Source organism: Frondihabitans sp. Leaf304, assembly GCF_001423105.1.
Classification (GTDB): domain Bacteria; phylum Actinomycetota; class Actinomycetes; order Actinomycetales; family Microbacteriaceae; genus Frondihabitans.
In genome coordinates this window covers 332,415-447,757 of sequence record NZ_LMNV01000002.1, presented here as the reverse complement: position 1 = coordinate 447,757, position 115,343 = coordinate 332,415, and the positions used below count along the sequence as shown (strand labels likewise).

Sequence of the window (115,343 nt, the reverse complement as noted above, 5' to 3'; positions counted from 1 at the left end):
ATGCCCCAGAAAGCCAGCCCCGCCGACCAGGCGCTCCTGCTCGACCTGCAGCGCCTCGACACGACAGCGCAGCAGCTTGCCCACCGCGCTCGCCAGCTGCCCGAGAACGCCCAGCTCGCCGAATACGAGAAGCAGACAGCCGCCCTCCGCGTGCGCCTGACTTCCGAAGAAGCCGTCTTCGAGGCGGCTCGCCGCGAACTGACCCGCGTCGAATCCGACGTGACCGTCGTCGAGGCGCGAATCGCGAGAGATCGGGAACGACTCCAGTCGTCGTCAGCGCCCAAAGACATCCAGGCTCTCGAACAGGAGCTCACGGCACTCGCCTCGAGGCAGAGCAACCTCGAAGACATCGAGCTGGAGGTGATGGATCGGGTCGAACAGACCAGCGCCGTCGTCGCCGGCACGCAGTCCGAACTCGACGCGATCGCCGCTTCGAAGACCGAGCTCGCCACCTCGCGCGAAGCGTCGCTCGCCCAGATCGAATCCGAGCGAGGCCACGCCATCGCCGACCGTGAGACGATCGCCGGCCGCATCCCCGCCGACCTCCTCGCCCTGTACGAGCGCCAGCGCGAGCGCTACGGAGTCGGAGCCTCCCACCTGCGTGCTCGGGTCTCGAGCGCCAGCGGCGTCGAACTCACCGGCAGCGACCTGGCGGCGGTCCGTTCCGCCGCCCCCGACGACGTGCTGCTCTGCCCCGACAGCCAGGCCGTCCTGGTGCGGACGGACGAGTCGGGCATCTGACCCGAGCCCACCCCGCTAGGCTTGTCTCGCGAATGGGTCGGCAAGACGGTCGCGTCGCGGAGCTCGCAAGGGCATCGCGCCGAGGAACGTCCGGGCTCCACAGAGCAGGGCGGTGGGTAACACCCACCCGGGGCAACCCGCGAGACAGTGCAACAGAAAGTAGACCGCCACGGCGCCCTCTTCGGAGGCGCGACGGGGTAAGGGTGAAACGGTGGTGTAAGAGACCACCAGCGGTTCGGGTGACCGACCGGCTAGGTAAACCTCGCCCGGAGCAAGGTCAGACAGAGGGCGCATGAGACTGCTCGTCCAGCCCTCGGGTAGACCGCTAGAGCGCTGCGGCAACGTAGAGCCGAGATAGATGGCCGTCCATGCCTCACCGGTTGCGCAAGCGGCTGCGAGGCAAGACAGAACCCGGCGTACTAGCCGGCCCATTCGCCCACGACCGAAACAGGCGAAGGATCCAGCAGCCCGTTGCCGGGGTGCCGGATCCTTCGCCTGTTATCGTTCTGCCGCTCCTGCGAGCGACGGCCCGAAACGACTGCCCTAGAAGGACGGCTTCGACTCGGCTGCCAGGGCCGCGGCCCCGAGGATGCCCGCGTTGTTGCGCAGCTTCGCCGGCACGATCTCGGCGCGCAGGTCGAGGAGCGGCAAGAATTCGTCGTAGTGCTTCGACACGCCGCCGCCGACGATGATCAACCGAGGGTAGAGCAGCGCCTCGAGGCGGGAGTAGTACTTCTGCAGGCGCTTGGCCCAGTGCTTCCAGCTGAGGTCATCGCGCTCCTTGGCGGCGAACGAGGCCTTCGTCTCGTAGTCTTTGCCCTCGATCTCGAGGTGGCCAAGCTCGGCGTTGACGATGAGGACACCGTCGTGGATGAGTGCGGTGCCGATACCGGTGCCGAGGGTGGTCATGATGACGAGACCTGCGACACCCTTCGCGGCACCGAACTGCGACTCGGCGTACCCGGCGGCGTCGGCGTCGTTGACGAAGTGGATCGGCTTTCCGAGGGTCGACTCGAAGAGCTTCTCGGCCTCGAAGTCGATCCACTTCTTCGAGACGTTGGCGGCCGAGAGGGTCTTGCCATCCATGATGGCGGCGGGAAAGCACACGCCGACGTGCAGTTCAGTTGCGTCGTCGCCGAGCTCTTCGATGATCTCTTTGACGACGGCGACGATGGCATCCGGTTCGCCGCCCGCCGGGGTCGGCTTCTTGATGCGATCGGTGACGAGCTCGCCCGACTCGACGTCGACGATGGCGCCTTTGATGCCGGTACCGCCGATGTCGATGCCCACTGCCTTGGTGGTCATGGGGAACTGCCTTTCTAAAGGGGAGGGGTGGAGTGTCTAGTAGGTGGTGAGGACTTCGGCGCCGCGCTCGGTGACGACCATGGTGTGCTCGAACTGGGCGGTGAGAGAGAAGTCGCGGGTGGTGACCGTCCAGTCGTCGGCCCAGATATCGGCGTCGACACCGCCGAGCGTGAGCATGGGTTCGATCGTGAACACCATCCCGACCTCCATGACGTCGTCGAACTGCGGCGCGTCGTAGTGGGGAATGATGAGGCCGGAGTGGAACGCGCGGCCGACGCCGTGGCCGGTGTAGTCGCGGACGACCCCGTAGCCGAAGCGCTTGGCGTACATCTCGATCGCTCGGCCGATCACGTTGACCTGGCGCCCCGGGGCGACGGCTTTGATGCCGCGGTTCAGAGCTTCGCGGGTGCGCTCGACGAGGTCGACGGTCGTCTGGGGCGCGTCGCCGACGACGAACGTGCGGTTGGTATCGCCGTGAACGTCGTTCTTGTACGCGGTGATGTCGATGTTGACGATGTCGCCGTCGAGCAGCACGGTGTCGTCGGGGATTCCGTGGCAAATGACCTCGTTCACCGACGTGCACACCGATTTCGGAAACCCCCGGTAGCCGAGGGTGGACGGGTAGGCGCCGTGGCTGGTGACGTAGTCGTGCGCGATCACGTCGAGCTGCTCGGTCGTCACGCCCGGTCGTATCGCCTCGCCTACGGCGGTGATGGCATCGGCGGCGATCCGGCTCGACTCGCGGATCAACTCGATGGTGGCCGCGTCGTAGACGTCACCGCCCATGTAATCCGCGGGAGCCGCCTTGCCGACGTACTCGGGACGAACGATCGACGAGGGGACCGGTCGCAGCGGCGAGATCCGGCCGGGGGTCAGATGACCGTGTGAGTCCCGGGGCATGCGTTCCAGCTTAGGGGTCAGCCGGCCTTGCCGGCGTACGGGCGACCGCGGTACCCGAGCGGCTGGAAGCGGCCCCGGTAGTTATCCCCAGGGGCAGACCGGTCTGGTTGCGCATACCAATATCAGATGCCAATATGGCCGAATTATCCCCGCGTGAAAGGCCCCCATGCACCCCACAAGACCCCGTCGCACCGTCGCGGCCGTTGCCGTCGCCGCCGTTGTCACAGCGCTCGCTCTCCCCGCCGCGACGGCAGAGGCGAGCGCAGCGCCCCGAGACTTCCCCCTGCCCTTCGAGCAGAACTTCACCGCCGGTGCCGCGGGCGGCACGCTGCTCGACGACGCGGCCGTCGACACCGGCTGGCTCCGGCTCACGACCGACACTGCGCATCACAAGGGGTCATGGATCACCGACGAGCCGTTCGACACCACCCTCGGCCTCGACATCACCTTCGACTACGGCATGTACGCCGACGCACTGGGCGGCGACGGTATTTCGTTCTTTCTCGCCGACGGTGACGCCCAGCCCGCCACCGGTGCTCACGGCGCAGGGCTCGGCTATTCCTGCATGTCGACGACCGCGAGCGTCGGCGACTGCACCATCCCCGGCGTGCCGGGCGGCTATCTCGGCATCGGCTTCGACGAGTTCGGCAACTTCAGTCTGCCCCTCAACAACTCGGGCCCGGGCAGGGCACCGAGCTCGATCGCAGTCCGCGGATCGGGCGACGGTCTCGTCGGCTACCCCTATCAACTCGGCGCCCCGGCACCCGGCGGTTCGCTGATGACGGGAGACCGGGCCGGCGCACGCTCGGCACGCATCCGCATCCAGCCCGCGGGCAAGGCGGTCAGGTTCACCGTCCAGACCAACCGTGGCGGCGACACTCCCCTCGAGACCGTCTTCGACGACGTCGACGTCAACACCTGGTCGGGCCAGGCGAGCCTGCCGCCCACGCTCCGTCTCGGTTTCGCGGCCTCCACCGGCACGGCGAAAAACCTTCACGAGATCGACAACCTGCGGGTGACCGTCCCCGCCGACCTGGCCATCTCCAAGACCGGGCCCGCCGAGGTGGTTCCCGGCCGGGCGATCTCCTGGGAGGTCACGGCGACAAACCCGGGCGAGAATCCCGTGGCGAATGCCCTCGTACGCGATTCCGTCCCGTCGTCCGTGTCGGGGGTGACCTGGTCGTGCGCCGCCTCGGCTGGCTCCGCCTGTCATGAGGCGTCAGGATCCGGCAACACGCTTGCCACCCACACCGATCTCAATCCCGGAGGCAGCGCCACCTACCGCCTGACCGGCACGGTCGATCCCGCAGCCACGGGCGTCCTCGACAACACCGCCACCGTCGAGGTGCCTGCCGACCGGAACGACGGCGATCTGTCGAACAACACCGCCACCGCGTCCACAGCCCTCACACCGCAGGCCGAGATCAGCACGACGAAGACGTACGCACTCCTCGACCAGACCGACGAGCTCGTCGCGCCCGGCGAAGACTTCACCTACACGATCACCGCTCAGAACGCGGGGCCCTCCAGCGCTCGCGCGATCGGTGCCACCGACGCGCTGCCCGCCGGTATCCACTTCGTGGCATCCGACGATGGCTGCACGGCCACGGGCCAGAACGTGACCTGCTCGTCGACCGAGACCCTCGCCGTCTCGGGCTCGAAGGCGTTCACCTTCACCGCCCGGCTCGACGCCGACTACGTCGGCGACGGCTCCGACCTCGCAAACATCGGAGTGGCCACCTCACCCGACGATGCCGACGGAGGCACCCCCTCCGAGCCTGTCACCATCCCGGTGACCGATCCGCCGAAGGCCGAACTCACGACCGACAAGCGCGCCGTACTCGGCGGGGGAAAAGACACCGTCGCGCCGGGCGATTCGCTCGACTACGTGATGACGGCGACGAACAACGGCACGGCCCCGGCGACCGACGTCGGCATGGTCGACGACCTTCCGCGCGGCCTCACCTTCACCGCGGGCGACGACTGCACCGCCACGGGGCAGCGGGTCACCTGCGCGTCCGACCGCACGCTCCGCCCGGGGGAGTCGACGAGCTTCCGCATCACGACCACGCTCGACCCGGCCTACGCCGGAGACGGAGCCGACCTCGGCAACATCGCGATCGCAACCTCTTCGAGTGATGCCGATGGGGCGGATCCTTCTCCCCGGGTGTTCATCCCCGTCGCTCAGGGCGAGGAGCCGTCCGGGCCCCCGTCATCGCCGAACCCTGTGGCGGCCGCCGGTTCCGGGTCGGTGTCCGGGCCGAGCACACCACTGCGGCTCGCCTTCACCGGATCGCAGGGGATCGCCGGTGTCGTCGCACTCGCCCTCGCTCTAGGGGCCGCGGGCGTGGGCCTGGTCGGCGCGTCTCGCCGTCGGCGTCGTTCGTGACCGTGCTGCCGTGAGGGGGCTCGGTTGAGCGAGCTGGCGTGGGCGCGCCTGCAGTAGCGCCCTGGCCGCCAACCGAAACGGGTCGGCGGCCAGGGGTAGGGTCAATCCATGGCTGACAGCGATCACGAATTCTGGTTCAACACGAAGACGCATCAGGTCGAGGAGGGCATGGTGTCGCCCGCCGTCGACCGGGCAGGGCCCTACGCCACCCGCGAAGAGGCCCAGCACGCGCTCGAGCGCATCAAGGCAAACAGCGAGAAGTGGGCCGCCGAAGAGGCTGCGGGCGACCGCTGAGCTAAACAGAGCGGTGGCCGAGCCCCTCACAACGGGTCGAGGCCACCTGAAACGGACTAGGCGACGTGCCGCGGCACGTCGCTTAGTCCGTTTGGCGTCTGCTAAGGCCCGGGCGCCGCCTACAGCGACGTCGGGCGGTACGTGATCGGCAGTCGGCGGTCGCGCCCGAAGGCCATGCCCGAGATCTTCGGCCCGATCGCACCCTGGCGGCGCTTCCACTCCGATCGATCGACGAGCTTCGTCACCTCCGCAACGATGTCGGCGTCGTACCCGAGCGCGACGACGTCGGCCGCACCGAGAGCCTTCGTGATGTAGGCGTCGAGAATCCCGTCGAGGATCTCGTACGGCGGCAGCGTGTCTTCGTCGACCTGGCCCGGGCGGAGTTCGGCCGACGGCGGCTTTGTGATGGAGTTCTCGGGGATCGGGCCGCGCAAGCCCTGCGCCTCGGCATGCCGGTTGCGCCACTTCGCCAGCTCCCAGACCATCGTCTTCGGCACGTCTTTGATCGGGGCGAAGCCGCCGACCGAGTCTCCGTAGATGGTCGAGTAGCCGACCGAGAGTTCGGTCTTGTTGCCGGTCGTGAGAACGAGGTGCCCGTGGAGGTTCGAAAGACCCATCAGGATCAGCGCCCTCGCCCGGGCCTGCACGTTTTCGGCGGCGAGCCCGGTCAGTTTCAGCTGCCGCTCGAACGGGGCGACGAGATCGGCGATGGGTTCGGTGGAGTACTGCACCCCGATGCGCTCGGCGACGTCGTCGGCATCGCTGCGGGAGTGGTCGGACGACCACTGCGACGGCATCGACACTCCGTAGACGCGATCGCCACCGATGGCGTCGGCCGCGATGGCCGCGCAGACGGCCGAGTCGATTCCGCCGGACAGGCCGAGGATCACCGACCTGAAGCCGTTCTTCTCGATGTAGTCGCGGGTGCCGACGACGAGGCCCTCCCACAGCTGCTGGAGGTCGTCGGGGAGCTCGGCGATGTCGGGCGCGACGGCGTCGAGCTGGCCGACGGGTCGCGTGTCGACGTCGACGCGGCGGATGCCGGCCGGCATGGTGCGGCCGGTCGACTGCTCGGGGTCGAGATCGACGACGAGCAGGTGTTCTTTCCACTGCGGCGCCCGGGCGAGGATCGCGCCCGAGCCGTCGACCACGACGCTGTCGCCGTCGAAGAGCAGGTCGTCTTGACCGCCGACGATGTTCACGTAGGCGACGACGGTGTCGTTCTCGGTGGCGCGGTGGGTCACGAGGGGGAGGCGCACCTCGTCTTTGTCGGCGATCCAGGGGCTCGCGTTGATCACGAGCAGGAGGCCGGCACCGGCCTCCATGACGCGCCCGACCGGGCCGCCGTCACGCCAGAGGTCTTCGCAGATGATGACGGCGACGTCGACGCCTTTGAGACGGACGACGAGCAGTTCGTCGCCGGGAATGAAGACGCGGTATTCGTCGAAGACGGAGTAGTTCGGCAGGTGGTACTTGGCGGTGGTCGTCACGACACGCCCGCCCTGCAACACACTGGCGCAGTTCTTGGCGATCGCCGTGGGGGCGTTCGACGTGTCGAGTAGTCGCGGTTCGAAGGGACCGTCAGGATGCCCGACGATGACGGCGAGGTCGCCGAGCCCCTCGGCCTGCAGCCGCTCGGCGAGCTGCTCGACCGCGTGCCTCGACGCTTTCAAGAAGCTGGGGCGCGACGCGAGGTCTTCGATCGGATAGCCGGTGAGACTCATCTCACCGCTGGCGACGAGGTCGGCTCCCGCTGCTCGGGCCGCGCGAGCGGCTTCGACGATCTGGTCTGCGTTGCCCGCGAGATCCCCGACGACGGGGTTGGTCTGAGCGAGCGCCAAGCGGAGTCGGGGCATAGCCACTAGCCTACTAATGGCTTCGAGCCGGCATCAGAAAGGGCCTGAATGGACAAGCAAACAGACTTCGTTCTTCGCACCATCGAAGAGCGGGGCATCAAGTTCATCCGACTCTGGTTCACCGACGTGATCGGCACCCTCAAATCGGTGGCTATTGCTCCCGCCGAGGTCGAGGGCGCCTTCGCCGAGGGCGTCGGCATCGACGGCTCGGCGATCGAGGGCCTCACCCGGTCGTTCGAGGCGGACGTGCTGGTGCACCCCGATCCCACCACCTTCCAGATCCTTCCCTGGCGCGGCACCGAAGACCCCACCGCCCGGATGTTCTGCGATATCGCGACGCCCGATGGCGCGCCGGGTGTGTCGGATCCTCGGAACGTGCTCAAGCGGACCCTGGCGCGCGCGGGCGACCGCGGCTTCACCTTCTACACGCACCCCGAGGTCGAGTTCTACCTGCTCAAGTCGTCGAAGATCGGCCCGGAGGGCCCCGTGCCCGTCGACACGGCCGGCTACTTCGACAACGTTCCGGGTGGCACCGCTCACGACTTCCGCCGACGCTCGGTGCGCATGCTCGAAGACCTCGGCATCTCGGTCGAGTTCAGCCACCACGAGGCCGGCCCCGGCCAGAACGAGATCGACCTTCGCTACGCCGATGCGCTGACGATGGCCGACAACATCATGACCTTCCGCACCGTGGTCAAAGAGGTCGCCATCGAGCAGGGCGTGTACGCCACGTTCATGCCGAAGCCGCTTCAGGGTCACCCGGGGTCGGGCATGCACACGCACCTCTCGCTGTTTGAGGGCGACGCGAACGCCTTCTACGAGGCGGGCGCCGAATACCAGCTCTCGAAGATCGGCCGCCAGTTCATCGCCGGCCTGCTGAAGCACGCCCCCGAGATCACCGCCGTCACCAACCAGTTCGTCAACTCGTACAAACGCCTCTGGGGTGGCGACGAGGCGCCGAGCTTCGTCACGTGGGGCCACAACAACCGCTCCGCCCTGGTACGCGTGCCGCTCTACAAGCCCAACAAGGGTCAGTCGAGCCGGGTCGAATACCGCGCCATCGACTCCGCGGCCAATCCCTACCTCGCGTTCTCACTTCTGCTCGCCGCTGGCCTGAAGGGCATCGAGGAGGGCTATGAGCTCCCCGCCGAGGCCGAAGACAACGTCTGGAGCCTCACCGACGCCGAACGCCGTGCTCTCGGCTACAACCAGCTGCCGGCAAGCCTCGACCACGCTCTCTCGCTCATGGAAGACAGCGAGCTCGTGGCCGAGACTCTCGGCGAGCACGTCTTCAATTACGTGCTGAAGAACAAGCGCCAGGAGTGGAAAGACTACCGAGCACAGGTCACGCCGTTCGAGCTGCGTTCGAACCTCGAGATGCTCTAGCCGAGCCGTCTTCGCGGACGACGACACCGACAACGACGACGAGCCCCACCGTGCCCCGATCAGCCACCGCGCTCTCCGATCTGGCACGGCTGGGGTTCGCCGATCTTCGGGCGAGTCGCGATCGCCTCGACGAGTTGATCGACCGGGAGCCCCTGGTCGAGAGCTACGTCGCTGCGATCTCTCGGAGTGCAGACCCGGATCAGGCTCTCGTCCGCCTCGGTCGACTGATCGAGCGCGCCCCCGACGAGACACGGGTGTTTCTCGGAGCGGAGACCCTCCCGAGCCCCACGCGCGCCGACGAGCGTCCGGGCGATCGCCTCATGCTCGTGCTGGGTGCCTCCGAGGGTCTCGCCGACTTCCTGGTCCGGCGTCCGGCATCGCTCCGCGCGCTGCTCAGCAAGGTCTGGACCGTCCCGCATCAAGACGATTACGAGCGCGACTTGCTGTCCGCCGTCGGCGACCTCACCGGCGATGCCGCCCGCACGGCGGTGCGGGTCGCGTACCGCGAGTGCCTGGTCTCGCTCACGGCCTTCGACCTCACGCTCTACGACCCCGTGGCCGGGCTCGACGTGGTCGCGTCGGCTTTGGCCGACCTCGCGGGTGCCGCGCTCGAGGCAGCCCTCGACGTGGCCCGCCGCGAAGTCGCGTTCCCCGCCGACGAGGTCGCCCAAACGAGGCTCGCCATCCTCGCCATGGGCAAGACGGGGGCGCGCGAGCTGAACTACATCAGCGACGTCGACGTCGTCTTCGTCGCAGAAGGGACGGATGGCCTCGAGTCCGCTCGCGCCGTCGAGATCGCGACCCGCCTCGCGATTCACACGACCCGGACGCTCTCCGACCTCGCCCCCGAGGAGCCCCTCTGGGAGGTCGACGCGAACCTGAGACCGGAAGGAAAGAACGGCGCCCTCGTTCGCACCCTGTCGTCGCATCTCGCCTACTACGAGCGCTGGGCGAAGGGATGGGAGTTCCAGGCACTCCTGAAGGCCCGGCCCATCGCTGGCGACCGCGAACTCGGCTCGGAGTACGTCGAGAAGCTCGCGCCCCTCGTGTGGTCGATCGCGTCGACCGAGAACTTCGTCGAGTCCACTCAGCGCATGCGAGAGCGTGTCACAGCGCACATCCCGTCCGCGGAGGTGGATCAGCAGCTGAAGCTCGGCCCCGGGGGCTTGCGCGACATCGAGTTCACCATCCAGCTGCTGCAACTCGTGCACGGTCAGAACGACCCGTCGATCCGGCAGCGCTCGACCCTGGGAGCGCTGGGTGCCCTTGCGGCAGAGGGCTACGTCGGACGCGCCGAAGCGGCTGAATTCAACCGCGACTACCGCGAGCTCCGCCTGCTCGAGCACCGCATCCAGCTCTCGCGAATGCGACGTACGCACCTGATGCCGACCGACGAAGAAGCCCTCCGCGTTCTCGCCCGGGCCACGGGGTTGGCGACCAGCGCGGCAGGGCTCGTCGAGCACTGGCACGCCATAAAGAGGAGGGTCCGCAGCCTGCACGAGCGGCTGTTCTATCGCCCTCTTCTCTCGGCCGTGGCTCGCCGCCCCGATGCCGATCTGGCGCTCACGACCACGTCGGCCATCGCTCGACTCCAGGCGATCGGCTTCCGCGACCCCAAGGGTGCGCTGGGTCACATCGCGGCGATGAGTGCGGGGGTCTCTCGCCGCGCCAGCATCCAGCGGCACCTGCTGCCGGCCATGATGCAGTGGTTCGCCGAGGGCACCGATCCCGATCTGGGCCTGCTGGCGTTCCGCCGCCTGAGCGACGGACTGGGCGAGAGCTACTGGTTCCTCCGCATGCTCCGCGACTCGTCGGGCGCCGCAAAGAGACTCACCACGGTCTTGTCGTCGTCGCGCTTTGCGGGCGATCTGCTCGAGCGCATCCCCGAGGCCGCGTCCTGGCTCGAAGACGACGCCGATCTGCATCCCCGGGCCCTGCCGACGTTGCTCGACGAGGCGATGGCGACGGTGGCGCGACACGACACCTCGCTCCAGGCAGCCACCGTCCTGCGGACCGCCCGTCGCCGCGAGATCCTCCGTCTCGCGCTCGGTGCGATCGTGGGTGTCATCACGGTCGAACAGCTCGGCAAGGGCCTGTCCGACATCATGTCGGCGGCCATCTCGGGTGCACTTGCCCTCGCCCGACGCGACGATCGACTCCGACACGGGGGAGACGACCTGGAGTTCGCTGTCATCGCGCTCGGCAGGTACGGCGGAGAAGAGCTGGGGTTCGGCTCCGACGCCGACGTGCTCTACGTCTTCCGATCCGATCCCGGCACCCCCTCGGCGCAGCAGCGGGCGGCGCAGATCGTCGCCGATCTCAAGAGGTTCACCGACGACCCTCTCGTGCCCCTCGACCTCGACGCCGATCTCCGCCCCGAGGGCAAGAACGGCCCCGTCGCCCGATCGCTCGACAGCTATGCCGCCTACTACGCCCGCTGGGCTCTGACCTGGGAGGCCCAGGCCCTTCTGCGCGCCCGATCGGTCGCGGGCGACGACGACCTGCGCGTCGCCTTCGAGGCCCTCGCCGACACGGTCCGGTACCCCCAATCGCTCTCTGAGCAGGATGTCCGCGAGGTCAAACGGTTGAAGGCCCGGGTCGAATCGGAGCGCCTGCCGAAGGGCGCCGACCCGACCAGGCACCTGAAACTCGGTCGTGGGTCTCTCAGCGACGTGGAGTGGTTCGTGCAGCTGATCCAGTTGCAGCACGCGGGCTCCGTCGAGGCGCTGCGTACGACCTCGACGCTCCGCGCTCTGCAGGCTGCTGTCGACACCGGGTTTGTCGCGGAGACCGACGCGGAGCGCCTCCGGGAGGCCTGGCTGATCGCCTCCCGGGCCCGATCCGCCGTCATGCTCTGGACTTCCCGCACCAGCGACCTGCTGCCCTCCGACCGTCGGCAGCTCGAGGCCGTCGCCCGACTGCTCGAGTATCCCGCGGGCTCGGCATCCGACCTCGAAGAAGACTATTTGGCGGTCACGCGTCGGTCGCGTCAGGTGTTCGAGGCGGGTTTCTACGGCATCGAGAAGTCGCCTCGACCGACGAGCTGACGCGTTCCTCCGAGCTCGACACGCCCGAGATGCACTCTGCGTGAGGATTACTCTCACCGGGTTAACCCGTACCCCGAAATCACCCCCTGTACCCCGAATAAGATGACGGGGAGGTTACGCACGCAAGTCGCCCGATCACCCGGTGGTGAGAGGCCCGAAATGCAACCGTAATAGTGGGCCACTCAGAAAGACCCCTCGGAACACACCCGGATCCTTGGCTCTGATCAGCACTTTTAACGCACCCAAGGATCCGCCCTTCCGCGATCCGCTCGACCCCGCGGTAGAAACCCCTCGCACCTCGATACCGACCAATCACCTGTCGGCACTTTGGGCGACACGTTTCGGGGGACTTCGACGTACCCCGATCCGGCCGATGCCACCCCACTGTGAGGGACAGCTTGAAACGCCCCCGGCCATGGGTTAGAAATTCACTACCCGAACGACCGATTCCCCGATGACGTGGAAGCCACCCCCTTTCCACCACAGCAGGCGGCATCGTGCTCACGTTCATCCTTCAAATTCGTCATGAGATCCAGGGTCACCCCGAGGTCTACCTCTTCACCGTCTACTCGATCATGATCTGGGTCCTCTGGATCATCAAGGTCGTGATCTCGCGGAACTACCGCCCCTTCACCGGGCACTACACCGGCACGACCAGCGTCGTGGTTCCCGTCGTGGACGAACCGGAGGACCTCTTCCGCGACGTCATCGGCCGCATGGTCGAGCAGAAACCCGACGAGATCATCGTCGTCATCAACGGCAAGCCGAACCCGGTGCTGCAGGGCATCTGCGAGGAATTCGCCCCGCTGGTGCAGTGGACTCACACCCCGATCCCTGGCAAGCGCAACGCCGTCATGATCGGCACGGAGCTCTCGACCGGCGACATCACCGTGCTGGTCGACTCCGACACCGTGTGGACGGAGGGCACGCTCGAGGAGCTGCTCAAGCCGTTCGCGCAGGCCAACGTCGGTGGAGTGACCACGCGCCAGCGGATCCTCGAGCCCGAGCGCTCCTGGATCACCCGCTGGGCCGACTGGCTCGAGAACAGCCGCGCGCTCTACTCGATGCCCGCTCAGAGCGTGCTCGGCCAGATCGGGTGCCTTCCCGGTCGCACCATCGCGTTCCGCCGCGAGATCCTCGTCCGCGTCATGGACAAGTTCATGACCGAGAAGTTCATGGGCGTCTTCCTCGAAGTGAGTGACGACCGCACCCTCACGAACCTCACGCTCAAAGAGGGCTACCGCACCGTGTACCAGTACACGAGCCTCGTCTACACGGACGCACCGCTCCAGATCAAGAAGCTGTTCAAGCAGCAGCTCCGCTGGGCTCGCGGCAGCCAGTACAACACCCTCCGGATGATGCCGTGGATGCTGGGGCACGCCCCGATGCTCGCGTTCTTCTTCGCGATGGACATCGTCCTGCCGTTCGTCCTCCTCGGCGTCGTCGGCGGCTGGATCTACAACGCAGCCACGCACCAGGGCACGAACCTCTACACGGGCATCCTCCACGAATACGGATTCCGATCGGGGGTCGTCGCGATCGTCGTGCTGATGGTCGCCTCGTCGGTGCTCAGCATGGCCATACGGCAGATGCGCCACCTCTCTGAAAAGCCCGGCGATTTCATCCGCCTCCCCGTCTTCATCATCGTGTCGACGTTCTTCCTGATGCCCATCCGCATCATCGGCTTCTTCCGCATGGGCCACTCGGCCGGCTGGGGGACCCGAGCCGGGGCCTACTCCGGCGGAGTCGTCACCGAGGAGGTCCAGCACGAGGTGGATCGCCGCGAAGACGCGATGGAGACGCCCCTCGACGCCCTTGAGGCGCAGTTCACCGATACTCCCGGCCAGCCCACCGTCGACACACTGTTCGACTTCGGCACGTCCGACGCCCCCGAATCCGGCACCGTGCTCGTCAAGAGCCGCCGCCGGGCCAAGACGGCCGTCTCGGCCGCTCCCACCGCTAAGGTGCCCGCCCGACGCAAGCTCAACCCGAAAGCCGCATGGCCGTACCTGATCGGTGCCGTCATCATCATCCTGGAGGCTCTCTTCATTGTCTGACTACTCATCCGGCGGAGTCACGCCGCTCAGCACGGGTGGAGCCTTCTGGTCGACCGGCAAGAAGAATTCCCGCCGTTCCGCCCTCGGTGCCACCGCCATCGTCGTCCTCCTCGGGCTCATCTCCTGGATGGTTTGGATGTCGCCCACCGACAATGTGGTGCGCAAGGTCGTCGGCGACGTCGTCCAACCGATCTCGACCAACATGGCTCTCAAAAACGATCGTGCCGACCTGCTCACGCAGCTCGTGTCGTCGAAGTCGCAGCTCACCGATCAGTCGGTAGAGATCGCCGAGCTCAAGAAGCAGCTGGCGGCGGCCGACGGTAAGTCGGAGTCGCTGTCGTCGAAGCTGTCGAACGCCATGGCCGCCCAAGCTCAGACGTCGGGCAAAGCCGACTCGCTCGCCAGCCAGCTCGCCGCAGACGGAGGGAAGACCGCTGACAGCGGTGCTTCCACGCTCGGCGGCGGCAGCATCAACGGTGGAGCGTCGACGGGCACCGATTCCGGAACGGGAACGGGAACAGGACCCGGCGCCGGAACCGACGCCGGGTCGGGAGACGGAACCGGTGCAGGAAACGGTGGCGGAACAGGCTCGGGTGGCGGTTCTGGCGGGGGAGACACACCCATCGGACCCATCGTGCCGCCGACCCCGAGCCTCGCCTCGATCAAGAACCCGACGAACCGCTACTTCGGCCTCTACACCGCGCAGTCGCCGTTCAGCTGGTCGGAGTTCGACGACGTCAGCTCGAAGGTCGGTGTTCAGCCGAACTCGGCCGGCTACTTCCAGGGATGGGACAAGGACTTCCGCGCCGACGCCGTCCAGCGCTCCTGGGCCAAGGGCGATCTGCCCATCATCACCTGGGAATCCCAGTCGTCGACGGCCGGCAACAACCAGGCCGATCAGCCGGAGTACTCCCTCGGCAACATCATCCGAGGCGACTTCGACACCTACCTGAAGAAGTACGCCGACGACATCGTCGCAAACGGCCAGCCCGTCGGCATCCGCCTCGACCAGGAGATGAACGCGACCTGGTATCCCTGGTCGGAAGACGACGGCCACGGGAACTCCGTCAACGGCAATTCGGCCGGGCAGTACGTCGCCATGTGGCAGCACGTCCACGACATCTTCTCCGCCCAGGGCGCCAATGCCTACGTCAACTGGATCTGGGCTCCGAACCGCGTCAACAACCTCACCAAGACGCACAAGACGCTCGAGTACACAAAGTCGCTTTATCCGGGAGACGCCTACGTCGACTGGATCGGGATGTCCGGGTACGAACGTCCGTCGGGCGACGGGCCCCAGGACGGCTCGTTCGAAGACACCTTCGCCGACACGCTCGCTCTTCTCCGGAATGTGCCCGACACCTCGAAGCCGATCTTCCTGGCGGAGATCGGAGCCACCGAGGGCGGGGGCCTCAAGGCGGGCTGGATCGACAAGTTGTTCACCGCGCTCTCGCTGCCGGAGAACAAAGACATCATCGGATTCTCCTGGTTCAGCCTGACGGTCACCACGACTCTGAACAACCAGCTCGTTACCAACGATTGGCGCCTGAACTCGACCTCGACGGCTCTGCAGGCGTTCTCTGCCGGCATTGCTCGTTCAGACATCAATTACTCGCTGAGACCGGTGAAGTCCACTCCCTAGAGTCACTCGCTCGGCAACACCCTCGGGGCTGGCGCCCAGTTGGTCCGCCAGCCCCACCCCTCGACAGAAACAGCCCCACCTAGGAGATCACCATGAGCACTCCCAAGAAGACCAGCGACGTCTCTCCGTCGACCGACGCAGCGGCTGCGGGCAAGGGCCTCAAGCCCGTCATCTCGGTGATCGGCACCGGCTACCTCGGGGCGACCCACGCGGCCGCCATGGCCGAGATGGGCTTCGACGTCATCGGCGTCGACACCGACCCCTCGAAGGTCGAGGCGCTCAGCGCCGGCCGCGTGCCGTTCTTCGAGCCCGGCCTGCCCGAGCTGATCGTGAAGCACGTCGGCACCGGTCGACTCCGCTTCACGAGCGACCTGCCCGACGCCGTCTCGATGGCCGACGTGCACTTCATCTGCGTTGGAACGCCGCAGCGCCGGGGGAGTCACGCCGCGAACCTGAGCTACGTCGAAGCCGCGACGAAGGCTGTCGCCGAGTCGCTGAGCCACGACGGCATCATCGTCGGAAAGTCGACGGTGCCGGTCGGAACCGCAGCCAAGCTCCGCAAGCTCGTCGCCGACGCGAAGCCGGCCGGCGTGGAGACGCAGGTCGTCTGGAACCCCGAGTTCCTCCGTGAGGCCCACGCCGTCGAAGACACATTGCGCCCCGACCGCATCGTGTTCGGCGGCACTGACGCGAAGAGCGAGGCGATCCTGCGCGAGGTGTACGCCGAGCCAATCGCGACCGGCACCCCCGTCATCTCGTGCGACCTCGCCACGGCCGAGCTGGTCAAGGTCAGCGCCAACGCGTTCCTCGCCACGAAGATCTCGTTCATCAACGCGATCTCCGAGCTGTGCGAGGTCGCCGGGGCCGACGTCCGCGTTCTCGCCGACGCGCTCGGTTACGACGATCGCATCGGCCGCAAGTTCTTGAACGCCGGCCTCGGCTTCGGTGGCGGTTGCCTGCCGAAAGACATCCGTGCGCTCATGTCTCGGGCGAACGAGCTCGGCGCCCACCGTGTCGTCGGCCTCATGCAAGAGGTCGACGAGATCAACATGCAGCAACGCCAGCGGGTCATCGACCAGGCGATCGATGCGTGCGGCGGCTCCGTCCTCAACCGCAAGCTCGCCATCCTCGGGGCCGCCTTCAAGCCCGATACCGATGACGTACGCGACTCGCCGGCCCTCAACGTCGCTGCGGCCCTGCACCTGCGGGGTGCCCAGGTGCTCGTGGTGGATCCTGAGGCCTCCGCGACAGCGCAGCGCAGCTTCCCGACGCTCTCGTTCGCCGACAGCCTCGACGAGGCCGTGACCGACGCCGACGCCGTGCTCCTGCTGACGGAGTGGCCCGTGTTCATCAACGCTGACCCGGGGCACCTGGCCGAGCTCGCCGCCAACCCCATCGTGCTCGACGCCCGCAACGCGCTCGACACCGAGGTGTGGTCGGCCGCCGGCTGGGAGGTCCGGCCCCTCGGCGGACGCACGGTGCCGCGTCAGCGCCAGGCGTTCGAGAGTGCCGCGCTCGCCCTCTAGAGGTTCCCGAGCCCGGGCGGCTGCTGCACGGTGATGCGTGCGAACCCGCTCGATCTGGCGCAACCCGATACGCCAGTGAGACCCCGTTCCGACTCGCGTCGGGCGGGGTCTTCGTCGTTGCCCTCTGCGGTGGCCCCTCGTCCCGGCCGGCGTACGTTTCTCACTTGCAAATTTGAAGGAGAAACTCGCCGCGACGGCCCGGGATCGGCGAGATCTGGCCCGGGCGGGGCTGTTTCTCCTTCAAATTTGCAGCAGGCCCACGAAATGCGCCGGCCCCGCGCGCGAAAGGGCCCGCACCCTCGAAAGAGTGCGGGCCCCGAAGGCACGACGACTTAGACGCCGAAGTACATCTCGAATTCGAACGGGTGAGGACGCTGCGCCATCGGCAGGATCTCTTTCTCACGCTTGTACGCGATCCAGGTCTCGATGAGGTCTTCGGTGAAGACGTTGCCCTTGGTGAGGAACTCGTGGTCCTCTTCGAGGGCGATCAAGGCGGCGTCGAGCGAAGCCGGAACCTGGGGGATGTTCTTCGCCTCTTCCGGGGGAAGCTCGTACAGGTCTTTGTCGACGGGCTCGTGAGGCTCGATGCGGTTCTGGATACCGTCGAGGCCGGCCATGAGCTGCGCGGCGAAGGCGAGGTACGGGTTCGACGCCGCGTCGGGGACGCGGAACTCGATGCGCTTGGCCTTCGGGTTGGTACCCGTGATCGGGATGCGGATGGCAGCCGAACGGTTACCGGCCGAGTAGACCAGGTTGACGGGAGCCTCGAAGCCCGGGATCAGGCGGTGGTACGAGTTGATCGCGGGGTTCGTGAATGCCAGCACGGCGGGGGCGTGCTTCAGCAGACCACCGATGTACCAGCGCGCGATGTCGGAGAGTCCGCCGTAGCCGTTCTCGTCGTAGAACAGGGGCTTGCCATCGCTCCAGAGCGACTGGTGGGTGTGCATTCCCGAGCCGTTGTCGCCGAAGAGCGGCTTGGGCATGAAGGTCGCGACCTTGCCCCAGAGCTCGGCGGTGTTCTTGACGATGTACTTGAACTTCAGGATGTCGTCGGCCGCGTGGACCATCGTGTCGAACTTGTAGTTGATCTCCTGCTGGCCGCCGGTGCCCACCTCGTGGTGCGCACGCTCGAGCTCGAGGCCGGAGTCGATCAGCTTGAGGCTGATGTCGTCGCGGAGGTCGGCCGTCTTGTCGACGGGCGAGACCGGGAAGTAGCCACCCTTGTAGGCGGTCTTGTTGGCGAGGTTTCCGCCCTCTTCGGCGCGGCCGGTGTTCCAGGCGCCCTCTTCGGAGTCGACCGAGTAGAAGGAGGCGTTCTGCTTGACCTCGTAGCGGACGTCGTCGAAGACGTAGAACTCGGCCTCGGGGGCGAAGAACGCGGTGTCGGCGATGCCGGTGGAGGCGAGGTAGCGCTCGGCCTTCTTGGCGACCTGACGCGGGTCACGCGAGTAGAGCTCGCCGTTGCGCGGGTTGAAGATGTCGAAGACGAGGATCAGCGTGCGCTCGGCGCGGAACGGATCGACGTAGCCCGTGGTGACGTCGGGGATGAGCTGCATGTCGGACTCGTGGATCGACGCGAAGCCGCGGATCGAGGAGCCGTCGAAGAGCTGACCGACGGAGAAGAACTCCTCGTCGACCGTGGATGCGGGGATGTTGAAGTGCTGCTGCACACCGGGAAGGTCGGTGAAGCGGATATCAAGGAACTTGACGTCAGTGTCCTTGATGAAGCTCAGCACCTCGGAAGAATCTTTGAACATACGCGAAGGTCTCCAATGGGCGTGGAACGTGGGCGAAAGCGGGACGCCTCCAGTCATGAGGCTATTGACGGGCCGTTTCGCCGCGGTGACCAGAATGTTTCCGGCATGTTACGCGTCGCTTCCGAGAGGGCGTCAGGATCCGGCCCGACCGCTCCCGGCACCCCCGCATCCGCGCCTCGATAGGCTCGTCTCCATGTCGAGCTCCGCCCCTCCGCCCCTGCCGCCCGAACCGAAGAAGTCGACGCCCTGGCCGGGTTTCGATCTCGGGTTGCCGCAGACGGGCCCGCGCTCGGTCGGCCGCCTCGGTCGGCGCGTCGTGGCGTTGATCATCGATTGGCTCCTCGCGGTGATCGTCTCGGTGGCGTTCTTCCACTACAACGAGTTCGCGACGCTCGCGGTCTTCGCGGTCATGCAGATCGGGTTCACCCTCACCGTCGGAGGCAGCATCGGCCACCTCGCGACACGGATGCGCGTGGTGCCCGAGACGGGTGGTGCCGTGCGCTGGTGGCGTCCGGTCGTGCGGACGGTGTTGCTGTGCCTCGTGATCCCGGCTGTCATCTACGACCAGGATCAGCGCGGCCTGCACGATCGAGCCGCCGGCACGCTGCTCGTACGTATCTAGATTCGCGCCAGTGAAAAGGGCACCCGACCGAGACGAACTCGGTCGGGTGCCCTTTCGCAGTCGCGACGTGAAGGTCAGCGTGGTCGGCCGGAGCGCACGCGCATCGGGTCGACGCCCTTGGGGATCGGCAGCTTGTTCTGGCCGAGCGAGTCGAGCCGGTTCGACACGGCGAGCACCTCGTTGCGGTCGATCGCTTTCTTGACCTTGTTCATCCGGGCCGCGAGGCGGTGCAGCGGGATCGAGTCACCATCGGGGCCGACGCTCAAGACCGTGATTGGCACTCCTGGCGTGATGCGCGCAACCTTGCGACGTTCTTCGTCGACGATGCGCTGGGTCTGGCCCTTGGTGCCCTCGGTGACGAGCACGACGCCCGGGCGACCCACGGCACGGTAGACGGCGGCCTGGCTGCGACCGTTCACGGCGACGGGCATCTCGCTGGCACGCCACTGACGACGGAGACCGCTCTTGAACACGGCGCCGACCGCACCCGGCTGGCCCTCGATCTGCGAGTAGGCGGCCCTCTCGGCGAGACGGCCGAGCACGATCATGAACAGCAGCACACCGAGCAGAACGCCGACGATGATGTAGAGGATCAGCCCGAGGATGTTGCCGCCCGCCACGAGCGCGAGCACGACACCGGCGACGACGGGGACGACGAAGGCGGCCAGCATCAGCCAGATCGACTTCGGGTCGTGCTTTCGGGTCATGGTGAAGACCTGGTACATCTGCTTGATGCGACCGGGCTCTTTTGCGGGGGTCGGAGATGCGTTCTCCGCGGACTTGCTACGTGCCATGCTGTCTAGGATACGGTCTCCGGGCCTCGCCGCACCTCCTGAGGCCTCGTCTCCCCAGGCCGGACAGCCGAGCGTCCTCTCCCCAGACTGACAATGATCGGTCACCGAAGGATCCGAAGCGGTCACGATCGAGGGATGACCTCACCCCGTTCCCGCGACAGTCGCCTCGGCGAGCTCGTCGCCGCGGGCGTGAATGCCGATGTGTACGAGTGGCTCGGTGGGCTCGGATCCTCGTCGCTCGTCGTCAAGATCCATCGTGGCGATGGTGCCGCCTCGCGCGCGCTGGCCGAGGCCGTCGCGCTCTCGGGGGCGACCCACCGGCACGTCGTTCCTCTGATCGACGTCGCGCTCGTGGCGGGCGCCGATTCTCTTGGATTGATCCTGCCTCGGCTCGGCAGCCGGTCGGCCTCGACCTTCGTGGCCGATCGTGGGGTGCTTGCGGCGGGGGAGGCCGTGACGCTCCTCGCTCCGGTGCTCATGGCGCTCCAGCATCTCGAGCGGTCACCCCTGGCACGCCACGTCGACCTCGTGAGTGGCGTCGGCCTGGGCAACGTGCTGCTCGATCGACACGGCGCACCCGTCGTCGTGGGCGTGCGCGCCGCCCCGGCACGGGGTCCGCAGCGGCTCGCCCGCCCACCCGGCGGGGCGACGGCAGCCGGGCGTCGCGCGATCGACCAGGTGCTGCCCGTCTGCTCGGGCATCGGGGCCGACCAGCGGCGGCGCTTCACGGAGCTCTGCGACGAGTCGACAACGCTCGACGAACTCGTCGAGGCACTGTTCGATCTCGCCGCCCCCGTCGCACTCGACGACGAGGCTCCCTTCGAGATGATGCCGGTGCACGACGAGGTGGAGACCATGTACCCGCTCGATGATCTCGTTCCGGGGCTGGCGACGCTTCGCACCTGGGCCCACCGCTTATCTGCCGGAGGGCGCGCGTTCGAGCTCGCTGCCCAGGCCGGAGCAGCGGCGCGACAGGTGCGGAAGCGCGTGTGGGTTCTGGCGGGCGCCGTTGTCGGCTGCGCGGCGATCGGGCTCGCGGTCGGTGGTGGCGGTGCCGGTGGTGGAGGTGCCGGGAGTGCCAACGACGATCGGGGCGTGGCCGCGACGTCCGCGGAAGGTTCGGGCCCGCCGGGTCGGGCCACAGGAACGACTCCTGGGGGGAGGGCGACGGCGACCCCAACGCCTACGCCTTCGACGTCGACTGGCCCCCGAGCCGATCGCCACGACCAGGTGGAAGCTGTCCTAGCCGGCGATGACGCCGACAGAGCCGTTCGTCTCCTACTCCGGCTCCGCGCGGACTGCTTCCGAGCCCTCGACGCCGAGTGCCTGGCGGGTGTCGACGAACCCGGGTCAGCCGCGCTGGCGGAGGATGAGCGGGTCGTGGCGGATCCTGCGCTTCTCGAATCCGTGCCAGAGATCGTCGTCGGCACGGCCATCAACCGGCTGGGTGGAGTTGTGCTCTTCGACGCCACGTCGAGCAACGACGAACCGGCCTCCGTCTTCGTGGTGAAGACGGAGGCCGGTTGGCGAGTGCGGTCGATCGACTCGGGCTGATTCCGACGACACCGCTTTCCGAGCACAACACCGCCGAACGGTGGTGGTTGGCCCGAAAGTCGGTGTCGGGGCTGATGCCGTTAGATACCGAGCTTGCCCTGGAAGTCGCCGCCCTCGAGGCGGATCTTGACCGCGACGAGGAAGCGGGCCGCGTCGGCACCGTCGACGATGCGGTGGTCGTACGAGAGGGCCAGGTACACCATCGAGCGAATCGCGATCGACTCCGAGCCGTCGGCCGTGACGACGACGGGCTTCTTCACGACGATGCCGGTGCCGAGGATCGCAACCTGGGGAAGGAACACGACCGGGGTGTCGAACAGGGCGCCGCGCGAACCGGTGTTGGTCACCGTGAAGGTGCCACCGGAGAGCTCGTCGGGGGTCAGCTTGTTGTCGCGGGTACGACCGGCGAGGTCAGCGATCGAGGCGGCGAGACCGGCCAGATCGAGCGACGCGGCATTCTTGATGACCGGGGTCAGAAGGCCGCGCTCGGTGTCGACGGCCATGCTGACGTTCTCGGTGTCGGGGTAGACGATCGAGTCGCCGTCGACGGTCGCGTTGAGCTTCGGGTAGGCCTGGAGAGCCTCCGCCGCTGCGAGGGTGAAGAAGGGCAGGAACGACAGCTTGTTACCGGTCTTGGCGAGGAAGTCGCCCTTGACGGCGTCGCGGAATTTCGCGACCTTCGTCACATCGACCTCGACGACGCTGGTGAGCTGTGCGGTCGACTGCATCGACTCGACGGCGCGCTGCGCGACGACCTTGCGGAGGCGGGTCATCGGCACGGTCGTGCCGCGGAGGTCGGAGACCGGGAGGGGCTCGTACTTCGACGAAGCAGCAGGAGCCGACGGTGCCGCGGAGGCCGACGGTGCAGAAGCGGCCTTGGCGGCCTCTTCGGCCGCAGCGGCAGCTGACAGCACGTCTTCTTTGCGAATGCGTCCGCCGACACCGGTGCCGGAGACGGTCGACAGGTCGACACCCTTCTCGCCGGCGAGCTTGCGAACGAGCGGAGTCACGTATCCGACCGGCGCGCCGGTGCTGGGGGCGGAAGCGGGAGCAGCGGCTGCGGGAGCAGACGCGGCGGGAGCGGCCGGAGCCGGCGCAGCCGGCGCGGCAGCGGCAGGCGCCGGAGCAGCGGCCGCGGGGGCGGGGTCGACCGACTCCGCCGGAGCGGGCGCCTCGGCGGGCGCACCCTCACCCGGAGCGGGAGCGGAGTCGGAGGGGACCTCCGCCTCGAGCCCCTCAGAGGAGTCGTCGCCAGCCGCGGATTCGGCCGAAGCGGACTCCACGTCGTCAGCGGGGCCCTCGTAGCCCTCGGACGACTCGGAGGAGCCGCCGGCCGCAGCGGTCGCGGGGGTGTCGTCGGTCGACGCGGGGCCCGTTCCGGGCGCTTCGGCCTCGGGTGCATCTTCGGCAGGAGCGCCGGAACCACTACCATCGCCGATCTTGACGAGGGCGGTACCCACCTCGACCGTCTCGTCTTCGGCAACGAGGATCTCTTCGATCACACCGGCGACGGGGGACGGGATCTCGGTGTCGACCTTGTCGGTCGATACTTCGAGCAGCGGCTCGTCGACCTCGACGCGGTCGCCGACGTTCTTCAGCCAGCGGGTGACCGTGCCCTCGGTGACACTCTCGCCGAGTGCCGGGAGGTTGACGGATTCGCTCATCAGGGGGGCTCCTTCTGCGGTTCTGTTATAAAAACTGTGGTGGTGCGGGGATGGTGCTGACGACTGCCGGTGCGGGGTGCACCGCCGCGCTACATCGCGTGGAGGGGCTTGCCCGCGAGGGCCAGCATGGCCTCGCCGAGTGCCTCGTTCTGAGTCGGGTGAGCGTGGATGAGGCCAGCGACGTCTTCGGGGTAGGCCTCCCAGTTGACGGTGAGCTGCGCTTCTCCGATGAGCTCGCCGACGCGGGCGCCGATCATGTGGATGCCGACCACCGGACCGTCGACGACGCGGATGACCTTGACCGACCCGGCCGAACCGAGGATCGACGTCTTGCCGTTGCCTGCGAGGTTGTAGTCGTAGGCGGCGATCTTGTCGGCGCCGTACTTCTCGGTGGCCTTCGCCGTGCTGAGACCCACCGAGGCGACCTCCGGATCGGAGTACGTGACCTTGGGGATGTTGACGTCGTCGATCACGACGGGCTTCAGCCCGGCGATCTCTTCGGCGACGAAGATGCCGTGCTGGAAGCTGCGGTGGGCGAGCTGGAGGCCGGGAACAATGTCGCCGATCGCATAGACGCCGGGAACGTTGGTCGCGAGGCGCTCGTCGGTGAGGACGAAGCCGCGATCCATGTTCACGCCGACCTCGTCGTAGCCGAGGCCCTGAGTGACCGGGCCGCGACCGACAGCGACGAGGAGGATGTCGGCGTCGAAGGTCTTGCCGTCTTCGAGGGTGACGACGACCCCGTCGTCGTTCTGCGACACGCTCTGGAAGCGGATGCCGAGAGAGAAGTTGATGCCGCGCTTGCGGAACGCCCGCTCGAACGACTTGGAGACGGACTCCTCCTCGTTGGGCACGAGGTGGGGGAGAGCCTCGATGATCTGCACATCGGAGCCGAACGACTTCCAGACGCTGGCGAACTCGACGCCGATCACGCCGCCGCCGAGGATCGCGACCTTCTTCGGGATGTAATCGAGCTCGAGGGCGTGCTCACTGGTGATCACGCGGCCGCCGATTTCGAGACCGGGGAGGCTGCGCGAATAGGAGCCGGTCGCCAGGACAATGTTCTTGCCGGTGATCGTGTCGTCGCCGACCTGAACGGTCGACGGCGAGGTCAGTCGCCCCTCACCCGCGATCGTCGTGACGCCACGGGCCTTGACCAGGCTCTGGAGACCCTTGTATTTGTGCTCGACGATGTCGCGGCGGTAGGTCGTGACCCGGGCGATGTCGACGCCCTGGAAGTCGACGTCGACGCCGTACTTCAGCGACTCACGCGAGACGTCGGCGACCTCGGCCGAGTGGAGCAGGGCCTTGGTCGGAATGCAGCCGCGGTGCAGGCAGGTGCCACCGACCTTGTCTTTCTCGATGATCGCGACCGACTGGCCGAGCTCGCTCGCTCGCAGCGCAGCGGCATACCCGCCGCTACCGCCGCCGAGAACTACAAGGTCAAAATTCTGTTCCGACACCCAGCAACTCCTTCGTGCATTCGATCAGTGCCCGAGACCGCGTCGTTCGATGGCGACACCGGTCTGGCCCTGCAAGAAGGCGGGTTTCTCCCGCCTCCGTCAGCCTAGTACGCCACCTAGAACGAGGCGGCCAGGTCGATCAGGGTTCGCACGGTAATGCCAGTCGCGCCCTTGGTCGTGAAGCCGTACCCGCCCGCTTTGTTCTCGCTCGGCCCGGCGATGTCGAGGTGCGCCCACGGGATGAGCTCGTCGGTGCCCTCCTTCTTGCCTACGAACTCTTTCAGGAACACGCCTGCGAGCAGCATGCCGGCGGCCGTGTTGCCCGGCGTCGCGTTCACCAGGTCGGCCACGTCGGAGTTGAGCCGGGTGCGAAGCTCGGGCGCCAGCGGCACCCGCCAGAACGGCTCGGAGGCGGCGTCGGCGACCTCGACCACTCGGGGCGCGAAGTCGTCGGTTCCCATGACGCCGACGTAGCGCATGCCGAGTGCGACGACCTGTGCCCCGGTCAGCGTGGCGACGTCGACGATGGCATCGGGCTGCTCTTCGCTGGCGGCAACGAGGCCGTCGGCCAACACGAGGCGACCCTCGGCGTCGGTGTTGGTCACCTCGACGGTGGTGCCGCCCTTGATGGTCAGGACGTCGTCGGGGCGAATGGGGTCGGCGCCGAGCATGTTCTCGGAGATGCAGAGCCACGCGGTGAGGCGGACCGGCAGGGCGAGTTCGGCAGCTGCCAGCGTCACGGCCAGGACGGTGGCCGCCCCGGTCATGTCGTACTTCATTCCGACCATCGCGCCGGCGGGCTTGAGCGACAGCCCACCCGTGTCGTATGTGATGCCCTTGCCGACGAGGGCGAGGTGCTTCGCGGCCCCGGCGGGCGCGTACTGCACCTTGACCAAGCGGGGCGGGCGCGCGGATCCTTGCCCCACTCCGACGATGCCCCCGAAGCCGGCCTCGCGGAGTTCGTCGCCCTCGAGCACGGTGACGGTGACGTCTTTGGTGGCCGACAGGCGGACGGCCTCGTCGGCGAGGGCGGCCGGCGAGAGGTCGATCGGGGGAGTGGTGACGAGGTCGCGAACGGTGTGGACGGCCTGCGCCACGGCTGCCGCCTTAGCGATCACCGCGGCATCGATGGTGGTGGCCGTGACGAGATCGACCTCGGCGACGGCCTTTTTGGCATCGCTCGCGGAGGAGTGGCGGTACGAGTCGAAGGCATACGCGCCGATGGCGGCACCCTCGAGCACGGCCAGGGCCTCGGCGTCGTCGGCGACGGGGAGACCGAAGGCGACGCGGGTGCGGCCGGTGAGCTGGCGCGCAGCAGAACCTGCGGCGTACCGGAGCGTCTCGATCGAGACGGAGGCGCCGAGCCCGACGAGCGCGATGGTCGCGACAGGCGAGACCGACGACGACGAGGATCCGAGAGACGAGGCCGGCAACCTCGTCACCTCGTCGCGTCCGCCTGAAACGCCGAGACCCTTGAGCGCATCGGCCAGCTCGGGTGCATCCCACAGCAGGGTGGGAGCGTCGTCGCCCGTGCCGGGAACGACGCCGATGACGAAGACGTCGGCTGCGGTGAGTTCGGATGAGACGGAGAGCTTCGGAACGGTCATACCAGCCACTTTATGGGAGTCCGGGCGGCACGTTCGCTGTCAGCATTCCCTCGAAGGGCGTGGCGTCGACCGCCCGTGCCTAGCATTGAAGGATGTCCGAACCCGCAGACCTGTACGAGCTTTCTCCCGGTGCCACGGGTATCCCGACCGGCCTGCCGCTGGTCGCCGGCCTGACCGGCTTCGCCGACGCCGGATCGACGGTCGCGCAGCTGACCCAGTACCTCACCGAGTCGCTCGAGGGCGAGATCGTGGCGACCTTCGACGCCGACGTCCTCCTCGACTACCGGGCCCGGCGCCCCATCATCACGTTTGACCAGGATCACATTTCCGATTACCAGGCGGCGACGTTGACGCTCCGCCTCATGAAAGACGAGATCGGGCAGCCCTTCCTGCTTCTCTCCGGCTTCGAACCCGACTTCCGCTGGAACCAGTTCACGAGTGCCGTCATCCAGCTGATCCAGCGCTACGAGATGGCGACGACCACCTGGGTGCAGGCGATCCCGATGCCGGTGCCGCACACGCGCGAACTCGGTGTCACCGTCTCCGGCAATCGCACCGATCTCATCGAGTCGCTGTCGGTCTGGCGCCCGACGACGCAGGCACCGGCCAACGCCCTTCATCTCGTCGAGCACCGGCTCACCTCGGGCGGTCACCCCACCGCCGGGTTCGTGCTGCTCGTGCCGCACTACCTCGCCGACACGGAGTTTCCCGACGCTGCGGTGACGGCGCTTTCGAGCATCAGCGCAGCGACCGGCCTCATCTTCCCGACCGACGACCTGCGTGAGCAGGGCCGCGACTTCCTGGTCAAGGTCGACGAGCAGGTCGCCGGCAACACCGAGCTGAGCCGTCTCGTCGAGACGCTCGAAGAGCGCCACGACACGTACATGGAGGGCAACCCGCTGCCGTCGCCGCTCGTCGGCCTCGACGGGCAGGTGCCGAGCGCCGATTCGATCGCCGCCGAGCTCGAGAAGTTCTTGGCCTCGCGCCCCCGCGACGACGAGGCGTGACCTGACGGGTCGGTAACCTGGTCGGGTGAATTCCAAGCGCGCCTGGCTCGTCTGGGGCGCAGCCGTCTTCGCCTACGTGGTGGCCGTGCTCCAGCGCTCGTCCCTCGGAGTCGCCGGCGTCGACGCCCAGCACGTCTTCGACATCTCGGCGTCGACCCTCTCGACTCTCGCCGTCGCCCAGATCGTGGTTTACGCGGCTCTGCAGATTCCCGTGGGCGTGATGCTCGATCGTGTCGGGCCGCGCGCGCTGCTGGTTGTCGGCGCCGCGGTGCTGGCTCTCGGCCAGACCGTCGTCGGCGTCTCGCCGCCCCATCTCGGTCTCGCCATCGTGGGACGCATGCTCGTCGGTGCCGGTGATGCGCTCACCTTCATCTCGGTGATCCGGCTGCTCCCGTCGTGGTTCCGCGGCCCGATTCTGCCGCAGGTCTCGCAGTGGACCGGCAACATCGGCCAGGTGGGGCAGATCCTCTCCGCCGTCCCCTTCGCGGTCGTGCTGCACTCGCGCGGCTGGTCTCCCGCGTTCCTCAGCGCCGCGGCCGTCGCCGTGCTCTCGGTGATCGTTCTGCTCGGCGTGGTGCGCAACGCACCGGCGGGGCAGGTCGGGCAGCCGGTCGTCTCGTCGTGGGCCACCGCGGGCAGGCAACTCGTCGAGAGCGTGAAGAGGCCGGGCACCCGTCTCGGATTCTGGTCGCACTACGTCACTCAGTCGTCGGGCACGACCTTCAGTCTGCTGTGGGGTGTTCCCGCGCTGGTCGGCGGTCTCGGATTCTCGAGGGGCGAGGCGTCCGGGCTTCTTGCGCTGCTCGTTATCACCGGCGTCGTGGCCGGGCCGATCCTCGGTCTCCTGAGCGCGCGGTTCCCCCTTCGCCGCTCGAATCTCGTTCTCGGCATCGTCTCGATCATCGGCCTGGTGTGGACGGCCGTGCTGGCCTGGCCGGGGGTTCCTCCGCACTGGCTGGTCATCGTGCTGGTGGTCGTCCTCGGGGCCGGTGGGCCGGGATCCTTGATCGGGTTCGACTTCGCGCGCACCTTCAATCCGCTTCGAAGCCTCGGTGTCGCGAACGGCATCGTCAATGTCGGAGGATTCCTCGCCAGCTTCGTGATGATGTTCCTCATCGGGGTCGTACTCGACGCGGTTCACTCTCACGGTGTCGCGGTGGGCGACCCGTCACCGCTCTTCTCGTGGTCGGGCTTTCGCATCGCCTTCCTGGTGCAGTACGTCGTCATCGGGCTCGGCGTCGCCGGTCTCATCGTCGATCGGCGTCGCACGAGGCGCCGCATGCACCTCGAAGAAGGAATAGAAGTGGGACCGGTCTGGGTTGCACTGTCACGAAGGATGCGCGCTCGCGCGGGGCGCTGACGACTTGTTCCACTACCAGGATCCCGCGGCCCTGTAAACGGTTCGGCCTGCGGCGTGCAATAATTACTCACGGACCCTTTCCTGTCTTCGGCGAAATGTCGAGGGCTTGACATGGGTCCTAGTTCTGCCGAAAAGCGGAGTTCTGCCTGTAAGCGGAGTTCGGCCTGAAAGCAGAGTTCTGCCTGAAAAGACAGACAGTGCCCAATTGATGGCGCCAGGGGGCGTCTTCGACCCGGATCAGTGACATTGGGCACCTCCCCAGCTTTACGAAGCCCGAGTGAAAGGTGCACCAATGGCTACTCGCACCAAGGCCACCGTCGCCGACGAAACCGTCGAGACCTCCACTACTACCGAGACCGACGCCGCTACGGCCCCGGTCAAGAAGGCACCCGCCAAGCGGGCGCCCGCCAAGAAGGCACCGGCCAAGGCGGCGACCGCGAAGGCGGCCCCCGCCAAGGCGACCAAGAAGACGGCCAAGAGCGACGACGACGAGTCCGACGTCGAACCTGCCGCCGAAGCCGTCGAGGCGGTCGACGGCGACGACACCGAGTCGACCGACGACAGCGCCGACACCGCGGTCAAGGCCGCCGAAGAGGTTCTGCCGACCGGGGCGCTCGTCATCTCGCAAGACGACGACGACGAGATCCCCGTCTACTCGTCGACCATCACCGGCGCCACCGCCGACCCGGTCAAAGACTATTTGAAGCAGATCGGTAAAGTCGCGCTGCTGAACGCGGCCGAAGAGGTCGAGCTCGCCATGCGCATCGAGGCGGGTCTGTTCGCCGACGACAAGCTGGCCAACTCGACCGGGCTCTCGAAAGAGCTCGAGCGCGAGCTGCGCTGGGTGTCGCGAGACGGCCAGCGTGCCAAGAGCCACCTGCTCGGCGCCAACCTCCGCCTCGTCGTCAGCCTCGCCAAGCGCTACACCGGTCGTGGAATGCAGTTCCTCGACCTGATCCAGGAGGGCAACCTCGGTCTCATCCGTGCGGTCGAGAAGTTCGACTACACCAAGGGCTTCAAGTTCTCGACCTACGCCACCTGGTGGATCCGTCAGGCGATCACGCGCGCCATGGCCGATCAGGCGCGCACCATCCGCATCCCCGTACACATGGTCGAGGTCATCAACAAGCTGGCCCGCGTTCAGCGTCAGATGCTTCAAGATCTCGGCCGCGAGCCCACTCCCGAAGAGCTCTCGCGCGAACTCGACATGACGCCCGAGAAGGTCGTCGAGGTGCAGAAGTACGGCCGCGAGCCGATCTCTCTGCACACCCCGCTCGGTGAAGACGGCGACAGCGAGTTCGGTGACCTCATCGAAGACACCGAAGCGGTCGTTCCGGCCGACGCCGTGGGCTTCACGATGCTGCAGAAGCAGCTCGAGTCGCTCCTCGACAGCCTCTCCGAGCGCGAAGCCGGCGTGATTCGCATGCGCTTCGGCCTCGGCGACGGCATGCCGAAGACTCTCGACCAGATCGGCGACACCTTCGGCGTGACGCGCGAGCGCATCCGTCAGATCGAGTCGAAGACGATGGCGAAGCTTCGTCACCCGTCGCGCTCGCAGTCTCTCCGCGACTATTTGGAATAGGCCGAAAGCGTCCGCGGCACCGGACCTCCGACAAGCTCCGGCCGTCCGGCGCTGCTCCCGCTTTGGACCGCCTCGAGTAAATCGAAAGCGTTCGACCGCCTCGAGTAAACCGGCATCGCGTTCACCGAAGCCGACGACCCTAGGAATCCGATGAAGTACGTTCTCCCCATCCTCCTCGGGCGTCTCGTCCGCATCATCGCGAGAGCCCGAGGGGGCGGGTCGGCGTATCCAGGCTACCTGGTGCTCAAACTGCTTCCCTCGTTCCTCACCGACGTGACGAAGCAGTTCGACCGCGGCGTGCTCTTCGTGCTGGGCTCGAACGGCAAGTCGACGACCACGCACATGCTCTCCGACGTCTTGCGGGCGCACGGGCTCCGGGTCTTCACCAACCCGACCGGTGCCAACCTGCCCCAGGGCATCGCGTCGGCGCTGCTCTCCGAGGTAAGCATCTTCGGCAAGCTGCAGGCCGACGTCGGCGTGCTCGAGGTCGACGAGGCGTTCGCCGTCGAGCTCTCCGGGCACCTCCACCCGTCGACAGTGCTCATGCTCAACGTGCAGGTCGACCAGCTCTACCGCTTCTACGAGACCTCTCGCGTCGCCGACATGATGACCGACACGGCCGCCACAGCGGGCACCCACGTCGTCACCAACCGCGATGACGAGTACCTCGGCCCGTTCACGAGCAGCACCCTCGACGTCACCCGCTTCGGCGCGTCCACCGAGCTCGTGGCCGGGGCGCCGCACGGCCTGCAGAACGCCTCCGCCTTCGGCGGCAAGACCGAAGGATCCGCGCCACTCCACGCCGAAGCCGAGGTCAGGGCGCTGTCGGCGCAGGGTGCCACCATCGCGCTGAGCCGAGCGACGGGTGGCGGATCCTCGTCCCTCGAAATCCGCCTCCCCGCCAAGGGCCTGCACTACGCGGTCGACGCGGCCGCGGCCATCCAGACGGCGCGTGTCGCGCTCGGCTCCGAGTTCGACGAGTCGAAAGCCGTGGCGGCATTCGCCGCGATGAAGCCTGCCTATGGGCGTGGCGAGCGACTCAAGATCGGCACCGACGAAGCCGAGTTCGTCATGTTCAAGAACGCGGCGAGCCTACAGCTCAACCTCGATGCCCTCACGGACGCCCCCGAGCAGGTGCTGCTCGCGATCGACGAGGGCACGCCCGACATCTCGTGGATCTACGACGTCGACTTCTCGTCTCTCGACCACGTCGACGTGGTGTCGGGGGAGAAGGCCTGGCAGATCGCGCTCCGCCTCGAGCACGCCGGCATTCCGATCGGCACCGTCGAGCCTCGCATCGAGAAGGCCATCGAGCTGATGAAGGCGCTCCCGGCCCCCGCCAGCAAAACCAAGAACTTCATCGTCAACTACGAGCAGATGATGATCGCCCGCAAGATGCTCGGCTACCCCGATCTGGAGAAGCGCGCATGACCACCCTCTCCCTTCTGCAGCTCTACCCGGAACAGCTCGGCGTCTCGGGTGACGGCGGCAACGTCGTGGCTCTGGCCGAGCGCGCGCGTCGGGCGGGCCTCGACGTCGAGCTCGTCGAGCACCGGCCGGGCGATTCCCTCCCCGTGGGGGCCGACCTCGTCGTGATCGGTTCCGGGCCGCTATCGACGCTGCGTTCGATCCACTCGGATGCCCTCCGGTTCCGTGAGGCGCTGAGCGATTGGGCGGACTCCGGTGTGCCGGTCGTCGCCATCGGAGGCGGCATGGAACTCCTCTCGCAGGGGATCTCCGGCGAAGGTGCCGACCTCGAAGGCCTCGGGTTCTTCGATGCCTCGGCCCACCGCGGAGCAAAGCGTCGAGCCAACTACTTCCGAGTCGAGACGGCGTACTCGGGGCCCTCGCTCACGCTCTTCGGGTTCGAAGACCACGCGACCCGGTTCGAGCTCGCGGCCGGCGCCTCAGCGTTCGGCACGGTCATCACCGGAGGCGGCAACGGCGACGGTGCGGAGGGGGTGTCGCGCGGATCCTCGTTCGGAACCCAGCTCAAGGGCCCGGTCCTCCCGCTCAACCCGCAGTTGACGGATCGCGTTCTCGCCTCGGCCGTCTCGCGGATCGGCGGTGTCTATGACGCAGGGCCCGCGCACGCGACCCTCGACGAGTACGCCCGTCAATCACGTCTCGTGATCGAGAAGAACTTGGAGCGCGCCTTCAAGGCGATGTAGCCGAACGGCAAGCTCGCGTCGAGTCGATCACGGCAGAAGGCCCGCACTCCGAGGAGGAGAGCGGGCCTTCTTGGTGAAACGAAGACTAGTGGGCGGTGAGCTTGGCGGTTTCGTCGAGCCACTCCAGCGCGTTCGGCTGCAGCTTCTCTTTGAACTTGGCGCCATGGTGAGCGCAGAACAGAAGCTCACCCGTCGCCATCGTCGCGCGAATGTACGCCTGGGCTCCGCAGCTGTCGCAACGGTCGGCGCCGGACAGCTGGTACTGGGGGCCGAGCTCATCGACGGCGTTGTGGTCGGTGGCCATCTGAGACATGTGATGCTCCTCCAGAACGGTGGTGCGTGGGTAAGTAGATGCCATCAAAACACGCGAACGTTTCGTTTGTGCGACATTTGGGCCGATTTCGCTCGCCGCGAAGCGAATCTCGTCTCCCCAATCCGGGGGCGGCTCCCAGACCGCGTCGGAGGGGGTGTCGGAGGGTGAGAGAACACTGAGCCCCGTATTCTTGAATCGGTGCGTGTCCGGGTCTTTTCTTTTCGGGCCGCGTGCCGTTGTCGCCAGAAGGAGTCCCGTGGCCGCCGCTGCATCCGATTATTCCGCCCGTCACCTCTCAGTGCTCGAGGGCCTCGACGCCGTTCGCAAGCGGCCGGGCATGTACATCGGCTCCACCGACTCGCGCGGCCTCATGCACTGCCTTTGGGAAATCATTGACAACGCCGTCGACGAAGCGCTCGGTGGGCACGGCTCGTCGATCGACGTGATCCTCCATGCCGACGACAGCGTCGAAGTCCGCGACACGGCGCGAGGCATCCCCGTCGACATCGAGCCGAAGACCGGGTTGACGGGCGTCGAGGTCGTCTTCACGAAGCTTCATGCCGGCGGTAAGTTCGGAGGCGGATCCTACGCAGCGTCCGGTGGTCTGCACGGGGTCGGCGCGTCCGTCGTCAACGCGCTCTCGGAGCGGCTTGACGTCGAGGTCGACCGTGGCGGCAAGACGCACGCGATGTCGTTCCATCGGGGCGAGCCCGGCACCTTCGACGACGGTACGAACGCCCCCGCGCCCGACGCCCCCTTCGCGCCATTCGAGAAGGGGAGTGTGCTCCGGGTGGCCGGTAAGGCCGCCAAGGGGGCGACCGGCACTCGGGTGCGCTACTGGGCCGACCGTCAGATCTTCACCAAGGGCGCGGCGTTCCGACTCGAAGACCTCGTCAGCCGGGCCCAGCAGACGGCGTTCCTCGTGCCGGGCCTCGCGATTCGCATTCGCGACGAACGCCCGATCACGACGGCCACCACCGAAGACGGCGAGCCCGTCGAGCAGCTGTTCTCGTACGAGGGCGGCATCTCGGAGTTCGCCGACTTCCTCGCCACCGACAAGGCGATCACCGACACCTGGCGACTGCAGGGCACCGGCAAATACACCGAGACGGTGCCGGTGCTCGATGACAAAGGCCACATGGTGTCGACCGAGGTCGCACGGGAGTGCGAGGTCGACATCGCTCTCCGCTGGGGCGACGGCTACGAAACGGTCACCCGCAGCTTCGTCAACATCATCGCGACGCCCAAGGGCGGCTCGCACCAGGCCGGGTTCGACGCGGGGTTGCTGAAGTTCCTCAAGCAGCAGGTCGACGCCAACGCCCGTCGCCTCAAGGTCGGCACCGACAAGCTCGAGAAAGACGACATCATGGCGGGGCTCACCGCCGTGCTGACCGTCCGGCTGCCCGAACCGCAGTTCGAGGGCCAGACGAAAGAGGTGCTCGGCACCCCGGCCGTGCGCGCCATCGTGTCGAACGTCGTCGCCAAGGCGATGGCCGACCTGTTCGCCTCGACCAAGCGCGACGACAAAACGCAGACGGCAGCCGTGCTCGACAAGATCGTCGTCGAGATGAAGTCACGCATCGCCGCGCGCGCCCACAAAGAGACCCAGCGCCGCAAGAACGCGCTCGAATCATCGTCGCTGCCGGCCAAACTGGTCGACTGCCGCTCGAACGACGTCGGCACCAGCGAGCTCTTCATCGTCGAGGGCGACTCGGCGCTCGGAACGGCCCGTGCTGCCCGCAACAGCGAATACCAGGCCCTCCTGCCGATCCGAGGCAAGATCCTCAACGTGCAGAAGGCCTCTGTCAGCGACATGCTGTCGAACCTCGAGTGCGCGTCGATCATCCAGGTGATCGGCGCCGGCTCCGGTCTCTCGTTCGACCTCGACCAGGCACGCTACGGCAAGGTCATCATCATGAGCGATGCCGACGTCGACGGCGCCCACATTCGCACCCTGCTGCTCACCCTCTTCTTCCGCTACATGCGCCCGATGATCGAGGCCGGCCGGGTCTTCGCCGCCGTGCCCCCGCTGCACCGCGTCGTCGTCATCAACCCCGGGTCGAAGCCGAACGAGACGATCTACACGTACTCCGAGCAAGAGCTGCAGGGCGTTCTCGCCGGCCTGAAGAGAACGAACAAGAAATACCAGGATCCCATCCAGCGCTACAAGGGCCTCGGTGAGATGGATGCCGAGCAGCTTGCCACCACCACGATGGACCGCGCCGGCCGCATGCTCCGCCGCGTCAAGGTCGAAGACGCCGAGAACGCCGGCCGGGTGTTCGAGCTGCTGATGGGCAACGACGTCGCGCCCCGCAAGGAGTTCATCATCGAGGGTGCCGGGCTGGCGCGGGAGCGGATCGACACGTAGGGGGTTGGTGCGGCTGCTGCTGCTGCTGGCTAAGCGACGCGCATCGGCCAACCCGACGCGGCGCGCCACGTCGAAAAGGCCGAACCGCGTCACTTCACCCGCACCAACCTCGGCCGCACGGCTAAGTGACGCGAATCGGCCAACCTCGCGCGCCGCGGCGGTGTAACACCGGCCGATTCACGTCACCTCGCCCGGCACCAACCCCGCCACACGGCAAACCGACGCGCATCGGCCAACCCGACGCGGCGCGCCACGTCGCAAAGGCCGAACCGCGTCACTTCACCCGGCGCCGACCTCCGCCGCACGCTAAACCGACGCGAATCGGCCGACCTCGCGTGCCGCGGCGGTGTGACATCGGCCGATTCACGTCACCTCGCCCGGCGCCAACCCCGCCACACGCCAACCCGACGCGCATCGGCCAACCTGACGCGGCGCGCCACGTCGCAAAGGCCGAACCGCGTCACTTCACGCGGCACCAACCTCGGCCAGACGCCAAACTGCCGCGAAGCCGAAGCTACGAGACGGCGCCGCCGATCGATCCGACGACCGTGTCGAGCGGTGTGCCCGAGGCATCGCGCCGCACGAGCGTCTCGGGCAGCTTACGGACACCGCCGTCGGCGGCCACTGCAATGGCGGGAGCCACCCCGACCCACGCCACCGACAGACCGTCTTCGCCCTTGAGTAGAGCGTGGGCCCGAACGCCACCCGTGGCACGACCCTTCGCGGGGTAGTCGGCGAAGTCGCTGATCTTGGCCCGGCCCGGGTCGGCCCCGGCGATGGTGGCAGCGGACGTCGAGATGGTCGCGACGACGGCGGATGCCGTGGCAGGGACGGCGCCGAAGAACAGCACGGTCGCCCGGGCCGCCAGCGAGATACCGGCGACACCGCCACCGGCCGTGCCCTGGGGGCGAACGAGGGCAGCAGGGTAGCGGAGCAGCTGCGTCGAGGTCGTGACGAACACGAGCTCGTCGGAGTCGGGGCCCTGTGCCACGCCGACCACGGAGTCGCCGGGCTTGAGCGCTATCACGGGGAACTCCGGTTTCGACGGCCAGGCCCCCGGCGTGACTCGCTTCACGACGCCCTGAGCCGTGCCGAGAGCGACCGGGTCGGCGGAGTCGAGCGAGACGAGGGCGAGCACCTTCTCGGAGGAGGGAGAGCTCGCCGATGAGAGGCCCAGATAATCTTTGACCGGCACGCCCGCGCCCAGCTGCACCGACGTCGGGGGAGCGGCCGGCAGGTCGACGGGCGAGAAGCGAATGAGACGACCGGTCGAGGTGACCGCGCCGATCTCGGCCCGCGTCGTCGTGGTGACGCTGGACCGGATCGCGTCGTGCTTGGTGCGGCGCGACGGGGGGACGGGCCCGGCGCCGGACTCTGTGTCGGCGGCCGCGGGATCCTGGAGGTCGACTCGGAGAAGACGACCGGTCGTCGAGAGATAGACGCGCGTCGGGACATCGGCGACCTCGACGACGGGGGCGTTCTTGCGAGTCGAGGCGACCGACGGCGCTGCCTCGGTGAGGAGTGTGCGGCGCGGGGTGCCGTATTCGTCGGCGATGTCGGCGAGTTCGCTCGACACCAGCGCGCGCAGCTTGGCGGGATCGGACAGCAGCTCGCGAAGCGACGCGATCGCGGCCAGCAACTCGTCGCGCTCCGCCTCGAGCTCCATCCGGCTGAACTTCGTGAGGCGACGCAGCCGGAGCTCGAGGATGTACTCGGCCTGCAGGTCGGAGAGATCGAAGACCTCGCGGAGCCGCGTCTTCGCGGCCTCGGAATCGTCGCTCGTGCGGATGACCTGGATGACCTCGTCGATGTCGAGGATCGCGATGAGCAGGCCCTCAACGAGGTGGAGGCGGTCTTCGCGCTTCTGCAGGCGGTAGCGGCTACGTCGGGTGACGACCTCGAGTCGATGCGCGACGTAGACCTCGAGGAGCTCTTTCAGACCTAGTGTGCGGGGCTGCCCCTCGACAAGCGCCACGTTGTTGATGCTGAAGCCGTCTTCGAGGGGCGTGTGCCGGTAGAGCTGCTCAAGCACGGCCTCGGGGCTGAACCCGGTCTTGATGTCGATGATCAAGCGCATGCCGTGGTGGCGGTCGCTGAAGTCGTTGATGTCGGAGATGCCCGTGAGCTTCTTCGCGTTGACGCCGTCTTTGACCTTCTCGATGATCTTCTCGGGCCCGATCATGTAGGGCAGCTCGGTGAAGACGAGCCCCTTCTTGCGGGCCGTGAGGTTTTCGATCGAGACCTTGGCGCGGACCTTGAAGCTGCCGCGCCCGGTCGCATACGCGTCGCGGACTCCGGCCAGCCCGGCGATGGTGCCTCCGGTCGGCAGGTCGGGCCCGGGCACGAAGGCCATCAGGTCGTCGAGGGTCGCCTCCGGGTGCTCGATGAGGTGCCGGGCGGCTCCGATCACTTCGACAAGGTTGTGCGGCGCCATGTTGGTGGCCATGCCCACCGCGATACCCGAGCCGCCGTTCACGAGGAGGTTCGGGAATGCGGCGGGCAGCACCTCGGGCTGCATCAGCTGGTTGTCGTAGTTGGGAACGAAGCCGACGACGTCTTCGCCGAGCCCCTCGTTCATCGCCATCGCAGCGGGGGCGAGTCGAACCTCGGTGTAGCGGGCGGCGGCGGGCGGGTCGTCGAGCGAACCGAAGTTGCCGTGCCCGTCGATGGTCGGCAGGCGCATCGTGAAGTCTTGCGCGAGTCGCACGAGGGCGTCGTAGATCGCCGAGTCGCCGTGCGGGTGGAGCTTGCCCATGACCTCGCCGGTGACGCGAGCGCTCTTGACGTGACCGCGCTCGGGGCGGAGGCCCATCTCGCTCATCATGTAGAGGATGCGGCGCTGCACCGGCTTGAGCCCGTCACGGGCGTCAGGCAGGGCGCGGGAGTAGATGACCGAGTACGCGTACTCGAGGAACGACCCCTGCATCTCACTCGAGACATCGATCTCTTCGATGCGCTCGCCCGTGGGGGAGGAGCCGGTGCTGTCGGTCGTCGTCATGAACTCTCACTGCAGGGGGATCGGGGGCGAAACCGGCGGCCGAGCGCTGTGCCAGACTGGGGCCGATGAGCACCATGGTACCGGCGAGAGACCCCTCGGCCTGGAGCCTGGCCGACGTTCTCCCCAGCTGCGTAGCGGCACTCAGGGGTGTGGAGAACAGGTTGGGGTTCGCGCCGGCGCGCCAGGTGATCGTGCTGATCGTGGACGGGCTCGGATCCTCGGCTCTGAAGCAGCGCGCCGGCTACGCGCGCACTCTGGCAGCGGCCGCGACGCCTCTCTTCTCTGGTTTTCCGACGACGACGGCCTCGTCGATCGCCACGATCACCACCGGTGTGCTGCCCGGCGAGCACGGCCTGGTCGGCTACAGCGTGCTCGACCCCGAGCACGATCGGGTGGTCAAGCAGCTGTCGGGCTGGGATTCGCGGATGGATCCGGCGACCTGGCAACGCGTGCCGACCATCTTCGAGCGGGTGACCGCTGAGAAGAGCACAGAGACGAGCGCAGGATCCGACGGCTCGCCCGGCCAGAACATCCGCGCGTTCGCAATCGGCCCCTCCCGCTACGCCCACTCCGGTCTCACGAAGGCGATCCTGCGCGGCGCGGAATACCGCTCGGCCGAATCGGTCGAAGCACGGTTCGAGGCGGCGGGCGCGGTGCTCCGCGAGGCTGCGCCCTCGCTGTCGTACCTCTACGTTCCCGAGCTCGATGTCGCCGGTCACAAGTACGGGTGGGAGTCGCCGCAGTGGTCGGCCGCCCTCGAGCTCGTCGACTCGCAGCTACGCACCCTCGTGTCGGGCCTCAAGCGCGATCAGGCTGTCGTGGTCACGGCCGACCACGGCATGGTCGACATCAACCCGGCGAAGCACGTTCTTTACGGCCACCGCCCCGAGCTGGTCGAGGGCGTGCGGCACTTCGCGGGAGAGCCGCGCTGCCTTCAGCTGCACTTCGAGCCAGGCCTCGACGACGCCGCTCGCTCGAGGCTCGTTGCCGCCTGGCACGAGTCGGAGGACGCCCGCTCATGGGTGGTGACGCGCGACGAAGCGATCGAGGCCGGGTGGTTCGGCCCGGTTGATGCGTCGGTGAGGCCCCGGATCGGCGATCTGCTCGTCGCCGCACGAAAGGGCATCGCCTATTACGCCGACGCCGACGTGCGTGGCCGCGGCATGGTCGGGCAGCACGGGTCGTGGTCGGCGGAAGAGACGCAGGTGCCCTTGGCGCGCTTCGGGGCGTTCGCGTAGGTCGGCACGGTTCGGTAGGGCGGTGAGCGGCGCATCGCCTGCTTCCTGAATTGAGGTGCGCTGTCACCACTCAGGAGGCCATGGCACTCATTCAGGAGTGGGAGGCGGCAGCGTAAGGCCGTCAGGATTCACCGACTCGTATTCACCGGAGTTCAGGTCGCCTCCGAGAGGGCACCTGAATTCAGGAGCGCCGGCCGACTCCGATGGCCGCGAGGCGCTCGTGCGGATCGTCGGGGCGATGCGGCGGGCTGGCGGGCTGGCGGGCTGGCGGATCCTGACGCCTAGAACACCGCGACTACGAGACGTCGTCGGCCCGCATCGGCATCACGAACCCGTCGCCGCGAACGCATCCCAGAACGCCGTCCCCGCCGCCACACCACCGCTCGCGTGCAGCCGCACAGCAGCCGTTTCGGGTTTGCGCGCCGCCTGCGCGGCGATCGACGCGTCGAAGGCTCGACCGAAGTCGAGGCGAGGCACCCGGGCCGTGATCGAGCGGAGGTCGGCCTCCTGCCACCGCGACGCACCGTCTCCCCGCACGTCGAGTGTCGTCGCGAGTTCGAGCAGGTAGCCCTCCACGTCGAGCGCCGGGTCGACGGAGCGCCACATGTGCCGCTCTATGATTTCGCGCACCCGCTCCGAGCGCGCAGGCGACCAGCCGGCTCCCGCCCCGAAGACCGCCGCGACTGCACCTCCGGCCTCCTCGAATGCGACCTCGTGCGCATCGAAGTGCGACGCGACCCCGGCATCGTGCAACATGGCCGCGACGAAAAGGAGCTCCTCGTCGAAGGCGCGCCCCTCGTCGCGGGCCAGCAGCGAGGCCCATGCCCACGAACGTACGGAGTGGTTCACGAGGTCGGGGGAGAGCCAGCGGCGGGCGACATCGAGGGAAGCCGCTGCGATCGGCGTAGGCGGCGTGAGGAGATCGGTCATGTCCTCACCGTAGGGCGACACGAAGCCGACCACGACTGGCAGGCACGCCACTGAGCGTCGGCATCCTGCCAAAGGGCGCCCCGAGGAAACTCAGACCGGGTCGTCGTCCGAGCGGGCACCGAAGACGATCTCGTCCCAACTCGGCATCGACGCGCGACCCTTGCGGCCGCGCGACTGGATCGACTTCTGTCGAGGCTCGGGCGCCGGAGACGAGGCCGGCGCCTCGGATACTCGTCGCCCATCGGGCACGACCTTCGGTCGGAGGACGGCAGGGCGCACAGGCTCACTCGACGTCTCGGACTCGCTACCGTCGTCGAACTCGTCGAGCGGAAGGTCCACGACCCGGATCGAGCCGGTCGAGGGATGAGCGGCGCGAGACGGGGAGTCGTCGTCGAAGCGCGCGGCCTCGCGTTCGCCTCGGCGTCGACGCAGGGCCTCGAGCAGGTCGGCGGTCTGATTGTGCGACGACTCGCTCTCGGGGGCGCGGTTCATCGCAGCCACCGACGCGGCGCTCCAACCGTCACGGGCACGCGCAGAGGCAGAACCGACCGAAGGATCCGGCACGACCGTCTCGGGCACATCCGGCAGAGGCTCGAACGCGCCGCTGTCGAACCGCCCCGTGTCTCCGGTGTGCTCGTCGGAGCCGGCCGCGGCCTCGGTGTCAACCGAACCCCGGGTCTGCGGCTCGGCCTGGGCTGCTACCGCGCGGAGGCGGGGCACGAGGCTCGAGTGGTCGGCGTCTTGACGGGAAAGAGTGTGGGCGTCTCCGGCGTGCGGGGCGAGAGACTGTTTCTTGGGCTCGAAACGCCAGGCGGCGTCGCGCTCCACCTCGCTGGTCGTGTAGGTGACACGGATGATCCAGCCGACCGAGGCGTCTTTGAACGCCGTCCATTCGCGGTCAGTGGCACTCGACTCGTCGAGGCGCGAATCGATGACCTCGCCGAACCGCGAGGACTCACCGAGGGCGTCCACGCCACCGGCGACGCTCACCGGCACGGATCGGGCCGATTCGAGCACAAAATTGCGCTCGTCGAGCACAGGGCCTTCGAAACGACGCACGTAGACGACGTCGGCACCCGTCTCGTCGGCGACCTGCTGGGCGGTACGGCCGGCGCGAATGCTCGACTGGATCTCACGGGGCGAGACCTTCTGCACGACGGGGGCCTGGTCGGGCCCGGCCTGCCGCAGTTGCGACTGCAGGGACTGCGTGACGGGCAACCGGAATTCGCTCCCGGCGTCGGTGGCGACGAGCAGCGCGCCGCTCTCCACTCCGATGACCTTTAACTCCTGCATGCCTCACGCCTTCCGCCGTCGCGATTCACCAGTGAGGATGCCACGGAACTCCCGGAATTCCGGGGAATAACGCGGGCGCGCCGCAAGTTCATTTGCTGCGGCGTGAGACGACAAAGACGGCCGCGCGGGCTGGTTTGCTATTGATCATCGATTGGTGCAAACTGTGCCCGCCGATTTGGGTATCAGACCCTGATCTTCGGGCGAATATGATTACAGAACTGGATGGGCATGGCCACCGACTACGACGCACCTCGAAAGAACGACGACGATTCTGAGTCGATCGAGGCGCTGAAAGAGCGGGTTCCCGACAAGATGTCGGGTGTGGTCGACGTCGACGACGCCGACAACCCCGGGAGCTTCGAACTCGCCGGGCAAGATCTCAGCGACCTCGACCTCGAGGTCGTCGTCTTGCCCCCTCAGGCCGACGAATTCACCTGCGTCGAGTGCTTCCTGGTGAAGCACCGCTCGCAGCTCGACCACGAGACCAAACTCGGGCCTATCTGCCTGGAGTGCGCGGCCTGATCGCGTCGATCGCGAGCGACAACCGCTCCGGATGTCTCGTCGAGACGAGCCAGTAAGGAGCCGGGTCGCTGGGGTCGGTCAGCCCGATCTTGATCACCGGCTTGACCCAGCCGCGAAACAAGGTCCACGCACGAGCATCGAGACGCACACCGCGTTCGGCCGTCGCCTCCTCACCCGAGAAGGCGGCGGCCGCTCCTATTTCACCGGGATAGAGAATGGCCCGGCCGGCCCGGAAGCCCTCCTCGGCGACCGTCAGCACGGGGGAGCCGAACCAGAGCGCCAGCCCGAATCCGACGAAGAGGGCGATTCCGACACCCCAGCCGACGGGCACGTTGATGGGTAGGAAGACCAGCACCGACGCCGGCACCACGAGCAGGAGAGCCACGAAGACTTGCGGGGGCGGGGAGAGGCGTTCGCGGTACGAGGTCATGAGACTATTCGACCAGACTTCTGCACTACCCTCGACACGTGACTCAGAGCCTCGACGTTCCCTTTGCCCCACTGGGCGAGGTCGAAGCCCCGTTCTACGCCCACCCGGGCGACGCCGGGGCCGATCTCACCAGTCGAGAGGCCCTCACACTCCTCCCCGGAGAGCGGGCGCTCATCTCGACCGGCGTCTCGATCGCCCTCCCCGACGGGCACGTGGCCTTCGTCGTACCCCGCTCGGGTCTGGCGGCGAAGCACGGCATCACAGTCGTCAACTCGCCCGGCACGGTCGACGCGGGCTATCGCGGCGAAATCAAGGTGACCCTCCTCAACACCGACGCCCGCACGCCGTTCGACATCGCCATCGGAGACCGGATCGCGCAGCTCATCGTCATGCCGGTTGTCCGAGCCACGTTCGTTCCGGTCGACACCCTCCCCGAGAGCGTCCGCGGAGAAGGCGGATTCGGTTCGACGGGTACGAGCGGCTTCAGCGTCGCCGCAACGGCCTACGGTGTGGCAAATGACGCCGGCACGACCGGCAGCACCACCGACACGACTACGGAAGGCACCAAGTGAGCAGAAAGAGCCGCCGCGAGGCAGCAGCACTCGGAGAGACGGCGTCGGTCGACGCCGTCGAGCTCGAGACGACCGAGGTCACGGAGGGTGACGAGGTAGTCGACCTCGTCGAAGCTGAAGAAGCCGAGACCGACCTCATCCTCGAAGACAAGTCCGCCCCCGACGACCGCGCCGAGGAGGGACCGCTCGACGAGAGCGAAGCCAACCCGGTGCGCCCGTACGTCGACCTGGGCGGCGTCAAGATCGTTCCCCGCGAGGGGCTCCACCTCCGACTCGAGGTCGAGGAGGGTTCCAAGCGCGTTGTGGCCGTAGGCCTCGACTTCGCCAAGTCGACCCTGCAGGTCCAGCCGTTCGCGGCCCCGCGGTCGACGGGCCTCTGGCACGAGATCCGCGAGCAGATCGCCGACCAGATCCGCAAGCAGGGTGGCACGACGGCCGAGGTCGACGGCCCCTTCGGGCCGGAGATCCGCGCCGAGATCCCGATCGCGGCGGGCTCCGAAGGCGCCGTCCCCGGGCAGACCACCCGACTCGCACGCTTCGTCGGCGTCGACGGCCCCCGCTGGTTCCTCCGCGGCGTGATCGCCGGAGACGCGACCGTCGACCCGGAGGCCGCCGAGAAGATCGAAGAGCTCTTCCGCAGCGTCGTCGTCGTCCGTGGCACCGAGCCGATGCCGCCCCGCGACCTCATCCCGTTGCACATGCCGAAGTCGACCCCGGGCGACCCCGGCACGACGACGGTCTGATCCGGTGACGAGCGACTCGCACGGCGTGCAGCCGGAGGCGAACGGCACGGGTGCCGACGAGGCTCCTGCGGCGACGCTGAGCGGGCAGCTCCGTGCCGCAGCCCAGCGGGCGGGCATCGGCAAGGTCGCGCCGGGCGAGGTGCCGACCGGCCATGCTCTGCTGACGGCGATCGGGGGAGTCCGCGGCCTCATCGAGTCGATTCTCCCCGGCCTTGGCTTCCTGGTCATCTACACGATCACGCACGAGCTCCTGCCTTCGGTGCTGGCGCCCGTCGCCCTCGGCGTCGTGTTCGTCGTGGTCAGGGCCGTGCAGCGAGGCCCGGTGCCTCAGGCAATCGCGGGGCTCCTCGGGATCCTGCTCTCCGCCCTCCTCGCCCTGATCTCGGGGCGCACGATCGACAACTTCATTCCCGGCATCGTCATCAACTCAGTGTCGGCGCTGGTGCTGCTGGTCTCGCTCGCCGCCCGCTGGCCGCTGATCGGAATCGTCGTCGGGCTCCTCACGAACGAGGGCTCGGCCTGGCGCGCCGACCGGGCGAAGCGCCGCGTGCTGACGCTGACGACGTGGCTGTGGGTACTCCTGTTCGGCATCCGCCTCGCCGTCGAGGTGCCGCTCTTCCTCGCCGGCGACGTCGCGCTGCTCGGTGCCCTCAAACTCCTGCTCGGCGTGCCATTCTACGCCGCGATGCTCTGGGTGACGTGGTTGCTGGTGCGGACGGTGTATTCGGCCCGGTCGGCCTCTGACGTGGCTGCCGACGGCGCTGCGCCCGGATCCTGATTCGAGTGCTAGATTTGTCTTGACATCAAGATAGATCGTTGGGTTCGAATTTGAGCCTCCGGCCGGTCCGCCCCACACGCACGGACTTAGGCTGGCCTTGCTGGTGGAGCTCCTCGCTCCACGGCGAAGATGGGGCGAGTCAGCGCAAGGGAGACGGCACGTGTCAGACGTAAACAGTTTCGGCTCGAAGAGCACCCTCACCGTCGGTGAGAAGACGTACGAGGTCTACCGCATCGACGCGGTACCCGGCTTCGACAAGTTGCCCTTCAGCCTCAAGGTCCTGCTCGAGAATCTCCTTCGCACTGAAGACGGTGCGAACGTGACCGAGTCGCAGATCAAGGCCCTCGGGTCGTGGGTGCCGTCGGCCGACCCCGACACCGAGATCCAGTTCACACCGGCCCGAGTCGTGATGCAGGACTTCACGGGCGTGCCCTGCATCGTCGACCTCGCCACGATGCGCGAGGCGATGGCGGATCTCGGCGGCGACCCCACCAAGATCAACCCTCTGTCGCCGGCCGAGCTGGTCATCGACCACTCCGTCATCGCCGACCTGTTCGGCAGCGAGAACGCCCTCGAGCGCAATGTCGAGCTCGAGTACGAGCGCAACGGAGAGCGCTACCAGTTCTTGCGCTGGGGCCAGACCGCGTTCGAAGACTTCAAGGTCGTTCCCCCGGGAACGGGTATCGTGCACCAGGTCAACATCGAGTACCTGGCGCAGGTGACGTTCACCCGCACCGTCGACGGCGTGCTTCGCGCGTACCCCGACACGCTCGTCGGCACCGACTCGCACACCACGATGGTCAACGGCCTCGGTGTGCTCGGCTGGGGCGTCGGCGGCATCGAAGCCGAGGCCGCGATGCTCGGCCAGCCCGTGTCGATGCTGATCCCCAAGGTGGTCGGCTTCAAGCTGTCGGGCGCGATCCCGACCGGCGTCACGGCGACCGACGTGGTGCTCACCATCACGCAGATGCTCCGCAAGCACGGCGTCGTCGGCAAGTTCGTCGAGTTCTACGGCGAGGGCGTCGGAGCAGTGCCCCTCGCGAACCGCGCCACGATCGGCAACATGAGCCCCGAGTTCGGCTCGACCGCCGCGATGTTCCCCATTGACGACGTCACCCTCGACTACCTGCGCCTCACCGGGCGCAGTGACGAGCAGGTCGCTCTCGTCGAGGCCTACGCCAAGGAGCAGACCCTCTGGCACGACCCCTCGGTCGAGCCCAGCTACTCCGAGTACCTCGAGCTCGACCTCGCGACCGTCGTGCCGTCGATCGCCGGCCCGAAGCGCCCCCAAGACCGAATCGAGCTGTCCGTCGCCAAGAGCCAGTTCGAGATCGACCTCGGCAACTATGCCGACGCCGAAGCGCACTCGGGCGTCGACGAGGCCGTCGAGGCGACGTTCCCGGCGTCCGACCCCGTCGGGCTCACGCCCCAGGACGAAGACACCGCGCACGAACACAGCCACACGCACGCCTCGTCCGCCACGCCGTCGCACGCCTCGAAGCCCTCGCCGGTCACCCTGGCCGACGGATCCGAGTTCACGCTCGACCACGGCGCCGTGGCCATCGCGGCCATCACGAGCTGCACCAACACCTCGAACCCCTCGGTGATGCTCGCGGCCGGGCTGCTCGCTCGCAACGCCAGCAAGAAGGGCCTCAAGGCCAAGCCGTGGGTGAAGACCACCCTGGCTCCTGGCTCCAAGGTCGTCACCGACTACTACGAGAAGGCCGGTCTGACCAGCTACCTCGAAGACCTCGGCTTCTACACGGTCGGCTACGGCTGCACCACCTGCATCGGCAACTCAGGGCCGCTCCTTGACGAGATCTCCACCGCGGTGCAAGACAACGACCTCGCCGTCACGGCGGTGCTCTCGGGCAACCGCAACTTCGAAGGACGCATCAACCCCGACGTCAAGATGAACTACCTGGCGTCGCCGCCCCTCGTCATCGCCTACGCTCTCGCCGGCTCGATGAACTTCGACTTCGAGAACGACGCGCTCGGCACGGGATCCGACGGTACCGAGGTCTTCCTCAAAGACATCTGGCCCGAGGCAGCCGAGGTGCAGAAGACGATCGACGAGTCGATCGACACCGACATGTTCACCCGCGAGTACGGCGCCGTCTTCGACGGTGACGACCGCTGGCGCTCGCTCCCGACGCCCGAGGGCGCGACCTTCGAATGGGACAGCGAGTCGACCTACGTTCGCAAGCCCCCGTATTTCGATGGCCTCACGATCGAGACGACCCCCGTCGTCGACATCACCGATGCCCGCGTGCTGGCGAAGCTCGGCGATTCGGTGACGACCGACCACATCAGCCCCGCGTCGACCATCAAGGTCGACAGCCCGGCCGGCCGGTACCTCGCCGACCACGGCGTCGAGCGCAAAGACTTCAACAGCTACGGTTCGCGCCGCGGCAACCACGAGGTCATGATCCGCGGCACGTTCGCGAACATCCGTCTCCGCAACCAGCTCCTCGACGGCGTCGAGGGCGGTTACACGCGTGACTTCACGAAGCCCGACGCCCCGCAGTCGTTCATCTACGACGCCAGCGAGAACTACCGCGCCGAGGGCACCCCCCTCGTCGTGCTCGCCGGCAAAGAGTACGGCTCCGGCTCGTCGCGCGACTGGGCCGCCAAGGGCACATCGCTCCTCGGCGTCAAGGCCGTCATCACCGAGAGCTTCGAGCGCATCCACCGCTCGAACCTCATCGGAATGGGCGTCGTGCCGCTGCAGTTCCCGGCGGGCGAGACGTGGGAGTCTCTCGGGCTCGACGGCAGCGAGTCGATCAGCATCTCCGGCCTCACCGCCCTCAACGAGGGCACGACCCCGAAGACGGTGCACGTGGTCGCGAAGCCGACGGCGCATTCCGCCGAGGGCAAGGCCGTGGTCGAGTTCGACGCAGTCGTTCGCATCGACACCCCGGGCGAGGCCGACTACTACCGCAACGGTGGCATTCTCCAGTACGTGCTCCGCTCGCTGGTGTAGGTCAGTAGTCCTCCCGACGGACGCCCCGCCACTCCCCATTCTGGGAGGGTGGGGCGTTCGTCCGTTGCCAGGCGACGAAGCCTAAACTTCAGGTGGGGTTATACCCGTGCCCCCGGAAAGCGAGACACATGAGCCTCCTCGAGACGATCCACGAGCCCCGCGACCTCGATGGGCTGAGTGATGAGCAGATGCTCGTGCTGGCCGCCGAGATCCGCCGGTTCCTGGTGACAGAGGTGTCGAAGACCGGAGGCCACCTCGGCCCGAACCTCGGCGTGGTCGAGCTCACGCTCGCGATGCACCGGGTCTTCGACTCGCCGAAAGACGCCTTCGTCTTCGACACGGGCCACCAGTCGTACGTGCACAAGCTCGTCACGGGGCGTCAAAACTTCTCCGACCTACGCCTCAAGGGCGGCCTGGCCGGCTACCCGCAGCGCAGCGAGTCGGTGCACGACATCGTCGAATCGTCGCACGCCTCGTCGTCGCTGTCCTGGGCCGACGGCATCTCGCGCGCGTTCACCCTGACCGGTCATGGCGACCGCCACGTGGTCGCGGTCGTTGGCGACGGTGCCCTCACCGGGGGCATGACGTGGGAGGCCCTCAACAACATCAGCGACGACAACACGCGCCGCCTGATCATCGTCGTGAACGATAACGGCCGGTCGTACGCACCGACCATCGGTGGCATGGCCAGGTTCTTGAACTCGGTGCGTACCGCTCAGGCCTACCGCGATATGCACGTCTCCTCGAGAGCGGCTTTCGATCATCTAGGATCCCCGGCGCGCGCGTTCTACCGGGGCGTCCGGGGCGGCCTCCACGGCTTCCTCAGCCGCTTCACCAACAACGACGCCCTCTATTCGAACCTCGACATCAAGTACATCGGCCCGATCGACGGTCACGATCAGAAGGCGATGGAGGAGGCCCTGCAGCAGGCGAAGAACTACGGTGCTCCGGCCATCGTGCACGCCATCACGCAGAAGGGCCGGGGGTTCGAGCCCGCGCTCAAAGACGTCGCCGACCAGTTCCACGCCGTCGGCCACATCGACCCCGAAACCGGCGAGGCCCTTGAGACGTCGAGCGCTCCGGGCTGGACGAGCATCTTCGCCGACGAAATCGTCTCGATCGCCGACCGCGATCGCACCGTCGTCGGCATCACCGCGGCGATGCTGCGCCCCGTCGGCCTCCATCGCTTCGCGGAGAAGTACCCGAAGCGGGTGCTCGACGTCGGAATCGCCGAGCAGCACGCGGTCGCCTCGGCCGCGGGGCTGGCATTTGGTGGAATGCACCCGGTCGTCGCTCTCTACGCGACCTTCATCAACCGGGCCTTCGACCAGGTGCTCATGGACGTCGGCCTGCACAAGGCCGGAGTCACGTTCGTGCTCGACCGGTCAGGGGTCACCGGCCCCGACGGGCCCAGTCACCACGGCATCTGGGACCTCGCCATCCTGCAGGTCGTCCCCGGCATCCGCATCGCCGCGCCCCGCGACGGCACCCGCCTTCGCGAAGAGCTCCGCGAAGCGGTCGCCGTGACCGACGCTCCCACCGTGATCCGGTTCCCCAAGGGCGAGGCGGGCGACGACATCGACGCCGTCGAACGTCTTGACGACGGCGTCGACGTCCTCGCCCGCGGCGACCGACCCGACGTTCTCATCATGGCTGTCGGCCCGATGGCCCGGCTGGGGCTCGACGTGGCAGCTCGACTCGCCTCGCAGGGCATCGGCGCCACGGTCGTCGACCCCCGCTGGGTGGTTCCCGTGCCCCGCAGCGTCGTCGACCTGGCCGCCCAGCACCGCCTCGTCGTCACCCTCGAAGACGGTGTGCGGGTCGGCGGCATAGGCACGCGCGTGCGTCAAGATCTGCGCGCCGCCGACGTCGACACCGCGGTCACGGAGCTCGGTCTGCCCGACGAGTTCATCGACCACGCCTCGCGCGCCCAGATCTTCGAGGCCGCCGGCCTCACGGCCCAGGCCGTCGCGCGCGACGTGACGGCCATGGTGCTGGGGTCGAAGCTGCCTGTCGCCCGACCCGAGGGGTCGTCGCCGTCGACTGGCTCGTCGGCTTCGATAACGTCGGCCCAGCGCAGTTCGGCCGACGCCGAGTAGCCCGCACACCAAAGTGCCCGAATCGCCGTCCGATCTGATGATCGGCGCCGATTTGGGCACTTTGGTGTGGAGGCTCCAGGTGCCTAGGCCGCACCGACCCCGCGGATGAGCGGGTCGTGGAACGCCCGGCCTCGAACACGCTCGGACGCACCGACTCGGTCAAGGTAGGGAGTCGCGCCGCCCATCTGGAACGGCCAGCCAGCGCCGAGGATCAAGCAGAGGTCGATGTCTTCGGGCGCCGCGACAACACCGCCGTCGAGCATGCGACCGATCTCGTCGGCCAGGCCGTCTTCGATGCGGATGCGGAGCTGCTCTTCGGTCAGCGCTTCGCGCTTCTCGCCCGACCCGGATCCGCCGACCAGCTTGACCGCCTTGGGGTCGAAGCCCTTGCGGTTGCCCTTCGAGTCACGCTCGAAGATGTGACCGAACTCGGCGAGGCGGTGCAGGGCCTCGCTCTCGAAGAAGCGCTCGGGGAAAGCGGCGTGGTGCGTGTCGAGCACGTGCGCGCCCACCGTCAGCCCGACCAGTTCGAGGAGCTCGAACGGCGTCATCGGCAGTCCGAACGGGGCCGTCGCACGATCGACGACTTCGAAGGGTGTGCCGGTCTCGACAGCGTGCATCGCCTCGCCGAGCAGCTTTGCGAGCACGCGGTTGACGACGAACCCCGGTGCGTCGGCCGTGATGACGGCGTTCTTGCCCAGCGTCTTCGCCACGGCCATCGCGGTCGCGAGCGTCTCGTCGTCGGTCGAGGGGGTGTTCACGACCTCGACCAGCGGCATCACGGCCACCGGGTTGAAGAAGTGGAAACCCACCAGACGTGCCGGTTCAGTGAGCACCGATCCGATGGCCGACACCGAGAGCGACGACGTGTTGGTCGCGAGCACGCACGACTCCGACACGACCTTCTCCACGCGCGAGAAGACGTCCTGCTTGACACACAGCTCTTCGAAGACCGCCTCAATCACCCAGTCGCAGTCGGCGAAGTCGGCGATATCGGTTGTTCCCGAGATCAGGGCCTTGAGGCGGTTCGACTCGTCGGGCGAGACGTGGCCCTTCGCCTGCAGTTCGTCGATGGACGATCGGATGCCGTCGACACCTCGCGAGACACGGGCCTCGTCGATGTCGGTGATGACGACGGGAACCTTGAGCTTGCGCACGAAGAGCAGGGCGAACTGCGAGGCCATGAGCCCGGCGCCGACGATGCCGACCTTGGTGATCTTCCGGGCCAGGTCGGGGGAGGGCGCGCCGGCCGGGTGCTTGGCACGCTTCTGCACCAGATCGAAGGCGTAGATCGAGGCACGGAACTGGTCGCCCGAGATGAGATCGGCCAGCGCTTCGTCTTCGGCGGCGAACCCCTCGTCGCGGGTGGCCTTCTTCGCCCCGGCGAGAAGGTCGAGAGCGGCGTACGGAGCCTTCGCGACCGTGCCGATCCTCTTCTGAACCGTCTTACGAGCGATCGCTATAGCCGCGTCCCATTTGACGGCACGCTCGATCTTGCCCGGCACGTGGGGCCTGGCGACTTTGACCGCCCCGCTGATGACGCCGTCTGCCCAGCGGATGCTGTCTTCGAGGAAGGCGGCCGAGCCGAACATCACGTCGGCGATTCCGAGTTCGAGTGCCTGTCCGGGTTTCAGCGTGCGGTTGTTCTTGAGAGGGTTCTCGACGATCACCTTGAGGGCGTTCTCGATGCCGATCAGGTTCGGCAAGAGCCAGGCGCCGCCCCAGCCCGGGATGATGCCGAGGAACACCTCGGGAAATGCGAGGGCCGGTGCTGCCGAGTCGACCGAACGGTAGTCGGCGTTGAGGGCGATCTCGAGACCACCGCCGAGGGCGAGCCCGTTGATGAACACGAACGTGGGCACTCCGGCATCGTGAAGCTTGCCGAGAGCGTCGTGGCCGAGCCGGGCCATCTGCCGGCCCGCCTCGCGCGAGGGGATCTGGCCGACCTTCGACAGGTCGGCGCCGGCGGCGAGAAAGTAGGGCTTGCCGGTGACGGCGATCGCCCGGATCTCTCCGGAAGCCGCACGGGCCCGGAGAGCATCGAGCGTCTCGGAGAACTCGACGAGAGTGACCGGCCCGAGCGTCGACGGGCGCCGGTGGTCGCGATCGTTGTCGAGAGTGACCAAGGCCAGGATGCCGCCAGAGGGCAGAGCCACATCGCGCACGTACGAGTGCGTGACGACCTCGTCGCGCGAGAGTTCGAGAAGGAGCGAGGTGTCGGTCACTTGGTCTTCTTCTTTCCGTCGAAGTGCGGGTTCTCCCAGATGACGCTTCCGCCTTGACCGAGGCCGACGCACATGGCCGTGAGCCCGTAGCGGACCTCGGGGTGCAGCTCGAACTGGCGGGCGAGCTGGATCATCAGGCGGACCCCCGAGGAGGCCAGCGGGTGGCCGACCGCGATGGCGCCGCCCCACGGGTTTACCCGCGGATCGTCGTCGTCGATGCCGAAGTGATCGAGGAGCGACAGCACCTGCACCGCAAACGCCTCGTTGAGTTCGAAAAGGCCGATGTCGTCGATCGTGAGGCCGGCCTTGCGAAGAGCCTTCTCGGTCGAGGGAACGGGACCGATTCCCATGATCTCGGGTTCGACTCCGGCAAAGGCGAAACTCACGAGCCGCATCTTGGACGCCAGACCGGCACGCTTGGCTGCGTCTTCTGACGCGATCAGCGAGACCGTGGCGCCGTCGTTGAGGCCGGAGGAGTTGCCGGCAGTGACGCGTCCGTGCGGACGGAAGGGTGTGCGGAGCGTCGCGAGACCCTCGAGAGTCGTCTCGGGTCGAGGAGCCTCGTCGCGGTCGGCGAGCCCCCATCCGGCTGCGGAGCGGACGGCGACCGAAACGAGGTCGGGTTGGATGTGACCGTCACTGTAGGCCTGAGCGAGCTTCTGCTGAGACCGGTACGCGAAGTGGTCGGAGCGCTCCTTGGTCAGCGACGGGAACCGATCGTGAATGCGCTCGGCGGTGTTGCCCATGTTGAGGGCCTCGCCGCTCACGAGCTTCTCCGCCACGAAGCGGGGGTTCGGGTCAGCATCGAATCCCATCGGGTGGCGGCCCATGTGCTCGACGCCGCCGGCCAGCGCGAAGTCGTAGGCGCCGAAGGCGACGGCACCCGCGACGGAGGTGACGCTCGTCATCGCTCCGGCGCACATGCGGTCGATCGCGAACCCCGGCACGGATCGGGGCAATCCCGCCAGCAGGGCCGTCGTGCGGCCGAGAGTGAGCCCCTGATCGCCCGTCTGCGTCGTCGCGGCTATGGCCACGTCGTCGATGTCGGCCGGGTCGAGACCCGGGTTCCGGTCGAGCAGCCCCCGCATGGCCTTGACGACGAGATCATCGGCCCGGGTCTGCCAGTACATTCCCTTTTCGCCGGCTCGCCCGAACGGGGTGCGAACCCCGTCGACGAAGACGACTTCTGTTCTGATGGCCACATTGCCTCCTGAATCGACTGCGCCTGTTGCAGACGCCAACGGCTCGATCCTAGAAGCGGCACCTGTGGGCCAGTAATCGACTGCGCTTATCTACGAAGCCGATTCCGAGCCCTGCGCGAACGATTGGTGAGCCTCGACAAAGGCCTGCAGGATGGCGGGGGCCGTGGCCGCGATCTGCCACTCGCGCGCACCGGCCTCGCGCAGACCTTCGCCGATGTGGGCCAGGTCGAGAACCTCGGGCGCCTCCCACGCGACTCGTCGCAGGTGGTCGGGAGTGAGGAGGTTCTCGACCGGGATCGACATCGCCTCGGACATGTGCTGAAGGCGCGGACGAGCGGCTTTGTAGCGGGCGTCACCCTCGGGATTACGGTCGGCCCACGAGCGGGGCGGGGGGAGCTGATCGGTCGACGGCCCGCGGAGCGAGGGAAGATCGGTCGAGGCGCGGCCTCGTTCGAGAGCGGCCCACCAGCGGCCCAGCTCGGTGCGGCTCGCTCGACCGACGAACGACTTCAGAGCGCCGAGATCGCGCTTCGTGGCGGGGTTCTCGCGAACGGCCGCGATGATCGACGAGTCGGGAAGGAGACGACCAGCAGCGGTGTCGACTTCTTGGGCGTAGTCGTCTCGCGCCTCCCACAGCTCGCGAACGAGGCCGAGAGCACGCTGCCCACGCAGGGTGGAGAGACCCGTCGTGCGACGCCACGGCTCCTGGCGGGGAGGTTTGGCCTCGCGTCGCAGGGTCGCCTGGAACTCCTCCTCGGCGATCTCGACCTTCTCCTGCTCGACGAGCACGTCGTACATCGCGTCGCGGAGGTCGACGAGCAACTCGACGTCGAGGGCGGCGTAGACGAGCCAGCTCTGGGGGAGCGGCCTCGTCGACCAGTCGGCAGCCGAGTGCTCTTTGGCCAGGTGGATGCCGAGGAGCTCTTCGACGACGGCGCCGAGCCCGACTCGGGGAAGGCCTGCCAGGCGGGCACCCAGCTCGGTGTCGAAGATCCGCACCGGGTCGAGGTCGACCTCGCGGAGGCAGGCGAGGTCTTGCGAGGCGGCGTGGAAGATCCACTCCTCGTCTTTGATGACGTCGTTGAGCTCACGCAAGGATCCGAGAGCCGGCGGGTCGAAGAGGAACACCCCGGCGCCGCGGCGGAAGACCTGGATCAGATACGCGCGCTGCGAGTAGCGGTAGCCGGAGGCGCGCTCGGCATCGACGGAGACAGGGCCGTGACCCGTCGCGATGGCGTCGATGGCGTCGAGGTAGGCCTCGCGGGTCGTGATGACGTCGACGAACGCGTGGTCGTCGTCGGCGGCGGGAACGTGGTCGACGGGAGCCTCCTGAGGCGGGGTTTCTTCTTCGATCCTACTTGTCACGCCCGACCCTTCGAGAGGCCAGAAGCGTGACGCCCTCAGCGGTCGGCGGGAGACCGGCGAGGGTGCAGATGAGCTCGGCCCAGGCCCGCACGTGCGGGGCGAGGTCGGTATCGCTCGGCGACCAGGACGCGCGGAGCTCCAATAGCGCCCCGTCGCTCTGAGACGAGAGCTCGCCGTAGCCGCTCGACAGGATCTTCGTCGCCGTGCCCGAGGCCGACGAATAGGCGGCGCCGTTGGCACCGAGCGACTCGATCAGCCAGCTCCAGGCGACGTCGGCGATGAACGGGTCCAGGCCGATCTCGGTCTCGAGCGGGGCCTGGGCGAAGCTGACTATGCGCCAGGGGCCTCCCCAGGGCTCGGGCTCTTCCGGGTCGTAGAGGACGATGAAACGTCCGGTGCCGAGCTCGGGGTCGGCGTTCTCGCCGACGCCGACGACGTCGGCGGCGAGGGCGAAGGCCGACGGGGCCAGCCCACTCGGGGCAGGGATCTCCGTCACGACGAGGTCGTCTCGCGCGTCGATGGCGCGAATGGCCTCCACGGCCTCGACGAAGGCCCGGGGGCCGGTCACAGCCGGTTCCTGAGGACGTGAGGGAGTATCGGACACGAGATGAAGATTAGGCTCCCGGCAGAACCGTGGCTCAGAGGCACGCCGTAGGTGACCTCGGTCGCTCAGGGCCAGCCGGCGCACGACCGGGCATTCTTGTCGACCCCTGCCGTGTCGGTCGAGTCGCCTGAGCTCAGGAGGCTTGCACCTTCCAGCGAGCGTAGAGCGACGACTGGTCGTCGATGAGCAGCTGATCGAGAGTAAGAGCCGACGCATCGAACCGTTCGGTGCCGAAGACGGGCAGGCCCGAGCCGATGACGATCGGCGAGGTCGAGAGGCACAGCTCGTCGACGAGACGGTCGTGTAAAAACTGCCCGGCGAGCGACGGCCCGCCCTCGCAGACGAGCGAGCGCAGCCCCTCGGCGTGGAGGCGCTCGACGATCGCGGCCGGGGCCAGACGACCCTCGGTGTCGGGGGCGACCAGGATGGTCGCGAGCCCGCAGAGCGAATCGCCAAGCGACTCGGTGACGCGTGCCACGGCCGACGAGGGGCAGATGACGACGACCCGATCGGCGCGCTCCGCGTCGATGCGGTGGCCGCTGAGGTCGCCCGAGCTCGTCACGACGACCAGCTTTGCGGTGGACGGCACCCGATACCCCTCAGCGCGAACACTCTTCGCCCCGACGATGACGGCGTCGGCGACATCGCGGATGGCCCGCAGGATGGCCCGGTCGGCCGGGTTGCTGAGAGTGTCGGAGGTTCCGTCGGTGCCCGCCGCGTCACCCGACACGGCGGCGATCAGGTTGAGCCGGAGCCACGGCGTCGTCGGCGGCGCGTACCAGCCCTTCAGCACCTCGTGCGTGTCGTCGGCGCCGACCTCGAGACGCGTGGCGACATCGGGGCCGGCTTCTCTCGACCGGTGCAGAAGGCGCAGGATCACGCGGCGGTCTTCTCGCGAATCTGCCGCTTGGCCCGCCCGAGCAGCGCAGTCATGCCTCGAATCCGCAACGGGCTCACGGCCTCCACGAGACCGATGGTCTGCGGATAGTCATCGGGCACGCCGAGCGCCTCGTCGACCGTCAGACCCTCGAGGCCCTGCGCGATGATCGACGCGAAGCCACGAGTCGTCGGCGACTCGCGCGGTGCGGTCGCATACAGGTGCACGAGGCCGTCAGTCACCTCGACGAAGATGAACACCGGCGACTGGCACTCCACGACCTGCTCGAGCAGATCGGGATGATCCGCATAGCGTTCCGGTAGCCCCGGCAGCTCGTTCGAGAACTCGAGGAGGAGCTGCAGGCGGTCTTTCACGGAGAGGTCGAGGAAGTCACGTTGGATCTCGGCCAGGGCCTCGGGGAGGGCCGGGCTGGATCCTTCGCCGTTGCTCGTCGGAACCGTGCTCATCGGGTGGTGGCCGCCGGAGCCTCACCGGGCTCGGCACCCGTGACGATCGGCACGCGCACGGCGGAGCCCCATTCCGTCCATGAGCCGTCGTAGTTGCGGACGTTCTCGAAGCCCATCAGGTGGTGCAGCACGAACCAGGTGTGGCTGGAACGCTCGCCGATGCGGCAGTAGGCGACCACCTCGTCGTCGTCTTTCAGCCCGGCGCCGTCACGGTAGATCGCGTCGAGTTCGGCGAGGGGCCTGAAGGTTCCGTCGTCGGCAGCGGCCTTTCCCCACGGCACGTTCTGCGCGCTCGGGATGTGACCGGCGCGCAGGGCGCCCTCCTCGGGGTAGGCGGGCGCGGTCGTGCGCGAGCCGTTGTACTCCTCGGGGGAGCGGACGTCGATCAGCGGGCTGCCGAAGTGGGCGAGCACGTCTTCTTTGTAGGCGCGGATGCCGGTGTCGTCGCGCTCGGGGACGGGGTACTCGACCGGGGTGATCGCGGGCTGGTCGAGGGTGTACTCGCGGCCCTCGGCCTCCCACTTCGCGCGACCGCCGTCGAGCAGGCGCACGTCTTCGTGGCCGAAGAGCGTGAAGACCCAGAGGGCGTAGGCGGCCCACCAGTTGTTCTTGTCGCCGTAGATGACGACGGTCGAGTCGCGCGAGATGCCGCGCTCGCTCATCAGCTCGGCGAACTTCTCACCCGAGATGTAGTCGCGCTGAACGGGGTCGTTGAGATCGGTGTGCCAGTCGACCTTGACCGAGCCGGGAATGTGACCGGTCTCGTAGAGCAGGACGTCTTCGTCGGACTCGACGACGACGAGGCCGGCCCGTGCGGCAGGGTCGCCGGCGAGCTTCTCGGCGAGCCACTCGGTCGAGACGAGGCGCTCGGGGTGGGCGTAGTCGCTGAACTGAGCGGACGGATCGCGATCGACAGGCATGGTTCCTCCAGACGTCGCCCGGAGGCGACACGTACGGTTACGGCGTGCGGCGTAGAGTTTCACTTCGCCGTCTGCGGCGGCAGTGTTTTTTCGCCGTCTCCGTCGACAACGCTAGACGGGCGCCATGTATGCCGCGCGGAGCCCGCGCAAAACTCTGACACAAATCTGACACGGAGAGGACGGCGCCGCCGGATGACCGACGAGAGCAGCCCCACCGCGGGCGAGGCGGACACCAGGATCCGAGACACCGTCTCTCTCACCGACCGCTCTCCCTCCATCACCGCCGCTGAGATCGTCGCCCACCTCGTTCCTCCCCGTCAGTTCGATGGCGCCTCGCTCGACAACTACCGCCCCGACCCCGGCTACCCGTCGCAGGCGGAGGCGGTCGAAGCGGTCCGCACCTTCGGCGACCAGGCCACGCCCGCGCGGGCCGGTTTCTTCCGCCGCAAGGCAACCGTGCCGAAAAAGCTCGGTCTCTACCTCGACGGCGGTTTCGGCGTCGGCAAGACGCACCTGCTGGCGGCGCTCTGGCACCAGACCCCCGGGGCAGCCGGCTCGGGCACGAAGTACTTCGGCACCTTCATCGAATTCACGGCCCTCGTCGGCGCGGTCGGCTACCGGGGAGCGGTAGCGCAACTCGAAGGCGCGACTCTCATCTGCATCGACGAGTTCGAGCTCGACGACCCGGGCGACACGATGATCATGACGAGACTCCTCGGCGAACTCGCCGACCAGGGAGCCCGGATCGCCGCGACGTCGAACACTCCGCCGAACGCGCTGGGGGAGGGCCGCTTCGCCGCAGCCGACTTCCTGCGCGAGATCCAGGCGCTGAGCGATCGCTTTCGCACCCTGCGCATCGACGGCACCGACTATCGACGCCGCGAGATCGAGGCGCACGCGATCGTGACGGGGGAGCTCGACCGTGCGATCGCATCCGCTCGGGGCGTCGTGTCGGTCGACGACTTCCAGGCCGTCGTCGAACACCTGTCGACAGTGCACCCGTCGAAGTACGTGAAGCTGATCGACGGCATTGACACGGTCGCTCTCCGCGACGTCGGCCCCCTCCATGATCAGACGGAGGCGCTCCGCTTCGTCGCGTTCGTCGACCGGTTGTACGACGCCCAGGTGCGCGTCGTCGCCTCGGGGCTCGCGCTCGACGAGGTCTTCGGCGCCGAGATGCTGGCGGGCGGCTACCGCAAGAAGTACCTCCGCGCCATGTCGCGACTGGTCGCGCTCACGCTTCTCTAGGCCCCGGCTCCCGCTTTCCCGGCGCTTCGCGCTCTCACGGCACCTTCGGGCCCAAAGGCCAGATTCGCGAAACGTGTTGTTTACAAACGGGCGAACCGTGTTACATCCGGGAAACATACGTGCGCACGAACCGAAACGTCGGGACGCCAGTATGAGCCGTATCCCGAGTCAGCACCGGTCGTCGCCCCTGCACTTTCCAGCGTCGTTCGGTCCGGGACACCCTGCACTGCACAACTGAGAGGTGACACCAGATGCTCGACCAAGGCAATACCGCCTTCATCCTGATCACGGCCGCCATGGTCCTGCTCATGACCCCCGGCCTCGCCTTCTTCTACGGTGGCCTCGTCAAGGCCAAGAGCGTCATCAGCATGATGATGCTCAGCTTCGGCGCAATCGGCCTCATCGCCGTCCTGTGGGTCTTGTACGGCTACTCCATCGCCTTCTCGAACGGCCCAACCGGCTCCAACGGAACCGACACGTTCATCGGCATCGACGGGTTCCTCGGCTTCGACCCGGCCATGTTCGGCCTCAACTCGCTGATCGGCCAGGAGGCCGCCTTCCCCCAGCTCGCCTTCGCCGCCTTCCAGGCGACGTTCGCCATCATCACTGTCGCCCTCATCTCGGGTGCGATCGCCGACCGCGCGAAGTTCGGCGCCTGGATGGTCTTCGCCGGCGTCTGGGCCACGATCGTCTACTTCCCGGTCGCCTCGTGGGTCTTCAACTTCACCCTCGGCAAAGACGGCTCGGTCGTCGACGGCGGCTGGCTCGCCGGTCTCGGCCTGATCGACTTCGCCGGCGGTACCGCGGTCCACATCAACGCAGGATCCGCCGGTCTGGCTCTCGCACTCGTGCTCGGCCGTCGCGTCGGCTTCGCCAAGGGCGCCTACAAGCCGCACAACCCTCCCTTCGTGATGCTCGGTGCCGGCCTCCTCTGGTTCGGCTGGTTCGGCTTCAACGCCGGCTCGGAGCTCGCTGCCGACGGCGTCGCCGCCCTCGCGTTCGTCAACACCCTCGCCGCTCCCGCCGCCGCAGTGCTCGGCTGGCTCATCGTCGAGAAGGTCAAAGACGGCAAGGCCACTTCCGTGGGTGCCGCATCGGGTGCCGTCGCCGGTCTCGTCGCCATCACCCCGGCGTGCGCCGCCCTCACGCCGTTCTGGGCGATCGTGCTGGGAATCCTCACCGGTGCCATCTGTGCAATCGCGATCGACCTCAAGTTCAAGCTCGGCTTCGATGACTCGCTCGACGTCGTCGGCGTCCACCTCGTCGGCGGTCTCGTCGGAACCCTCTACATCGGCTTCTTCGCGAACGACGTCGGCCTCGCCTTTGGTGGCGGCTTCCACCAGCTCGGCGTCCAGGCTCTCGCGGCCGTCGTGGTCATGGTCTACTCGTTCGTCTTCGCCTTCGTCATCGGCCTCGTGATCGAGAAGACCATGGGCTTCCGCGTCACGAGCGAAGACGAGGTCGCCGGCATCGACACGGCTGTGCACGGCGAGGAGGGCTACGTGCTCCTCGACGAGCGCGCCTAGCGCCTCACTCCCCGCCGGGCCCTCGGCCTACCGAATCGGGCAGATCCGCCGCACTCGCGGCAGATCTGCCCGATTTCGTCGGTTGAGGGCCCGGTGTGCACTCGAAGCCGAAAAGGAGCACGATCGAGCAAAGGCCCGATGAGGGGCCGAAGCAGGAGGTCGTCATGGCTCGCTCAGGTAAAATGATTCAGTTCGATCGCTACGGCGACGTCGATGAGCTCCACTTCGTCGCCCAAGAACTTCCCGTCCCCGACGACGACGAAGTGGTGGTCGAGATCGTCGCCGCAGGCCTCAACCACATCGAGAACTACATCCGGCAGGGCGACTTCCAGAGTCGCTTGCCGCTCGCGTTTCCGGCCAATCAAGGATCCTGCTTCGCCGGAATCGTCAAGAAGCGCGGCAGAGCGGTTCGCGACCTGTCAGTCGGCGCCGAAGTGATCGGCCACGCCGTCGGCGGAGGAGCCCACGCCACCTACATCGCCGTGCCCCGCACCGCCGTGGTGCCGAAGCCCCAGCGTGTCTCGTGGGAGATCGCGGGGGGCCTGTACCTCGCCGGTGCCACCGCCTACGACGTCGTCCGCGGGCTCGCTCTCGGTTCCGACGACGTCCTTGTGGTTACCGCAGCTGCCGGCGGCGTCGGGCACCTCGAGTGCCAGCTCGCTCTGGTCGCCGGGGCCCGCGTGATCGGCACCTGCAGCCCGCGCAACCACGACTACCTCCGCTCGATCGGCGTGATCCCGATCACGTACGGCGACGGCCTCGAAGAGCGCATCCGCGAAGCCGCTAAGGGCCCCGTCACCGCCTTCATCGACAACTTCGGCGGCGACAACCCAGCTCTGGCGAAGTCGCTGAAGGTGATCCCCAGCCGCTTCTCGTCGAGCGAAGACCGCCTCGAGACCGAGATGCGCTTCATCACGGTCGACCGCGACGACACCGAACCGGCCATGATCTTGAGCGAGCTCGCGACGATGATCGAAGAGGGCAGGATCCAACCGCTCATCTCCGGGTTCTACCCCTTCGACTACATCGTGCAGGCGTTCGCCGACCTGGGCGAGAAGCACTCGCGCGGCAAGGTGGTCGTCGGCATGCAACCCGTTGAGAGCGGAGCGCGATCGAGCTGGTACCTGTCGGGCAAGGCGCGCGACGTGCATTCGGCCTGAGGCCGCGGGCGCCGCGAGACGTCGCACGGTCTCGCAGACGCGCCGCGGCACGTCCGTGAGTCTGCATGACGTCTTGCGACAGACGTCAGGCGTCGGGCGTCGGGCGTCAGGCGTCGACAGATGCCTTGTCGGCCACAGAGCCGGTCGACGTCGAACGGGAGCCTCCGAGCCGGAACGACGCGCCGCGGTGCTCCTCGGGCAGCCGGTCGCCGCGCGCGAACAGCTTCTCGCGAAGCGACCCCTCCACGTATTCCGTTGGATAGGCGCCGCGGGCCCGCAGTTCGGGGATCACGTGCTCGATGACGTCCTCCCACGTGCCCGGCGAGACGGCGTACGCGAGGTTGAACCCGTCGACGTCCGTCTCGGCGACGAGCTGTTCGAGATGGTCGGCCACCTCGGATCCTGAGCCGACGAAGATCGGCCCGAGTCCACCGATGGCGCCGAACCGCGCGATGTCGCGCACAGTCCACTCCCGGCCGTCGAGCTTCGCCGACTCCTTGAAGTTCTCGATCACCGACTGGATCGCGTTGCCCTGCACATCGCCGATCGGCTGGTCGAGGTCGTACTCCGAGAGGTCGATGCCGGTCCAGCCGGACATGAAGACGAGAGCCCCCTCCTCGCTGGCGTAGCGGAGGTACTCCTCGTGCTTGGCGACGGCCTTCTCGTGGGTGTCGTCGGTGATGATCGTGAGCAGGGTGTAGATCTTGGCCGAGTAGCGGTCGCGGCCGGCCTTCTCGAGGGCGTCGCGGATCCTCGAGACCGTCGCCTTGAGCACGGCCGCCGTGGGAGCCGACACGAAGATCGCCTCGGCGTTCTCGGCGGCGAAGGCGACGCCGCGGGGTGAAGCACCAGCCTGGTAGATCACGGGGGAGCGCTGAATCGACGGTTCAGAGAGGTGGATGCCGGGCACCGTGTAGTTCTCGCCGCGGTGACCGATCTCGTGGATCTTGGCGGGGTCGGTGAACACGCCGCCCTCGCGGTCTTCGACGACGGCGTCGTCTTCCCATGACCCCTCCCACAGCTTGTACAGCACGTCGAGGTACTCACTGGCGACGTCGTAGCGGGCGTCGTGCTCGAGTTGATCCTCGTGGCCCATGTTGCGCGCCGCGCTCGGCAGGTAGCCGGTGACGACGTTCCAGCCGACCCGCCCCTTTGTGAGGTGATCGAGCGTCGACATGCGCCGGGCGAACGGGTAGGGGTGCTCGTACGCCGTGCCCGCGGTCACGCCGAAACCGAGGTGCTTCGTGACCGCCGCCATGGCCGAGACGAGCAGCACCGGGTCGTTGACCGGAATCTGCGCCCCGTTGCGGATCGCCGCGACGTTGTTGCCGCCGTAGACGTCGTAGGTGCCGAGCACATCGGCGATGAACAGGCCGTCGAACGTGCCCGATTCGAGCAGCTTCGCCAGGTTCGTCCAGTAGTCGATGTCGTTGTAGTGCCGCGAACGGTCGCTCGGGTGGCGCCACAGCCCGGACGACTGGTGGGCGACGCAGTTCATGTCGAAGGCGTTGAAGCGGATCTGTCGGGTCATGGTCTCATCCTCCGTGGGTTGGGGCGGTTTGTCAGGGCGTCCGTAACGCGGTGTCACACGCGCGCAGGCGCTACTTCGAGTCGACCGGCAGCAGGATGTTTTTGACCTTCGAGTCGGTGCTCAGGAACGTCTGGACTCGAGGATCCTTGAACGCCGCGATCAGCTTCTCAACGTTGTCCGATTTCGCGTACTTGGTGCCGACGGTCAGCTGCCCGGCGAACTGGTCGGGGGCGGCGGGGGCGTAGATCTGCTTCGAGACCGGGATGCCCGCGGCGAGGTAGTACTCGGTGTAGCCGACGGCGGCGTCGAGGTCGTCGAGCGAGCGCGACTGGGCGGCGAAGTCGAGCAGCGTGAACTTCAGGTGCTTCGGATTCGAGGCGATGTCGTCCTGGGTCGCGTAGCCCTTGTCGATACCCGGCTTGAGGGTGATCAGACCGGCACGGTCGAGGATCCAGAGCCCCTGCGCCTCGTTCGCGGGGTCGGAGTAGAGCGAGATCGTCGCGCCGTCGGGAATGGCGTCGACCGTCTTCCACTTCGAGCTCCACAGGCCGAATCCCCAGCGGAAGACCGGGGTAGCCGCGGTCTCCTTGAAGTCGGGGTTCGCCTTGAGCACCTGGCTCAGCCAGAGCTTGTGCTGGTAGACCGTGCCTGCGACCTCGCCCTCGCTGACGGCGCGGTTCAAAGTGGTCGAGTCGGAGAGGCCCTTGAAGGCGACCTTGATGCCGTAGTCGGGGGCGACCTCTTTCGCGACGTAGTCGACGAGGGCCTCCTCGGCAGCGTTGCCCTCGGCGGTGGCGACGTAGAGCGTGGCGCCCTTCGTGTCGTTGGCGCTGGCCTCGGGGAGAAGGCGCGGAACGGTCAGGCCCGCTGCCACGGCGACGATGGCCACGGCCGCTCCCGCGACGTAGGGCCAGCGGCGGCGCTTGGTCAGGGTGAAGCCGTGGTCGGGGCCGCCTGACGTGGGGGGAGTGGTGTCGGAGGAAGACATGGCTGTGCTGCTTTCGGGTGAGAGGGGCGTGAATAAGGGAGGGTCAGGCGGCGACGCGGGACCGCCGGGCCGGAGGAACGTCGCGGGAGACCCTGCTGGCGAATCGGAGCCGCGGCGTCAGACGACGGGCGAGCCGATCGCCGGCGAACTGCACCAGGGCGACGAGCACGACGAGGATCACGATGGTCGCGAGCATCACCCGCGTGTCGAAGCGCTGGTAGCCGTAGGTGACGGCGACGTAGCCGATGCCGCCCGCGCCGATCGTGCCGGCGATCGCCGAGTACTCGATCATCGCGATCGTGTTGATCGTCAAGCCGCCGACGATCGAGGGCAGCGCCTCGGCCAGCTGTGCCGTCCGGATCACTTGCAGCCTCGACGCCCCGGCAGCGCGAGCCACCCGCGAGAACTCGGGCGGAACCCCGCGCAGCGCGTTCTCGACGATTCGGCTGAAGAAGGCGATGCCCGCAACCGACATGGGCACGACGGCCGCGGCGATGCCGATGTTCGTGCCCGTGACCAGCCGCGTGAACGGGATGATCGCGGCCATCAGGATGAGGAACGGCAGACTCCGCCCGAGACTCACGATCCAGCCGGTCAGCGTGTGCACGACCGGCTGCTCGAACAGCCCCCCGCGGCCGGTGTTGTGCACCAGCGCGCCGATCGGCACCCCCGCGGCCACAACCACCACCATCGTGATGCCGACCATGATGATCGTGTCGCCAAGGGCAGGCAGCACGAGGCCCGCGATCTGGTCGACGGGAACAAGATTCGAGTTGCTCACGCGACGACCTCCAGGGTCGGGTCGAGGGGCGCCGTGTCGATCAATTCCGAAGCCGAGGATCCGGCGGCACCCCGCTCGGGCTCGGCGCTCGCGGCGCCGACCGGGCCCCGGGGCAGCAGCCCCAGCTCGGCGAGGACGCGTCGGGCCCGCTCGACATCGCCCACCACCCCCACCGTGACCGTTCCGACGGTCACGCCGTCGACGACCTCGACCGCGGCCCCGAGCAGCGCCAGAGGGGCGCTGAGCTCGGCGGACGCGCGCACCAGCCAGTCGGTGGGCACGTCGGCACGCCCGTACGTGACCACGAGATACTCCTGGCCGTCGGCCGCACGGGCCGACGCGCGGTGCGGCTGGAGGTCGACGCCGAGACGGGATGTCGGATCCTGAAGCAGGTCGACGACCCGGCCCGACTCGGTGAACCGGCCGACCTCGAGACGGGCGACGGTATCGGCGATCTCGCGCACGGCGTCCATCTCGTGGGTGATCAGCAGGATCGACAGGTCGAGGTCGTCACGCAACTCACGGAGGAGCCCGAGGATCGAACGGGTCGACTCGGGGTCGAGGCCCGAGGTGGCTTCATCGGAGAGCAGGATCCGGGGGCGAAGCGCCAGAGCGCGCGCCACACCGGCTCGCTGCCTCTGCCCGCCCGAGAGCTGGTGCGGGTAGTGGTCAGCCTTGTCGCTGAGACCGACCCGGTCGAGCAGCTCGGCGACCCGCGCCTTCGACTCCGCCGGGGTGACTCCGAGGTAGTCGAGGGGGAGCGCGACGTTCTGGGCGGCCGTTCGACGAGAGAAGAGGCCGTCAGACTGGAAGATCGTGCCGATCGCCCGGCGGGCGGTGCGGAGGCCCTTCTCCGACGCCGCGGTCAGGTCGACGCCGTCGACGACGACGGAGCCCGAGGTGGGTCGTTCGAGGAGGGTGACGCACTGCGCGAGCGTCGACTTGCCGGCACCGCTTTTGCCGACCACGGCGGCGATCTCGCGCGGGCCGACTTCGAAGTCGAGGCGGTCGAGCACGACGGAGCGGGTGCCACCGTGCTCGTAGACCTTGCTGAGCTGGTCGATTCGGATCATGCGGCGACGGTAGAGCGTCTCGAGGCGCCGCACCGCTGTACGTCGCGGGGTGACGGGGTGTGACGCTCTGTGACGCGACTGCGGGTGTGGTCTGGCGCAGCGCTGTGTTCTTTCGCAACGGTGTGGTGCGAATTTGAGAGTGATCCGCGGCGCCTGCCTCACGATCGCCGCGTGTCAGGCCCCTACGACCCCGGATCGCTCGCAAAATGGCGGCCTCGCCCGGAGAAGTCACGGGCGTGTCGCCCGAAGGGCGAACAGTGGACACCGTGCCTGGAAGGCGAACAGTAAATACAGTGGGCGATACCGGACTCGAACCGATGACCTCTTCCGTGTGAAGGAAGCGCGCTACCAACTGCGCCAATCGCCCGTGGGACTCGTCGATACTACTGGATGAATCGAGTTCGAACCTATTCGTCGGCCCTGCGGGACAGTCGTCGAGACACGAATCAATCTCAGTTTGTACTTCGGGCGAACCATCGGATAGAGTTCCTGAGGTCGCAGAGATGCGGCAGAAACAACAACCAGGTGTCGTACGTCAGACACTTTGCGGATGTGGCGCAGTGGTAGCGCATCACCTTGCCAAGGTGAGGGTCGCGAGTTCGAATCTCGTCATCCGCTCGAGTGAAAGCTCACCCCGATCAGGGTGGGGTGGCCGAGAGGCGAGGCACCGGCCTGCAAAGCCGTTCACGCGGGTTCAAATCCCGTCCCCACCTCCAGATCCACCGGTTTGAGTATCTTCAAAGCCTCAGACGGACAACTGAATACATATGAGCGATTGGCGCAGCGGTAGCGCGCTTCCCTGACACGGAAGAGGTCACTGGTTCGATCCCAGTATCGCTCACCACCACAAACCCCCGATTCGTCGGGGGTTTTTGCTTTTCCCGAGAGGTCGGCCCGAAACGCACCGTATGGCTGCCGAGGCCCCCTCGTCGCCCATCGTGACGGTGGGCGCCGCAACTAGTCGCGTTTCGCAGGTTTAGTCGCGGCATTTCGCGACTAGACGTGCAAAACGCGACTACGAGCGCCGAGCGCCCTAGGCGTTCAGCCAGGCGTCGGCGTCGAGCCGGCCGTCGCGCTCGGGGAGCGACGCCCGGACGAGCTCGCGGTCGAGAGGCGAACGAAGGGCGGCCACGAGACGCTCAGCCAAGGCCTCCACCAGATGCCCGGGCAGCGACGCCCCGGCGTCGACCGGCACGACGCCGTGCCCGTGAGCGCGCAGCCACCCGGCAAGGCCGGTCTGGTCGGTCGTGACGATGGTCAGCCCTGCCGCCAGGCCTTCCTTGATCGGCAGGCCGATCTGCTCTCGCCAGCGGCCTTCGGGCACTGAGGGAGCGACCAGCACAGACGAGCGACCGACGATCTCGGTGGCTTCGTCGCGGGGGACCGAGCCGCGTGCATTCCGAGTCTGCGGAGACGCACGCACCCACGCGTCGACGACGTCACCGAGTGGGCCGCCGCCGATCACGGTGAGTCGCGCTCCGGCAACCCGTGACTCGACGAGCTCCCAGGCCTCGAGCAGCAGCCGGACGCCCTTGCGCTCGTCGAGCACGCCCAGAAACACCGCGCTGAGAGGCGATCCAGGCTGCCCCGGGCCGGCGGAGGGCAGTTCGAGCCCGACCCGACGGGGAATGCCCTCGACGAACGGAAGACGACGGTAGACGTCGGCGGCCGCGTCGCTCGCGAACGCGATCCGGGTCAGCGTCAGGCGAGCCGTGAGGCCGATCAGCAGACCGATACCCGAGACCAGGATCCGCGGCGGCGTCCGATCACCCCCGACGAGCGTCGCGAGCGAGCTGTTCTCCATCGCGTAGGTGCCGATCTCGCGGTGTCGACGTCGGAAGAGCCCCGCGAGCCGAAAGGCAACGACCAGGGCGAAGTGGGTCGGCCAAAGGCGGATCCAGAGCGGCTCGAAGACCTCGAGCCGAGTCGCCGACGTCGTAATCATTTGCCGAAGTGCCTCGAACCGGGTCACCCGGGTGAATCGGCTCCCGTCCACGGCATCTGCGACGGCACCCGGCAGCGAGTCGTCGAGATCGTACTTCGCCCCGAAGTAGAGCACCTCGGCCGGCACCCCGACCCGCTGCCGTTCGAGGTGCACGGCACGGAGCTCCGGCACGACTCTGATCACGCTGGCTCGACTTTGCACACCGGTATTCTACACGCGATATACAGTTAGACGCTGAGCTAGGCGCGCGGCATTCGGCGGCGCACGAGAGGTGCCTCGTCGAGCGGCTCGGTCTGCCACTCCGCCGCGAACGTCGACGAGACCGGGTCGAGCGTCACGATCAGCCGGTGGGGAGTTTCGACGAAGATCACATCGAGGCGCACGGTGCCGTTCGGCCCGTCGGAGGCGGCGACGGCCACCGCCTCCGAGAGGGCCCAGGATCCCACGCCGACGGTGGCGCGCAGGGTCTCGCCGCGGTCGACCAGCTCGACCGTGTCGGATCCTTCGCCGGCGTCGCCCGTATCGCCGGCCGAGCCGTGCCCGCCCGGGAGGTAGGCGACCGAGGTGAGCGTCGCGAGACGGTTGCCCGCCCCGGGTGTGAAGGTGCCCGAGATGCGCGTCGACGGGCCCGAAGCCAGGGGCAGCTCGAGCCCGGCGAGCCGCTCGGCCAGAGCATCGTCGGCCTCCGCAGAGGGCATAGAACCGTCAATGGCGGGCAGAAGGTGCTTCCAGACCGCGTCGAGCACGGCTTGCATGTCGGGGGTCTGGCCGGTGATCGCGATGACCACGTCGTACTCCGGCAGCACCACGGCGAACTGCCCGTAGGCTCCGTCGCCACGGTAGCCGTGTCGCGCCATCCAGAACTGGAAGCCGTAACCCTGACCCCAGTCTTTGTCGCCGTGGTTCGAGTTGTCGATGTGCGACACCGTCGCGTCGTCGACCCACGAAGCGGGCAGGATCTGCTCGCCCTCCCACACGCCGCGCTGCAGATACAGCTGCGCGAGCTTGGCGAGCGCCACGGTCGGTGCGTAGAAGCCGCTGTAGCCGAGTTGACGACCCGACGCGTCGGTCTGCCAGCCGACCTCGCCGATGCCGAGCGGATCGAACAGCCTCGGGCGCAAGTAGTCGGTCAGCGACTGGCCGCTCAGGCGCTGCACGATGGCCCCGAGAGTGAAGGTGCACGGCTGGTTGTAGCAAAACAGCGTGCCCGGCTCTTCGTCGGGCGGCATGAGCAGGAATCCGCGCACGAGATCGACCGGGTCGATCGAATACGCCCGCGCCACCGTCTCTTCGCGGTGACCGCTGGCCATGGCGAGCAGGTGACGCACCCGGATCCTGCGGCTCTTCTCATCCGTGATCTCGGCATCGAGCTCAGGAAAGTGGCTGATGACGGTGTCGTCGAGCGAGAAAAGACCCTCGGCGATGGCGAATCCGACGGCGGTCGAGGTGAAGCTCTTACTGATGGAATAGAGCAGATGCTGGCGTTCGGCGCTGTACGGCGCCCACCACCCTTCGGCGGCCACCTGCCCGTGGCGCAGCACCATGAGGCTGTGCGGTTCGACGCCGGCCGTCGATTCGAGGGCATCGACGAGAGCGGCGATGCCGGCCGCATCGATGCCGACGGCGGACGGGCGGGTGCGGGGGAGAGCGTCAGTGATCACACCCTCACGCTAGCGCTGCGGCCCCGAGACGGCCCTCGATTCCGACACGCACTACAGCCGTTGGCGAACATGGTTCGGCTGTGGGCGAGATGCCGCCTATAGTTACGGCGACCACCAGATCCGCGCGGGTTGCAAGCCGCGACACTTTTGCAGGAGAACACCATGGCTGCCGACTACGACGCACCCCGCAACGCCCCCGACGACGACGGTAACGACTCGATGCAGGCGTTCAAGGAGCGAGCTCCCCAGAAGGTCGGCCTCGTCGCCGACCTCGATGACGGCGACGCCTCGGGCGGGTTCCAGCTCGACGCCGCCGACGTCGACGAAGCTCTCGACGTCGTCGTGCTGCCGATGCAGGATTACGAGTTCACCTGCGTCGAGTGCTTCCTCGTGCGCCCGCGCGCCCAGCTCGATCACGAGACCAAGCTCGGCCCCGTGTGCATTGAGTGCGCGTCGTAAGAAAGCCATGCGCCTTCTGACAGAGGCGCGCACCTCCTGACAGAGGCGCGCAAGGGTGTGAAAGCCCCGTGAAAGCGGGGGAGCGCAGGATCCCTGTGGCCGGCAACGAAAGCCGGTCACCTCGGATCCTCATCCCCCTCTTTCACGAAAGGTCAGACATGACCACCTCAAGCGACTGGGCCGTCGAAGCCCACGGGCTCGTCAAGGTCTTCGGCGAGAACCGCGCGGTCGACGGCGTCGACCTCAGCGTCCGCGCCGGCACCGTCTACGGAGTGCTCGGCCCGAACGGCGCCGGCAAATCGACCACCATCAGCATGCTCGCCACGCTTCTGCGGCCCGACGCCGGATCGGCCACGATCTTCGGCCACGACGTCGTCAAAGAGGCGCAGGTCGTGCGGCAACTCATCGGAGTCACCGCGCAGTTCGCGTCGGTCGACGAGAAGCTGTCGGCGACCGAAAACCTCATCATCTTCTCCCGACTGCTCGGCCTGTCGCGTCGCGATGCCCGGACCAAGACCACCGAGCTGCTCGAGGAGTTCGGCCTCACCGAAGCCGCCAGCCGGCCGCTCGCGAAGTTCTCGGGCGGAATGCGTCGCCGTCTCGACCTCGCCGCAAGCCTCATCGCCCAGCCGCCGCTGATCTTCTTGGACGAACCGACCACCGGGCTCGACCCGCGCACCCGCTCGCAGATGTGGGACACCATCCGGCGCCTCGTCACCGAGGGCTCCACGGTGCTGCTTACGACGCAGTACCTCGAAGAGGCCGATCAGCTCGCCGATCGCATCGCGGTGATCGACACGGGTCGGGTAGTCGCCGAGGGCACCTCGGAGGAGCTCAAGTCGTCGGTCGGCGAATCGTCGCTGCAGCTCCGGCTCGCCTCACCCACCGACGTCGCACCCGCCCGCGACCTCATTCGAAGCGTGCTCGGGGTCTCGGCGGCCGTCTCGCCCGAAGCCGGTCGCATCACCGCGCCGATGACCGATCCCGACCGGATCACCGACCTGTTCGTCGCCTTCCGCGAGCGCGGCATCCACCTCACCGAGATGAGCGTGCAGAAGCCGACGCTCGACGAGGTGTTCCTCACCCTGACCGGGCACGGCGTCGATGCCGATGCCGCACCAGCCGACGGTGCTGCCGCCGCCCACACCTCCCCGAAAGAATCGGTGAACGCATGACCACCCTCAGCCCCACCAGCACGACTCCGCGTCTCACCGGCCCGGCCGGTCGCCCACTCAAGAACCACGTCAGCGTCTCGCAGACCATCCGCCACTCGTTCACGATGGCCTATCGCGGGCTGCTGAAGATCCGCCGCACCCCCGAGCAGCTCATCGACGTCACGATCCAGCCGATCATCTTCACGCTGATGTTCACGTACCTGTTCGGCGGAGCGATCGCCGGAAGCGTCGCGGACTACCTGCCGCTGATCATCCCCGGGATCCTCGTCCAGACGGTCATCACGGGTTCCGTCGTTACCGGCACCCAGTTGCGCGAAGACATGGACAAGGGCGTCTTCGATCGCTTCAAGTCGCTGCCGATCGCTCGGATCGCCCCTCTCGCCGGTGCGCTCCTCGCCGATACCGTCCGCTACGCGATCGCGACGACGCTCACCCTGACCATGGGATTCATCCTGGGCTGGCGTCCGGGCGGCGGCTTCGGCTTCGTCGTTCTGGCCGGGCTTCTCGTGATCGTCTGCGCCTGGGCGCTCAGTTGGATCTTCGCGTTCTTCGGTGTCGTCGCTCGCAGCGCGTCGAGCGTGCAGGGCATCTCGTTCCTGGTGCTCTTCCCGCTGACGTTCCTCTCGAACGCCTTCGTGCCGACCGGCACGCTGCCGTCGTGGCTGAAGTGGTTCGCCGAGGGCAACCCGGTCTCGCACCTCGTGTCGGGGGTCCGCGACCTCGCAAACACCGGTGCGATCACGGGCAACCTCTGGCTGGCGCTGCTCGGCGCCGGAGTGGTCGTGGCCATCTTCGCTCCATTGACCGTGCGCGCCTACATGCGCAAGGCCTGACGCGACCGCTCCTGCGCCCGCCCCGTCAGCGACGGGCGGCGTAGTAGGCAGCGGCCTCGTCTTGGCGCTGCTGCTCCGCCCCGGACGCGATCGGCGCCCGCACGTGCTCGGGTGCGAACCCGAAGGCCTCGACCAGGCCGAGCGCGTGCGGGCGCAGCCGTGGCAGCAGGCGATCGTCGATGTAGTCGGTGACGGCCGTGGCGCGGGCCCCCGACAACCGCCCGTGGATCAGGTACCAGGCAAGATGCTTCTCGATCAACCCGAGGCCGAACAGATCGCGAAGCCAGGTCAGGATCCGACGGGTCGCCTCATCGGGAACACCCGCCAGCGCCTCGGTGAAGGCCTCCCACTGGAGCAGCTCCGCGTGGGCGATGGCCGCCTCGATCAGCTCGTCCTGGTTCTGGTCGAATAGGCGGGCTGCTTCGACGGGCGAGGGCTTTCCCGACGCCGACTTGGCGGCGGGGCGCAGCTTCGCCGCAACACCGGCGATCATCGTCTCGACGCGGCCGGTGAGGAGCTGACGTTGCGACTCGGCATCGCGGACGTGCCCCACGGCGCGGCCGACGGATCCTCGGTCTGTGACGGTCTGGGCAAGGCGTCGCAAGCCGGAGCGGTCCACCGATGCCTGTCCGACCTGCCCGGCGACGAGCGTCGCCACCCGGCGCGGATCGGCGCCGGTGAACTTCTTCGAGTAGTCGGTCAGCAGGCGCTTGGCGACGAGCTGCAGCAGAACCGTGTTGTCGCCCTCGAAGGTCGCGTAGACGTCGAGGTCGGCTCGGAGCTGAGTGAGGCGGTTCTCGGCGAGGAATCCGACACCGCCGCAGGCCTCGCGGGCCTCCTGGAGGATGTCGAGGGCCGACCAGGTGCTGAGCGACTTGAGGGCGGCGGCCAGGGTCTCGAGGTCTTGCCGGTCGGGGTCGGTGGCGTGCTCGCCCGAGAAGACGCCGTCGAACGCGGCCAGGAGCTTCTCGTGCGCGAACGACATCGCGTAGGTCGTGGCGAGGCGGGGGAGCAGGCGACGCTGGTGCCGCTGGTAGTCGAGGATCACCACCTCGCTCGTCGGGTCGGCGGCGGTGAACTGCCGACGCTGGGTGCCGTAGGTGATCGCGATGTGGAGCGCCAGCTTGGACGCGACCACCGACGCGCCGTCGAGCGAGACCCGCCCCTGCACGAGCGTGCCGATCATGGTGAAGAACCGACGGCCCTTGCTCGCGATGGGCGAACTGTAGCTGCCGTCAGGGGCGACGTCGCCGTAGCGGTTCAGGAGGTTCGTGCGCGGCACTCGCACCCCGTCGAAGTGCAGTCGGCCGTTGTCGATGCCGTTCAAGCCGCCTTTGAGGCCGTCGTCTTCGCCGCCGACTCCCGACAGGAATCCGTTGTCGTCACGGATCGGCACGTAGAAGGCGTGGACTCCCTGCTCGACGCCCTGCGTTACGAGCTGCGCGAACACGACGGCCGCCCGGCCGTGGACGGCGGCGTTGCCGAGGTAGTCCTTCCAGGCGGCGCGGAACGGCGTCTGGATCACGAACTCCTCCGCGTCGGAGTCGTACGTCGCAGTGGTGCCGATGGATGCGACGTCGGACCCGTGGCCGGTCTCGGTCATGGCGAAGGCCCCCGGCACCTCGAGGTTCATGATGCCGGGCAGGAAGGTCTCGTGGTGGTACTCGGTTCCGAGGTGCATCACGGCAGAGCCGAAGAGGCCCCACTGCACGCCCGCCTTGATCTGAAGCGAAGGATCCGCGGAGACGATCTCTTCGAACGCGGCGATGTTGCCGCCGTGGTCGTCGCTTCCCCCCAGGTGCGTCGGAAACGCGCGCAGGACTGCCCCGCGTTCGAGCAGCTGATGCAGTTGGCCGAAGCATCGCTCGCGCTGTTGGGCGAGGGTGAGGTCGGCGTGCCGGTGGAAGGCGTCGTCGCGCAGCAGCTCGCGGGAGTGCTTGCGCGCCTCGGACCACCGTCCGAGCAGGTACTCGCCGAGCCAGGCGGTGTCGAGGGTGTCGGCCGCGGTGGTCAGGGGCGTAGTGGGTGCCGCTGCAGGTGTGGTTGCGCGCGCAGTGGTTTCTTCGAGACGTGTCATCAGCGTTGATTCCGTTCCGGTGGGGTTCTGGGCTCACGGTAGAACCCTCCGCGACGGTGTCGAAATCACCCGTGGGCCGCTACACACGTTGTCGGTCTCGCCGGGCGTGCGTTTGTCGGATTCCTCCAGGTCGGGGCAGCTGCTGTGCCCGGCACACGCATTCATCGACGACCCCGAGCCCACTCATAAGCGATGCCAAGACGGCCTCCGTAGGTTCGCTGTGATCCGGACCGGATCGTCCCCCATCGAAAGTCGTCATGTCGCTCAGCTCCTCCAGCCGTTTTGCCCGCATCAACATCCCGCGCATGGTCCTGTGGCTGGTGTCGCTCGTCGTCGTGGCGGGGGGCTACCTCCTCATGACCCAGTCGAACGCGAAGGAGGCCGCGGTCTACGCCTCGGGCACGGCCGACTACCCCAAGCTCTTCGCCGCCCAGTCGGGCAGCACGGTCGGCGGCCTCTTGATCGCGGCCGGCGTCATCGGAGCCCTCTTGGCGTTGACATCCATGTCCATCACGTGGCGAGTCGCCCAGGCATCCGAGTTCCCCGCCCCCACGACTCACTCGTACGACCTCGACGACCTCGAGCTCGAGCCGGAAGACGAGTCGGACGCGATCGACGAGTCCGACGCGAAAGACACCACAGGCACCACTGCGATCGGCGAGGCACCGGCGACCTCACCGCGCTAGGCGCGCAACCGACGATCGACGAGCAGCTCCAGGGCCTCGGCGTAGGCCTCAGACGGCGTGAGAAGCGCCGCCGACGCCCACGCGGCCTCCACCGTCTCCGCGCCGAACCGATCCGTCACTCCGGCAACTGCATCTGCGCGCACGAGTGACGGCACCTCCTGCCGCCCCTGCATCGTCTCGGCGAGCGAGAGCAGCCGCAGTCCGAGCGAGGTGGGCCACTGCCCGGCGGCCAGCTCCGACGACGGACCGGAGGCAGACCCAGACGACGAACCGGACGACGAGCCGAGGATCCACACGCCCAGCGCAAAAACGGCAGCCCCCGCGATAGGGACGTCCTCGAACGCCCCCGAGAGTCGGTGCGTTGCCAGAAGCCGGGTGCGGAGCCGATTCGCCAAGGATGGAGCCCGCGACGGAGCCGACGCGCTGGTCGACAGCCCACCACCGAACGCCGCGCCCCCGCGCACGTGCGCGGCCAGCGCAGCAGCAGCCACCAGGAGGGCGAGGGGCGACCGCGACCGCGACTGCTCCCCTCGGAAGATCGCCAGCGCCTCGTCGTAGAGACGGACGCCCTCGTCGGCCTGCCCCTCGGCCAGAGCCACCTCGGCGAGGCCGACCCTGCTCATGAGGCGTGAGCCACCCGGATCCTCGCCCTGGTTCTCTTCGTCGACGAGCACCCCCTCGAAGTACCGCCGCGCCACGTCGTACCGTCCGAGCGAGAGCTCCGCCATGGCCCGCCGGAAGGCGACCTCCTGCAGGTCGCCGGCGGCTCCGAGGCTCTCGAGCGCTTCTCGTGCGACATGTGACCAGCCGAGGGCCGCCTCCGGGTCGGCCGACTGGCTTGCGAGTTCGGCGAGCGACGAGGCGGTGGTCCCGATCGTCCAGACGTGGCCGTTCGCGACGGCGCTCTCGTGCGCTCGGAGCGCCAGACGGAACGCGTCACCGACCCGCCCCTCGTTCTCAGCGGTCTGGCCGTCGATCGCGGTGGCGAGTTCGACGATCACATCGTCGCCCGATGCGAGGGCCTCCTTCAGGCGCCGACGGAATGCGGGCGGATCGACGACGGTCGCCAAGAAAAGGCCAGAGAGAGCGTCGAGGCGAGGATCCTGCGCAGGGCCGCTCGCCCGAAGGCTCCGGAGGCGCGCCACCGCGAGCAGCCCCGACCGGCGGTCCCCGAAGGCGAGGAGGCTGCCGGCGATCGAGGCGGAGAGGATCTCGGGGTCGCGGTAGCGGGCTTCGACCGGCGCAGAGCGGAGCATCCGGATCACCTCGGGCGCGAAGGCCTGCACCTCGGCGTGGTTGCCCGCCAGCGACCAGTAGTAGCCGAGCGCGGCGAAGGTGGTGGCGACGACACCCCGTCGTTCCTGAGCCAGGGCCTGCCGCAGCACGAAGACGAGGTCGTCTTGCTCGGCGGCCATGAGGGCGAAACTCCGCACCTGGTCGGCGCCGTCGAGGCTCGACATGATCGACCGGGAGAAGTCCTCGGCCCAGGCGAACATGCCGTCGCTGACGAGCTCCTCCTCGGCCGCTTCGGCGAGCCGGAGGTCACCGAATTCACGCACCGTCTCGAGCATCCGGTAGCGGAGCCGCCCGGTGCCGGGCTCGTCGGCGGCGCCGAGCAGCGACTGGCGGACGAGGCCGTCGAGAGCGTCGGCGACCGCCACGGGTTCGAGCCCGATATCGCCCTGGCTCAGGACGACCCGGTCGTTCGGCCGACCGGCTGATGCACCCTGCGCCGCACCGAGCAGCTCGGCGGCGTCGGCCGAGAAGCCGTCCGGAAACCGCGACAGTCGTCGCAGCAGCACTCGCTCATCGTCGCCGAGGAGGTTCCACGACCAGTCGATCACGGCCGTGATAGTCCGGTGCCGTTCGGGCGCCGACCGGTTACCCGAGGTGAGCAGGGCGAAGCGATTGCCCAGACGCCGTTCGATCTCGTCGACCGACAGCGACCGCACCCGGGCCGCAGCGAGCTCGATCGCGAGTGGCAGGCCGTCGAGCCGATCGCAGAGCCTGACGACGATGTCGCGGGGGAGCAGCACGCCGGGCCGAGCCGCCCTCGCCCGCTGCTCGAACAGCGACACGGCCGCGCCGTCGCTCGGCAGCGATCCGAGCGGGTGCACCGTCTCGGCGCCTATCGCGAGCGGGGAGCGGCTCGTGGCGACGACTCTCAGCTCGGACGTCTCGGCGAGCAACTCCGACACCAGGCCGGCCGCGGCATCGACGACGTGCTCGCAGTTGTCGAGGACGAGCAGGGTCGACATCTCGGCGAGAACGGCGACGAGTCGGTCTCTGACCGGACCGACACCAGGATCCGAAAGCCGAATCCGCGGCGCACTCACCTCGCGTACCCCGAGGGCACTCGCTACGGCGAGCAAGACGTCCTCCCCGTCCCGCACGCCGGCCAGCTCGACGACGGCGACGCGGGGCCACTGCCCGGCAGCACGATGCGCCACCTCCTGGGCCAGCCGCGTCTTGCCGAGCCCGCCCGGGCCGAGGATCGTGACCAGTCGGGCGTGCTCGAGCAGGGCCTCGATCCGGTCGACGTCGGACGACCGTCCGAGCAGTTCGTTCGGGGCCGAGCGGAGGCCGAGTGCGATGTACGCGCCCCGGCGAGGCTGTTGGGCGACGCTCGTGGCTGGTTCGACAGGCCCCTGCTGAGCGCGACCGTCGTCGAGCGGATCGTCCTCGGCGGCAAGCAACTCGGCGTTCAGCGCGACGAGGGCGTTCGATGGGCCCGTGCCGAGCTCATCGGCGAGACGCTCCCGGTACGACGCAAAGACCTGGAGCGCCTCGGTGCGGCGATCGCTTCCCCTCAAGATCCGCATCCGGAGCACGACCAGGTCTTCGTGCTCCAGACCCACCGCGTCGGTGGCCAACTCGTCGAGGGCCTCCAGGGCGCCGACCGTGTCTCCGAGATCACATCGAGCGGAAGCCGCGACACGGAGGAGATCCGCTCGGAGGGCGGCTGCCACGCGGGTCAGCTCGTCGCTCACCGGTCCGGGCTCGAGGTCGGAGCCGGGCGCTCCCCGCCAGAGGCGGAGGGCTTCGCCGGTGAGAGAGGTCACGGTGGCCGGGTCGGCGCCGGGCCGGATCCTCGCGGTTGTAAGAAGCGAACGAGCCACCTGGAGGTCGCTCGCCCGAGGGTCGCCGAGACGGTAGCCGGTCGGGGTTGAGACGATGACGCCCGGAGCGACTGCCTGGCGAAGGCGAGAGATCAGGGTCTGGAGCGCGGCCTTCGCCGAGACGGGCGGCTCGTCACCCCAGAGATCGTCGATGAGGCGGGCGGAGGTGACCCCGTCGGATCCTGCGAGTGTCAGCGCGACGACGAGTGTCTTCGCACGGGGCCCGGCGGGCGAGACGGTCTCGGCTGCGGTCGTGGCACCGGTCACCCGAAGAGGCCCGAGCACACCGACGGAGACGACGGGAACATCGGGCGTGGGCACTCGCTGAGTCTAGTGACCCCGCTTGTCTCAGCGATACATCGGCGATGTATCTTCACGTGGCTGAGTGGGTGAGCGCCTCGGCGGCCGCCACTATGCGAGCGATTCGAGCCGAAAAGCCCGGCGCACGCTCCTACTGGCCAGGATTGCTCTCAAATTGGCAAGAGAGAACCCCGGCCTACCGTCGAGGGTCAGGCCGCCGTGTCGGTGGCGAACCAGAGCTCACCGAATTCGCGCCCCCGAGCCGAGGCGACGAACGCCTCCTGGAGGTCGTCGGCCGCGCCCCCGACCACGAGCACTTCGAGCCCGCGTTCGAGGAGCCCGTCGAGGAGCTCGCCGACGAAAGCGTGATCCGCCAGAGCCACGAGACTGGCGTCGATCTCGACGTGGGCGGCCGCTTCGTCGGGCACGGCAGATGCGAGATCACGACCGGCTGCGGCGTCGTGGACGAGGGGAGGAAGGGTGAGCGTGAACATCTGAGAGACCAACCTAGACTCCTCGACCGGTCTCAGTGACGGCCCCACTTCGCGTCTGCCCCTTGCGTCACACCAGTCACATCTGCAACGCTCACACCTGTCATGACTCGGTCTTTCTCCGCGCCGCCGCAGCGCGCCCCCCTCTCGCACACCCGCCGTCGCATCAGCGTGGGGGCCCTCGCGCTCGCTTTCGCACTCCCGCTATTCGTCGCCGCGCCCGCCGAGGCCGACGCGTATCCGAGCTGGGACGACGTCGAGCAGGCCCGCGGCAGTGAAGGGGCGAAGAACAAGCAGATCGGCTCGCTCACCTCGCTCATCGCTGAGCTCGAGCAGGCGACAGCCACGGCTCAGGCCGCCGCCGACAAAGCCGGCGAGGAGTTTCAAAACGCCCGAGACGAGCTCGACCTCGCCGCCGGCAAGTACGACAAAGTCGTCGCCGAGCAGAAGAAGGCCCAGAAGCAGGCAGATGAACTCGGAGTTGCAGTAGGGCAGATAGCAGCGACGCTTGCCCGGCCGGGCAGTAGCAACATGACCACCCACCTGCTCTTCGGCGAGAGCAAGCCGGGTGAATTCCTCAAGGGCCTCAGCATGTCGGCGAAGATCGGCGACCAGGTCGACAAGCTCTACGACGAGGCCCAGAAGGCGACGAACACTGCCGAAGCCCTCGCCGCGCAGGCGAAGCTGGCCAAGACGGAGCGGACCCGCCTCGCCGACGCCTCGCAGAAAGCCCTCGAGCGGGCCGCCGCGGCGACGGCAGCGGCCTCCTCGGCCGAGGCGGAGCAGCAAGACAACCTCGGCGTGATGAAGGCGCAGCTCGCGACCCTGCGCGACGACCGGCTGTCGATCGAAGACGGCTACCAGGACGGCGTCAAAGCGCGCGCGGCAGCAGCAGCGCGGGCAGCTGCGGCAGCGCGGGCCCGTGAGGCAGCGGCAGCGAAGGCGGCAGCCGATGCAGCGGCCGCCCAGGCTGCTGCGGCAGCGGCTCAACCGGCGGCCCCCTCGACTCCGTCCACCCCCTCCACGCCGGCTCCCTCGACCGGTGGCGGCAGCAGTGCCCCCAACCCGGGCGCAGGGTCCGGCTGGACGAAACCGATCACCGCGTACAGCTTCTATCAGGCGTACGGCTACCGGTACCACCCCGTCTACCACGACTACCGCCTGCACTCCGGCGCCGACTTCTCCGCCTCCTGCGGCACCCCGATCTACGCGACGCACGCGGGCACGGTCAGCTACGCCGGGCCCTCGGGCGGCTACGGCAACATGATCATCATCGATCACGGCAACGGCGTCTCGAGCGCCTACGGCCACCTCTACACGAGCGGCATTTACGTGCAGGCCGGGCAGACGGTCAGCGTCGGGCAGAACATCGCCGGTGTCGGCAACACGGGTGTGTCGACGGGATGCCACCTCCACTTCGAGATCCGACTCAATGGTGTGGCCACCGACCCGATGGCGTACTTGGCTTCGCGCTAGCTATCTCTTTCTCTCCGCTCGCTCACTTACCCCGTGTCGCGAGACTCCCCAAGTGGCCCGTCTGCGCCGGAGTGATGGGCCATTTGTGGAGTCTCGCCGTGACTCAGAGCGAAACTCCAGTAGTTGCGGGTAGCACACCTGCGCACCCGCAACTACTGGAGTCTCGCCGACGCGGCGACGCGCGCGACGCTCAGCCGGGCGGGGCACGATGGCCGCATGAACCGACGACGACTCGCGATTCTGCCCGCAGCTCTCACCGCGCTGTTGCTCTCCGGATGCAGCGGCGGCTCCGATGCATCGCGCGGCGAACGCGACAGCACCGGCGACAGCAAGGGCACTGCGACACCCAGCACCGACATCGCCACTGGACTCCAAGCCCCCTGGTCGATGGTCCGCACGACGGACGGCTCGACCCTCATCAGCCAGCGTGACGATGGCACCGTCGTCGAGGTCGAAGCCGACGGCTCGAAGCGCGACGTGGGTGTTATCGAAGGCGTTGTACACGAGGGGGAGGGCGGCCTGCTCGGCCTGGCGCTCGACCCGGCCGACCCCGATCGCCTCTACGCCTACGAGACCACCGCCACCGATAACCGCATCGTGCGGGTCGCGCTCACCGGAGCCGCGGGATCCTACGGTCTGTCGTCACAGGTGACGATCCTCGACGGTCTCGCGAAGGCGTCCAATCACGACGGCGGCCGCATTGCCTTCGGTCCCGACGGTCTGCTCTACGCCACGGTCGGCGACGCGGGCGACCCGACGGCGGCCCAGGACCGCGACTCGCTCAATGGCAAGATCCTGCGCATGACCCCTGACGGCGATGTCCCCGCAGGGAATCCGTTCGACGACTCGCTGGTGTGGTCGATGGGCCACCGTAACCCGCAGGGCATCGCCTGGAGCGATGACGGGCGGATGTGGGCCAGCGAGTTCGGGCAGAACGAGTTCGACGAGCTCAACCTCATCGAGGCCGGCAACAACTACGGCTGGCCCGAGGTCGAGGGCACGGGCGGCGGAGACGACTACACCGACCCCAAAGTGACCTGGACCACCGACGAGGCCAGCCCGAGTGGACTCGCCGCGATCGGCGACCACCTCTACCTGGCCGGCCTCGGCGGCGAACGACTCTGGACCATCGCGCCGGGCGACGACTTCTCCGTCACATCCAGCCTGGAGGGCGAACTCGGCCGTCTTCGAGACGTGAGCGAAGGATCCGACGGCTCCCTCTGGATCCTCACCAGCAACACCGATGGCCGTGGCGCGCCCGCAGACTCCGACGACCGTCTCGTCTCGGTGCCGCTTCCCGGTCGGTAAACTGGTCGAAACCCCTGAAAGCAAAGGAACACCCGTGTCAGATGCCGTCGCACCCGTGAGTAATCCCCTCGAACCGCGAGAGGTCACCGAGACGGCCACGGGTTTCGACCTGTTCCCCGACCGCAGCATCGTGGCGGTCCGCGTCGACGGCGCGCTGTTCGACATGGCCACGACCTTCGAGCCCGGCATCGTTGCCGAGCCGGTCTCGATCAACTCGCCGCAGGGTCTCGAGATCCTGCGTCACTCGACGGCGCACGTGATGGCGCAGGCCGTCCAGTCCATCAACCCGGAGGCGAAGCTCGGCATCGGCCCTCCCGTCACCGACGGGTTCTACTTCGACTTCGACGTCGCCGAGCCGTTTACTCCTGACGACCTCAAGGCCATCGAGAAGGTCATGGAGCGCATCGTCAAGGCGAACCAGCGCTTCGTGCGCCGCGTGGTCACCGAAGACGAGGCTCGCGAGCTGATGGCCAACGAGCCGTACAAGCTCGAACTGATCGGCCTCAAGAGTGGTTCCGACCTCGACCAGGCCGCAGGCGATGCCGGAGAGGCGGTCGAGATCGGCGGCGCCGAGCTCACCGTGTACGACAACGTCGACGCGAAGACCGGCGACGTCGTCTGGCGCGACCTCTGCCGTGGCCCGCACCTGCCGTCGACGAGGCTCATCCAGAACGGCTGGAAGCTCATGCGGAACGCGGCCGCCTACTGGCGCGGCTCCGAGAAGAACAAGCAGCTGCAGCGCATCTACGGCACCGCCTGGGCCACGAAAGACGAGCTGCGCGAGCACCTCGCGCGCCTCGAGGAGGCCGCCAAGCGCGACCACCGCAAGCTGGGCGCCGAACTCGACCTCTTTTCGTTCCCCGACGAGCTCGGTTCCGGCCTCGCCGTCTTCCACCCTAAGGGCGGCATCATCCGCCGCGAGATGGAAGATTACTCGCGCAAGCGCCACGAGCAGGAGGGCTACGAGTTCGTCTACACGCCCCACATCACCAAGTCGAACCTGTACGAGACCTCCGGTCACCTCGACTGGTACAAAGACGGCATGTTCCCGGCGATGCACCTCGACGAGGCACGCAACGAGGAGGGTGAGATCGTCCGCCAGGGCGCCGACTACTACCTCAAGCCGATGAACTGCCCGATGCACATCCTCGTGTACCGCTCGCAGGGCCGGTCTTACCGTGACCTGCCCCTCCGTCTTTTCGAGTTCGGCACCGTGTACCGCAACGAGAAGTCGGGAGTCATCCACGGCCTCACGCGCGTCCGCGGCATGACGCAGGACGACGCGCACATCTTCACCACCCGCGAGGAGATGGCGAACGAGCTGAAGAACACGCTCGGGTTCGTCTTGTCGCTGCTCAAGGATTACGGTCTCAACGACTTCTACCTCGAGCTCTCGACGAAAGATCCTGAGAAGTACGTCGGCGACGACGCCACCTGGGAGGAGGCGACCGAGACCCTGGCCCAGGTCGCCCGCGAGACGGGGCTCGAGCTCGTGCCCGACCCGGCCGGCGCCGCGTTCTACGGCCCGAAGATCTCGGTGCAGGCCCGCGACGCGATCGGCCGCACCTGGCAGATGTCGACGGTACAGCTCGACTTCAACCTTCCCGAACGCTTCGATCTCGACTACACGGCCACCGACGGCTCGCACCAGCGACCCGTGATGATCCACCGAGCCCTGTTCGGTTCCATCGAGCGCTTCTTCGGCGTGCTCACCGAGCACTACGCCGGGGCGTTCCCCGTGTGGCTCGCTCCCGTCCAGGTCGTCGGCATCCCCGTGGCCGACGAGTACGGCGAGTACCTCGACAGCATCGGCGCCCAGCTCCGGGCCGCGGGCGTTCGGGTGCAGATCGACCACGGCAACGATCGGATGCCCAAGAAGATCCGCACGCACACGAAGGCCAAGGTGCCCTTCCAGCTCATCGCGGGCGAAGAAGATCGTGCCGCGGGCTCGGTGAGCTTCCGCTACCGCGACGGGTCGCAGGAGAACGGCATCCCGGTCACCGACGCGATCGCCAAGATCGTCGAGGCCATTGAGACGAAGGCGCAGGTCTGACGGTGACCGACGCCGCGAACGAGCACGAGAACGCCGAGTCGTCCCGCTCGTTCGCGGCGGCGCCCGATGCCTTCCAACGTCTCTGGACGCCCCACCGGGCGGTCTACGTCGAGAACGGCCCGGGCGGCAAGGGCGGGTGCCCGTTCTGCGAGGCCCCAGGGGAGTCCGACGAGAAAGCCCTCATCGTCGCGCGCGGCCAGCACGCGTTCGTCCTGCTCAACCTGTTCCCGTACAACCCGGGTCACCTGCTCGTCTGCCCCTACCGGCACATCGCGACCTACGACGAGGCGACCCCCGACGAGGTCGCCGAGATCGGTTCGCTGACTCAGATCGCCATGCGGGTGCTGACCGAGGTCTCGCACGCGCAGGGCTTCAACCTGGGCATGAACCAGGGCAGCGTGGGTGGCGCCGGAATCGCCGCGCACCTGCACCAGCACGTCGTGCCCCGCTACGCGGGCGACTCGAACTTCTTTCCGATCGTCGCCGAGACCAAAGCGGTCACCCACCTGCTCGGCGACGTGCGCGACACGGTCTCTCGGGCTTGGCCTATGGGCCCGGACGCACCGGCGTGAACCCCGTAAGCTAGGCGATTATGAGCGACAGCACCCCCACCTCGACTACCGGATCCTCTCTCGTCAAGCGCGGCTTGGCCGACATGCTCAAGGGCGGCGTCATCATGGACGTCATCAATGTCGAGCAGGCCCGCATCGCCGAAGACGCCGGTGCCACCGCGGTCATGGCTCTCGAGCGTGTTCCCGCCGACATCCGTGCTCAGGGCGGCGTCGCTCGCATGTCGGACCCCGACATGATCGACGAGATCATCAAGGCCGTGAACATCCCGGTCATGGCGAAGGCCCGCATCGGCCACTTCGTCGAGGCGCAGATCCTCGAGACGCTCGGCGTCGACTACATCGACGAGTCCGAGGTGCTGAGCCCCGCCGATTACGTCAACCACATCGACAAGTGGAAGTTCACCGTTCCCTTCGTCTGCGGCGCCACCAACCTCGGCGAGGCGCTCCGTCGCATCACCGAGGGCGCCGCGATGATCCGCTCCAAGGGCGAGGCCGGCACCGGCGACGTCTCCGAGGCGACCAAGCACATCCGCACCATCACGAAAGAGATCGCGGCCCTCCGCCACCTTCGCGAAGACGAGCTCTACGTCGCCGCGAAAGAGCTGCAGGCTCCGATCGAGACCGTGCGCGAGGTCGCGGCGACCGGCAAGCTCCCCGTCGTCCTCTTCACCGCCGGCGGCGTGGCTACCCCCGCCGACGCCGCGCTGATGATGCAGCTCGGTGCCGACGGCGTCTTCGTCGGATCCGGCATCTTCAAGTCGGGCGACCCGGCGGCGCGCGCCGCCGCCATCGTCAAGGCGACCACGTTCTTCGACGACGCCAGGGTCGTGGCCGAGGCCTCTCGCGGTCTGGGCGAGGCCATGGTCGGCATCAACGTCGCCGACATCCCCGCACCGCACCGCCTCGCCGAGCGCGGCTGGTAGCGCGGGCGTCCACACGACGGTGACACACGAAGGATCCCCGCTCACGATCGGCGTCCTGGCCCTCCAGGGTGACTTCCGCGAGCATCTGCACGTCGTCTCGTCGCTCGGCGAGAAGGCGGTGACCGTCCGGCGTGCCGCCGAACTCGACGAGATCGACGGCCTGATCATCCCCGGCGGTGAATCCAGCGTCATGGACAAGCTCTCGCGCACGTTCGAGCTTGCCGAGCCGTTGAAAGCGGCGATCGCCTCGGGGCTGCCCGTCTACGGGACGTGCGCCGGTCTGATCATGCTGGCCGACCGGATCCTCGACGGGATGGCCGGGCAGCAGACCCTCGGGGGCCTCGACGTGTCGGTGCGCCGCAACGCTTTCGGCTCGCAGCGCGACTCGTTCGAAGAAGACCTCGACGTGCCGGTGCTCGACGGAGAGTCGGTGCACGCGGTCTTCATCCGCGCTCCAGTGGTCGACGAGGTGGGTCCGCTCGCGACCCCGCTCGGCACTCTGGCGGACGGCCGCGTCGTCGCCGTCGAGCAGGGCAACCTGCTCGGAACGTCGTTCCACCCGGAGATGACTCACGACTACCGCTTTCACGAGTACTTCGTCGAGAAGGTGCGTGCTCGCCGCGCCTGACGAGGGCGGCCGGTACACTTATCGAGATTTTCGTGTCGAGAAGACACGGCAGCAAAAGTAAGCGAAGGAGCCACCGTGTCCGGCCACTCTAAATGGGCAACAACCAAGCACCAGAAGGCCGTCGTCGACGGTCGCCGCGCGAAGTCGTTCGCGAAGCTGATCAAGAACATCGAGGTCGCGGCCAAGATGGGCGGGGCCGATTTCGAAGGCAACCCGACCCTCGTCGACGCCGTCCAGAAGGCCAAGAAGACCTCCGTCCCCAAAGACAACATCGACCGCGCCGTCAAGCGCGGTGCTGGCCTCACCGGTGACGCCGTCGACTACCAGACGATCATCTACGAGGGCTACGCCGCCAACGGCATCGCGCTCATGATCGAGTGCCTCACCGACAACAAGAACCGCGCGGCCGCCAACGTCCGCACGGTCATGTCGCGCAACGGCGGCACGATGGCCGACCCGGGCAGCGTGGCCTACAACTTCGCCCGCAAGGGCGTCATCACGGTGATGAAGTCGGGCGATCTGACCGAAGACGACGTGATGGGCGCCGTACTCGACGCCGGTGCCGAAGACGTCATCGACCAGGGTGCTGGCTTCGAGATCCAGACCGACCCCAGCGACCTCGTTCCCACGCGCACCGCTCTCCAGGAGGCGGGCATCGACTACGACGCCGCCGACATCGAGTTCGTGCCCGGCCTCAAGGTCGAGGCTGACGCCGAGACCGCTCGCAAGGTGTTCCGTCTCATCGACGCCCTCGACGACGATGACGACGTGCAGAACGTCTACAGCAACATCGACGTGACGGCCGACGTGCAGGCCGAGCTCGACGACGACGAATAAGCGGGCGACGATCGTGGTGAGCCCGGGCGTGCGAACGACCGGGCTCCGATGACCCTTCGTGTGCTGGGGGTCGACCCCGGCCTCACCCGCTGCGGTGTCGGCATCGTCGAGGTCGCCGCGAATCGCGTCCCAAAGCTCGTTTCCGTCCACACGATCCGGTCGGCCGCCGACGCTCCACTCGAGCAGAGGCTGATGATCATCGGCCGCGGCATCGAGGCGCTCGTCGATGAGTTCCGCCCCGACGCGATGGCGATCGAACGCGTCTTCGCGCAGAACAACGTGCGCACGGTGATGGGCACCGCGCAGGTGAGCGGGCTCGCCCTGCGCGCCGCCGCCGAACGCGGCATCCCGGTAGCCCTGCACACACCGTCCGAGGTAAAGGCGGCCGTGACCGGCTACGGCTCGGCCGACAAGAAGCAGGTCGGCGCCATGGTGGCCCGGCTGCTCGGCCTCGACGAGGTGCCGAAGCCCGCCGACGCGGCCGACGCGCTGGCGCTGGCGATCTGCCATGCGTGGCGCCGGAACGCCCCGGGAGCAAGCACGCCCGCCGGATCCTCGTCGCTTTCCCGTCTTTCTGCGACAACGCCCACCCCGGGCGCTCTCACTCCGGCTCAGCGTGCGTGGCGTGACGCCGAGAAGTCGATGCGCGCTCCTAGGCTGAAGGGATGATCTCCAGCCTCCGCGGTTCCGTCGCCGCCGCATCCGGTTCGACCGTGGTGATCGAGGTCGGGGGAGTGGGGCTCAAGGTCTCGGTCACGCCGCAGCTTGCGCTCTCCCTCCCCATCGGCTCGAATACCCACCTCTTCACGACGCTGATCGTGCGCGAAGACGACCTCGCGCTCTTCGGCTTCACGACTCCCGACGAGCTCGAGATCTTCGACCTGCTTCGCGGCGTCACCGGCGTCGGCCCGAAGTCGGCCCTCGGCGTGCTGGGCCACCTCACGCCCACCCAGATCGCCTCCGCCGTCGCCACCGAAGACGACGCGGCGTTCCGTCGAGTCTCAGGAATCGGTCCCAAGACGGCGAAGCTCATCGTCGTGCAGCTCACCGGCAAGCTCGACGTGCGCATGCAGGCGCCGACCGTCACGGCAAAATCGACCACCGCCTCCGACGTGCTGATCGCCCTCATCGGCCTCGGCTGGTCGGAGCGCGACGCGCAAGCCGCGATCGACGACGTGGTCGACACGGCCGACGCCTCGGTGACGACCGCCGTGCCCGCGCTGCTCCGCGCCGCCCTCACCCGCCTCGGGCCGCAGCGCTCCGGCGCCGGTCGCTGAGCGCCCGCATGAGCGACGATCTCACTCGCCCCGATCTCGAGAACGATGCCGAGCTCGCCTTCGAGGGCGCCCTCCGGCCGAAGTCGCTGACCGAATTCGTCGGGCAGTCGAAGGTGCGCGGCCAGCTCGAGCTGCTGCTCCGCGCGGCGGCCATGCAGGGGCGCACCCCCGACCACATCCTGCTGGCCGGCCCGCCCGGTCTGGGCAAGACGACGCTGGCGATGATCGTCGCCCACGAGAGCAACCGCCCGCTGCGCATGTCGAGCGGGCCCGCCATCCAGCACGCCGGCGACCTGGCAGCCGTGCTGTCGTCGCTCGTGCCCGGCGAAGTGCTGTTCATCGACGAGATCCATCGAATGACCAGGGCAGCGGAAGAGATGCTGTACCTCGCCATGGAGGACTACCGCATCGACATCATGGTCGGCAAAGGGGCCGGCGCGACCAGCATCCCGCTCGAACTCTCGCCCTTCACACTCGTCGGCGCTACGACGCGCTCCGGGCTGCTGCCGAACCCGCTGCGCGACCGCTTCGGATTCACGGCGCACCTCGAGTTCTATGACGAATCCGAGCTCGAAGAGGTCATCCGCCGGGCCGCGTCGCTGCTCGAGATCGACATCGACGGCGTGGCTCTCCGCGAGATCGCGGGTCGCAGCCGAGGCACCCCGCGCATCGCGAACCGCCTGCTCCGTCGCGTCCGCGACTTCGCCCTGGTGCACGGCCAGCGTGCCGACCTCGGTACCGTCCGAGGCGCCCTCGACCTCTACGACGTCGACGCCCTCGGCCTCGACCGGCTCGACCGGGCCGTCCTCGAGACGATCCTCACTCGCTTCGACGGGGGGCCCGTCGGGTTGAACACGCTCGCCGTGTCGGTCGGCGAAGAGGCCGACACGATCGAATCCGTCGTCGAACCCTTCCTGGTCCGAGTGGGGCTGCTCACCCGATCGCCGCGGGGAAGGATCGCCACCCCTGAGGCCTGGCGGCACTTCGGCCTCGCCCGGCAGTCAGAGGGGCTTTTTGGTGATGGCCTATAATCGCCGGAGGCTTCTCAGCGGTCGTGTCTGAACTCACGCGACGACAACCACCTCATCTCACCACGCGAAAGAAGAAATTTCATGGATGCACCTACCGCGATCATGCTCGTCCTCCTGGTGGTGTTGATCTTCTTCATCTTCCGCAACCGTCGCAAGCGCCAGAACGAGCAGGCCGAACTCCAGACCAAGATGGTCCCCGGCGTTGAGCTCATGCTGACGTTCGGCATCTACGGCACGCTCGTGTCGATCGACGACGCCGAGAACGTCGCCGAGGTCGAGATTGCGCCCGGCACCATCATCAAGGTGCACCGCCAGACCCTCGGCCGCATCGTCGAGCCCGTGGTGGCCGAGGTTCCTGCGACCGAGACCGGCATCGTCGGATCCTCGTCCGACCAGCCCCGCTACAGCCTCAACAAAGACACCGCAATCACCTCGAACGAGCCCTCGTTCGGAGAGCGCGTCGACCCGAACACCGACGGAACGCCGTCGACCGGCACCGACAAGTCCTGATCCGTCTCGATCCCGGCCGTTCGGCCGGATCCCCACCCGATGAGGGCTCGCCTCGGCACGCCCTCTTCGCATGAGAAAGCAGAGTTCCTCCGTGGCACGATCGACGCCCGCGAAGAAGGCCCTTCGCTCCCTGACCTGGCTGCTGGTGATCATCGCCGCCATCACAGCCCTCAACGGGGCGGCGACGATCTTGCACAAGACGACGGGCGACGACACGGGGTGGTGGGGCAACGCCAGCTTCGTTCCCGAGCTCGCGCTCGACCTCCAGGGCGGCACGCAGATCACCCTGCAGGCACAGCTCCAGAGCGGTGCCACGGTCTCGTCCGACCAGCTGAACCAGGCCGTGTCGATCATTCGTCAGCGCATCAACGCGAACGGTGTGACCGAGGCCGAGATCAACACTCAGGGGCGCAACAACATCGTCGTGTCGCTACCCGGCAAGCCGAGCGAAGAGCAGCTGAACCGCATCGAGTCCGCTGCTCGCCTCACGTTCCGTCCCGTCCTCTACACCGAGGCCGCGACCGCCAGCTCGGTCGGGGCCTCAGCGTCGGCCACGCCGTACACGCCGAGCAAGACACTCGATGCGAACCCGACCGCGAAGCCGACCGACGCCTCTGACGTCAGCTGGATCTCGGAGCGTCTCGCCGACCTCTACACGAACTACAACTGCGCCGCTCCCGACGACGTGACGAACGCCCCCGACGACGAGCCGCTGGTCACCTGCTCCACCGACGACAGCGGTCAGGTCTCGAAGTTCATCCTCGGCCCCGTCGAGGTCGAAGGCTCGACGATCAGCGACGCGACGTCGGGCCTCGCCACTAACTCGCAGGGCAACAGCACCGGCCAGTGGGCAGTCAACATCGACTTCAATGGCAAGGGCACGACGGAGTTCAAGAACGTCACCAGCCGTCTTGTCTCGCTGACCGCACCGCGCAACCAGTTCGCGATCGTGCTCGACGGATCCGTCATCACCGCCCCGTCGACCAACTCGGCGATCACCGACGGCTCGGCCCAGATCACCGGTAACTTCACCTCCGACTCCGCGAAGACCCTGGCCGACCAGCTCAAATTCGGCGCCCTCCCGATCAACTTCGAGGTCCAGAGCAACGAGGTCATCTCGGCAACGCTCGGCACGACCCAGCTCCTCTCCGGCCTGATCGCCGGTCTGATCGGCCTCATCCTGGTCATCATCTACTCGGTGATCCAATACCGGGCACTGGCCTTCGTGACCGTCCTCTCGCTCGCCATCTCCGGTGTTATCACCTATCTCACGATCGACTTCCTCTCCTGGCACGACGGCTACCGCCTGTCGCTGGCCGGTGTGGCGGGCCTCATCGTGGCCATCGGTATCACCGCCGACTCGTTCATCGTCTACTTCGAGCGCATCCGAGACGAGCTTCGAGACGGCAGGCCTCTCGAGTCGGCCGTCGAGCACGGCTGGAAGCGCGCGATCCGCACGATCCTCGCGTCCGACACGGTCAACTTCCTTGCCGCCGTCACCCTCTACATCCTCGCGGTCGGCAACGTGAAGGGTTTCGCTCTCACCCTGCTGCTGACCACCCTCATCGACGTCATCGTTGTGGTGCTGTTCACCCACCCGATGCTGCGCCTGCTCGCCGGCACCCGCTACTTCGGCGGCGGCCACAAGTTCAGCGGGCTCGATCCCAATGCCCTCGGTGCCGTCTACCGCGGTCGTGCGCACTTCCGCGAGCCCCTCGCAGCGGGTCGCAAGCGCGCCGGCGGCAAAGAGGCAGAGAAGCGTCAGACGATCGCCGAGCGCCGCAGGGCCGAGGCGGACGGCACGGCGCCGACGAACGGCACCGGCCCCACTAGCGGCACCGGGCCGACCAACGGCACCGCACCCACGAACGACCAGTCCGGCACCACGTCCGAGAAGGATTCCTGATGGCCAGCTTCTCCCAGTTCGGTAACGACCTCTACACGGGGGCTCGTTCGGTCAATATCGTCGGCCGACGCAAGATCTGGTACGGCATCGCGATCATCCTGGTGCTCGCGTCCGTGCTCATCCCGCTCGCGCGTGGCGGCTTCCAGTTCAGCATCGACTTCACCGGCGGCTCCGAGTACCAGATCTCGGGGGTTACCGACCCCAAGCAAGAGACCGCCATCGATACCGTGACGGCATTTAAATCCGACGCCACACCCCTCGTCTCGATCGTCGGCGGTGACATCGTCCGCGTGCAGGTGAACGAGTTGACTACGCGTCAGACAGACGCCCTCGGCCTCGACCTCGCCAAGGCGTACGACGTGCCCGAGAAGAACGTCGCAACAAGCTTCATCGGCGCCACCTGGGGTGGCGACATCACGACACAGGCCATCCGCGGGCTCGTGATCTTCCTCATCCTGGCCGCGATCTTCATGACCATCTACTTCCGCACCTGGAAGATGGCGGCGGCCGCGATGATCTCGCTCATCCACGACCTGGTGATCACGGCGGGCGTCTACGGCATCCTCGGCTTCCAGGTCTCGCCGGCGGCGGTGATCGGGTTCCTGACGATCCTCGGCTACTCGCTCTACGACACGGTCGTCGTCTTCGACAAGATTCGCGAGAACAACTCCGAAGACAAGAACGGCTCGTCTCGCACCTTCGGCGAATCGGTCAACCTCGCGGTCAACCAGACGCTCGTCCGCTCGATCAACACCTCGGTCGTCGCCCTGCTGCCCGTGGCAGCAATCCTCTTCATCGGATCGGTTCTGCTCGGTGCGGGCACCCTGCGCGACATCTCCCTGTCGCTGTTCATCGGGATCCTGGTCGGCACCTACTCCACGATCTTCATCGCGGCGCCGGTCTACGCACAGATCCGCGGTCACGAGACGCTGATCAAGAAGTCCGACGAGAAGAAGGCGAAAGCCGAGGTCACCGCATGACAACCGAAGGATCCGCCCAGCGCACTGAGATCGATGCCGCGGAGGCTGTCAGCGCTGTCGAGAACGGCGCCTACCTCCTCGACGTGCGCGAGCAGCACGAGTGGGATGCCGGCCATGCTCCCGGCGCGCACCTGCTGCCGATGTCCGAGATCGGCGTCCGCGTGTCGGAGGTCCCCGACAACCGCGAGATCCTCGTCGTCTGCCATCTCGGCGGTCGTTCCGCCCAGGTGACCAACGCCCTCCGTCAGAACGGCTACAACGCGGTCAACGTGCTCGGCGGCATGGTGGCCTGGCAGCACGCCGAGGGCGAACTGACGAGCGAGAACGGTGCCGAGCCGTCAGTCGGATGACCTCGACCGACTATCCTGAACAGATGCGGTAGTCGGGCGAGAGCTTTCGTGACCGGGTCCGCTAGCTGAACAGATGCACTGCTGAACATATGCACTGACGAGAGTGGGCGCTGATGACGACAGAGATCTCTACGACCGAGTCTCCCGCGCCCGGCGATCCGGGCCGCCCGGGTTCAGCGCCGCAGGGTGGTGGAGCCTCCACGGCCTCACTGCGCACTCTGCTGCCCCGCCTCTTCTCGCGGAGTCAGCCGGCGGGTGCCGTCGACCGGCTCATCAAGACGGTCCGCATGCATCACCCCAAGGCCGACCTCTCGATCATCGAACACGCCTACACGGTTGCCGAGCGCGCCCACACCGGTCAGTTCCGCAAGAGCGGTGAGCCGTACATCACCCACCCGGTGGCAGTCGCTCAGATTCTGGCCGACCTCGGCATCGGTGCGAAGACGATCGCGGCGGCCCTGCTGCACGACACCGTCGAAGACACCGATTACACGCTCGACATGCTGCGTCGCGACTTCGGTGACGAGATCACCATGCTCGTCGATGGCGTCACCAAGCTCGACAAGCTCAAGTACGGCGACAGCGCTCAGGCCGAGACCGTCCGCAAGATGGTCGTCGCGATGTCGAAGGACATCCGCGTGCTCGTCATCAAACTCGCCGACCGCCTTCACAACGCGCGCACCTGGGGTTTCGTCGAATCCTCGTCGGCCAGCCGCAAGGCGACCGAGACGCTCGAGATCTACGCTCCGTTGGCCCACCGCCTCGGAATCCAGACGATCAAGTGGGAGCTCGAAGACCTCAGCTTCGCGGTGCTCCACCCCAAGCTCTACGTCGAGATCGACAGTCTGGTCAAGCAGCGGACCCCGCAGCGCGAGCAGTTCGTTCAGAACGTCATCAACGCGGTCAAGAGCGACCTCAAGTCGTCGAAGATCCGCGGCGACGTCGTCGGCCGACCGAAGCAGTACTACTCGATCTACCAGAAGATGATCGTGCGCGGTCGCGAGTTCGACGAGATCTACGACCTCGTCGGCATCCGCGTGCTGGTGAACTCGCTCCGCGACTGTTACGCGGTACTCGGCTCGATCCACGCGCGCTGGAACCCGATCCCCGGTCGCTTCAAGGACTACATCGCGACCCCGAAGTTCAACCTGTACCAGTCGCTGCACACGACCGTGATCGGGCCCAAGGGCCGTCCGGTCGAGATCCAAATCCGCACCCACGAGATGCACCAGCGTGCCGAGTTCGGTGTGGCCGCGCACTGGAAGTACAAGCAGCGGATGAACGGCGGCCGCGACAACCTGAGCGACCCCAAGACCGAGACCGACATGGCGTGGCTTGCCCACATCTCCGACTGGCAGGCCGAGACCGCCGACCCGGGGGAGTTCCTTGACAGCCTCCGCTTCGAGATCGGGGCGAAAGAGGTCTACGTCTTCACGCCGCAGGGCAAGGTCATCGGCCTGCCCTCGGGGGCGACGCCCGTCGACTTCGCCTACGCCGTGCACACCGAGGTCGGGCACCGCACGATGGGGGCCAAGGTCAACGGCCGCCTGGTGCCCCTCGAGTCGACCCTCACGTCTGGCGACGTGGTCGAGGTCTTCACTTCGAAGAACCCCGACTCGGGCCCCTCCCAAGACTGGCTCGCCTTCGTCAAGAGCCCGCGCGCCCGCAACAAGATCAAGCAGTGGTTCACGAAAGAGCGCCGCGACGAGGCGGTCGAGCAGGGCAAAGACGCCATCGCGCGAGCCATGCGCAAGCAGAACCTCCCGCTCCAGAAGCTCATGAGCCAAGACTCGATCGCCGAGGTCGCGGCGACGATGCGCTACGACGACATCACGGCTCTGTACGCCGCTGTCGGCGAAGGGCACATCTCGACGCAGTCGGTGATCGAGAAGATCCTGTCCGCCGTGCAGACGCAGACCGACGACGACACCGATCTCGACCTCGAGTTCCCGTCGAAGGGTCGTCAGCGACCCCTGCGCAACAGCGACTCGGGCGTGCTCGTGCGCGGCGCACCCGACATTCTCGTCAAGCTCGCCAAGTGCTGCACCCCGGTGCCCGGGGACCAGATCGTGGGCTTCATCACCCGTGGTCAGGGCGTCAGCGTCCACCAGGCCTCCTGCCACAACGTGCAGAGCCTGATGAACGAGCCCGAGCGAATGATCGAAGTCTCGTGGGCGCCCTCCTCCAAGAGCGTGTTCCTCGTGCAGATCCAGATCGAGGCGCTCGATCGGTCGGGCCTCCTCTCCGACGTCACGCGGGTGCTCTCGGAGCATCACGTGAACATCCTGTCGGCGACGGTCTCGACCTCGTCCGAGCGTCTGGCCCTCAGCCGGTTCGTGTTCGAGATGGGCGACACCACCCACCTCGACCGGGTGCTGAATGCGGTTCGACGCATCGATGCGGTCTACGACGTCTACCGCGTCAGCGGGGGTTGAGCGAGCGGGGTGTCGCGGATCCTGGGGCTCGTCGGCTCCTAGGCTCGTTGGGTCTTGGGCTCCTGAACTAAGGACTCGCGCTCCTCGACGAAGGAGTAGCAGGCCTCTGATGCACGTCAGTCAGGAGCCTCGGGCCTCGACACTTCTTTGTTCAGGATCCGCGCCCGACCGTTCCTGAATTCAGGCACAGCCGCGGCCCGCCGTCAGGCACAGTCGCGGCCCGGCGTGAGGCCCAGCCCGCCGAGCCGAGCCGATCCTCCGCTCGCCGCCGGTACGGCAGATGCGTCGATCGCGAGAGCACGGCGCGGATGTCGTTTGCGGTCAGGTGGTGCTCTTCAGCGAGCCGACGGGCCGCAAGCGCCACCCGGGCGTCCCACACGTCGGCGCGCGCGAGGTCGACGAGCGTGCGAGCCGGCGTGGTCACCCGGATCGGCCCGAAGTCGACGATCTCGTCAGCGAAGTCGCGCACCCTATGCCCGTGCGTCAAGACCTCCACCTCCCACGGCGCTTCGGCAATCGCGCCCCAGACCCAGGCCGCAGTCAGGCGCACGGCCACCGCCGCGGGAGTCACTCGCGGTGCGAGCGCCAGCGCCCGCCGCCACGGAACATCGAATTCGGCAATCGAGCAGAACGCCCGATCGAGGGGAAACACGTCTCCGTCGAGGGCGGCGGCCTGTAACTCGACGGAGGGGAGCTCTGCGGTGGTGAGAACGGACGGAAGCGAGGTGGTCATGGCTCCAGCCTCGGCGAACGAGACGACGAGGATCCGCGGCAGCCCCGATCTGTGGAGAGCCGCTGGCCGTCCCGGCGCGGTGGAGGCCCGACCCACGCGCCCGCCGAGTCGCGCACGACGGCCCGAGCGGCACCGACCCTTCAAGGCGGCATAGCCCCCTGAAGACGGCACAGACACGCCTAGCCGGCACAGACCCGCGTCCTAGGACACGGGTCTGAGCCGACAACGAGGGTCTGAGCCGACAACGAGGGTCTGAGCCGATTAGCAGGGCCCGAGACGATGGCGAGGTCTAGCCGAGCGCGTCCAACCAGACGCGACGGGCGTCGAGCGCCTCCTGAGCGTCTTTGATAGCACGCTTGTCGCCTGAGGCCTGTGCCGCCTCGAGCTCGGTCTCGAGCTTCGCGATGGCACTCTGCAGCTGGCCAGCGAGACCCTCGGAGCGAGCCTTGCGCTCCGGATTGTTCTTCTGCCAGAACTCTTCGTCGAGGGTGCGAACGTGCGTCTCGATCTTGCGGAGGCGGTCTTCGACGGGACGGACCTGCTCGCGCGGAACCCGACCGATGTCGTCGAAGCGCTGCTGCAGAGAGATCAGGGCGTCGCGAGCCGCAACCCGGTCGGTGAGCGCGAGGATCGCCTGGCCCTCGTCGAGCAGGGCGTTCTTCGCCTCGAGGTTGGCGCTGTACTCTTCTTCGTCTTGCGCGACGAGGGCGGTCTTCGCCCCGTAGAGCACGTCGCCCGCAGCTTTGAATCGGGCCCAGAGAGCGTCGTCGTACTTCTTGCCAGCGCGGCCGGCGCGCTTCCAGTCGTCGAGCAGCTGGCGGTAGGTGGGAATGCCGTCGGCACCCTTCGGCGCCAGTTCTTCGGCTCGCTCCACCAGAGCCTGCTTGCGGCTTCGGGCGTCACGGTGCACCGAGTCGAGCTCGGCGTAGAAGGCTTTACGGTGCGTGTCGATCGTCGAGCGGGCCGCGCGGAAGCGCTTCCACAGGTCGTTGCCCTCGCCCTTGGGAATGCGCGGGCCGTCTTGCTGGTGCTTCTGCCAGCGCGAGAAGATGTCGTCGACGGAGGCGGTGACCTGTTTCCACTGGACCCGCGCGGGATCCTGAGCCGCCAATGCCTCGGCTTCGACGACGAGAGCCGTGCGGTACGCGACGGCCTCCGCCTGAGCGGCCTGCGCTTCAGCGCTCTGCTGCTGGGTCAGTTCGACGACCGTCGTGTCGAGAGCGGCGACTCGAGTGCGCAGGGCATCGATGTCGCCGACTGCACTGGGCTCGGCCAAGGCCTCTTTGAGGTGGCCGACCGCTTTCGAGACGTCGGAGGCGCTGGCACCCCGCTTGACGCGCTGCTCGAGGAGCGTCACCTGACCGGCGAGCTCGGTGAACTTGCGTTCGTAGTAGGCGAGTGCCTCTTCGGGGGTCGCGTCGGGGTACTGGCCGACGGCGCGTTCGCCATCGGCCTGTCGGACGTAGACCGTCCCGTCGTCATCGACTCGGCCCCAGGGCGCCTGATCGTTCGTAGCCACAATTCCACCTTGCTGCGTGTCTCGTCGGTGAGGTCCATCAGCCTCTCGCGATGGATGTTCAGCCTATTGCACAGACGCGAAGCCTGGGCGGAGCCTTGGAATGAAGCTACTTGATGGTGGCGGCGGTGATCGTCGTCGCGACCTTGGGCGCGCCGTCCGTCGGGCTATTCGCCGAATCTGCGGGGGTCAGGCCCTTATCGGTGATGTTCTTCTCCATCGACGACAGGCCGGAGGTCACTTTGCCGACCACCGTGTACCCGCCGGTCGTCCCGTTGAGGGTCGTGGGGCCGTAGACGATGAAGAACTGCGTGGCCTGGGAGTCGGCCGTCGAGGCCCGCGCCATGGCGATGACGCCGGTCTTATACACGGAGTCGGCGGGCACGTTCTCGAGAGGGCCGAACTGGTAGCCGTCGTCGCCCGTGCCATCGGCCTTGGTCGCACCGCACTGGAGGAACTTGGCGCCGCTGCCGTTGCTCATCCGCCAGCAGTGCGTGCCCTCGTAGAAGTTCTTCTTGATCAGGGTCACGAGCACGCTGGTCGCCTGAGGCGCCTTCGCGCCGTCGAGTTCGATGCCCAGCGTCACGTTCGAGTTGAGCTTCAGCGAGCCCGTCCAGGTGCGGTCTTCGGCGATGCTCTTCGACGGCACGGCGGAGGCGGCAGACGCCGAAGCGGACGGCGACGAAGCTGCCGTCGATGCGGGGGAGAACCCACCCCGGGAGTAGACGATCTGCGCGCCCGTTCCGAGAGCGCCCACGAGCACGACGGCGATGATCGCCGCAACGTTGTCACGGAACCGACGCTTGGTCTGCACCCCGTAGACCTGCTGACGGGCGGTGTAGCGCCTCAGCCGCTCACGGGCTTCACGGTCGTTCTTGCTCGGTGCCACGGATCCTCCAGAATGAGCTGGCGCCCCCGGAGGAGCGTGAAGCAGGTTCAGCCTGAACTGTAACGGAGGAGCGGCTCCGACCACGGCAGGCGGTGTCGGGGGTCCGGTCTAGCATGAGTTCTCATGAGCCCGCTTTCGCGCGTGCGGCAGAGTTCCACCCCTCTGGCCGTCCGCATGCGCCCCACCAGCCTCGACGAGGTCGCCGGCCAGAAGCACCTGCTGCGACCGGGTTCGCCGCTGGTGCAGCTGGCGTCCGACACCTCCGGCGAGTCGGGTGCCGTCTCGGTCATCCTGTGGGGTCCGCCCGGCACGGGTAAGACGACTCTCGCGCAGGCGGTCGCCCACAGCTCGGGCCGACAGTTCGTCGAGCTCTCGGCCGTCACCGCGGGTGTCAAAGACGTCCGCCAGGTGATGGAGAAGGCGCTCACCAACCGCGATCTCTACGGCACGACGACCGTCCTGTTCCTCGACGAGATCCACCGCTTCACCAAGGCGCAGCAAGACGCTCTGCTTCCCGGGGTCGAGAACGGCTGGATCATCCTCATCGCCGCGACGACCGAGAATCCCTCGTTCTCCGTCATCACACCGCTCCTCTCCCGGTCGCTTCTCCTCACCCTCGAGCAGCTGAGCGACGACGACCTCGCCGAGCTGGTGCGACGCGCCGTCCGCGACCCCAGGGGCCTCGACGACAGCGTCACTCTCGACGACGACGCCCTCGCGATGATCGTGCGTCTCGCCTCGGGCGATGCCCGCCGTGCGCTGACGGCCCTCGAGGCGTCGGCGCAGTCCGCCTGGGCCATGGCCGACGTCGAGGCCGCTTCGGGCTCGGTCGACGACCTCGACGAAGACGACGACGAGGAGGCCGAGGAGGCCGACGACGGAGACGACGACAAGGATCCAGCCCGGCCCCGCGACGACACCGACCCGCAGTCCGGCTCGGCCCCGCTCATCACCTCCGAGCTCGTCGCGCAGTCTGTTGATCGGGCCCTGCTCCGATACGACCGCAACGGCGACGAGCACTACGACGTCATCTCGGCCTTCATCAAGTCGGTGCGGGGGAGCGACGTCGACGCCGCACTCCACTATCTGGCCAGGATGATCGAGGCCGGGGAGGATCCTCGGTTCATCGCCCGGCGCATCATCGTCTCGGCCTCGGAAGACATCGGGATGGCCGACCCGCAGGCCCTCCTCATCGCGATGGCCGCGGCCGATGCGGTGCAGATGATCGGCATGCCCGAGGGCCGCATCCCGTTGGCTGAGGCCGTGGTCTACCTCGCGACCGCTCCCAAATCCAACCGCTCCTACCTCGGCATCGATCAGGCCATCGCCGACGTGCGAGCCGGCAAAGCCGGCCGCGTGCCGAAGCACCTGCGCGACGCGCACTACCCGGGCGCCAAACGGCTCGGCCACGGCAAGGGCTACAAGTACGCCCACGACTCCGAGTTCGGCGTCGTCGAGCAGCAGTACCTCCCCGACGAGCTGGTGGGGCGCAGCTACTACGACCCCACGAGCAACGGCAACGAGCGAGACGTGACGGCCAGGCTCGAGAAGCTGCGGAGAATCACGCGGGGGCACTAATGCTCCCACTCGTCCCTCTCTCCATGTAAGCTTGAACGGTTGCCTGTATTCAGGGCGTCGAAGCGCGGCTGCGGAAGACGTCCTGATCAAGGTGAGACGACCTGTAGCCGGTCGACCACCGCGGCGATCACCCCTCTTGTTACGAACGCCGGCGCTCGCGCGCTTGACGCTCATTTCATTTCCATTTTCGACAAGGAAGGGAACCGTGTCCACTAAGTCACGTACCCGCAGCAAGACCCGTCTGTCGCGTGCCCTCGGCATCGCGCTGACCCCGAAGGCCGCCCGCTACCTCGAGAAGCGTCCTTACGCTCCCGGTGAGCACGGCCGCACCAAGCGCAAGACCGACAGCGACTACGCCGTCCGTCTCCGCGAGAAGCAGCGTCTGCGTGCCCAGTACGGCATCCGCGAAGCTCAGCTCAAGATCGTCTTCGAAGAGGCCCGCAAGGCCAAGGGCCTGACCGGTGAGAACCTCGTCGAGCTCCTCGAGACGCGTCTCGACGCGCTGATCCTGCGTGCCGGCTTCGCCCGCACCACGGCTCAGGCTCGCCAGATGATCGTTCACCGTCACATCCTCGTCGACGGCAAGCTCGTCGACCGTCCCTCGTTCCGCGTCAAGCCGGGCCAGATGATGCACGTCAAGCCGAAGTCGGAGTCGATGGAGCCTTTCCAGGTCGCCGCCGCCGGTGGTCACGTGGACGTCCTCCCCAAGCTTCCCGCGTACCTCGAGGTCGAGATCGACAAGCTGCAGGCGAAGCTCGTTCGTCGCCCGAAGCGCGTCGAGGTCCCCGTGACCTGTGAAGTCCAGCTGGTCGTCGAGTACTACGCCGCCCGCTAGACCCTTTCTTCACCCGGCTTCTCCTCCTCCACAGGGAGAGCCTCTCCACAGACAGGGAGCAGCCCGCCTCGCGCGGTCTGCTCCCTTTCTGCATCTCGGTAGGATTGACGGCAGTCCATTCGAAGGAGCTCCAACCGTGAAATCCCTGTTCTTCCTGCTCGTCGGCACCGCCCTGGGCTTCGTCGTGGCTCACAAGGTCAACCAGACACCGGCCGGTCGGGAGTTCTTCACGGGTCTCGACAGCCGCCTGTCGCGTTTCTCCACGGCCGTGGCCGATGGCTATCGCAGCCGCGAGGCCGAACTGCGCGATCGCGACTGATCCGTCGCGCCTCGTATCCGACGCACCAGCGACTCCGACACACCAGATCTGAGAGACCACCATGCAGACCGCTGAAATCCGCAACCGCTGGCTGAAGTACTTCGGCGACCGTGGGCACACCGTCGTGCCGTCCGCCTCGCTCGTAAGCGACGACCCCAGCCTGCTCTTCGTCGTGGCCGGCATGGTGCCCTTCATCCCGTATCTCTCCGGGCTGGTGCCGGCGCCGTACCCGCGGGCGACGAGCGTGCAGAAGGTCATCCGCACCAACGACATCGAAGAGGTCGGCAAGACGCCGCGCCACGGCACCTTCTTCCAGATGAACGGCAACTTCTCGTTCGGCGACTACTTCAAAGAGCAGGCGATCACCTACGCGTGGGAGCTGCTGACGACCCCGGAGGCCGATGGCGGGCTCGGGTTCGACCAGAAAGACCTGTGGGTCACCGTCTACAAAGACGACGACGAGGCCATCGCCCTCTGGAAGTCGATCGCGGGCCTCCCCGACGAGAAGATCCAGCGTCTCGACAAAGACACCAACTACTGGCACACCGGCCAGCCGGGCCCTGCCGGCCCCTGCTCCGAGATCTTCTTCGACCGCGGCCCCGCTTACGGCATCGACGGCGGCCCCGCCACCGACGACGACCGCTACGTCGAGATCTGGAACCTCGTGTTCATGCAGTACCAGATCGACAACGTGCGCTCGAAGGTCGACTTCGACATCGTGCGAGAGCTGCCCAACAAAAACATCGACACCGGCATGGGTCTCGAACGAGTCGCCTTCCTCAAGCAGGGGGTCGACAACATGTACGAGATCGACCAGGTGCGCCCCGTGCTCGACCGTGCCGCCGAGCTCTCCGGTCGGGCCTACGGCGCCGACCACGACGACGACGTGCGCATGCGCGTCATCGCCGACCACGTCCGCTCCGCGCTGATGCTCATGAGCGATGGCGTGACCCCGTCGAACGAGGGCCGCGGCTACATCCTGCGCCGCCTCCTCCGACGGAGCGTGCGCTCGATGCGCCTGCTCGGTGTCGAAGGCGCGACCTTCCCCGAACTCTTCGCCGCCTCGCGCGACGCGATGAAGGCCGCCTACCCCGAGGTCGAGACCGACTACAGCCGCATCTCGCGCCTCGCCTTCGCCGAGGAGGAGACCTTCCTCCGCACCCTGGCCTCCGGCACCGCGATTCTCGACGAGGCGGTCGACCAGACCGTCGCCGCCAGCAAGAAGGAGCTCAAGGGCGACACCGCCTTCCTTCTCCACGACACGTTCGGGTTCCCGATCGACCTCACCCTCGAAATCGCCGAAGAGGCCGGCCTCACCGTCGACCGCACCGCGTTCGACACCCTGATGCAGGAGCAGCGCTCCCGCGCCAAGGCCGACGCGAAGTCGCGCAAGACGGCCCTCGCCGACCTCAGCGTCTACTCGGCCTTTCGAGCCCAGGGCGAGACGGTCTTCACCGGCTACGACTTCCTCAACACCGAGTCGCGCATCCTGGGCCTGATCGTCGGGGGCGAGTCGGTCGATCGAGCCGTGGCCGGCGACATCGCCGAGGTCATCCTCGCCGAGACCTCGCTCTACGCCGAGTCGGGTGGCCAGGAGGCCGATGCGGGCAGCATCGTCGGCAACGGGTTCGACCTCGAGGTGCTCGACGTGCAGAAGCCCGTCAAGGGCCTCATCAGCCACCGCGTGCAGGTGCGATCCGGTGAGGTCGGTGTCGGCGACGCCGCCACCAGCGTGGTCGACCCCACGTACCGTCGCGGAGCAACGCAGGCGCACTCGGCGACGCACCTCATCCACGCCGCCCTGCGGCAGGTGCTCGGCCCCGAGGCGCACCAGGCCGGCTCGTACAACAAGTCGGGCTACATGCGCCTCGACTTCAACTGGTCGAACCCCCTGTCGGCGGGCACCCGCAGCGAGATCGAAGACATCGCCAACTCCAAGATCCGCGACGACCTCGAGGTCACGACTCGCATCCTCCCGCTCGACGAAGCGCGCGCGGCCGGAGCCATGGCCCTGTTCGGCGAGAAGTACGGCGAGGAGGTGCGCATGGTCGACATCGGCGGCCCCTGGTCGCGCGAGCTCTGCGCCGGCACCCACGTATCGCACTCGTCGCAAATCGGTCTGATCAACCTCGTCGGTGAGTCATCGATCGGATCGACCAACCGCCGCGTCGAGTCGCTCGTCGGCGTCGACGCCTTCCGCGACTTCGCCACCGAGCGTTCGCTCGTCAACCAGCTGACCTCCTCGCTCAAGACGCCGCGCGAGCAGCTTCCCGATCGCATCGCCGACCTCGCCGGTCAGTTGAAGGCGGCCGAGAAACGGATCGCCGAGTTCGAAGCGGCGGCCCTGCAGACGCGCGTTCCCGCACTCGTCGAGAAGGCTTCGGCCGTGGGCGAATTGCGCGTCGTCTCAGAACACGTCGGTCAGGTGAAGTCGGCCGACGAACTGCGGAGTCTGGCGACGAACGTTCGCGAGCGTCTCGGATCCTCGGTTCCCGCCGTCGTGGCACTCGCGGCCGACGTGTCGGGCAAGCCAGCGGTCATCGTGGCGACCAACGCCCCGGCGCGCGACGCCGGCGCCAAGGCCGGCCTCCTGGCCCGCACCGCCGCCGGCATCCTCGGTGGTGGCGGAGGCGGTAAAGACGACCTCGCTCAGGGCGGAGGCTCCGATGTGTCGGCGATCCCGGCCGCACTCACCGCCATCGTCGAAGCGCTCAGGTCCTGATCATCGATACGGGGTTCCGCCGCGGGGCGCGGATCGGCGTCGATGTGGGCAAAGCCCGCATCGGCGTCGCGCGCACCGATCCCGACGGTCTGATCGCCACGCCGATCGAGACGGTCACGCGCTCGGGCAGCCCGAAAGACACCGGTGCTGCCGGCGACGACGTGAAGACAATTCTGGCGCACGCCACCGAGCTCGACGCGATCGAGATCGTGGTGGGCCTGCCCTTGTCGCTGTCGGGCGGCGACACCCCGTCGACGTCGGACGCGCGCGAGTTCGCGGAGCGTCTGGCGCGGGGCGCGGATCCTCGGCCAGTCCGTCTCGTCGACGAGCGGCTCTCGACGGTGACCGCATCGTCGGCCCTCCGCGCCTCCGGTCGGTCGTCGAAAAAGCAGCGGTCCGTGATCGATCAGGTGGCCGCCGTTATAATCGTCCAGCACGCCATCGACCTGGAACGATCGAGCGGACGTCCACCGGGCTCCCTTGTTCCCGTGACGACGAATCCCGACGAGAAACGGTAGAACGTGGCAGACGAACCCTCCTGGGACGACATCTTTGCCGGCACCCCCTCCGAAAAGCGCACGACGACGACGTCGCAGCGATCGGGAGAGACGGCCGACGAGCCGGAGCAGGGCGGCCAGCCCCTGCAGGGCGGCGCGGCGCAGAGCGGACAGGTTTCGCAGAGCGGACAGACCCCTCCTGTGACGCCCACGGTGGCCGATCCCGGCCCGTCGCGGCGCGACCTCCGAGCTCGGCGCGAAGAAGAGGAGCGTCGACGCGGACGCGCGGCTCCCCGCAAGACCGAGCGCCCGAAGCGAGCACCGCAGGCGTCAGCGGAGGCTGCGGCACCCCCACCGACGGCGCCGGTCGAGCGTCGACGATCTCGCTGGCGAAAGCCGGGCACCTGGATCCTGATCGCCGTTCTCCTTATCGTCGTCGGCGGAGGTGGAGCCGTCATCTCGACCCTTTACAAGCAGTACGCCCCCGGCATCCAGTCGCTGTTCGGCGGCGAGCCCGACGACGACTACGCCGGGTCAGGCAACGGCACCAAGGTCGAGTTCACGATCGTCTCGGGTGATATCGGCGAGACCATCGCGTCGAAGCTCGCGAAGGCCGGTGTGACCAAGACGTCGGCCGCGACCTACAGCCTGCTGCTGGCGAACAAAGAGATCTCGTTCCAGCCCGGTACCTACTCGATGTTCGAGCACATGAGCGCGCAGTCGGCCATCGACCGTCTCCAGTCGACGTCGGCCCGGATCACCACCAAGATCGTGATCCCCGAGGGCACGACCCTCAAGGGCATCATCAGTCTGACGGCCAGCGCGACGAAGATCCCGATTGCCAAGGTGAAGAAGGCCGCGGCCGACTACAAGTCGTTCGATCTGCCGTCGAATGCGACGAGTCTCGAGGGCTACCTGTTCCCCGCGACGTACGAGCTCGAACCGAACAAGACCGCTCACGCCTACCTGCAAGACATGGTCGACGAGATGAAGAAGCGCCTCACCGCCGCGGGGGTGCCCGAATCGAAGTGGGAGCGCACGGTCATCTTCGCGTCGCTCATTCAGAAGGAGGCCGGTCTCGCGGCCGACTACCCGAAGGTCGCGCGGGTGTTCCAGAACCGGATCGACGACGGAATGCTGCTGCAGTCCGACGCGACCGTGGCGTACGGCGCGGGCACGACCGACCGGGTCACGACGACCGACGCCGAGCGTGCGGACGCGAGCAACAAATACAACACCTACGTACACAAGGGCCTGCCCGTCGGGCCGATCTCGAACCCCGGTGAGATCGCCATCGAGGCCGCCGTCAAGCCGGCGACCGGCACGTGGGTCTACTTCGTGACCGTCGACCTCGACAGCGGCGAGACCGTCTTCTCGACCACCTATGCCGAGCACCAGAAGGCCGTGACGCAGTTCCAGTCGTGGCTGCGGGCCCACCCCGAGTACCAGTAGGCCGGGGGAACCTCGCGACGGGGCAACCGTCGCGTGTGGAACAATCGACACATGCTTCGATGGTTGACCGCGGGTGAGTCTCATGGCCCCGAACTGATTGCCGTTCTCGAAGGAATCCCGGCCGGTGTGCCGGTGTTCCTCGAAGACATCCAGAGCGACCTTGCGCGCCGCAAGCTCGGCTACGGCCGGGGCTCGCGCATGAAGTTCGAGCAAGACGAGCTGCACATCTCGGGTGGTGTCATCCACGGGCGCACGATCGGCAGTCCCATCGCGCTGCGCGTCGGCAACACCGAATGGCCGAAATGGGAAGAGGTCATGAACCCCCAGCCGGTCGAGGTGAGCGAGGCATCCCGCGGTCGCAGCGCCCCACTAACCAGGCCCCGACCCGGTCACGCCGACCTGGTCGGCATGCAGAAGTACGGCTTCGACTCCGCTCGCCCCATCCTGGAGCGTGCCAGTGCCCGCGAGACCGCGGCCCGGGTCGCCCTCGGTGCTGTCGCGAAGTCGTTCCTGGCCGAGCTCGGCATCGAGCTCGTCAGCCACACTCTCTCGATCGGACCCGTCCGCGTGCCCGAGGGTCGGCCCCTGCCCACGCTCGACGACCTCGAGGCGCTCGACGGCGATCCGCTGCGCTGCTTCGATCCCGAGACGTCGGCCCTGATGGTCGCGGAGGTCGACGACGCGAAGAAGGCCGGCGACACTCTCGGCGGTGTCGTCGAGGTGCTCGCCTACAACCTCCCGCCCGGCCTCGGTTCGCACGTGCAGTGGGATCGCCGTCTCGACTCGCAGCTCGCCGCAGCCCTCATGGGAATCCAGGCGATCAAGGGCGTCGAAGTCGGTGACGGCTTCTTGACCACCACCCGCCGCGGATCCGAGGCGCACGACGAACTGCGTCAGACGAGTCGTGGCATCTCTCGCGACACCGATCGTGCCGGTGGTACCGAGGGCGGCATGTCGACCGGCACTGTGCTTCGCGTCCGTGCCGGCATGAAGCCGATCGCGACCGTGCCGCACGCTCTCGCGACCGTCGACGTCGCCACCGGCGAGACGGCCAGCGCCCACCACCAGCGCTCCGACGTCTGCGCGGTTCCGGCCTCCGGCGTCGTCGCCGAGGCGATGGTCGCTCTCGTCCTCGCCAACTCCGTGCTCGAGAAGTTCGGTGGCGACTCCATCGACGAGACGAGCCGCAACATGACCAACTACCTGGCGGCCATTCCCGAGCTCCTCACGACGACGACCGAGAGCGGCGCCCCCGCGACCCAGTTCTGATGTCGGAAGAGCGTCACCGCCCGGTCGTGCTGATCGGCCCGATGGGGGCCGGCAAGACCAGCGTCGGCCGCCGGGTCGCCAAACGCCTCGGTCGTGCTTTCGTCGACACCGACAAAGAGATCGTCAAGGAGCACGGCCCGATTCCCGCCCTGTTCGAGTCGCTCGGCGAACCCGGGTTCCGCGAACTGGAGCGCGATGCGGTCACCTCTGCCCTCGCGGGCACCGTCGTGGTGTCGCTGGGTGGTGGGGCGGTTCTCGACGAGGGCACCCGCGTCCGACTCCGTGACGAGCGGGTCGTTCTCCTGACGGTCACTCCCGAGGCAGTCGAATCCCGAATCCGAGGATCCGACCGTCCCCTCCTTCACCAGGGCGGCATTGCGGCGTGGATGCGCATCGCTGCCGAGCGCGCCCCCATCTATGCCTCGCTCGCCGACCTCACCCTCGATACCTCGAACAGACCCCTCTCGCATGTCGTGGACGACATCGTGGCGTGGGTCGAAACGGAGCCCTCATGACCGACGCACCAGAGACCGATCAGACCGCCGAGACGTCGACGGCGGGTACGCCGGCGACCGTCATCTCCGTCTCCGGCGCCTCGCCCTACGACGTGCGAATCGGTCGCGGCGTCGTCGCGGAGGTTCCCGACCTCCTCGGCCCGCAGACCAAAAAGATCCTCATCGTGCACGCCCCGCCGCTCGGCGCCCGGGCCACGGCCCTCCGCGAGTCGCTGCTGGCCCGCGGTTTCGAGGCGCTCATCGCCGAGATCCCCGACGCCGAGGCCGGCAAGCGCGTCGAGGTGGCATCCTTCTGCTGGCAGATCCTCGGCCAGGCCGACTTCGCCCGGACCGATGCCGTCATCGGCCTCGGCGGCGGAGCGACGACCGATCTCGCCGGATTCGTCGCGGCCACCTGGCTCCGCGGTGTCCAGCTCGTACAGATCCCGACCACGGTGCTCGGCATGGTCGACGCGTCGATCGGCGGCAAGACCGGCATCAACACCGCCGAGGGCAAGAACCTCGTCGGCTCGTTCTACGCCCCGGCCGGCGTGCTCGTCGACCTCGATCTGCTCGACGGCCTTGCGCGCAACGACGTCCTCGCCGGTTTCGCCGAAATCGTCAAGGCGGGATTCATCGCCGAGCCGGAGATCCTCGACATCGTCGAGGCCGACGTCGACCGCGTCGTCGACCCGTCGACCCCGGAGTTCCGGCGCGTCGTCGAACTCGCGATCGGTCTCAAGGCGCGCGTCGTCGGCGAAGACTTCACCGAGGCCGGGCTCCGCGAGATCCTCAACTACGGGCACACGCTCGGCCACGCCATCGAGCACGCCGAGCGCTACCAGTGGCGGCACGGAGCCGCTGTCTCGGTCGGCATGGTGTTCGCCGCCGAGCTGTCGCGGCTGGCGGGGCGCCTATCGGATGAGGTCGTGGATCGGCACCGCCGGATCCTCGTGTCTCTCGGTCTGCCGATCAGCTACCCGACCGGCCGCTGGAACACCCTGCTCGCAACGATGCAGCGCGACAAAAAGACCCGGGCCGGAATGCTGCGCTTCATCGTGCTCGACGACACGGCCCGGCCGACAGTGCTCGAGGCGCCCGACTCCAGTCTGCTGTTCGCGGCCTACCAGGAGATCGGGTCGTGACGACCGCCCTTCACGCAACAGTGCTCGTCGTCACTGCACCCGAGGTCGGCGGGCCCGACTCGCGGTATCCGTCGGCGCACTCGGTGTCGTCGGGGACTGCGGCGGGCCTCCTGGTCGCGTTGGAATCCGTCGATCCGTCGATCATCGTCGTGGCTCGGCAGACCGACGACGAGGCCGAACTGATCTCGTGGCTTCACGAGGCTGCCGACCGGGGCTGGGGTGTCGTGATCGACCCCGCCGCGTTCACGAGTTACTCGTACGGGTTGCGCGACGCGGCCGCGCTGGTCGTCGAGGCCGGATTGCCGGTGATCGAGGCGCATCTCACGAACCCGGTATCACAGGGGGAGTCGCGGCAGTCGAGCGTCATCTCCGCCGTATCGACCGGCATCATCGCCGGGTTCGGCCTCGACTCGTACCGGTTCGCGGTCGCCGCCGCGGGGGCGCGCGTCGCCGACCGGAGGGACGTCGCCAGCCGGCAGGACGCCGTCAAGCACGAGGACGACGCCAACCAGCAGCACGTCGCCGAGCAGCAGCAGGGCACGCTGGAGCAGGCGCACCGCTAGAGCCTCGGCGGAGGCTTCCGAGGTGACGCTACGACGGCCCCGAAGTGCGACCGCGAGGGTCGGCGCCTTCGGCGAGACTTCGGAACATTCGCGAGAAGTACGCCGCCACGAGCGCGGCCTGACCGAGCACCCAGGTGCCGACGGCCGGGAGCACGAGTTCACCCGTCGGCGTTCCCGCGGCGGTACGCACTCCGAGCAGCGTCGTCGCCACCACTGCTGCGAGCACCAGGACGACGGCGAGGATCCGCAGTACGTATCTCGAACCCGACCTCGACGGCTTTCGCAACCGACCCCGAAGGATGATCGCGTAGAGAGCCACGAACAGCAGCATCGAGGCGAGCGCCGTGACGACGTTGACGAGATCGCCGAGGAGCCTCAGCACGGTGAATCCGCCGAGAACCACGGCAAACAGGAGGGCCTCAGTGGCCCACAGGCCGATGGTGAACCCGGGGGAGTCGTCGTTGGTCGGCCCGTACGAGACGAGGTCGGGGTTCGGGCGACGGTTCAACGGGACGTAGGGCTCGTCGTCGCTCACGACCTGTGGACTCCCATGACGACACCGTACCCATCCGGCTTACGATGAGCCGCATGACGCCTTCCGCTCCCGTGTCCACACTCGACGGCTGGGCCGTTGCGCCCTTCACCGGGGGCGGGCTGACCTACGACTGCTATGAGAAGGGCTCCGGCCCGGGCGTCGTGCTGATCCCCGAGGTGCCGGGCATCACGCCCGAGGTGCTGGGGCTCGCCGACCACCTCGTCAACGAGGGCTTCACCGTCGTCGTGCCCTCGCCTTTCGGCGAGCCGGGCCGTGCGCCGACCATGGGCTACGTCCTGGGCGTGGTCGCTCGTCTCTGCGTCGCCGCAGAATTTAGGGCTTTCGCAGTCGGTGCGCATCGGCCGATCACCGACTACCTGCGAGCAGTGGCCGCCGACCTCGCGGCGCGCACGCCCGGCACCGGGGTGGGCGTGATCGGCATGTGCTTCACCGGCGGCTTCGCTCTCGCGGCGGCTGTCGACGACTCCGTCTCGGCGTCCGTGCTGAGCCAGCCCTCCGTTCCGTTTCCTCTCGGAAAGGCGCGGGCCAAGGATCCAGGCCTCTCGCCTGCCGAATTCGACCGCGTGGCCGCCCGGGCCTCTGCCGGCGAGGTCTGCGCGCTCGGCCTGCGTTTCTCGGGTGACCGCGCCGCTCAGGCCGCGCGCTTCGCGACCCTGAAAAACCGCATGGGCGACGCGTTCGAGATGATCGAACTCGACTCCTCGCCCGGCAACGAGGGCGGCTTCTCGAAAAACGCGCACTCGGTGATCACGAGCGAGGTGCGCGAGCGGCCGGGCAACCCGGCGCTGGCGGCTCGCGAGCGCATGGTGGCGTTCCTCCGGGAGCGGCTCACCCCCTAATTGCTCGCCGAGCGCTCGCTCCCGTGTCCGGGATCCGAGCGTCGGCTACACTTGTCGATGGCCGAATCCGGCCGACGTGCCGCATCCCTCGGGGTGCCGTGCACCAGCCACTTTTCTCTCATCTTCAAAGGATTCCTCGCATGGCGACTACCAACGACATCAAGAACGGCGCCGTTCTCAACCTCGACGGCCAGCTCTGGAACGTCATCGAGTTCCAGCACGTCAAGCCCGGCAAGGGCGGGGCGTTCGTCCGCACCAAGATGAAGAACGTGATGAGCGGCAAGGTCGTCGACAAGACGTTCAACGCCGGCACCAAGATCGACTTCGCCAATGTCGACCGCCGCGAATACACCTACCTGTACGCCGAGGCCGACGGTTACGTGTTCATGGACACCACCGACTACGACCAGATCAACGTGCCCGCCACGATCGTCGGCGACTCGAAGAACTTCATGCTCGAAAACCAGAACGTGCAGATGGCGTTGCACGACGGCGACCCGCTGTACATCGAGCTTCCCGCGTCGGTCGTTCTCGAGGTCACCTACACCGAGCCCGGTCTCCAGGGCGACCGCTCGACCGGCGGCACCAAGCCCGCCACCGTCGAGACCGGCTACGAGATCCAGGTGCCGCTGTTCCTCGAGACCGGCACCAAGGTCAAGGTCGACACGCGCGACGGCAGCTACCTCGGCCGCGTCAACGACTAGGTCGCGCCTCCACAATGAGTGCTCGCACCAAAGCGCGTAAGCGCGCCCTCGACGTGCTCTACGTCGCCGACATCCGCCAGATCTCGATCGACGACGCACTCGTCGCCGAGACGCAGCGTGCGCTCGACACCCCCGAGCGCAACTCGAGCTGGGGCTACGCGCGCGATATCGTTCAGGGCGTCATCGAGAATCGCCCCGAGATCGACGAGCTGATCGAAACGTATTCCCAGGGCTGGACTCTGGCCCGGATGCCCACGATCGATCGGGCCATCCTGCGCATCGGCATCTGGGAGCTCACGCACAACGACGACATCCCCGACGCCGTGGCGATCTCGGAGGCCGTCGAGCTCGCGCAGAGCCTGTCGACCGACGATTCGGGCAGCTTCGTCAACGGACTGCTGGGCCGGATCGCGACCACGACCGCGTCCTAGCGGGGCCTCTCACGCCGAGTGCCGCCGAATGCTCTCCGCCCAGCCCGGGCGAGAGCATCTGGCGGCACTCGGCGTTTTGCCGGGACGATTAGTTGTGCACGACACTATTGCGCGCAATGTGCTATTGTGATCGTCATGCCCACCGCACCGACGCCCCTGCTCGACGAGCAGATCTGCTTTGCGCTCTACAGCGCGTCGCGGGCGCTGACGGCGCGGTACCGCGATCTGCTCGAGCCTCTCGGCGTCACCTACCCCCAGTACCTCGTGTTGCTCGTGCTATGGGAAGAGGGGCCCGTCACCGTCGGCTACCTCGGCGACCGACTCAACCTCGACTCCGGCACGCTGTCGCCCCTGCTCCGTCGCCTCGAGACCTCCGGCCACGTCACTCGCACCCGCACGCCGGGCGACGAGCGTGTCGTCGAGGTGTCACTCACCGCGAGTGGCAGCGAGCTGCGGGGCGCGACCGCCTCGATCCAAGACGGTATCTGCCAGGCGACCGGGTTGGATCCTGAGGCCCTTCGCTCCCTGCAGCAGCAGATCGCCACGGTCGCAGCCCACGTCCGCCAGGCCGCCTGACTTCTCCGACTCCGCATTCCCACCCCTCAAGAAAAGAGACATCATGCCCACTCGCACCTCTCGCACCGCCTGGAACGGAAGCCTCGAAGAAGGATCCGGCCAGGTCGAACTCAGCTCGTCGAAGATCGGCACCTACGACGTGTCGTTCCCGAAGCGTGCGGCTGACGACGCCAACGGAGCCACCAGCCCCGAAGAGCTCATCGCCGCCGCTCACTCGTCGTGCTACGCCATGCAGTTCTCGGCGATCCTCGGTGCCGCCGGCGGCACCGTCGAGGCTCTCGACGTCAAGGCCGACGTCACCCTCGGCCCGGACAAGGCAGACGGCGGCTTCAAGCTGACCGGCATCCACCTCACCGTGCGCGGCGAGGTCTCGGGCGTCGACGCCGACGGTTTCGCCAAGGCCGCCGCCGAGGCGAAGGCGACCTGCCCCGTCTCGAAGGCGCTGACCGGAGTCGAGATCACGCTCGACGCCCAGCTCGAGAACTAGGAGCGGCGCCCCGCGCGCACGCTCGTTTGCGGCGGCGACGGTGGTCTTCGGACCGCCGTCGCCGCCGCTTTGCTGTGTGCAGCACCGAACCCGCCGCTTTCGGAATCGGCGACGCGCGCCTAGGTTGGAGCTAGGGGAAGGTGCCGTACCGCACCGCAGCTGTCGCCCGAATGGAGAAGTACCTCCGTGACCACTGAATTCATCAGGCATGCGGGCGATTCGCTCGCATCGACTCGCATCCTCGATGGCTCGAGCCCGCTCGGCTGGGCCTTCCGCGAGGCACCGGTCGCGCCCGAAGACAACGGCTGGAGATTCCTGTCGCAAGACGACAACGAGACCTTCATCAACACGCCCGGCAACATCAGGGTCGCCGACTTCAATGCAGTCGCGGAAATCGAGCCCGCCGTCATCGCCATCTACGGGTTTCCGGTCGGCACCGATCTCACCTTCGTCATCGAGCCCAGCGGGGCCCGGAAGTTCGTCGACAACACGACGCGCGAAGAGGTCGCGCTGCCGTACCTCCCGTGACCGACCTCCGCACGATCGCGAGAACGGCCGCCGGAATCTTCGGCGGTACACCCCGGGTCGTGAAGTTCTCCGACGAGTCTGAAGCGCACTCGGTCGAGATCCTGAGCTGCACACCGTCACCCCGACCCGGACTCATCTCGTACTCCACGATCGGCATGAGCGCGTTCGACAACGACACGGTGATCGGCCCGCGGCAGCTTCGAGTCGAAGTCGTCGGCATCGCTGCCGACTCGACGACCGCGTTCTCGGGCGGTCTGTCTACGTGTGCGTTCAATCTGGCCCACGACCGCTTCCAGATCCAGCCGAAGCGCGTCTTCCCGCGGGTCTTCGAAGGTTACGGGCAAGACGTCACGACGCCGCACGCGCTCATCTGGTACCCGTTCGGATGGGCGGGCGACTTCGAACCCCTCGTCGGCGACGAGACCCACATCGAGTGGCTGATGGCGATACCGATCACCGACGCCGAATTCACGTTTTTCGGAGCGAACGACGCGGACGCCCTGATCGACGTCTTCGAGGCGAACGATATCGACCTCTACGACCTCATGCGCGCGTCCGCGGTCTGACCGGCGCGTTCGAGAGCACGGGCCGGCCCGCCGAGACCGCTAGGCTTGGACACGTTCTTACGACCCACCTTTAAGAGCCGTCCAGAGAGACGGAGAAGGGAGGTCCGATTGAGCACACGCACCGTGCTGAGTCAGGCTGACATCACCCGTGCGCTCACGCGCATCGCCCACGAGATCCTCGAAGGCAACCGTGGCGCTGACGATCTCGTCGTGATGGGTATTCCCACTCGCGGCGTCGTTCTCGCCGATCGCATCGGCGAGGTCCTCCAGTCGATCAGCGGCCAGGCCGTTCCCGTTGGGGCCATCGACGCGACGCTCTACCGCGACGACCTCCGCCGGCAGCCAACCCGTGCGCCCAGGCCGACGACCGTGCCAAGCGGCGGTATTGACGGCAAGACCGTCGTGCTCGTCGACGACGTGCTCTATTCCGGCCGCACGATCCGAGCAGCCCTCGACGCGCTGAGCGCCATAGGCCGTCCCAAAGCCGTCCGGCTCGCGGTCCTGGTCGACCGCGGTCACCGTGAGCTGCCGATCCGCGCCGACTACGTGGGCAAGAACCTCCCGACCTCGACAGCCGAGCGCATCTTCGTCCGGCTCGAACCGGTCGACGCCCTCGACGAAGTGGCGATCGCCGACGAGCGAACCGACGCTCACAGCGAAGGGGGAGCGTCGTGAAGCACCTCCTGAGCACTGCCGACCTGTCGCGCGACGAGGCCATCCAGATCCTCGATATCTCCGAAGACATGGCGGCCGTCTCGACCCACGAGGTGCGCAAGCTGCCGACGTTGCGCGGCATCACGGTCGTCAACCTCTTCTTCGAAGACTCCACCCGCACGCGTATCTCGTTCGAGGCTGCGGCCAAGCGCCTCAGCGCCGACGTGATCAACTTCTCGGCCAAGGGGTCGAGCGTCTCGAAGGGCGAGTCGCTCAAAGACACCGCACAGACGCTTGCCGCGATGGGCGCCGACGGTATCGTGATCCGGCACCCGGCATCGGGCGCACCCCGCGTGCTGGCCACCAGTGGCTGGGTCGATGCCGGCGTGGTGAATGCTGGCGACGGCACCCACGAGCACCCGACACAGGCCCTGCTCGATGCGTTCACGATGCGCCGCCGGATCCTCGGCGATTCCGGTCGCGGACGCGACCTCGACGGCGTCAAGGTCATGATCGTTGGCGACGTGCTGCACTCCCGCGTAGCCCGATCGAACGCCTGGCTGCTGAAGACCCTCGGCGCCCACGTCACCTTCGTGGCCCCGCCGACGCTGCTGCCGAACGGCGTCGCCGCCTTCGACGCCGACGTCTTCTACGACTTCGACGAGGCGCTGGCACGAGTCAAGCCCGACGTCGTGATGATGCTGCGCATCCAGCAGGAGCGCATGAACGACGCGTTCTTCCCCAACGGCCGGGAGTACGCCCGCTCCTGGGGCCTGAGCGCAGCACGCCTTCACGGGCTGCCCGAGCACACCCTCGTCATGCACCCCGGGCCGATGAACCGCGGGCTCGAGATCAGCGACGAGGCGGCCGACTCGCCCCGATCGACCGTGCTCGAACAGGTCACGAACGGTGTCTCCGTCCGCATGGCCGTGCTGTATCTGACACTCGCCGCCGGCGTCACGAACTGAGAAGAGACCAACGATGAACGACTACCTCCTCA

The 115,343-nt window shown here is 67.6% G+C and carries 98 protein-coding genes, 4 tRNA genes and 1 other RNA gene (1 of these 103 only partly in view); 69 read left to right on the top strand and 34 right to left on the bottom strand.

Annotated elements, in window-relative coordinates:
* Together ASF54_RS01985 and rnpB are read left to right on the top strand one after the other, a co-directional pair.
* A complete protein-coding gene (locus ASF54_RS01985) occupies window positions 1–741 on the top strand; it encodes a zinc ribbon domain-containing protein (RefSeq protein ID WP_055958175.1) in 741 nt (246 codons plus the stop codon).
* Window positions 742–774: 33 nt separating this feature from the next.
* Window positions 775–1,176, top strand: an RNA gene (gene rnpB / locus ASF54_RS10345) — RNase P RNA component class A.
* A gap of 108 nt (window positions 1,177–1,284) precedes the next feature.
* On the opposite strand, the gene ppgK is transcribed toward rnpB, so the two are convergent.
* Window positions 1,285–2,046: a polyphosphate--glucose phosphotransferase gene (gene ppgK / locus ASF54_RS01980; protein ID WP_055958172.1), complete on the bottom strand. Its 762-nt coding sequence runs from the start codon at window positions 2,044–2,046 to the stop codon at window positions 1,285–1,287.
* A gap of 36 nt (window positions 2,047–2,082) precedes the next feature.
* A complete protein-coding gene (gene map, locus ASF54_RS01975; RefSeq protein WP_055958169.1) occupies window positions 2,083–2,946 on the bottom strand; it encodes a type I methionyl aminopeptidase in 864 nt (287 codons plus the stop codon).
* Between the two features lie 166 nt (window positions 2,947–3,112).
* Between map and ASF54_RS01970 the strand changes: the two genes are divergently transcribed.
* Window positions 3,113–5,335, top strand: coding sequence for a lectin-like domain-containing protein (locus ASF54_RS01970; RefSeq protein WP_055958166.1), 2,223 nt, complete (start codon window positions 3,113–3,115; stop codon window positions 5,333–5,335).
* 108 nt (window positions 5,336–5,443) lie between these two features.
* Window positions 5,444–5,629 (top strand): SPOR domain-containing protein, encoded by a 186-nt coding sequence (locus ASF54_RS01965; protein ID WP_055958165.1) that lies wholly within the window; start codon window positions 5,444–5,446, stop codon window positions 5,627–5,629.
* Window positions 5,630–5,748: 119 nt separating this feature from the next.
* Here the strand turns inward: ASF54_RS01965 and ASF54_RS01960 are convergent, their stop codons facing one another.
* Window positions 5,749–7,485 (bottom strand): NAD+ synthase, encoded by a 1,737-nt coding sequence (locus ASF54_RS01960; protein WP_055958163.1) that lies wholly within the window; start codon window positions 7,483–7,485, stop codon window positions 5,749–5,751.
* 48 nt (window positions 7,486–7,533) lie between these two features.
* Here ASF54_RS01960 and ASF54_RS01955 point away from each other — a divergent pair, with 48 nt between their 5' ends.
* The 5 genes from ASF54_RS01955 (at window position 7,534) to ASF54_RS01935 (ending at window position 17,143) form a co-directional block, all read left to right on the top strand.
* Window positions 7,534–8,871, top strand: a complete 1,338-nt coding sequence (locus ASF54_RS01955; protein WP_055958161.1) for a glutamine synthetase family protein — start codon at window positions 7,534–7,536, stop codon at window positions 8,869–8,871.
* A gap of 50 nt (window positions 8,872–8,921) precedes the next feature.
* Window positions 8,922–11,918 carry a bifunctional [glutamine synthetase] adenylyltransferase/[glutamine synthetase]-adenylyl-L-tyrosine phosphorylase gene (locus tag ASF54_RS01950; RefSeq protein ID WP_055958159.1) on the top strand — a complete coding sequence of 999 codons (2,997 nt, stop codon included), beginning with the start codon at window positions 8,922–8,924 and terminating at the stop codon, window positions 11,916–11,918.
* 497 nt (window positions 11,919–12,415) lie between these two features.
* The gene (locus tag ASF54_RS01945; protein WP_055958158.1) at window positions 12,416–13,975 is read left to right on the top strand and encodes a glycosyltransferase; all 1,560 of its coding nucleotides are present in this window, start codon (window positions 12,416–12,418) and stop codon (window positions 13,973–13,975) included.
* On the top strand, window positions 13,968–15,617 hold the full coding sequence (locus ASF54_RS01940; protein ID WP_055958155.1) for a glycoside hydrolase family 26 protein: 1,650 nt from the start codon (window positions 13,968–13,970) through the stop codon (window positions 15,615–15,617). Before ASF54_RS01945 ends, ASF54_RS01940 begins: the two co-directional genes overlap by 8 nt.
* A gap of 92 nt (window positions 15,618–15,709) precedes the next feature.
* On the top strand, window positions 15,710–17,143 hold the full coding sequence (locus ASF54_RS01935; protein ID WP_055958152.1) for a UDP-glucose dehydrogenase family protein: 1,434 nt from the start codon (window positions 15,710–15,712) through the stop codon (window positions 17,141–17,143).
* A gap of 332 nt (window positions 17,144–17,475) precedes the next feature.
* On the opposite strand, the gene glnA is transcribed toward ASF54_RS01935, so the two are convergent.
* Window positions 17,476–18,900, bottom strand: a complete 1,425-nt coding sequence (glnA, locus tag ASF54_RS01930) for a type I glutamate--ammonia ligase (RefSeq protein WP_055958150.1) — start codon at window positions 18,898–18,900, stop codon at window positions 17,476–17,478.
* 193 nt (window positions 18,901–19,093) lie between these two features.
* On the opposite strand from glnA, the gene ASF54_RS01925 reads away from it, so the two are divergent.
* On the top strand, window positions 19,094–19,522 hold the full coding sequence (locus ASF54_RS01925) for an RDD family protein (RefSeq protein ID WP_055958147.1): 429 nt from the start codon (window positions 19,094–19,096) through the stop codon (window positions 19,520–19,522).
* Between the two features lie 74 nt (window positions 19,523–19,596).
* Here ASF54_RS01925 and ASF54_RS01920 read toward each other — a convergent pair whose 3' ends face one another.
* Window positions 19,597–20,316, bottom strand: coding sequence for a DUF4191 domain-containing protein (locus ASF54_RS01920; protein WP_055958144.1), 720 nt, complete (start codon window positions 20,314–20,316; stop codon window positions 19,597–19,599).
* 135 nt (window positions 20,317–20,451) lie between these two features.
* On the opposite strand from ASF54_RS01920, the gene ASF54_RS01915 reads away from it, so the two are divergent.
* On the top strand, window positions 20,452–21,870 hold the full coding sequence (locus tag ASF54_RS01915) for a hypothetical protein (RefSeq protein ID WP_055958141.1): 1,419 nt from the start codon (window positions 20,452–20,454) through the stop codon (window positions 21,868–21,870).
* An 80-nt stretch (window positions 21,871–21,950) separates the two neighbouring features.
* On the opposite strand, the gene sucB is transcribed toward ASF54_RS01915, so the two are convergent.
* The 3 genes from sucB to ASF54_RS01900 form a co-directional block, all read right to left on the bottom strand.
* Window positions 21,951–23,534 (bottom strand): 2-oxoglutarate dehydrogenase, E2 component, dihydrolipoamide succinyltransferase, encoded by a 1,584-nt coding sequence (sucB, locus tag ASF54_RS01910; RefSeq protein WP_055958138.1) that lies wholly within the window; start codon window positions 23,532–23,534, stop codon window positions 21,951–21,953.
* Between the two features lie 89 nt (window positions 23,535–23,623).
* Entirely contained in the window at window positions 23,624–24,997 is a 1,374-nt protein-coding gene (gene lpdA / locus ASF54_RS01905) for a dihydrolipoyl dehydrogenase (protein ID WP_055958135.1), read from the bottom strand.
* A 116-nt stretch (window positions 24,998–25,113) separates the two neighbouring features.
* Window positions 25,114–26,604, bottom strand: coding sequence for a leucyl aminopeptidase (locus ASF54_RS01900; RefSeq protein ID WP_055958132.1), 1,491 nt, complete (start codon window positions 26,602–26,604; stop codon window positions 25,114–25,116).
* Window positions 26,605–26,696: 92 nt separating this feature from the next.
* Between ASF54_RS01900 and ASF54_RS01895 the strand changes: the two genes are divergently transcribed.
* The 5 genes from ASF54_RS01895 to ASF54_RS01875 all read left to right on the top strand — a co-directional run bounded on the left by ASF54_RS01895 (window position 26,697) and on the right by ASF54_RS01875 (window position 32,724).
* Window positions 26,697–27,611 carry a proteasome assembly chaperone family protein gene (locus tag ASF54_RS01895; RefSeq protein ID WP_055958130.1) on the top strand — a complete coding sequence of 305 codons (915 nt, stop codon included), beginning with the start codon at window positions 26,697–26,699 and terminating at the stop codon, window positions 27,609–27,611.
* A 25-nt stretch (window positions 27,612–27,636) separates the two neighbouring features.
* Entirely contained in the window at window positions 27,637–28,971 is a 1,335-nt protein-coding gene (locus ASF54_RS01890; protein ID WP_055958127.1) for an MFS transporter, read from the top strand.
* A 292-nt stretch (window positions 28,972–29,263) separates the two neighbouring features.
* Window positions 29,264–30,553 carry an RNA polymerase sigma factor gene (locus ASF54_RS01885; RefSeq protein WP_055958124.1) on the top strand — a complete coding sequence of 430 codons (1,290 nt, stop codon included), beginning with the start codon at window positions 29,264–29,266 and terminating at the stop codon, window positions 30,551–30,553.
* A gap of 150 nt (window positions 30,554–30,703) precedes the next feature.
* Window positions 30,704–31,984, top strand: a complete 1,281-nt coding sequence (locus tag ASF54_RS01880) for a MurT ligase domain-containing protein (protein WP_055958121.1) — start codon at window positions 30,704–30,706, stop codon at window positions 31,982–31,984.
* Window positions 31,981–32,724: a type 1 glutamine amidotransferase gene (locus tag ASF54_RS01875; RefSeq protein WP_055958118.1), complete on the top strand. Its 744-nt coding sequence runs from the start codon at window positions 31,981–31,983 to the stop codon at window positions 32,722–32,724. The genes ASF54_RS01880 and ASF54_RS01875 overlap by 4 nt, the downstream gene beginning before the upstream one ends.
* An 85-nt stretch (window positions 32,725–32,809) precedes the next feature.
* Here ASF54_RS01875 and ASF54_RS01870 read toward each other — a convergent pair whose 3' ends face one another.
* Window positions 32,810–33,037, bottom strand: a complete 228-nt coding sequence (locus ASF54_RS01870) for a DUF7455 domain-containing protein (RefSeq protein WP_055958115.1) — start codon at window positions 33,035–33,037, stop codon at window positions 32,810–32,812.
* A 256-nt stretch (window positions 33,038–33,293) separates the two neighbouring features.
* Between ASF54_RS01870 and ASF54_RS01865 the strand changes: the two genes are divergently transcribed.
* Window positions 33,294–35,405, top strand: coding sequence for a DNA gyrase/topoisomerase IV subunit B (locus ASF54_RS01865; protein WP_055958112.1), 2,112 nt, complete (start codon window positions 33,294–33,296; stop codon window positions 35,403–35,405).
* Window positions 35,406–35,919: 514 nt separating this feature from the next.
* Here ASF54_RS01865 and ASF54_RS01860 read toward each other — a convergent pair.
* Entirely contained in the window at window positions 35,920–38,403 is a 2,484-nt protein-coding gene (locus ASF54_RS01860) for a DNA gyrase/topoisomerase IV subunit A (RefSeq protein ID WP_055958109.1), read from the bottom strand.
* Between the two features lie 65 nt (window positions 38,404–38,468).
* On the opposite strand from ASF54_RS01860, the gene ASF54_RS01855 reads away from it, so the two are divergent.
* Window positions 38,469–39,641 carry an alkaline phosphatase family protein gene (locus tag ASF54_RS01855; RefSeq protein WP_200919554.1) on the top strand — a complete coding sequence of 391 codons (1,173 nt, stop codon included), beginning with the start codon at window positions 38,469–38,471 and terminating at the stop codon, window positions 39,639–39,641.
* A 324-nt stretch (window positions 39,642–39,965) separates the two neighbouring features.
* Here ASF54_RS01855 and ASF54_RS01850 read toward each other — a convergent pair whose 3' ends face one another.
* Window positions 39,966–40,571, bottom strand: coding sequence for an HD domain-containing protein (locus ASF54_RS01850; protein WP_055961863.1), 606 nt, complete (start codon window positions 40,569–40,571; stop codon window positions 39,966–39,968).
* A gap of 90 nt (window positions 40,572–40,661) precedes the next feature.
* Entirely contained in the window at window positions 40,662–41,864 is a 1,203-nt protein-coding gene (gene sepH / locus ASF54_RS01845; protein ID WP_084815873.1) for a septation protein SepH, read from the bottom strand.
* A gap of 228 nt (window positions 41,865–42,092) precedes the next feature.
* On the opposite strand from sepH, the gene ASF54_RS01840 reads away from it, so the two are divergent.
* Window positions 42,093–42,386, top strand: coding sequence for a DUF4193 domain-containing protein (locus tag ASF54_RS01840; protein ID WP_055961860.1), 294 nt, complete (start codon window positions 42,093–42,095; stop codon window positions 42,384–42,386).
* On the opposite strand, the gene ASF54_RS01835 is transcribed toward ASF54_RS01840, so the two are convergent.
* The gene (locus ASF54_RS01835; RefSeq protein ID WP_055958100.1) at window positions 42,361–42,816 is read right to left on the bottom strand and encodes a DUF3093 domain-containing protein; all 456 of its coding nucleotides are present in this window, start codon (window positions 42,814–42,816) and stop codon (window positions 42,361–42,363) included. The two genes, ASF54_RS01840 and ASF54_RS01835, sit on opposite strands and share 26 nt — an antisense overlap.
* 71 nt (window positions 42,817–42,887) lie before the next feature.
* On the opposite strand from ASF54_RS01835, the gene dut reads away from it, so the two are divergent.
* The 5 genes from dut (at window position 42,888) to dxs (ending at window position 49,991) form a co-directional block, all read left to right on the top strand.
* Window positions 42,888–43,388 (top strand): dUTP diphosphatase, encoded by a 501-nt coding sequence (gene dut, locus ASF54_RS01830; RefSeq protein ID WP_123944253.1) that lies wholly within the window; start codon window positions 42,888–42,890, stop codon window positions 43,386–43,388.
* 137 nt (window positions 43,389–43,525) lie between these two features.
* Window positions 43,526–44,131 carry a DUF3710 domain-containing protein gene (locus tag ASF54_RS01825; protein ID WP_055961857.1) on the top strand — a complete coding sequence of 202 codons (606 nt, stop codon included), beginning with the start codon at window positions 43,526–43,528 and terminating at the stop codon, window positions 44,129–44,131.
* A 4-nt stretch (window positions 44,132–44,135) separates the two neighbouring features.
* Complete coding sequence (locus ASF54_RS01820; protein ID WP_123943966.1) at window positions 44,136–44,909, top strand: DUF3159 domain-containing protein; 774 nt, start codon at window positions 44,136–44,138, stop codon at window positions 44,907–44,909.
* 160 nt (window positions 44,910–45,069) lie between these two features.
* The gene (acnA, locus tag ASF54_RS01815; RefSeq protein WP_055958097.1) at window positions 45,070–47,892 is read left to right on the top strand and encodes an aconitate hydratase AcnA; all 2,823 of its coding nucleotides are present in this window, start codon (window positions 45,070–45,072) and stop codon (window positions 47,890–47,892) included.
* A 128-nt stretch (window positions 47,893–48,020) separates the two neighbouring features.
* Window positions 48,021–49,991: a 1-deoxy-D-xylulose-5-phosphate synthase gene (gene dxs / locus ASF54_RS01810; RefSeq protein WP_055958094.1), complete on the top strand. Its 1,971-nt coding sequence runs from the start codon at window positions 48,021–48,023 to the stop codon at window positions 49,989–49,991.
* Window positions 49,992–50,074: 83 nt separating this feature from the next.
* Here dxs and ASF54_RS01805 read toward each other — a convergent pair whose 3' ends face one another.
* The 7 genes from ASF54_RS01805 to ASF54_RS01775 form a co-directional block, all read right to left on the bottom strand.
* A complete protein-coding gene (locus tag ASF54_RS01805; protein ID WP_055958090.1) occupies window positions 50,075–52,216 on the bottom strand; it encodes a 3-hydroxyacyl-CoA dehydrogenase NAD-binding domain-containing protein in 2,142 nt (713 codons plus the stop codon).
* The gene (locus ASF54_RS01800) at window positions 52,213–53,418 is read right to left on the bottom strand and encodes a thiolase family protein (protein ID WP_055958087.1); all 1,206 of its coding nucleotides are present in this window, start codon (window positions 53,416–53,418) and stop codon (window positions 52,213–52,215) included. The genes ASF54_RS01805 and ASF54_RS01800 overlap by 4 nt, the downstream gene beginning before the upstream one ends.
* Before the next feature lie 90 nt (window positions 53,419–53,508).
* Window positions 53,509–54,690 carry an HRDC domain-containing protein gene (locus ASF54_RS01795; RefSeq protein ID WP_055961852.1) on the bottom strand — a complete coding sequence of 394 codons (1,182 nt, stop codon included), beginning with the start codon at window positions 54,688–54,690 and terminating at the stop codon, window positions 53,509–53,511.
* Between the two features lie 82 nt (window positions 54,691–54,772).
* Window positions 54,773–55,351, bottom strand: a complete 579-nt coding sequence (locus ASF54_RS01790; protein ID WP_233573132.1) for a DUF3000 domain-containing protein — start codon at window positions 55,349–55,351, stop codon at window positions 54,773–54,775.
* 169 nt (window positions 55,352–55,520) lie between these two features.
* Window positions 55,521–56,267 (bottom strand): dihydrofolate reductase family protein, encoded by a 747-nt coding sequence (locus ASF54_RS01785; RefSeq protein ID WP_055958081.1) that lies wholly within the window; start codon window positions 56,265–56,267, stop codon window positions 55,521–55,523.
* Window positions 56,264–56,731: a SufE family protein gene (locus tag ASF54_RS01780; protein ID WP_055958077.1), complete on the bottom strand. Its 468-nt coding sequence runs from the start codon at window positions 56,729–56,731 to the stop codon at window positions 56,264–56,266. The genes ASF54_RS01785 and ASF54_RS01780 overlap by 4 nt, the downstream gene beginning before the upstream one ends.
* On the bottom strand, window positions 56,728–57,651 hold the full coding sequence (locus ASF54_RS01775; RefSeq protein WP_055958074.1) for a sulfurtransferase: 924 nt from the start codon (window positions 57,649–57,651) through the stop codon (window positions 56,728–56,730). The genes ASF54_RS01780 and ASF54_RS01775 overlap by 4 nt, the downstream gene beginning before the upstream one ends.
* Window positions 57,652–57,843: 192 nt before the next feature.
* On the opposite strand from ASF54_RS01775, the gene zapE reads away from it, so the two are divergent.
* The 3 genes from zapE (at window position 57,844) to ASF54_RS01760 (ending at window position 61,585) form a co-directional block, all read left to right on the top strand.
* Window positions 57,844–58,899, top strand: a complete 1,056-nt coding sequence (zapE, locus tag ASF54_RS01770; protein ID WP_055958071.1) for a cell division protein ZapE — start codon at window positions 57,844–57,846, stop codon at window positions 58,897–58,899.
* Window positions 58,900–59,150: 251 nt separating this feature from the next.
* A complete protein-coding gene (locus tag ASF54_RS01765) occupies window positions 59,151–60,425 on the top strand; it encodes an ammonium transporter (RefSeq protein WP_055958068.1) in 1,275 nt (424 codons plus the stop codon).
* A 164-nt stretch (window positions 60,426–60,589) separates the two neighbouring features.
* Window positions 60,590–61,585 carry an NADP-dependent oxidoreductase gene (locus tag ASF54_RS01760; RefSeq protein WP_055961849.1) on the top strand — a complete coding sequence of 332 codons (996 nt, stop codon included), beginning with the start codon at window positions 60,590–60,592 and terminating at the stop codon, window positions 61,583–61,585.
* Between the two features lie 106 nt (window positions 61,586–61,691).
* Here the strand turns inward: ASF54_RS01760 and ASF54_RS01755 are convergent, their stop codons facing one another.
* From ASF54_RS01755 to ASF54_RS01735, 5 genes are all read right to left on the bottom strand, one after another.
* Window positions 61,692–63,116 (bottom strand): LLM class flavin-dependent oxidoreductase, encoded by a 1,425-nt coding sequence (locus ASF54_RS01755; RefSeq protein WP_055958065.1) that lies wholly within the window; start codon window positions 63,114–63,116, stop codon window positions 61,692–61,694.
* A gap of 70 nt (window positions 63,117–63,186) precedes the next feature.
* Window positions 63,187–64,104 carry a MetQ/NlpA family ABC transporter substrate-binding protein gene (locus tag ASF54_RS01750; RefSeq protein ID WP_055958062.1) on the bottom strand — a complete coding sequence of 306 codons (918 nt, stop codon included), beginning with the start codon at window positions 64,102–64,104 and terminating at the stop codon, window positions 63,187–63,189.
* Between the two features lie 43 nt (window positions 64,105–64,147).
* Window positions 64,148–64,885 carry a methionine ABC transporter permease gene (locus ASF54_RS01745; RefSeq protein ID WP_055958059.1) on the bottom strand — a complete coding sequence of 246 codons (738 nt, stop codon included), beginning with the start codon at window positions 64,883–64,885 and terminating at the stop codon, window positions 64,148–64,150.
* Complete coding sequence (locus tag ASF54_RS01740) at window positions 64,882–65,958, bottom strand: methionine ABC transporter ATP-binding protein (RefSeq protein ID WP_055961845.1); 1,077 nt, start codon at window positions 65,956–65,958, stop codon at window positions 64,882–64,884. Before ASF54_RS01740 ends, ASF54_RS01745 begins: the two co-directional genes overlap by 4 nt.
* A 294-nt stretch (window positions 65,959–66,252) precedes the next feature.
* A tRNA-Val gene (locus ASF54_RS01735) sits at window positions 66,253–66,325 on the bottom strand.
* A gap of 179 nt (window positions 66,326–66,504) precedes the next feature.
* Between ASF54_RS01735 and ASF54_RS01730 the strand changes: the two genes are divergently transcribed.
* The 3 genes from ASF54_RS01730 (at window position 66,505) to ASF54_RS01720 (ending at window position 66,802) form a co-directional block, all read left to right on the top strand.
* Window positions 66,505–66,576 (top strand) — tRNA-Gly (locus ASF54_RS01730).
* Window positions 66,577–66,600: 24 nt separating this feature from the next.
* Window positions 66,601–66,674, top strand: a tRNA-Cys gene (locus tag ASF54_RS01725).
* 53 nt (window positions 66,675–66,727) lie between these two features.
* Window positions 66,728–66,802 (top strand) — tRNA-Val (locus ASF54_RS01720).
* Between the two features lie 189 nt (window positions 66,803–66,991).
* On the opposite strand, the gene ASF54_RS01715 is transcribed toward ASF54_RS01720, so the two are convergent.
* Window positions 66,992–68,104, bottom strand: coding sequence for a glycosyltransferase family 4 protein (locus tag ASF54_RS01715; protein WP_157509979.1), 1,113 nt, complete (start codon window positions 68,102–68,104; stop codon window positions 66,992–66,994).
* 38 nt (window positions 68,105–68,142) lie between these two features.
* On the bottom strand, window positions 68,143–69,564 hold the full coding sequence (locus ASF54_RS01710) for a serine hydrolase domain-containing protein (protein WP_055958053.1): 1,422 nt from the start codon (window positions 69,562–69,564) through the stop codon (window positions 68,143–68,145).
* Between the two features lie 162 nt (window positions 69,565–69,726).
* Between ASF54_RS01710 and ASF54_RS01705 the strand changes: the two genes are divergently transcribed.
* The 3 genes from ASF54_RS01705 (at window position 69,727) to ASF54_RS01695 (ending at window position 72,031) form a co-directional block, all read left to right on the top strand.
* Window positions 69,727–70,023 (top strand): DUF4193 family protein, encoded by a 297-nt coding sequence (locus ASF54_RS01705; RefSeq protein WP_055958050.1) that lies wholly within the window; start codon window positions 69,727–69,729, stop codon window positions 70,021–70,023.
* Between the two features lie 158 nt (window positions 70,024–70,181).
* Window positions 70,182–71,198 carry an ATP-binding cassette domain-containing protein gene (locus tag ASF54_RS01700; protein ID WP_055958048.1) on the top strand — a complete coding sequence of 339 codons (1,017 nt, stop codon included), beginning with the start codon at window positions 70,182–70,184 and terminating at the stop codon, window positions 71,196–71,198.
* The gene (locus tag ASF54_RS01695; RefSeq protein ID WP_055958045.1) at window positions 71,195–72,031 is read left to right on the top strand and encodes an ABC transporter permease; all 837 of its coding nucleotides are present in this window, start codon (window positions 71,195–71,197) and stop codon (window positions 72,029–72,031) included. The genes ASF54_RS01700 and ASF54_RS01695 overlap by 4 nt, the downstream gene beginning before the upstream one ends.
* 25 nt (window positions 72,032–72,056) lie before the next feature.
* On the opposite strand, the gene ASF54_RS01690 is transcribed toward ASF54_RS01695, so the two are convergent.
* Complete coding sequence (locus ASF54_RS01690; protein WP_055958042.1) at window positions 72,057–74,108, bottom strand: acyl-CoA dehydrogenase family protein; 2,052 nt, start codon at window positions 74,106–74,108, stop codon at window positions 72,057–72,059.
* A 257-nt stretch (window positions 74,109–74,365) separates the two neighbouring features.
* On the opposite strand from ASF54_RS01690, the gene ASF54_RS01685 reads away from it, so the two are divergent.
* Entirely contained in the window at window positions 74,366–74,794 is a 429-nt protein-coding gene (locus ASF54_RS01685; RefSeq protein WP_055958039.1) for a hypothetical protein, read from the top strand.
* Here ASF54_RS01685 and ASF54_RS01680 read toward each other — a convergent pair.
* Together ASF54_RS01680 and ASF54_RS01675 are read right to left on the bottom strand one after the other, a co-directional pair.
* Window positions 74,791–78,234 (bottom strand): AfsR/SARP family transcriptional regulator, encoded by a 3,444-nt coding sequence (locus tag ASF54_RS01680; protein ID WP_055958036.1) that lies wholly within the window; start codon window positions 78,232–78,234, stop codon window positions 74,791–74,793. The genes ASF54_RS01685 and ASF54_RS01680 overlap by 4 nt on opposite strands.
* 188 nt (window positions 78,235–78,422) lie before the next feature.
* Window positions 78,423–78,719, bottom strand: a complete 297-nt coding sequence (locus ASF54_RS01675; protein ID WP_123943935.1) for a hypothetical protein — start codon at window positions 78,717–78,719, stop codon at window positions 78,423–78,425.
* A gap of 90 nt (window positions 78,720–78,809) precedes the next feature.
* Here ASF54_RS01675 and ASF54_RS01670 point away from each other — a divergent pair, with 90 nt between their 5' ends.
* The 15 genes from ASF54_RS01670 to ASF54_RS01600 all read left to right on the top strand — a co-directional run bounded on the left by ASF54_RS01670 (window position 78,810) and on the right by ASF54_RS01600 (window position 94,990).
* Entirely contained in the window at window positions 78,810–80,180 is a 1,371-nt protein-coding gene (locus ASF54_RS01670; protein ID WP_084815869.1) for a M23 family metallopeptidase, read from the top strand.
* Window positions 80,181–80,303: 123 nt separating this feature from the next.
* Window positions 80,304–81,488, top strand: coding sequence for a PQQ-dependent sugar dehydrogenase (locus ASF54_RS01665; RefSeq protein WP_326934236.1), 1,185 nt, complete (start codon window positions 80,304–80,306; stop codon window positions 81,486–81,488).
* A gap of 34 nt (window positions 81,489–81,522) precedes the next feature.
* Window positions 81,523–83,541 (top strand): threonine--tRNA ligase, encoded by a 2,019-nt coding sequence (thrS, locus tag ASF54_RS01660; RefSeq protein ID WP_235480903.1) that lies wholly within the window; start codon window positions 81,523–81,525, stop codon window positions 83,539–83,541.
* A 2-nt stretch (window positions 83,542–83,543) separates the two neighbouring features.
* On the top strand, window positions 83,544–84,113 hold the full coding sequence (locus tag ASF54_RS01655) for an HIT family protein (RefSeq protein ID WP_055958026.1): 570 nt from the start codon (window positions 83,544–83,546) through the stop codon (window positions 84,111–84,113).
* A gap of 20 nt (window positions 84,114–84,133) precedes the next feature.
* Complete coding sequence (gene pdxS, locus ASF54_RS01650) at window positions 84,134–85,036, top strand: pyridoxal 5'-phosphate synthase lyase subunit PdxS (protein WP_055958023.1); 903 nt, start codon at window positions 84,134–84,136, stop codon at window positions 85,034–85,036.
* A 19-nt stretch (window positions 85,037–85,055) separates the two neighbouring features.
* Window positions 85,056–85,664: a pyridoxal 5'-phosphate synthase glutaminase subunit PdxT gene (gene pdxT / locus ASF54_RS01645; protein ID WP_055958020.1), complete on the top strand. Its 609-nt coding sequence runs from the start codon at window positions 85,056–85,058 to the stop codon at window positions 85,662–85,664.
* A 75-nt stretch (window positions 85,665–85,739) separates the two neighbouring features.
* Window positions 85,740–86,501, top strand: a complete 762-nt coding sequence (locus tag ASF54_RS01640; protein ID WP_055958016.1) for a YebC/PmpR family DNA-binding transcriptional regulator — start codon at window positions 85,740–85,742, stop codon at window positions 86,499–86,501.
* Between the two features lie 48 nt (window positions 86,502–86,549).
* Window positions 86,550–87,170 (top strand): crossover junction endodeoxyribonuclease RuvC, encoded by a 621-nt coding sequence (ruvC, locus tag ASF54_RS01635; RefSeq protein ID WP_055958013.1) that lies wholly within the window; start codon window positions 86,550–86,552, stop codon window positions 87,168–87,170.
* Window positions 87,167–87,778 carry a Holliday junction branch migration protein RuvA gene (ruvA, locus tag ASF54_RS01630; RefSeq protein ID WP_055958010.1) on the top strand — a complete coding sequence of 204 codons (612 nt, stop codon included), beginning with the start codon at window positions 87,167–87,169 and terminating at the stop codon, window positions 87,776–87,778. Before ruvC ends, ruvA begins: the two co-directional genes overlap by 4 nt.
* An 8-nt stretch (window positions 87,779–87,786) precedes the next feature.
* Window positions 87,787–88,809 carry a Holliday junction branch migration DNA helicase RuvB gene (ruvB, locus tag ASF54_RS01625; RefSeq protein WP_055958007.1) on the top strand — a complete coding sequence of 341 codons (1,023 nt, stop codon included), beginning with the start codon at window positions 87,787–87,789 and terminating at the stop codon, window positions 88,807–88,809.
* 81 nt (window positions 88,810–88,890) lie between these two features.
* Window positions 88,891–89,319, top strand: coding sequence for a preprotein translocase subunit YajC (locus ASF54_RS01620; protein ID WP_055958002.1), 429 nt, complete (start codon window positions 88,891–88,893; stop codon window positions 89,317–89,319).
* 91 nt (window positions 89,320–89,410) lie between these two features.
* Window positions 89,411–91,225, top strand: coding sequence for a protein translocase subunit SecD (secD, locus tag ASF54_RS01615; RefSeq protein WP_084815867.1), 1,815 nt, complete (start codon window positions 89,411–89,413; stop codon window positions 91,223–91,225).
* A complete protein-coding gene (gene secF / locus ASF54_RS01610) occupies window positions 91,225–92,205 on the top strand; it encodes a protein translocase subunit SecF (RefSeq protein WP_055957999.1) in 981 nt (326 codons plus the stop codon). Before secD ends, secF begins: the two co-directional genes overlap by 1 nt.
* A complete protein-coding gene (locus ASF54_RS01605; protein ID WP_055957996.1) occupies window positions 92,202–92,555 on the top strand; it encodes a rhodanese-like domain-containing protein in 354 nt (117 codons plus the stop codon). The genes secF and ASF54_RS01605 overlap by 4 nt, the downstream gene beginning before the upstream one ends.
* A 113-nt stretch (window positions 92,556–92,668) precedes the next feature.
* The gene (locus ASF54_RS01600; protein ID WP_084815866.1) at window positions 92,669–94,990 is read left to right on the top strand and encodes a RelA/SpoT family protein; all 2,322 of its coding nucleotides are present in this window, start codon (window positions 92,669–92,671) and stop codon (window positions 94,988–94,990) included.
* A 151-nt stretch (window positions 94,991–95,141) separates the two neighbouring features.
* On the opposite strand, the gene ASF54_RS01595 is transcribed toward ASF54_RS01600, so the two are convergent.
* From ASF54_RS01595 to ASF54_RS01585, 3 genes are all read right to left on the bottom strand, one after another.
* Window positions 95,142–95,723, bottom strand: coding sequence for a hypothetical protein (locus tag ASF54_RS01595; RefSeq protein ID WP_055957993.1), 582 nt, complete (start codon window positions 95,721–95,723; stop codon window positions 95,142–95,144).
* Between the two features lie 289 nt (window positions 95,724–96,012).
* Window positions 96,013–97,242 (bottom strand): DUF349 domain-containing protein, encoded by a 1,230-nt coding sequence (locus ASF54_RS01590; RefSeq protein ID WP_055957990.1) that lies wholly within the window; start codon window positions 97,240–97,242, stop codon window positions 96,013–96,015.
* 106 nt (window positions 97,243–97,348) lie between these two features.
* Window positions 97,349–98,128 carry a peptidylprolyl isomerase gene (locus ASF54_RS01585; protein ID WP_055957987.1) on the bottom strand — a complete coding sequence of 260 codons (780 nt, stop codon included), beginning with the start codon at window positions 98,126–98,128 and terminating at the stop codon, window positions 97,349–97,351.
* A 123-nt stretch (window positions 98,129–98,251) separates the two neighbouring features.
* On the opposite strand from ASF54_RS01585, the gene ASF54_RS01580 reads away from it, so the two are divergent.
* The 10 genes from ASF54_RS01580 (at window position 98,252) to ASF54_RS01535 (ending at window position 109,002) form a co-directional block, all read left to right on the top strand.
* Window positions 98,252–99,706: a replication-associated recombination protein A gene (locus ASF54_RS01580; protein ID WP_055957985.1), complete on the top strand. Its 1,455-nt coding sequence runs from the start codon at window positions 98,252–98,254 to the stop codon at window positions 99,704–99,706.
* 205 nt (window positions 99,707–99,911) lie between these two features.
* Entirely contained in the window at window positions 99,912–100,541 is a 630-nt protein-coding gene (rpsD, locus tag ASF54_RS01575) for a 30S ribosomal protein S4 (RefSeq protein ID WP_055957982.1), read from the top strand.
* A 136-nt stretch (window positions 100,542–100,677) separates the two neighbouring features.
* Entirely contained in the window at window positions 100,678–100,860 is a 183-nt protein-coding gene (locus tag ASF54_RS01570) for a hypothetical protein (protein WP_055957979.1), read from the top strand.
* Between the two features lie 61 nt (window positions 100,861–100,921).
* Window positions 100,922–103,582 carry an alanine--tRNA ligase gene (gene alaS, locus ASF54_RS01565; protein WP_055957976.1) on the top strand — a complete coding sequence of 887 codons (2,661 nt, stop codon included), beginning with the start codon at window positions 100,922–100,924 and terminating at the stop codon, window positions 103,580–103,582.
* Window positions 103,583–103,584: 2 nt separating this feature from the next.
* Window positions 103,585–104,100, top strand: coding sequence for a Holliday junction resolvase RuvX (ruvX, locus tag ASF54_RS01560; RefSeq protein WP_055957973.1), 516 nt, complete (start codon window positions 103,585–103,587; stop codon window positions 104,098–104,100).
* A gap of 3 nt (window positions 104,101–104,103) precedes the next feature.
* On the top strand, window positions 104,104–105,531 hold the full coding sequence (mltG, locus tag ASF54_RS01555) for an endolytic transglycosylase MltG (protein ID WP_055957970.1): 1,428 nt from the start codon (window positions 104,104–104,106) through the stop codon (window positions 105,529–105,531).
* Window positions 105,532–105,582: 51 nt separating this feature from the next.
* Window positions 105,583–106,800 (top strand): chorismate synthase, encoded by a 1,218-nt coding sequence (gene aroC / locus ASF54_RS01550; RefSeq protein WP_055957967.1) that lies wholly within the window; start codon window positions 105,583–105,585, stop codon window positions 106,798–106,800.
* Complete coding sequence (locus ASF54_RS01545) at window positions 106,800–107,315, top strand: shikimate kinase (RefSeq protein WP_055957963.1); 516 nt, start codon at window positions 106,800–106,802, stop codon at window positions 107,313–107,315. Before aroC ends, ASF54_RS01545 begins: the two co-directional genes overlap by 1 nt.
* Window positions 107,312–108,439, top strand: coding sequence for a 3-dehydroquinate synthase (aroB, locus tag ASF54_RS01540; protein ID WP_055957960.1), 1,128 nt, complete (start codon window positions 107,312–107,314; stop codon window positions 108,437–108,439). The genes ASF54_RS01545 and aroB overlap by 4 nt, the downstream gene beginning before the upstream one ends.
* Window positions 108,436–109,002: a type II 3-dehydroquinate dehydratase gene (locus tag ASF54_RS01535; RefSeq protein WP_055957957.1), complete on the top strand. Its 567-nt coding sequence runs from the start codon at window positions 108,436–108,438 to the stop codon at window positions 109,000–109,002. The genes aroB and ASF54_RS01535 overlap by 4 nt, the downstream gene beginning before the upstream one ends.
* Before the next feature lie 28 nt (window positions 109,003–109,030).
* Here the strand turns inward: ASF54_RS01535 and ASF54_RS01530 are convergent, their stop codons facing one another.
* Window positions 109,031–109,537, bottom strand: a complete 507-nt coding sequence (locus tag ASF54_RS01530) for a hypothetical protein (protein ID WP_055957954.1) — start codon at window positions 109,535–109,537, stop codon at window positions 109,031–109,033.
* 53 nt (window positions 109,538–109,590) lie between these two features.
* On the opposite strand from ASF54_RS01530, the gene ASF54_RS01525 reads away from it, so the two are divergent.
* The 10 genes from ASF54_RS01525 to ASF54_RS01480 all read left to right on the top strand — a co-directional run.
* Entirely contained in the window at window positions 109,591–110,397 is an 807-nt protein-coding gene (locus ASF54_RS01525) for a dienelactone hydrolase family protein (RefSeq protein ID WP_055957950.1), read from the top strand.
* Window positions 110,398–110,537: 140 nt separating this feature from the next.
* On the top strand, window positions 110,538–111,101 hold the full coding sequence (efp, locus tag ASF54_RS01520) for an elongation factor P (RefSeq protein WP_055957947.1): 564 nt from the start codon (window positions 110,538–110,540) through the stop codon (window positions 111,099–111,101).
* Between the two features lie 14 nt (window positions 111,102–111,115).
* Window positions 111,116–111,532, top strand: coding sequence for a transcription antitermination factor NusB (gene nusB / locus ASF54_RS01515; protein ID WP_055957945.1), 417 nt, complete (start codon window positions 111,116–111,118; stop codon window positions 111,530–111,532).
* 135 nt (window positions 111,533–111,667) lie between these two features.
* Window positions 111,668–112,108, top strand: coding sequence for a MarR family winged helix-turn-helix transcriptional regulator (locus tag ASF54_RS01510; protein ID WP_055961835.1), 441 nt, complete (start codon window positions 111,668–111,670; stop codon window positions 112,106–112,108).
* A 43-nt stretch (window positions 112,109–112,151) separates the two neighbouring features.
* Window positions 112,152–112,595, top strand: a complete 444-nt coding sequence (locus ASF54_RS01505) for an OsmC family peroxiredoxin (protein WP_055957942.1) — start codon at window positions 112,152–112,154, stop codon at window positions 112,593–112,595.
* Window positions 112,596–112,781: 186 nt separating this feature from the next.
* Window positions 112,782–113,123, top strand: a complete 342-nt coding sequence (locus ASF54_RS01500) for an immunity protein Imm33 domain-containing protein (RefSeq protein ID WP_055957939.1) — start codon at window positions 112,782–112,784, stop codon at window positions 113,121–113,123.
* A complete protein-coding gene (locus tag ASF54_RS01495; protein WP_055957936.1) occupies window positions 113,120–113,689 on the top strand; it encodes a suppressor of fused domain protein in 570 nt (189 codons plus the stop codon). The genes ASF54_RS01500 and ASF54_RS01495 overlap by 4 nt, the downstream gene beginning before the upstream one ends.
* A gap of 108 nt (window positions 113,690–113,797) precedes the next feature.
* On the top strand, window positions 113,798–114,364 hold the full coding sequence (pyrR, locus tag ASF54_RS01490; RefSeq protein WP_055957933.1) for a bifunctional pyr operon transcriptional regulator/uracil phosphoribosyltransferase PyrR: 567 nt from the start codon (window positions 113,798–113,800) through the stop codon (window positions 114,362–114,364).
* A complete protein-coding gene (locus ASF54_RS01485) occupies window positions 114,361–115,311 on the top strand; it encodes an aspartate carbamoyltransferase catalytic subunit (protein ID WP_055957930.1) in 951 nt (316 codons plus the stop codon). The genes pyrR and ASF54_RS01485 overlap by 4 nt, the downstream gene beginning before the upstream one ends.
* Window positions 115,312–115,324: 13 nt before the next feature.
* A protein-coding gene (locus ASF54_RS01480; protein WP_055957926.1) for a dihydroorotase crosses the window boundary here: on the top strand, window positions 115,325–115,343 show its 5' end (the start). It continues 1,340 nt past the right edge of the window; only the first 19 of its 1,359 coding nucleotides appear in the window; it begins with the start codon at window positions 115,325–115,327; its stop codon lies beyond the right edge, outside the window.

Coding starts and splice junctions, on each gene's coding strand:
- ASF54_RS01670 (WP_084815869.1), top strand. CDS start 78,810: ATGACTCGGTCTTTCTCCGCGCCGCCGCAGCGCGCCCCCCTCTCGCAC.
- ASF54_RS01840 (WP_055961860.1), top strand. CDS start 42,093: ATGGCCACCGACTACGACGCACCTCGAAAGAACGACGACGATTCTGAG.
- ASF54_RS01780 (WP_055958077.1), bottom strand. CDS start 56,731: ATGAGCACGGTTCCGACGAGCAACGGCGAAGGATCCAGCCCGGCCCTC.
- dxs (WP_055958094.1), top strand. CDS start 48,021: ATGAGCCTCCTCGAGACGATCCACGAGCCCCGCGACCTCGATGGGCTG.
- ASF54_RS01875 (WP_055958118.1), top strand. CDS start 31,981: ATGACCACCCTCTCCCTTCTGCAGCTCTACCCGGAACAGCTCGGCGTC.
- ASF54_RS01985 (WP_055958175.1), top strand. CDS start 1: ATGCCCCAGAAAGCCAGCCCCGCCGACCAGGCGCTCCTGCTCGACCTG.
- ASF54_RS01925 (WP_055958147.1), top strand. CDS start 19,094: ATGTCGAGCTCCGCCCCTCCGCCCCTGCCGCCCGAACCGAAGAAGTCG.
- ASF54_RS01855 (WP_200919554.1), top strand. CDS start 38,469: ATGAGCACCATGGTACCGGCGAGAGACCCCTCGGCCTGGAGCCTGGCC.
- ASF54_RS01700 (WP_055958048.1), top strand. CDS start 70,182: ATGACCACCTCAAGCGACTGGGCCGTCGAAGCCCACGGGCTCGTCAAG.
- ruvC (WP_055958013.1), top strand. CDS start 86,550: ATGACCCTTCGTGTGCTGGGGGTCGACCCCGGCCTCACCCGCTGCGGT.
- ASF54_RS01970 (WP_055958166.1), top strand. CDS start 3,113: ATGCACCCCACAAGACCCCGTCGCACCGTCGCGGCCGTTGCCGTCGCC.
- aroB (WP_055957960.1), top strand. CDS start 107,312: ATGACCGACGCACCAGAGACCGATCAGACCGCCGAGACGTCGACGGCG.
- ASF54_RS01525 (WP_055957950.1), top strand. CDS start 109,591: ATGACGCCTTCCGCTCCCGTGTCCACACTCGACGGCTGGGCCGTTGCG.
- ASF54_RS01885 (WP_055958124.1), top strand. CDS start 29,264: ATGGCTACTCGCACCAAGGCCACCGTCGCCGACGAAACCGTCGAGACC.
- ASF54_RS01620 (WP_055958002.1), top strand. CDS start 88,891: ATGGATGCACCTACCGCGATCATGCTCGTCCTCCTGGTGGTGTTGATC.
- aroC (WP_055957967.1), top strand. CDS start 105,583: ATGCTTCGATGGTTGACCGCGGGTGAGTCTCATGGCCCCGAACTGATT.
- ASF54_RS01775 (WP_055958074.1), bottom strand. CDS start 57,651: ATGCCTGTCGATCGCGATCCGTCCGCTCAGTTCAGCGACTACGCCCAC.
- ASF54_RS01960 (WP_055958163.1), bottom strand. CDS start 7,485: ATGCCCCGACTCCGCTTGGCGCTCGCTCAGACCAACCCCGTCGTCGGG.
- ASF54_RS01850 (WP_055961863.1), bottom strand. CDS start 40,571: ATGACCGATCTCCTCACGCCGCCTACGCCGATCGCAGCGGCTTCCCTC.
- ASF54_RS01505 (WP_055957942.1), top strand. CDS start 112,152: ATGCCCACTCGCACCTCTCGCACCGCCTGGAACGGAAGCCTCGAAGAA.
- ASF54_RS01750 (WP_055958062.1), bottom strand. CDS start 64,104: ATGTCTTCCTCCGACACCACTCCCCCCACGTCAGGCGGCCCCGACCAC.
- nusB (WP_055957945.1), top strand. CDS start 111,116: ATGAGTGCTCGCACCAAAGCGCGTAAGCGCGCCCTCGACGTGCTCTAC.
- ASF54_RS01755 (WP_055958065.1), bottom strand. CDS start 63,116: ATGACCCGACAGATCCGCTTCAACGCCTTCGACATGAACTGCGTCGCC.
- ASF54_RS01900 (WP_055958132.1), bottom strand. CDS start 26,604: ATGACCGTTCCGAAGCTCTCCGTCTCATCCGAACTCACCGCAGCCGAC.
- ASF54_RS01915 (WP_055958141.1), top strand. CDS start 20,452: ATGACCTCACCCCGTTCCCGCGACAGTCGCCTCGGCGAGCTCGTCGCC.
- ASF54_RS01510 (WP_055961835.1), top strand. CDS start 111,668: ATGCCCACCGCACCGACGCCCCTGCTCGACGAGCAGATCTGCTTTGCG.
- efp (WP_055957947.1), top strand. CDS start 110,538: ATGGCGACTACCAACGACATCAAGAACGGCGCCGTTCTCAACCTCGAC.
- secF (WP_055957999.1), top strand. CDS start 91,225: ATGGCCAGCTTCTCCCAGTTCGGTAACGACCTCTACACGGGGGCTCGT.
- map (WP_055958169.1), bottom strand. CDS start 2,946: ATGCCCCGGGACTCACACGGTCATCTGACCCCCGGCCGGATCTCGCCG.
- sepH (WP_084815873.1), bottom strand. CDS start 41,864: ATGCAGGAGTTAAAGGTCATCGGAGTGGAGAGCGGCGCGCTGCTCGTC.
- ASF54_RS01690 (WP_055958042.1), bottom strand. CDS start 74,108: ATGACACGTCTCGAAGAAACCACTGCGCGCGCAACCACACCTGCAGCG.
- ASF54_RS01605 (WP_055957996.1), top strand. CDS start 92,202: ATGACAACCGAAGGATCCGCCCAGCGCACTGAGATCGATGCCGCGGAG.
- ASF54_RS01835 (WP_055958100.1), bottom strand. CDS start 42,816: ATGACCTCGTACCGCGAACGCCTCTCCCCGCCCCCGCAAGTCTTCGTG.
- glnA (WP_055958150.1), bottom strand. CDS start 18,900: ATGTTCAAAGATTCTTCCGAGGTGCTGAGCTTCATCAAGGACACTGAC.
- ASF54_RS01920 (WP_055958144.1), bottom strand. CDS start 20,316: ATGGCACGTAGCAAGTCCGCGGAGAACGCATCTCCGACCCCCGCAAAA.
- ASF54_RS01705 (WP_055958050.1), top strand. CDS start 69,727: ATGGCTGCCGACTACGACGCACCCCGCAACGCCCCCGACGACGACGGT.
- ASF54_RS01580 (WP_055957985.1), top strand. CDS start 98,252: ATGAGCCCGCTTTCGCGCGTGCGGCAGAGTTCCACCCCTCTGGCCGTC.
- ASF54_RS01685 (WP_055958039.1), top strand. CDS start 74,366: ATGTCGCTCAGCTCCTCCAGCCGTTTTGCCCGCATCAACATCCCGCGC.
- ASF54_RS01870 (WP_055958115.1), bottom strand. CDS start 33,037: ATGTCTCAGATGGCCACCGACCACAACGCCGTCGATGAGCTCGGCCCC.
- ASF54_RS01935 (WP_055958152.1), top strand. CDS start 15,710: ATGAGCACTCCCAAGAAGACCAGCGACGTCTCTCCGTCGACCGACGCA.
- ppgK (WP_055958172.1), bottom strand. CDS start 2,046: ATGACCACCAAGGCAGTGGGCATCGACATCGGCGGTACCGGCATCAAA.
- pdxS (WP_055958023.1), top strand. CDS start 84,134: ATGAGCGACAGCACCCCCACCTCGACTACCGGATCCTCTCTCGTCAAG.
- ASF54_RS01595 (WP_055957993.1), bottom strand. CDS start 95,723: ATGACCACCTCGCTTCCGTCCGTTCTCACCACCGCAGAGCTCCCCTCC.
- ASF54_RS01740 (WP_055961845.1), bottom strand. CDS start 65,958: ATGATCCGAATCGACCAGCTCAGCAAGGTCTACGAGCACGGTGGCACC.
- ASF54_RS01880 (WP_055958121.1), top strand. CDS start 30,704: ATGAAGTACGTTCTCCCCATCCTCCTCGGGCGTCTCGTCCGCATCATC.
- sucB (WP_055958138.1), bottom strand. CDS start 23,534: ATGAGCGAATCCGTCAACCTCCCGGCACTCGGCGAGAGTGTCACCGAG.
- ASF54_RS01545 (WP_055957963.1), top strand. CDS start 106,800: ATGTCGGAAGAGCGTCACCGCCCGGTCGTGCTGATCGGCCCGATGGGG.
- ASF54_RS01760 (WP_055961849.1), top strand. CDS start 60,590: ATGGCTCGCTCAGGTAAAATGATTCAGTTCGATCGCTACGGCGACGTC.
- ASF54_RS01895 (WP_055958130.1), top strand. CDS start 26,697: ATGTCCGAACCCGCAGACCTGTACGAGCTTTCTCCCGGTGCCACGGGT.
- ruvA (WP_055958010.1), top strand. CDS start 87,167: ATGATCTCCAGCCTCCGCGGTTCCGTCGCCGCCGCATCCGGTTCGACC.
- ASF54_RS01765 (WP_055958068.1), top strand. CDS start 59,151: ATGCTCGACCAAGGCAATACCGCCTTCATCCTGATCACGGCCGCCATG.
- zapE (WP_055958071.1), top strand. CDS start 57,844: ATGACCGACGAGAGCAGCCCCACCGCGGGCGAGGCGGACACCAGGATC.
- alaS (WP_055957976.1), top strand. CDS start 100,922: ATGCAGACCGCTGAAATCCGCAACCGCTGGCTGAAGTACTTCGGCGAC.
- ASF54_RS01860 (WP_055958109.1), bottom strand. CDS start 38,403: ATGACGACGACCGACAGCACCGGCTCCTCCCCCACGGGCGAGCGCATC.
- ruvB (WP_055958007.1), top strand. CDS start 87,787: ATGAGCGACGATCTCACTCGCCCCGATCTCGAGAACGATGCCGAGCTC.
- ASF54_RS01600 (WP_084815866.1), top strand. CDS start 92,669: ATGACGACAGAGATCTCTACGACCGAGTCTCCCGCGCCCGGCGATCCG.
- ASF54_RS01965 (WP_055958165.1), top strand. CDS start 5,444: ATGGCTGACAGCGATCACGAATTCTGGTTCAACACGAAGACGCATCAG.
- ASF54_RS01955 (WP_055958161.1), top strand. CDS start 7,534: ATGGACAAGCAAACAGACTTCGTTCTTCGCACCATCGAAGAGCGGGGC.
- ASF54_RS01695 (WP_055958045.1), top strand. CDS start 71,195: ATGACCACCCTCAGCCCCACCAGCACGACTCCGCGTCTCACCGGCCCG.